The 89,369-nt window shown below is 70.7% G+C and carries 75 protein-coding genes; 24 read left to right on the plus strand and 51 right to left on the minus strand.

Annotation, left to right across the window (positions count from 1 at the left end; translation table 11 throughout):
• Positions 1-92: 92 nt before the first annotated feature.
• From ACWCRB_RS11600 to ACWCRB_RS11640, 9 genes are all read right to left on the minus strand, one after another.
• Positions 93-710 (minus strand): hypothetical protein, encoded by a 618-nt coding sequence (locus ACWCRB_RS11600; protein WP_450995857.1) that lies wholly within the window; start codon positions 708-710, stop codon positions 93-95.
• A complete protein-coding gene (locus ACWCRB_RS11605) occupies positions 707-1,060 on the minus strand; it encodes a hypothetical protein (protein WP_450995858.1) in 354 nt (117 codons plus the stop codon). Before ACWCRB_RS11605 ends, ACWCRB_RS11600 begins: the two co-directional genes overlap by 4 nt.
• On the minus strand, positions 1,057-6,159 hold the full coding sequence (locus tag ACWCRB_RS11610) for a wHTH domain-containing protein (RefSeq protein WP_450995859.1): 5,103 nt from the start codon (positions 6,157-6,159) through the stop codon (positions 1,057-1,059). The genes ACWCRB_RS11605 and ACWCRB_RS11610 overlap by 4 nt, the downstream gene beginning before the upstream one ends.
• 63 nt (positions 6,160-6,222) lie before the next feature.
• Positions 6,223-6,891: a response regulator gene (locus ACWCRB_RS11615; protein WP_450995860.1), complete on the minus strand. Its 669-nt coding sequence runs from the start codon at positions 6,889-6,891 to the stop codon at positions 6,223-6,225.
• Between the two features lie 12 nt (positions 6,892-6,903).
• Positions 6,904-8,118, minus strand: coding sequence for a sensor histidine kinase (locus ACWCRB_RS11620; RefSeq protein WP_450995861.1), 1,215 nt, complete (start codon positions 8,116-8,118; stop codon positions 6,904-6,906).
• 147 nt (positions 8,119-8,265) lie between these two features.
• Entirely contained in the window at positions 8,266-9,009 is a 744-nt protein-coding gene (locus ACWCRB_RS11625; protein WP_450995862.1) for an IclR family transcriptional regulator, read from the minus strand.
• Positions 9,006-10,400, minus strand: coding sequence for an alpha/beta hydrolase family protein (locus tag ACWCRB_RS11630; RefSeq protein ID WP_450995863.1), 1,395 nt, complete (start codon positions 10,398-10,400; stop codon positions 9,006-9,008). The genes ACWCRB_RS11625 and ACWCRB_RS11630 overlap by 4 nt, the downstream gene beginning before the upstream one ends.
• Positions 10,397-11,764: an MFS transporter gene (locus ACWCRB_RS11635; RefSeq protein WP_450995864.1), complete on the minus strand. Its 1,368-nt coding sequence runs from the start codon at positions 11,762-11,764 to the stop codon at positions 10,397-10,399. The genes ACWCRB_RS11630 and ACWCRB_RS11635 overlap by 4 nt, the downstream gene beginning before the upstream one ends.
• A 136-nt stretch (positions 11,765-11,900) precedes the next feature.
• Positions 11,901-12,326 (minus strand): MarR family winged helix-turn-helix transcriptional regulator, encoded by a 426-nt coding sequence (locus ACWCRB_RS11640; RefSeq protein WP_450995921.1) that lies wholly within the window; start codon positions 12,324-12,326, stop codon positions 11,901-11,903.
• Positions 12,327-12,515: 189 nt separating this feature from the next.
• On the opposite strand from ACWCRB_RS11640, the gene ACWCRB_RS11645 reads away from it, so the two are divergent.
• From ACWCRB_RS11645 to ACWCRB_RS11660, 4 genes are all read left to right on the plus strand, one after another.
• Entirely contained in the window at positions 12,516-13,433 is a 918-nt protein-coding gene (locus ACWCRB_RS11645) for an SDR family NAD(P)-dependent oxidoreductase (protein WP_450995865.1), read from the plus strand.
• 2 nt (positions 13,434-13,435) lie between these two features.
• Positions 13,436-14,320, plus strand: a complete 885-nt coding sequence (locus ACWCRB_RS11650) for an amidohydrolase family protein (protein ID WP_235473674.1) — start codon at positions 13,436-13,438, stop codon at positions 14,318-14,320.
• 47 nt (positions 14,321-14,367) lie between these two features.
• Positions 14,368-15,876 (plus strand): acyl-CoA synthetase, encoded by a 1,509-nt coding sequence (locus tag ACWCRB_RS11655; RefSeq protein WP_450995866.1) that lies wholly within the window; start codon positions 14,368-14,370, stop codon positions 15,874-15,876.
• A gap of 111 nt (positions 15,877-15,987) precedes the next feature.
• Positions 15,988-16,443 carry a MaoC family dehydratase gene (locus tag ACWCRB_RS11660; protein WP_053744816.1) on the plus strand — a complete coding sequence of 152 codons (456 nt, stop codon included), beginning with the start codon at positions 15,988-15,990 and terminating at the stop codon, positions 16,441-16,443.
• Here ACWCRB_RS11660 and ACWCRB_RS11665 read toward each other — a convergent pair.
• From ACWCRB_RS11665 to ACWCRB_RS11705, 9 genes are all read right to left on the minus strand, one after another.
• Complete coding sequence (locus ACWCRB_RS11665) at positions 16,434-17,282, minus strand: PaaX family transcriptional regulator (protein ID WP_450995867.1); 849 nt, start codon at positions 17,280-17,282, stop codon at positions 16,434-16,436. The genes ACWCRB_RS11660 and ACWCRB_RS11665 overlap by 10 nt on opposite strands.
• Positions 17,283-17,314: 32 nt before the next feature.
• A complete protein-coding gene (locus tag ACWCRB_RS11670) occupies positions 17,315-18,175 on the minus strand; it encodes a hypothetical protein (protein WP_450995868.1) in 861 nt (286 codons plus the stop codon).
• A gap of 4 nt (positions 18,176-18,179) precedes the next feature.
• Entirely contained in the window at positions 18,180-19,853 is a 1,674-nt protein-coding gene (locus ACWCRB_RS11675; protein ID WP_450995869.1) for a PHP domain-containing protein, read from the minus strand.
• A gap of 56 nt (positions 19,854-19,909) precedes the next feature.
• The gene (locus ACWCRB_RS11680; protein WP_450995870.1) at positions 19,910-21,781 is read right to left on the minus strand and encodes a LamG-like jellyroll fold domain-containing protein; all 1,872 of its coding nucleotides are present in this window, start codon (positions 21,779-21,781) and stop codon (positions 19,910-19,912) included.
• Between the two features lie 51 nt (positions 21,782-21,832).
• Positions 21,833-24,757: a glycoside hydrolase family 2 TIM barrel-domain containing protein gene (locus ACWCRB_RS11685; protein WP_450995871.1), complete on the minus strand. Its 2,925-nt coding sequence runs from the start codon at positions 24,755-24,757 to the stop codon at positions 21,833-21,835.
• On the minus strand, positions 24,754-25,593 hold the full coding sequence (locus tag ACWCRB_RS11690) for a carbohydrate ABC transporter permease (protein ID WP_450995872.1): 840 nt from the start codon (positions 25,591-25,593) through the stop codon (positions 24,754-24,756). Before ACWCRB_RS11690 ends, ACWCRB_RS11685 begins: the two co-directional genes overlap by 4 nt.
• A gap of 14 nt (positions 25,594-25,607) precedes the next feature.
• Positions 25,608-26,561: a carbohydrate ABC transporter permease gene (locus tag ACWCRB_RS11695; RefSeq protein WP_450995873.1), complete on the minus strand. Its 954-nt coding sequence runs from the start codon at positions 26,559-26,561 to the stop codon at positions 25,608-25,610.
• Entirely contained in the window at positions 26,561-27,847 is a 1,287-nt protein-coding gene (locus ACWCRB_RS11700) for an extracellular solute-binding protein (RefSeq protein ID WP_450995874.1), read from the minus strand. Before ACWCRB_RS11700 ends, ACWCRB_RS11695 begins: the two co-directional genes overlap by 1 nt.
• 71 nt (positions 27,848-27,918) lie before the next feature.
• The gene (locus ACWCRB_RS11705; protein ID WP_450995875.1) at positions 27,919-28,923 is read right to left on the minus strand and encodes a carbohydrate kinase family protein; all 1,005 of its coding nucleotides are present in this window, start codon (positions 28,921-28,923) and stop codon (positions 27,919-27,921) included.
• Positions 28,924-29,059: 136 nt separating this feature from the next.
• On the opposite strand from ACWCRB_RS11705, the gene ACWCRB_RS11710 reads away from it, so the two are divergent.
• The 3 genes from ACWCRB_RS11710 to ACWCRB_RS11720 are packed head-to-tail and all read left to right on the plus strand — an operon-like array spanning position 29,060 to position 34,243.
• Complete coding sequence (locus tag ACWCRB_RS11710) at positions 29,060-29,821, plus strand: DeoR/GlpR family DNA-binding transcription regulator (RefSeq protein WP_450995922.1); 762 nt, start codon at positions 29,060-29,062, stop codon at positions 29,819-29,821.
• A gap of 1 nt (position 29,822) precedes the next feature.
• Positions 29,823-31,160, plus strand: a complete 1,338-nt coding sequence (locus tag ACWCRB_RS11715; protein WP_450995876.1) for a 6-phospho-beta-glucosidase — start codon at positions 29,823-29,825, stop codon at positions 31,158-31,160.
• A 38-nt stretch (positions 31,161-31,198) separates the two neighbouring features.
• The gene (locus ACWCRB_RS11720) at positions 31,199-34,243 is read left to right on the plus strand and encodes an alpha-mannosidase (protein WP_450995877.1); all 3,045 of its coding nucleotides are present in this window, start codon (positions 31,199-31,201) and stop codon (positions 34,241-34,243) included.
• Positions 34,244-34,349: 106 nt separating this feature from the next.
• Here the strand turns inward: ACWCRB_RS11720 and ACWCRB_RS11725 are convergent, their stop codons facing one another.
• The 3 genes from ACWCRB_RS11725 to ACWCRB_RS11735 all read right to left on the minus strand — a co-directional run bounded on the left by ACWCRB_RS11725 (position 34,350) and on the right by ACWCRB_RS11735 (position 38,197).
• Positions 34,350-35,096 carry a hypothetical protein gene (locus ACWCRB_RS11725; protein ID WP_450995878.1) on the minus strand — a complete coding sequence of 249 codons (747 nt, stop codon included), beginning with the start codon at positions 35,094-35,096 and terminating at the stop codon, positions 34,350-34,352.
• Positions 35,097-35,203: 107 nt separating this feature from the next.
• A complete protein-coding gene (locus ACWCRB_RS11730) occupies positions 35,204-36,898 on the minus strand; it encodes a carbohydrate binding domain-containing protein (protein WP_450995879.1) in 1,695 nt (564 codons plus the stop codon).
• A 141-nt stretch (positions 36,899-37,039) separates the two neighbouring features.
• The gene (locus tag ACWCRB_RS11735) at positions 37,040-38,197 is read right to left on the minus strand and encodes an ATP-grasp domain-containing protein (protein WP_450995880.1); all 1,158 of its coding nucleotides are present in this window, start codon (positions 38,195-38,197) and stop codon (positions 37,040-37,042) included.
• A 365-nt stretch (positions 38,198-38,562) separates the two neighbouring features.
• On the opposite strand from ACWCRB_RS11735, the gene ACWCRB_RS11740 reads away from it, so the two are divergent.
• Complete coding sequence (locus ACWCRB_RS11740; RefSeq protein ID WP_450995881.1) at positions 38,563-39,471, plus strand: metallophosphoesterase family protein; 909 nt, start codon at positions 38,563-38,565, stop codon at positions 39,469-39,471.
• Complete coding sequence (locus ACWCRB_RS11745; RefSeq protein WP_450995882.1) at positions 39,419-40,192, plus strand: 4'-phosphopantetheinyl transferase family protein; 774 nt, start codon at positions 39,419-39,421, stop codon at positions 40,190-40,192. The genes ACWCRB_RS11740 and ACWCRB_RS11745 overlap by 53 nt, the downstream gene beginning before the upstream one ends.
• Here ACWCRB_RS11745 and ACWCRB_RS11750 read toward each other — a convergent pair.
• On the minus strand, positions 40,167-40,394 hold the full coding sequence (locus ACWCRB_RS11750) for a hypothetical protein (RefSeq protein ID WP_369031807.1): 228 nt from the start codon (positions 40,392-40,394) through the stop codon (positions 40,167-40,169). The two genes, ACWCRB_RS11745 and ACWCRB_RS11750, sit on opposite strands and share 26 nt — an antisense overlap.
• Positions 40,395-40,607: 213 nt before the next feature.
• Between ACWCRB_RS11750 and ACWCRB_RS11755 the strand changes: the two genes are divergently transcribed.
• Complete coding sequence (locus tag ACWCRB_RS11755) at positions 40,608-41,624, plus strand: alpha/beta fold hydrolase (RefSeq protein ID WP_450995883.1); 1,017 nt, start codon at positions 40,608-40,610, stop codon at positions 41,622-41,624.
• Positions 41,625-41,693: 69 nt separating this feature from the next.
• On the opposite strand, the gene ACWCRB_RS11760 is transcribed toward ACWCRB_RS11755, so the two are convergent.
• From ACWCRB_RS11760 to ACWCRB_RS11770, 3 genes are read right to left on the minus strand one after another with little or no spacing between them, the layout of a single operon-like run.
• Entirely contained in the window at positions 41,694-42,875 is a 1,182-nt protein-coding gene (locus ACWCRB_RS11760) for an MAB_1171c family putative transporter (RefSeq protein ID WP_450995884.1), read from the minus strand.
• Between the two features lie 13 nt (positions 42,876-42,888).
• Positions 42,889-43,419, minus strand: coding sequence for a toxin-antitoxin system, toxin component (locus ACWCRB_RS11765; RefSeq protein WP_450995923.1), 531 nt, complete (start codon positions 43,417-43,419; stop codon positions 42,889-42,891).
• A 32-nt stretch (positions 43,420-43,451) separates the two neighbouring features.
• Positions 43,452-44,108 carry a helix-turn-helix domain-containing protein gene (locus tag ACWCRB_RS11770; protein ID WP_235479806.1) on the minus strand — a complete coding sequence of 219 codons (657 nt, stop codon included), beginning with the start codon at positions 44,106-44,108 and terminating at the stop codon, positions 43,452-43,454.
• A gap of 235 nt (positions 44,109-44,343) precedes the next feature.
• Between ACWCRB_RS11770 and ACWCRB_RS11775 the strand changes: the two genes are divergently transcribed.
• Positions 44,344-45,015, plus strand: a complete 672-nt coding sequence (locus ACWCRB_RS11775; RefSeq protein ID WP_450995885.1) for an MmyB family transcriptional regulator — start codon at positions 44,344-44,346, stop codon at positions 45,013-45,015.
• An 88-nt stretch (positions 45,016-45,103) separates the two neighbouring features.
• On the opposite strand, the gene ACWCRB_RS11780 is transcribed toward ACWCRB_RS11775, so the two are convergent.
• The 4 genes from ACWCRB_RS11780 to ACWCRB_RS11795 are packed head-to-tail and all read right to left on the minus strand — an operon-like array spanning position 45,104 to position 48,487.
• The gene (locus ACWCRB_RS11780; protein ID WP_450995886.1) at positions 45,104-45,943 is read right to left on the minus strand and encodes an ABC transporter ATP-binding protein; all 840 of its coding nucleotides are present in this window, start codon (positions 45,941-45,943) and stop codon (positions 45,104-45,106) included.
• Between the two features lie 26 nt (positions 45,944-45,969).
• Complete coding sequence (locus tag ACWCRB_RS11785) at positions 45,970-46,749, minus strand: ABC transporter permease (protein WP_450995887.1); 780 nt, start codon at positions 46,747-46,749, stop codon at positions 45,970-45,972.
• Positions 46,746-47,519 carry an ABC transporter permease gene (locus ACWCRB_RS11790; protein ID WP_405534517.1) on the minus strand — a complete coding sequence of 258 codons (774 nt, stop codon included), beginning with the start codon at positions 47,517-47,519 and terminating at the stop codon, positions 46,746-46,748. The genes ACWCRB_RS11785 and ACWCRB_RS11790 overlap by 4 nt, the downstream gene beginning before the upstream one ends.
• The gene (locus ACWCRB_RS11795; RefSeq protein WP_450995888.1) at positions 47,516-48,487 is read right to left on the minus strand and encodes an ABC transporter substrate-binding protein; all 972 of its coding nucleotides are present in this window, start codon (positions 48,485-48,487) and stop codon (positions 47,516-47,518) included. Before ACWCRB_RS11795 ends, ACWCRB_RS11790 begins: the two co-directional genes overlap by 4 nt.
• Positions 48,488-48,721: 234 nt before the next feature.
• Here ACWCRB_RS11795 and ACWCRB_RS11800 point away from each other — a divergent pair, with 234 nt between their 5' ends.
• Positions 48,722-49,540, plus strand: a complete 819-nt coding sequence (locus tag ACWCRB_RS11800; protein ID WP_450995889.1) for an IclR family transcriptional regulator domain-containing protein — start codon at positions 48,722-48,724, stop codon at positions 49,538-49,540.
• Here the strand turns inward: ACWCRB_RS11800 and ACWCRB_RS11805 are convergent.
• From ACWCRB_RS11805 to ACWCRB_RS11825, 5 genes are all read right to left on the minus strand, one after another.
• Positions 49,491-50,426, minus strand: coding sequence for a PDR/VanB family oxidoreductase (locus tag ACWCRB_RS11805; protein ID WP_450995890.1), 936 nt, complete (start codon positions 50,424-50,426; stop codon positions 49,491-49,493). The two genes, ACWCRB_RS11800 and ACWCRB_RS11805, sit on opposite strands and share 50 nt — an antisense overlap.
• Positions 50,423-50,593, minus strand: coding sequence for a hypothetical protein (locus ACWCRB_RS11810; RefSeq protein WP_450408792.1), 171 nt, complete (start codon positions 50,591-50,593; stop codon positions 50,423-50,425). Before ACWCRB_RS11810 ends, ACWCRB_RS11805 begins: the two co-directional genes overlap by 4 nt.
• Positions 50,590-51,654 (minus strand): aromatic ring-hydroxylating dioxygenase subunit alpha, encoded by a 1,065-nt coding sequence (locus ACWCRB_RS11815; protein ID WP_235473631.1) that lies wholly within the window; start codon positions 51,652-51,654, stop codon positions 50,590-50,592. The genes ACWCRB_RS11810 and ACWCRB_RS11815 overlap by 4 nt, the downstream gene beginning before the upstream one ends.
• A gap of 168 nt (positions 51,655-51,822) precedes the next feature.
• Positions 51,823-53,235: a HAMP domain-containing sensor histidine kinase gene (locus tag ACWCRB_RS11820; RefSeq protein WP_450995891.1), complete on the minus strand. Its 1,413-nt coding sequence runs from the start codon at positions 53,233-53,235 to the stop codon at positions 51,823-51,825.
• Positions 53,232-53,942: a response regulator transcription factor gene (locus ACWCRB_RS11825; protein WP_450995892.1), complete on the minus strand. Its 711-nt coding sequence runs from the start codon at positions 53,940-53,942 to the stop codon at positions 53,232-53,234. The genes ACWCRB_RS11820 and ACWCRB_RS11825 overlap by 4 nt, the downstream gene beginning before the upstream one ends.
• A 147-nt stretch (positions 53,943-54,089) precedes the next feature.
• Here ACWCRB_RS11825 and ACWCRB_RS11830 point away from each other — a divergent pair, with 147 nt between their 5' ends.
• The 3 genes from ACWCRB_RS11830 to ACWCRB_RS11840 all read left to right on the plus strand — a co-directional run bounded on the left by ACWCRB_RS11830 (position 54,090) and on the right by ACWCRB_RS11840 (position 57,880).
• Positions 54,090-55,334, plus strand: a complete 1,245-nt coding sequence (locus ACWCRB_RS11830; RefSeq protein WP_450995893.1) for a DUF3500 domain-containing protein — start codon at positions 54,090-54,092, stop codon at positions 55,332-55,334.
• Positions 55,331-56,617, plus strand: coding sequence for a HupE/UreJ family protein (locus tag ACWCRB_RS11835; protein ID WP_450995894.1), 1,287 nt, complete (start codon positions 55,331-55,333; stop codon positions 56,615-56,617). The genes ACWCRB_RS11830 and ACWCRB_RS11835 overlap by 4 nt, the downstream gene beginning before the upstream one ends.
• A 90-nt stretch (positions 56,618-56,707) precedes the next feature.
• Positions 56,708-57,880 carry a lactonase family protein gene (locus ACWCRB_RS11840; RefSeq protein WP_450995895.1) on the plus strand — a complete coding sequence of 391 codons (1,173 nt, stop codon included), beginning with the start codon at positions 56,708-56,710 and terminating at the stop codon, positions 57,878-57,880.
• Between the two features lie 122 nt (positions 57,881-58,002).
• Here ACWCRB_RS11840 and ACWCRB_RS11845 read toward each other — a convergent pair whose 3' ends face one another.
• The 5 genes from ACWCRB_RS11845 to ACWCRB_RS11865 form a co-directional block, all read right to left on the minus strand.
• Complete coding sequence (locus ACWCRB_RS11845; RefSeq protein WP_450995896.1) at positions 58,003-58,836, minus strand: hypothetical protein; 834 nt, start codon at positions 58,834-58,836, stop codon at positions 58,003-58,005.
• Between the two features lie 183 nt (positions 58,837-59,019).
• Positions 59,020-59,703: a TetR/AcrR family transcriptional regulator gene (locus tag ACWCRB_RS11850; RefSeq protein ID WP_450995897.1), complete on the minus strand. Its 684-nt coding sequence runs from the start codon at positions 59,701-59,703 to the stop codon at positions 59,020-59,022.
• 98 nt (positions 59,704-59,801) lie between these two features.
• Entirely contained in the window at positions 59,802-60,221 is a 420-nt protein-coding gene (locus ACWCRB_RS11855; RefSeq protein ID WP_450995898.1) for a TOBE domain-containing protein, read from the minus strand.
• Positions 60,222-60,401: 180 nt separating this feature from the next.
• Positions 60,402-61,271: a sugar phosphate isomerase/epimerase family protein gene (locus tag ACWCRB_RS11860; RefSeq protein WP_450995899.1), complete on the minus strand. Its 870-nt coding sequence runs from the start codon at positions 61,269-61,271 to the stop codon at positions 60,402-60,404.
• On the minus strand, positions 61,268-62,284 hold the full coding sequence (locus tag ACWCRB_RS11865) for a Gfo/Idh/MocA family oxidoreductase (protein WP_450995900.1): 1,017 nt from the start codon (positions 62,282-62,284) through the stop codon (positions 61,268-61,270). The genes ACWCRB_RS11860 and ACWCRB_RS11865 overlap by 4 nt, the downstream gene beginning before the upstream one ends.
• A 181-nt stretch (positions 62,285-62,465) precedes the next feature.
• Between ACWCRB_RS11865 and ACWCRB_RS11870 the strand changes: the two genes are divergently transcribed.
• Complete coding sequence (locus ACWCRB_RS11870) at positions 62,466-63,467, plus strand: LacI family DNA-binding transcriptional regulator (protein WP_450995924.1); 1,002 nt, start codon at positions 62,466-62,468, stop codon at positions 63,465-63,467.
• Positions 63,468-63,472: 5 nt separating this feature from the next.
• Here the strand turns inward: ACWCRB_RS11870 and ACWCRB_RS11875 are convergent, their stop codons facing one another.
• Complete coding sequence (locus ACWCRB_RS11875; protein ID WP_450995901.1) at positions 63,473-64,477, minus strand: sugar ABC transporter substrate-binding protein; 1,005 nt, start codon at positions 64,475-64,477, stop codon at positions 63,473-63,475.
• Between the two features lie 316 nt (positions 64,478-64,793).
• Here ACWCRB_RS11875 and ACWCRB_RS11880 point away from each other — a divergent pair, with 316 nt between their 5' ends.
• The 6 genes from ACWCRB_RS11880 (at position 64,794) to ACWCRB_RS11905 (ending at position 73,917) form a co-directional block, all read left to right on the plus strand.
• A complete protein-coding gene (locus tag ACWCRB_RS11880) occupies positions 64,794-66,095 on the plus strand; it encodes a glycosyltransferase (RefSeq protein WP_450995902.1) in 1,302 nt (433 codons plus the stop codon).
• Positions 66,096-66,115: 20 nt separating this feature from the next.
• A complete protein-coding gene (locus tag ACWCRB_RS11885; RefSeq protein ID WP_450995903.1) occupies positions 66,116-68,335 on the plus strand; it encodes a glycosyltransferase family 39 protein in 2,220 nt (739 codons plus the stop codon).
• A gap of 42 nt (positions 68,336-68,377) precedes the next feature.
• On the plus strand, positions 68,378-69,118 hold the full coding sequence (locus tag ACWCRB_RS11890) for a response regulator transcription factor (protein ID WP_450995904.1): 741 nt from the start codon (positions 68,378-68,380) through the stop codon (positions 69,116-69,118).
• Positions 69,115-70,665 carry a sensor histidine kinase gene (locus ACWCRB_RS11895; RefSeq protein ID WP_450995905.1) on the plus strand — a complete coding sequence of 517 codons (1,551 nt, stop codon included), beginning with the start codon at positions 69,115-69,117 and terminating at the stop codon, positions 70,663-70,665. Before ACWCRB_RS11890 ends, ACWCRB_RS11895 begins: the two co-directional genes overlap by 4 nt.
• Before the next feature lie 190 nt (positions 70,666-70,855).
• Positions 70,856-72,910 (plus strand): phosphocholine-specific phospholipase C, encoded by a 2,055-nt coding sequence (locus ACWCRB_RS11900; protein ID WP_450995906.1) that lies wholly within the window; start codon positions 70,856-70,858, stop codon positions 72,908-72,910.
• 101 nt (positions 72,911-73,011) lie between these two features.
• Positions 73,012-73,917, plus strand: coding sequence for a phospholipid scramblase-related protein (locus ACWCRB_RS11905; protein WP_450995907.1), 906 nt, complete (start codon positions 73,012-73,014; stop codon positions 73,915-73,917).
• A 184-nt stretch (positions 73,918-74,101) separates the two neighbouring features.
• Here ACWCRB_RS11905 and ACWCRB_RS11910 read toward each other — a convergent pair whose 3' ends face one another.
• On the minus strand, positions 74,102-75,112 hold the full coding sequence (locus tag ACWCRB_RS11910; protein ID WP_450995908.1) for a hypothetical protein: 1,011 nt from the start codon (positions 75,110-75,112) through the stop codon (positions 74,102-74,104).
• Complete coding sequence (locus ACWCRB_RS11915; RefSeq protein WP_450995909.1) at positions 75,109-75,924, minus strand: phosphatase PAP2 family protein; 816 nt, start codon at positions 75,922-75,924, stop codon at positions 75,109-75,111. Before ACWCRB_RS11915 ends, ACWCRB_RS11910 begins: the two co-directional genes overlap by 4 nt.
• A 216-nt stretch (positions 75,925-76,140) precedes the next feature.
• On the opposite strand from ACWCRB_RS11915, the gene ACWCRB_RS11920 reads away from it, so the two are divergent.
• Positions 76,141-76,755, plus strand: a complete 615-nt coding sequence (locus ACWCRB_RS11920) for a TetR/AcrR family transcriptional regulator C-terminal ligand-binding domain-containing protein (RefSeq protein ID WP_450995910.1) — start codon at positions 76,141-76,143, stop codon at positions 76,753-76,755.
• 138 nt (positions 76,756-76,893) lie between these two features.
• On the opposite strand, the gene ACWCRB_RS11925 is transcribed toward ACWCRB_RS11920, so the two are convergent.
• The 3 genes from ACWCRB_RS11925 to ACWCRB_RS11935 all read right to left on the minus strand — a co-directional run bounded on the left by ACWCRB_RS11925 (position 76,894) and on the right by ACWCRB_RS11935 (position 80,852).
• Positions 76,894-77,901 carry a DUF2510 domain-containing protein gene (locus tag ACWCRB_RS11925; RefSeq protein WP_450995911.1) on the minus strand — a complete coding sequence of 336 codons (1,008 nt, stop codon included), beginning with the start codon at positions 77,899-77,901 and terminating at the stop codon, positions 76,894-76,896.
• 481 nt (positions 77,902-78,382) lie between these two features.
• Complete coding sequence (locus tag ACWCRB_RS11930; protein ID WP_450995912.1) at positions 78,383-79,543, minus strand: anhydro-N-acetylmuramic acid kinase; 1,161 nt, start codon at positions 79,541-79,543, stop codon at positions 78,383-78,385.
• Between the two features lie 4 nt (positions 79,544-79,547).
• A complete protein-coding gene (locus tag ACWCRB_RS11935; protein WP_450995913.1) occupies positions 79,548-80,852 on the minus strand; it encodes an MFS transporter in 1,305 nt (434 codons plus the stop codon).
• A gap of 272 nt (positions 80,853-81,124) precedes the next feature.
• Here ACWCRB_RS11935 and ACWCRB_RS11940 point away from each other — a divergent pair, with 272 nt between their 5' ends.
• A complete protein-coding gene (locus ACWCRB_RS11940; RefSeq protein WP_450995914.1) occupies positions 81,125-83,809 on the plus strand; it encodes an ATP-binding protein in 2,685 nt (894 codons plus the stop codon).
• A 24-nt stretch (positions 83,810-83,833) separates the two neighbouring features.
• Here ACWCRB_RS11940 and ACWCRB_RS11945 read toward each other — a convergent pair whose 3' ends face one another.
• The 6 genes from ACWCRB_RS11945 to ACWCRB_RS11970 all read right to left on the minus strand — a co-directional run.
• On the minus strand, positions 83,834-84,625 hold the full coding sequence (locus ACWCRB_RS11945) for an SDR family NAD(P)-dependent oxidoreductase (RefSeq protein ID WP_450995915.1): 792 nt from the start codon (positions 84,623-84,625) through the stop codon (positions 83,834-83,836).
• A 64-nt stretch (positions 84,626-84,689) separates the two neighbouring features.
• Complete coding sequence (pcaDC, locus tag ACWCRB_RS11950; RefSeq protein WP_450995916.1) at positions 84,690-85,832, minus strand: bifunctional 3-oxoadipate enol-lactonase/4-carboxymuconolactone decarboxylase PcaDC; 1,143 nt, start codon at positions 85,830-85,832, stop codon at positions 84,690-84,692.
• Positions 85,829-87,184, minus strand: a complete 1,356-nt coding sequence (gene pcaB / locus ACWCRB_RS11955; protein ID WP_450995917.1) for a 3-carboxy-cis,cis-muconate cycloisomerase — start codon at positions 87,182-87,184, stop codon at positions 85,829-85,831. Before pcaB ends, pcaDC begins: the two co-directional genes overlap by 4 nt.
• Positions 87,181-87,801 (minus strand): protocatechuate 3,4-dioxygenase subunit alpha, encoded by a 621-nt coding sequence (gene pcaG / locus ACWCRB_RS11960; RefSeq protein WP_450995918.1) that lies wholly within the window; start codon positions 87,799-87,801, stop codon positions 87,181-87,183. The genes pcaB and pcaG overlap by 4 nt, the downstream gene beginning before the upstream one ends.
• Positions 87,801-88,574, minus strand: a complete 774-nt coding sequence (gene pcaH, locus ACWCRB_RS11965) for a protocatechuate 3,4-dioxygenase subunit beta (protein WP_450995919.1) — start codon at positions 88,572-88,574, stop codon at positions 87,801-87,803. Before pcaH ends, pcaG begins: the two co-directional genes overlap by 1 nt.
• A gap of 26 nt (positions 88,575-88,600) precedes the next feature.
• On the minus strand, positions 88,601-89,369 hold a 769-nt coding region (locus ACWCRB_RS11970), incomplete at its 5' end, for a thiolase family protein (protein ID WP_450995920.1).

Raw genomic sequence — 89,369 nt, forward strand, 5'->3', positions numbered from 1 at the left:
GGGGCTCTGCCCCCTGGACCCCCGCTCTTCAAACTCCCCCAGAGGGGGCCCCAAGGGGCTGGATTTTGTCGGCCGGGGCTGGACAGCCATGGTCAGCAGGCTGTTGCCGGGGTGATCTTGCGGACGTCGGGGGTGCGGAGGGTGAGGGGTTTGGTGGTGTTGCCGGTGGTGGGGAGGAGGGTGACGTTCTTGGGGGTGTAGGAGACCAGCTGGCCGCAGAAGTCCCCGGTGGCGGTGGTGACCTTGACGAGGTCGGCGGCGGGGTCCTCGGTGTGGGTCCAGGAGACGCCCAGCGCGGCGGCCACGAGGGCCATGCCGAGGGTGAAGGCGGCCGCGCTGAGGTAGATCGCCCGGCGTGCACGGCCGATCTCCTTCATGGTCCATGCGCGCAGCGAGCGCCCGTAGAGGAAGGTCTGCTCGCCGGGTTTGCCGAAAGAGGCGCGGACGGCGAGCAGCGAGCCCACGACGAGGAGCAGGAAGGCGGTGCCCAGCAGTGAGAACGCGACGGTCTGCCAGGGCGAGGGCAGCTTGGACAGGTCGTCGCGGCCCTTGAGCACGGCGAGGATCGTGATCAGGGCGGTGAGCCCGATCAGGCCGTTGCGCCAGCCCTCCGCCTGCTTGCGGAGCACGTCCAGCTGGCTGAACTCGAGTTCACGGCCCAGCTCGGTCCAGCGGCGGATGACGCCGGGGCTCAGGGGACGCTGGCTCACGGCATGTTCCCGGAGTTCGGCTTCAGCTCCCACTGCGCGCCGCAGCCCACGAAGAACAGCGGCTCAGGCTGTCCGGCGTGCGCGAAACCGCATTCGCAGAAGAACGTCTCGGAGGCCGTCAGCGCGTCCTGCTCGGCCTGGGACGGCGGTTTGGCCTTGGACCAGGGGAACATTCCCTTCGTACCCGCCATCCCCCTCGGGATCGTGGTGGTGGTGTGGCCGTGGCAGCGGGGGCAGGAACCCGTGACCGTCACACCCTCGGCGTCCGCGCTGACCTGGAACGGGGTGTCCACGGTGCCGAGAGGGATCTGCTGGTACTCCTCGTCGTGCTTGTGGGAGGGGGTGCTCAAGACTCTTGCTCCTGGGGTTCGTGCGGGTCGGTGGTGTTCTCGGCCGGTGCGACGTGCAGCTGGAACATGTCCGCGTAGAGGTTCAGGCGCTCTCTCACCCAGTGGCTGGTGGTGTCCAGTTCGCGGGCCAGTGCCTCGACCTGGGCCGTGGAGACGGTGCCCTGCAAGGCCGGTTCCTGGCCGTTGAGGCCCTCGCTCAGAAGGACGAGGTCCTGCCAGAGGGGGAGGGTGTTCGGGGCGTCTGCCACATCGACAGCGAGCGCGATGCCGAGAGGCTCGTAGTGGCGCAGCCGCTCGCACACGGCCCGGACCGGTTGGCCGATGCGGCCGGCCACGGCCACCAGCTCCAGCGGTCCGCAGGGGGAGGGGTCACGCGGCCTGTCGAGGCTCATGCGATCGGAGAGGGCGAGCAGATCGTGCTGGTCGGGTCTGATCTTGGCCAGCAACGCGCGCTGTTCGTCCGTGAGTTCGGGAATCAGGGCGCCGAGCGCACGGTAGGGGGCGAGCTGGTCGAGTGCCTCGCTGATGGTGAGGGTCGCCTCCTGGGCGTAGCGGGCGAGGTGGAACGGTGTGATCTCGTTCCAGGAGACCCGGATCGGCTCGTCCGTGCCTCTGCCCTCCAGATTCGTCATCAGGGCGGTCTCCGCCAGGCTGGGATTGAGGTGGAGAGCTTCGTCGGGAAGGGGCGGGACCTCCTTGCCGAACACGGCCTTCCGGGCGCCCAGCCGCTTTGCGCAGCGCTCCAGTGATTCGCCGAGTTCGCCCGCCGCGCGGACGAGCGTGGCCGTTGTCCAGGGGACGTGAGGATCGAGGCTGCCGACGAAGAGGGCGACCCGGTCACGTGGGGGGAGATCCATCCAGCGGCGCAGCGGTTCGAGGTCGGGGGGGACGTTCATGCCCAGGGCCGCCACGCGCCGTACCCGGGAGGCGACCACGTCCCACGCCTCGTACTCCACGTCCGCCCCGAGGCCCGGGGTCCCTCTGCCACGGATGTAGCAGGAGGCCAGGAAGTCGATGGGGATCGACTGGCCGGGCAGCGACCCGCGGCTCGTTCCGCGCAGGACCAGCAGTTTCAGGTCGTCCTGTTCCAGCAGAGGATGGCCGTCCGACTCCGGGTGCAGCTCCGGCAGTTGAAGGCCTGCCTGCCCGGCGAGTTCCTCGACCGAGCGCAGATAGGCGTCAATGGTCATCTCGTTCTGCGTGGCCTCGACCAACAGGTCCCGGAGGGTGGGCTCCGGGATCTCCTTGCGGAAATCCCAGAGTTTGCTGAACCGGTCCCACTCGTCGGAACTGGGTGCGGCGGCCAGTAGCTGCGCTTCGGAGGGGAGCCGGTAGTCGAGGAATTCCCAGGCCTTCAGCTCCGCCAGGACCTCGGCGCTGGTGGCATCGAGTCGTTCCGCCAGCCGGGCGATGTGGACCGGCAGGACGTTTCTGGGCAGGCCGTGCGGGCAGTAGACGTGCTCGTTCTCCGTCCACCCGGCCAGCAGTTCGGCGTCCCTGGTCGTCGCGACGTGTTCGGCGATGCGGGCGGCGGGTACCGAGGGCACTTCCAGTCCCAGTGGTGCGAACCGACGGCAGCGCTCCAGCAACTCGCCCACCTTCAGACCGCTGGCGGCCGATATGGAGAAGAGCGCGCCCGCGGCGGGCTGCCGCTCGGCCCGGTACGGTTTCGACCAGTCGCGCATCCAATGGACCAGGTCCATGTCGACGCGGTCCGGAACGATGTCCAGCACGGGGGTTCCGTCCGCCGCGACGGATTGCCCCCGGATGCTGGGGCCAAGCATCGCGAACCGGCGCAGTTCACGGAGTGCCACCGCGACGGACCGCTGGTTGTCGAACGAGTACGCCACCAGATTGCGCGGACTGCCGATGGCCCGGTTGAGGAGAATGTTGTCGCCCGGACGCGGAACGGGGTACCCCGTCACGTCCTTGGGCATGGAGCTCGGGTCGTGGAGATCGACAACGACCTTCAGACCCTGGCCCCGCAGGACCGCGAGTCGCCATGGGGCCGTGGGGTTGTCCCTGTTGCTGAGGCGCAGTCGCCGGTCGCCGGGCTCCGAAGCCAGGAGCGAGCCGTCGTCGGGGAACCAGCCGACGGCGTCCAGTGGGACGTCCGGCCAGTGGTGCGAGGAGCCGCGGCGGACGGGCAGACCGAGTCCCTGGTCGGACAGTTCGGCGGCTATCGCGCGGGCCAGCGAGACGTCGTCCATCTCCAGCTTCCACAGCCACTCCAGGTCCAGTCCCGCCCAGCCGGGCAGATCCGCTGCTGCCTCGCGTACCTGCTCCGAGGCCCATTTCTCGTCCCAGTTCAGCAGGCTGTTGCGGTTGACGCTGAGCGTCGGTGCCTTCGGGCCGGTCAGGTTGACGACGTAGCCGAAGGGCTCCTCCGAGGTGACGATGCCGTCGGCGAGCACCATGCCCTTGTCCGCCACCCACCAGACAGGCCCCCTCGCGTCGAGCGGCGGTACGGGATCGGTGTCGTCCCTGGACGCCGGGTGCCGCAGCTCGCCGGCACCCCAGGTGTCGTCCGGGTCGTCGCCCTCCTCATGGCTGAGGACCAACTCGTACTCGTTGAACCGCACTTGGTCTCTCAGCACGTCGAACGCGGACACCTGCTCCTCGTCGCCCTCGGGCTCGCTCAGCATGAGCCGGACCCGGGTGCCGCCCTCGCGCATCGGATCGTCGCCGCCCACGTACTGGCGGATGCGGAACAGACCGCTGCTGCTGGAGATGTTGACGACGAGCGGGTCCTGGACGGGGTGACCCTCCGTGTTCACCTTCCGGGTCACCAGGGTGACCTCGTCGGCGATCATGAAGTAGCTGAGGACACCGATGCCGAACCGGCTGTAGGGGTAGAGCCGCAGTTCCTGGTCCGCCTCCAGCCAGCAGGCCTGCTCCTGCCGGAAGGCACGGGTCTGGGAGAACCGGCGGCCGGCCCGGCTGAAGGTCTGCTCCAACTGGGTCCGGTCCATGCCGACGCCGTTGTCGCGGCACTCGATGTAGGCGCGGCCCGGACGGCCGTCCACGGACGGTTCGCGGCCCTGCGTGATCCGGATCTCCGCGGGCCTCTGGTGCGGGGCACCACCCTTGAGATCGAGATACCTCCGTCTCAGTTCGCGGTAGCGGCACGCGTCGGCGGCGTTCTGGTACAGCTCCCGTACGGCCAGCGACCGGTCGCCGTACAGCTGATGGCCCATCAACAGCTCGCGGATCTCGTCCTGCGCCAGCTCGAAACGCAGCAGCGGCGTGGAATAGAGCGGATCTGTGGAGGGCTCCCGGGTTGAGGGACGCAGCTGGTGAGTGGTGAGCGCGCCCGGCCACTTGCCCGGCAGTCCGTCCGGGAACTGGGCCTGGGCCGCGCGAAGGGAGCGCAGCACGGTTTCCGCGCGCCGCGCGAGGTCCGTGAGAGCTTTGTGGAGGGCGGGGTGCCGGCAGAGCAGATTCAGGTCCAGGCCGTCCGGCTGAGGGGCCCATCGCCATCCGGACTGGAGTGTCTTCACGATCTCGGCGGGAACGACCGGGTCCGCCACCCCCACGTGATCGGGCAGTACGTCGGGGAACTGCCGTACGTCAGCGGCCAGAAGGCCGGCGAGTCGCACCAGGCCCAGTACGCCCCACCAGCGCACGGGCTCGGGGCCTTCGGAGGTCGTCAGCTCCGGGGGCGCCTTGCGGAAATGCTGGTTGTACGCAGGCAGATCGACCGGCTCGTCGGCGAGGAGCTGCATACCGTGCGCCAGCAACACACGGAACTCCTCCGCCTGGTCCCCGTGCTCCTGCCCGGGGCCGAGCAGCGCGGTGGCGAGACGGCTGATCAGTTCCCGGCCGCCGGGGTCCGGTGGATCGATGAGCTGCTCGGCCACCCAGCGGTGGGCCAGCCACGCCGCCAGTGCCCGGTGGGCCTCGGTCTCGCCCCGTCGGCCGTGCCCGCGGGCCTTGCGCAGCAGCTGCGGGTGGCTCTCGTGGATGTACTGCAGCTCGTTGCGATCCTTGGAGGGCTTCGCGTCCGAAGACTTCGGTTCGAGGTCGAACGGCTCGGCGTCGTGCAACCGGCTGAGCATGCGGGCCCACATGGCCTCCCGCAGGAACGGCAGCGCCATGAGGAGGCCGGTCTCCAACGGGGAGCGGGCGGCGTCGCCGAGCAGCAGCTCCGGCATCACCCGGTTCACCGTCCGGGTCGGCAGGCTGGGATCGCTCCAGGGGTCGTCGAAGCGGGGCTGGTCCTTCAGTACGGAGACGGCGCAGTGGTACGCGAACGCCGCGACACGCTCCCGCATGGCCGAGTCCGGCCCCTCCTCACCCCGTTCGGCAATCCACAGCGAGGACTTCTCCACTTCCTCGCGCCACAGCAGCGGGATCTCCGAGCCCTCGCACAGGTCCGGGAAGTCCGACAACTCCTCGTCGCGGGGCGCGCAGTTCATGTGCGGCCGCTGCTCGCCCGCCCGTTGCGCGTAGGCGCTGGTCTGGTACTTGGCCTGGCCGAAGACCTCTTCGAGGGAACGTTTCGGGGCGTAGCGGTCCAGCGCCTCCGCGAGCGCCCGGGTGAAGAAGCTCCCGTTGTCGTCGTAGTGGCACCGCTGCCCCCTGCCACAGCCGACCAGCAGCGCGAGCCGTTTCGACGGGGCATGGACGGTGGCGGCCCCGAAGCCCGCCGTGGCGTCGTCGGGGCCGCTGTCACGGCACGCGTCCACGACGTAGACCACCGACTCCGCCCGGCACCCGGCCAGGTAGGACGTCATGTCAACGGGAAGGAGCGAATCGAGCTGGGCCTTCGACCAGTCCAGCCCCCGCTCCGGAGCGAGCGCGTCCCCCGGAACCAGATAGTCCGTCCCCCCGACATGCACCCCGTGCCCCGTGAAGTACACGAGCAGCAGCTCGCACTCCTCCTGGGCCGCCCGTTCCAGCGCGGTGGTGATGTCGTTCCGCTCCACGGGGCCGTCCTCGCCCTGTCCCAGGGTGCGGACGGAGTATCCCGACGCGGCCAGCTGCGTACCCATCGCGTCGAGGTCGTGCGCCACGGGCTCCGCCAGGGAGCCGAACCTCTGCGCGGCACGCGGGGTGTCGGCCACCCCGATGAGAAGAGCGGATCGTCTGATCGTCACGCGGGGACGTTAGCGCGACTTCGGCCTGCCGCGTACTGGTTTGCAGGGATAAGTGAATCGCCGTCAGGACGCCCCCGGTGTCACCAACCCCGTCTCGTACGCGCAGATCACCGCCTGCACCCGGTCCCTGAGACCCAGCTTGCTCAGCACGTTGCTCACATGCGTTTTGACGGTGTGTTCGCTCACGAACAGCGTCGTCGCGATCTCCGCGTTGGACAGGCCGCGCGCCAGCAGCCGCAGCGTCTCCTCCTCGCGGCCGGTGAGGACCTCCAGGCGCTGCGGAGTCGGCTCGACGGCGGCCTTCGCGCGGCGGGTGCGGACGATGTCCGCGACCAGGCGGCGGGTCACCGTGGGAGCCAGCAGCGAGTCGCCGGCCGCCACCACCCGTACCGCGTGGACCAGGTCGTCGCGGCGTACGTCCTTCAGGAGGAAGCCGCTCGCGCCCGCGTACAGCGCCTCGTACACGTACTCGTCGAGGTCGAAGGTGGTCAGCATGACGACCTTGCAGCTGGACTGCGCGCACACTCGGCGGGCCGCCTCCAGGCCGTCCATGCCGGGCATACGGATGTCGAGCAGGACCACGTCGGGGGTGTGCCGGACGACCGCGGCGACCGCCTCGGCGCCGTCGCCTGCCTCCGCGACGACCTCGATGTCCTGCTGCGCCTCCAGGATCATGCTGAAGCCGCTGCGGACGAGTTCCTGGTCGTCGGCGACCACCACCCGGATGCTCATCCCCTCATCCCATCACCCCAGGGCCGCCTGCCGGTCAACGGCGGTGGGCAGGCGGACGACAACGCGGAAGCCGCCGGCCGGGCGGGGGCCCGCGGTCGCGCTGCCTCCGCAGGCGGCTGCCCGCTCCCGGATGCCGATCAGACCGTGGCCGCCTTCGTGCGCGTCCTGTTCCGGGCCTCTGCCGTCGTCCGTCACGGTCAGCGTCAACTCGTCCTCCCGCCAGTCGAGTTCGACGTCAGCGCTGGCAGCGTACGCGTGTTTCACCGTGTTGGTCAGGGCTTCCTGGACCACACGGTAGGCGGCCACCTCGGCCTCGGGGTGGAGGGGGCGGGGAGCGCCCGCCGTGCGCAGTTCGATGCGCAGGCCGGTGGAGTCCCGCACCTGCTGGATCAGGGCGGTCAGGGAGGCGAGGCCCGGTTGAGGGAGGTGTCGCGCGTCTCCGTTCCCTCGTCTCGTCTCGCCCTCTTCCTCCTTCAACACCCCGAGAATGCGGCGCAGTTGCTGCATCGCGTCCCGTCCGGCCCCGGCGATGGCGTCGAAAGCCGCCTCCGCGCGTTCCGGGTCGCTGCGTACGACGACCGGGCCCGCCTCCGCCTGTACGACCATCAGGCTCACCGCGTGGGCGAGGATGTCGTGCATGTCCCTGGCGATCCTGGCCCGTTCCTGTGCCAGGGCCCGCGCGGTGTCGGCGGCCCGCTCGCGTTCGAGACGGCGGGCGCGGTCCTCCACGGCGGCCGTGTAGGCGCGCTGCACCCGGGTCAGCACCCCGAGGCCGTACGCGCAGCCCAGGCTGGTCAGATGGAAGGCGTACTCGAAGGGAAGAGCGTTCTCCTTGTGCTGCATGACCAGGATGCCGCCGGTCACCCAGCCCGCGAGCATCGCGCGGCGCTGCCAGGGCGGGGCCTGGCTCGCCATGGTGAACAGGACCACGAGGCCGCCGTACTCCACGTCCGGTGGCGGTGCGTGGTAGACGGCCATCGCCGGGGTGGCCACCGAGACCGCACAGGCGCACACGAAGGGGGTGCGGCGGCGCCATATCAGGGGGAGTGCGGTGGCTGCGGCAAGGAGCCAGCCCTGCCAGGTGAGTTGGTCGTCGCCCTCGTCGGGGAACATCCACTGGAGGGAGGCGGCGAAGAGGACCAGTGCCGCCAGGGCGGCATCGACGGCGTAGGGGTTCGCTGTTCGTAGGCGGGCCAGGGCCGATGAGGTCCAGGTGGGTGGGGGCATGTCGGCTCCTTCGGGGCAAGGGGCCGGTTCAGTATTGCGAGGGGGGTGCTGCCGCGTCCTCACCGGTGCGGGGGATTTTGGCTGCGGGTGCGTCGTGGCTTGTCGCGCAGTTCCCCGCGCCCCTGTCGGGGGGGCTTCGCCCCCTCCTCAAGGGCGCCAGCCCAGTGCCCGTGAGATGCCTCTTGCCGCCAGTCTCACCGCTGGCACCAACACCGGTACCTGGGCGTCTGCTTGAGGGACCACGATCGATACCGCTGCCACCACCCCGCCGGTCTGTCCGCGTACCGGGGCCGCCACCGAGAGGGCGTCGTCGGTGACCTGGCGGCTGCTTACCGCGACTCCTGTGCGGCGGACTTCGGCCAGGGTGCGGCGGAGTTTGGTCGGGTCGGTGATCGTGTGGGGGGTGAAGGCGGCCAACGGGCCCTCGCAGTAGGTCTGTTGGAAGTCGGCGTCGCTGTGGGCGAGGAGGACCAGGCCTACGCCCGTGGCGTGCAGGGGCCAGCGGGCGCCTACCCGGATGTGGACGCCGACCGCCGAACGGCCCGACAGCCACTCGATGTAGACGACCTCGCCGCCGTCCCGTACCGCCAACTGCACGTTCTCGTGTGTCGCTTCGTACAGGTCCTCCAGATACGGCAGCGCGATCTGCCGCAGCGCCAGCCCGCGCGGGGCGAGCGCCGCTACCTCCCACAGCCTGAGGCCGACGTGGTAGACGCCGGCCTCGTCCCGCTCCAGGGCGCCCCAGTCGGTGAGGGCGCCCACGAGGCGGTGGGTGGTGGTGAGGGTCAGCCCGGCCCGCCGGCTGATGTCCGTGAGGGACAGCGCGGGGTGCTCGTGGTCGAAGGCGCTGAGCACGGACAGCAGCCGGTCGGGCGCGGAGCGGGTGGTCATGGGCGGGCAGCTCCCGGGGGCGTTGACGGGTGGGTGCGGGCCACGTCGTACGGGCGTGGGTACTCCGTCGGGCGGTACGTCACGTAGCGCGCCGCCGTCGTCGGATCCGCCTGCTCCGCGCGGGAGTTGAGGGCGGTCGCCGACGTGTCCCAGTGGCCCGTGTCCAGGCGGTCCTCCAGGGCGTGTACGGCGGCGACGGTCTCGCCGGTGGTGAACGTGCAGTGTCCGGGGCCGTCGACATAGGCCTGGCTCAGCAGCGTGCCCGAGCCGCCCGCGGTCGCCGCCCGCCGGTAGGCGCTCTCCGCCTGTACGGGGATCAGCGCGTCGCCGGTGGTGTGGATGTTCAGCTGGGGATCGGTGAGGCGGCCCGTGAACGCGCTGGTACGGCTCATCCAGGTCTTCGCCTTGGCGTCCGCGGTGATCCGGGGGGCCTTGTTCAGCGTCTTCAGGTCGTCGCGCAACGAGAGTCCCGCCTCCTTGTACAGCTCGGTCACCTCCTTGTATACCGAGGACCGGTGCAGCATCAGGGTGTAGTCGACGCCCGTGTTCCAGGACGGGTTGCCGCCGGCCCGGGATTCCGCCTCCTGGCGCCAGCTGAACGCGGGCAGCCGGATCAGGCCGGAGACCGCCGCGTACTGGTTGGCCTGCTGGCCGGCCCAGTCCGTGGGGCCGGGGACGGGCTGCGAGGCGTCGTTGTAGCCGGGGATGTTGTGCAGGGCGGCGGCGAGCGCGATCCGGGCCCGGCCCTCCGGCGTCTGCTGGGCCGCGGTCACCTTCGTGGCGAGCGCGCCGGCGGCCGACTGGGCGGCGGCCTGGTCGGCGAATCCGGTGAGCTGGATGCCCGAGTCCGGGGCGAGCAGCGTACGCAGCGCGAAGACCGGGTCGAGCGTGCTGTTCCAGTTGGCGACCCCGCCCTGCACCAGACCGCAGATCGACAGCGAGCCGTCGAAGCGGTCGGCGTGCCGTTCGGCCAGGGTCGTCGTCACGAAGCCGCCGTACGACTGGCCCCAGGCGAGCGTCCGGCGGGCCTCGCCGAACCGCGCGGTGAACAGGTCGAGCGTGGCCAGCTGGTCGGGCACGGCGTCGGTGACGGCCCACCCGGTCGTCGCGTACGACGACCCGATGAGCGCGTACCCGGCGTCGAGCAGCTCCTGCTGTACGCCCGAACTCGGGGCGTCCTGGGCCGGGTTGGGGGCTCCGGCCGGGCGGTAGCCGTGGCTGAACAGGAGCACCGTCCCGTTCCAGTCGGCCGGCTTCTCCAGCAAGTAGGCGGCACCGGAGGGCAGTTGGCCCTCCACGCGCTCGGCGGCGGAGGTCGTAGCGGCCTGCGCGGAGACCAGGGGGGTGGCGAGTAACGCCGCGGCGAGGAGGACGAGAACACGGGAGTTCACGGGCGGATCCCTTCGGGAGTGGGGGTTTCCTGGGGGAGGGCGGGGGCGTCGAGCGTGTCGGTGTTGGTCTCGCGCATCCGCCAGACGGTGACCGCGGTGATCGTCGCGCCGCCGCACAGCAGCAGCGAGACGGGCGTACTGCCGCCGCCGTTCGAGGCGAGCAGGCTGCTCGCGATCAGCGGCGAGAACCCGGCGCCGACCAGCGTCGCCGCCTGATAGCCGAGCGAGGCACCGGTGTAGCGGACCTCGGTGCCGAACATCTCGGAGAACAGGGCGCCCAGCGGCCCGTACATCGTGGACTGGGCGATGCCGTGGCCGAGGACGAGCGCGAGGATCAGCAGGCCGGGCGAGCCGGAGTCGACCAGCGCGAGGACGGGGAAGGCGAGCGCGGCCGAGGCGAGGGCACCGGCGAGGACCACCGGGCGGCGGCCGACGCGGTCGGTGAGCGCGGCGGCGGTGGGCAGGACGATCAGCGCCACGCAGGAGGCGATGGTCACGGCGGTGAGGACCTGCGGCCGGCTGTACCCGTTGCCGGTGGCGTAGGAGATCATGAAGCCGGTCAGCAGCGACTGGGCGGTGAAGGCGCCGATGCCGACGCAGCAGGCCAGCAGGACCGGCTTCGGGCGGCGCAGCACCTCGAGGATCGGAGGGGTGGCGGACCGCTCCCGCCTGCCCTCGGCGAACAGCGGGCTCTCCGCGACCCGCAGCCGGACGAACATGCCGACGCCCAGCAGTACGAAGCTGAGCAGGAACGGTACGCGCCAGCCCCAGGAGCGGAACTGGTCGTCGGGGAGCGTGGCGACGAGGGTGACCACTCCGGCGGAGAGCACGGAGCCGAGCGGGGCGCCGAGCTGGGTGAAACTGGACCACAGGCCGCGCCGGGAGCCCTGGGTCCGTTCGGCGTGCTCGACGACCATGAGGGTCGCGCCGCCCCACTCGCCGCCGATCGCGAGACCCTGGACGACGCGGAGGGCGACCAGGAGGACCGGGGCCCAGACGCCGATCGCGTCGTACGTCGGCAGCAGTCCGATGAGGAAGCTGCCGCAGCCCATCAGGGTCATCGTCAGCAGCATCATCGATTTGCGGCCGAGCCGGTCGCCGAAGTGGCCGAAGACGATGCCGCCGAGCGGGCGGGCCACATAACCGGCGGCGAAGGTCCCGAATGCGGCGATGGTGCCGACGGCAGGGTCGGCCTGCGGGAAGAACAGTTCGCCGAAGACGAGCGCGGCGACCGTGCCGTACACGAGGAAGTCGTAGAACTCGACGGTCGTACCGAGCAGTCCGGAGAGTGCGACGCGGCGCAACTCCCTGGTGTCCGGCTGAAGTTGGGGGGTGGAGCCGGGGGACGAGCGGGATGGCTGCACGGGAAGCTCCCTGATGCCGATGCCGTGGGGGACGTCACCGGTGTGTGGGGACCGTACCGGTGCCCGGGTGAAGTTAGGCATCAATCATGCGGCAGTCAATAACTTGCACAACATCAGTTGCCCCGCATCACCCGCGTCAGCCGAGTCCGTCCTCCGCGATCCGCTGGAGCAGGGTGTGCAGGGAGTCGCGTTCGGCCTGATCGAGGGGGCCCAGCAGGTCGTTGGTCACGCGCTGGCCGGCCTCGTCGGTGTCCCGGAGGAAGGCGCGGCCGTCCTCGGTCAGGGCGACGATGCGGCTGCGACGGTCGTCGGGGGAGGGGCGGCGCTCGGCGAAACCCAGCTTCTCCAGGTCGTCGACCAGGCCGACGATCGCGCTCGGGTCGTAGCCGAGCCGCGCGCTCAGCTCGCGCTGGAGCGCGCCCTCGGAACCGGCGAGGAAGCGCAGCATCGCGTAGTGGCGCAGCCGCAGCCCCGACTCCTGAAGGAACGTGTTGAACAGCTGTCCCGAGCGCAGCCCCAGGCGGTACAGCAGATAGCCCGTGTCGGCGTGCAGCCCGCGCATCCACGGCTCGTCCACGTCGATCGGGTTCGGGTTCGTGACGTCCTGGCGTGTGATGGCGGGCTCCCTGGGTCGGTCTGTCCTGCAGATTCCAGCATGACGTACCCGTATGTCATCAACAACTATTGACGTCAACAATTATTGCTCCTAACTTCGATCTCGAAGCCGCACCCCATGTGAAGGGACCACCTCGTGCCCAGCATCGATCTGACCGGCAAGGTCGCCGTCGTCACCGGCAGTGGCCGTGGCCTCGGCCTCGCCTACGCACACGCCCTCGCCGCCGCAGGCGCCTCCGTGGTCGTCAACGACATCGACGAGACCGTGGCCGAGCAGGCCGTGAAGTCCATCACCGCGGCCGGCGGCACCGCCGTCGCCGAGGTGGTTCCGGTCGGTACGACCGAGGCCGCCGAGCGGCTCGTGAACCGCGCGGTCGAGGAGTTCGGGCGGCTCGACATCCTGGTCACCAACGCGGGCATCCTGCGCGACAAGGTGCTGTGGAAGATGACCGACGACGACTTCGACGCGGTGATCACCACCCACCTCAAGGGCACCTTCACCTGCGCCCGCGCCGCCGCCGTACGCATGCGCGAGCAGGGCGAGGGCGGCACGCTGATCCTCGTCGGCTCCCCGGCCGGCCAGCGCGGCAACTTCGGGCAGACGAACTACGCCGCCGCCAAGGCAGGCATCGCCGCCTTCGCCCGCACCTGGTCGATGGAACTGGGCCGCGCGGGCATCACCGTCAACGCGATCGTGCCGGTGGCCGCCACCGCCATGACCGAGACGATCCCCGCCTTCGCGCCGTACGTCGAGGCGCTGAAGAACGGCGAGCCGTTCCCGGCCTTCCTCCGCAAGGGCGAGGGCTTCGGCACCCCCGAGGACTGCGCCGCCCTCGTCCCGTTCCTCGCCTCCGAGGCCGCCCGGGGCATCACCGGCCAGGCCATCGGCATCGGCGGCGACAAGGTGGCACTCTGGTCGCATCCGCAGGAGATCAAGACCGCGTACGCCGACGGCGGCTGGACCCCCGAGGCCCTGGCCGACGCCTGGCCCACCTCGGTCGGCGCCGAACTCCAGTCGGTGGGCATCCCCGCCCCCAAGTTCCCGGAGGCGTAACCATGGCGAACCTCAATGTCGAGGAACTCGTCGCGATCGACGTCCACACCCACGCCGAGATCTCCTCCAAGGGCACCTCGTCCCTTGACGACGACCTCCACGACGCCTCGTCGGCCTACTTCAAGGTCGAGGGCAAGCGGAAGCCGACCCTGGAGGAGACCGCCGCGTACTACCGCGAGCGGAAGATGGCCGCCGTCATCTTCACGGTCGACGCCGAGTCCGCGACCGGCACCGAGCCCGTCCCGAACGAGGAGGTCGCCGAGGCCGCTGCGGCCAATCCGGACGTGCTGATCCCCTTCGCCTCCATCGACCCCTTCCGGGGCCGGGCGGGCGTCAAGCAGGCCCGCCGGCTGGTCGAGGAGTACGGGGTCAGGGGCTTCAAGTTCCACCCCAGCATCCAGGGCTTCTTCCCCAACGACCGCTCGGTCGCGTACGAGCTGTACGAGGTGATCGAGGAGACCGGCACGATCGCGCTCTTCCACACCGGCCAGACGGGCATCGGGGCAGGGGTGCCGGGCGGTGGCGGGATCCGGCTCAAGTACTCGAACCCGCTGCACGTCGACGACGTGTCCGCGGACTTCCCCGAGATGAAGATCATCCTGGCGCACCCCTCCTTCCCCTGGCAGGACGAGGCGCTGGCCGTCGCCACGCACAAGCCGGGTGTGCACATCGACCTCTCCGGCTGGTCGCCGAAGTACTTCCCGCCGCAGCTGGTGCAGTACGCCAACACGCTGCTCAAGGACAAGGTCCTCTTCGGCTCGGACTACCCCGTGCTCACCCCGGACCGCTGGCTCGCCGACTTCGAGAAGCTGCCGATCAAGGACGAGGTCAGGCCGAAGATCCTCAAGGAGAACGCGGCCCGCCTGCTCGGCCTGACGAAGCCCTAGCGATACCTCCGCAACTCGTATCTCGTAACTCGTAGAGGGGCGCAACGATGCGCAACGAGGGACTGGGGTCTTGGCCCGCCCGCCGGGCCCGTAAGACCCCCCAACGCACCGCCCTGATCCACGGCGACACCACGCTCAGCTACGCACAGCTGTACGAGCGCACCACCCGCCTCGCACACGCCCTGCGCGAGCGGGGTGTGCGCCGCGGTGACCGGATCGCCTATCTGGGCCCGAACCACCCCTCCTACCTGGAGACACTGTTCGCGGCGGGCACGCTCGGCGCGGTCTTCGTACCGCTCAACACCCGCCTCGCCGGCCCGGAGATCGCCTACCAGCTCGCCGACTCCGGTGCCAAGGCCCTCGTCTACGGCCCCTCGCACGCCGGCCTCGTCGCCGGACTGCCGGGCAACACGGACGTGCGTACGTATGTCGAGGTCGGCGCCGAGTACGAGGCGGCGCTCGCCGGTGCCTCCGTCGAGCCGATCGACGCGCCCGTCACCGCCGACGACACCTGCATCATCATGTACACCTCGGGCACGACGGGCCGGCCCAAGGGCGCCATGCTCACGCACGGCAACCTGACCTGGAACGCCGTCAACGTCCTGGTCGACCAGGACGTCATCACCGACGAACGCGCCCTGGTCTCCGCCCCGTTGTTCCACACGGCCGGGCTGAACATGCTCACCCTGCCCGTGCTGCTCAAGGGCGGACTGTGCGTCCTGGTCGAGTCCTTCGTCCCGGAGGACACCTTCGACCTGATCGAACGGCACGGGATCACCTTCATGTTCGGCGTCCCGACGATGTTCGACCAGATCGCCCGGCATCCGCGTTGGGCCGACGCCGACCTGTCCTCGCTGCGCATGCTGTCCTGCGGCGGCTCGCCGGTACCGACCCCGCTCATCGCCCGGTTCCAGGAGCGCGGGCTCACCTTCCTCCAGGGCTACGGCATGACCGAGGCCTCGCCCGGGACCCTGTTCCTGGACGCCGAGCACGCCGTCAGCAAGGCCGGTTCGGCGGGCGTACCGCACTTCTTCAGCGACGTCCGGGTGGTACGGCCGGACCTGGCTCTCGCGGAGGTCGGCGAGACCGGCGAGATCGTGGTCCGGGGCCCGCATGTCATGCCGGGCTACTGGGGGCTGCCCGAGGAGACGGCCGCCTCCTTCACGGACGGCTGGTTCCGCAGCGGGGACGCCGCCCGGATCGACGAGGACGGATACGTCTTCATCGTCGACCGCATCAAGGACATGATCATCTCGGGCGGGGAGAACATCTACCCCGCCGAGATCGAGGATCTGCTCCTGGCCCACCCCGACATCGTCGAGTGCGCGGTCATCGGCGTCGCCGACGAGAAGTGGGGCGAGGTGCCGCGCGCGGTCGTCGTGCTCCGCGAGGGCGCGGCCCTGGACCCGGACGAGGTACTGGCCTCGCTGTCCGGACGGCTCGCCAAGTACAAGATCCCGAAGTCGGTCGTACTCGCGAACGAACTCCCACGCACGGCTTCCGGAAAGCTCCTCAAGTCCCGTGTGCGCAAGGCCTACGGCGCGGGTGCCCCGTAAGGGGCGCGGGGCAGTATCCAATCTGCGGCTCCGCCGCGCGGGCGCGACCAGCCCCCACCGGCCCGCGGACAAGACACTCTCTCAGCCCAACTCCCAATCAAGGAACACAACATGAGCATCACCGTCAACGGCATCGACGAACTCAAGAAGCTCGCCGGCAGCGACCTCGGCACGAGCGAGTGGATCGAGGTCACCCAGGAACGCATCAACACCTTCGCCGATGCCACCGGCGACCACCAGTGGATCCACGTCGACCCGGAGAAGGCCGCCGAGGGCCCGTTCGGCGCTCCCATCGCCCACGGCTACCTCACCCTCTCCCTCTTCATCCCGCTCTTCACCGAGCTGCTGGACGTCCAGGGAGTGACGACGAAGGTCAACTACGGCCTCAACAAGGTGCGTTTCCCCTCGCCCGTGAAGGTCGGCTCCAAGATCCGCCTGGTCGGCAGGCTGGCCGACGTCGAGGACGTGCCGGGCGGGGTGCAGATCACCGTGGACGGCACGATCGAGATCGAGGGCGCCCCGAAGCCGGCGGCGGTGCTGCAGAGCCTGTCCCGTTTCTACGCCTGATCCTCGTCCTCACCCGTGTCCCCGCGTACGGGCACCAGGTCGAGAAGGCGTTCCGAGGCGTCCTGGGCGAGCGGTGTGAGCCGTTCGTACACCGTCCGGAACGTCTTCTCGGCCGGTTCCGCCGGCCAGCCGTCCGGGAGGTGCTTCACCGGGAGGCGCGGATCGCGGCGGATGATCCCCAGCCACTCGGCCTGGAGGACCAGGCGCAGGGAGAGGGCGTCGTCCGCCGCCGGCAGCTCCGTCTCCCAGGGCTGCCACCGCCGTACGAACGCCTCGTAGCGCGCGGCCAGTTCGGACAGCTCCCAGGTCTCCTCGATCATCGCGCCGATGTCCATGCCCGAGTCCGCGTGCGCCCGGAACACCTTCACATGGGCGGACAGGCCGAGTTCGGCCACCAGGGCGGCGACATCGACCTCACCCGGCGCGATCCACAGGCCGTTGAACAGCGGGCCGAAGCCGCTCCACGTCAACTGCGAGCGCAGATCGTGGCGTTGGCGCTGCCAGGACTCCGGGAGGGAGAAGCCGAGCAGCGTCCAGGTGCCGTCCCACTGCCGGTTGACCGCGCCCGTGTGCCAGATGCGCCGCTCGCCGTCGCCCAGCACGTCCGCCGACCGCCCGGTCAGCCCGAAGTACATCCGGCGGCCCTCGCGCTGTCGGCGCAGCAGACCCCGGCTCACCATCCGGGTCAGTGTCGAGCGGGTCGCCTGCTCGCCGACGCCCGCGCGCGCAAACACATCGATGACGCTGCCCGAGTAGACGCAGACATCACGCCCGAGCACCTGGTCGCCCAGGAACGTCAGCATCAGGGACTGCGGCCGCAGCGACTCTTCGGTGGTCACGCGGCCAACGGTACGCCCCGGCGATCAGTACGTCAGCCCGTGACCTGCTGATACGAGTAGACGGTGGTCGCCAGTGCGCAGATGCCGGGCTGGATCACCTCGGCGCGCAGAGTGCCGCTGTTCACGTCGTAGTCGACGCCCTCCGCCTCGTACGCCGTCCCCGTGCAGCTGCTGCGCTGGGGGAGCGCGAACAGGCTGGTCACATGGCCCGTGACCGGCTTGCCGTCCACCGCGCGTTCCAGGTCGACCTGGAGCAGCGGGCGGCTCTCCGGGAACAGGGTGCCCGAGTCGTCGTCCGAGGCGCAGATCAGCCGGGTCGCGGTGACGAAGTCGCAGCCCTGAATGTCCCGTACCGTCCTGTCCAGGGTGATCTGCCCGGCCTCCGCCAGCGCGCCGCCCGTGGCGGGGGTGGACGCGTTGAGGAGCGGGGCCGGGAACACCTGGAGGCGGCCCTGGTCGCCCCACTCGCCCGAGACCAGCCACTGGCCGTCGGGCGAGACACTGGCGAAGGAGTTGTTCAGCTTCTCGCCCGAGTTGAGGGCGTGGACGTACTCGTATCTCTGCCCGGCCGGGGTGGTGACCGCGAACATCTTGGACGTGGCCGTGTCCGAGCCCTGGTAGGCGTCGAACACGTACCCGTTCGCGATGTCCGGGTCACCGATGTGGCCCCAGCCGGCGATACGCAGATCCAGCGGGATGGAGGTGAGACCGCGGTACAGGAGCGTGCCGTCCGCGCGGGAGGCCAGCCCCTGACCGCTTCCCAGGGTGTCGACCTGGGCCGAACCCGTCTCCGTCCACTGCGCGTCGGCGGCGGACGCCATGCCACCGCCGCCGAGCGCGAACGCCCCCGACAGGCCTAATAACGTTGCCAGGGACAGGAGTTGACGCTTCATCAGATCAGCCGCCTACGACGTCGACGAACATCGGGTTGGAATAGAACCACGTATCGGCCCACGGGTCACCGTTTCCGGGCTCGTGCGCGATCGGGCCGTGCGGGTCGATCGAGGCACCGAGGTAACCGGCGCCGTGCCGGTTGCCGTCGCTGCCGCGCAGCCGGACGTAGAACGACTCGTCGCCGGCGGTCAGCGGCACGCGCAGGGTGTACGTCCCCGTGCGCCCCGTCACGTCCTTCGACTTGACGACCTTCGTGTCCGGCGCCTGCCAGGCGTCCCGGTCGGTCACCGGGCCGCGCACCGCGCCCCGGATGACGTCCACGTGTGCCAACTCGGGCAGGATTCCCTGGGGGTTGAGCCGGGAGGCGGAGGTCACGGTGATGTTCAGCGTGAGCTTCTCGCCCCTGCGGACCCTGAGTCGGCCGCCCAGCGTGACGCCTCGGCCGGACTCGCAGTCCCGCGTCAGCCGTACGTCGAGCCCGTCCAGCAGATGACCGTGGTCCAGCCAGACCCGGCCCGCGCGCATGCCCTGCATCACGGCGCGGTAGCCGTAGCCGGTGACGCCGACGTGGGTGCGGCTGAACTGGCCGGGCCAGAAGTCGCTGCCGGGCTGCGGGGTGTCGGTGTTCACCGGGTCGGGCAGCTTGCCGGTGTTGTCGAAGTTCTGCCCGGCCGGCCAGTCGCCGTTCTTCCAGGTGTCGAAGACGATCCGGTGCGCGTCGGAGTTCGTGGTGATCGAGAACAGGCTGCCTTCGGCCAGCATCGAGTCCCACAGACCGCCGACCGTCGCGGTCGCCCAGTCGAAACCGCCGTACGTCAGATACCCGTCCGCCGGATAGCCCGCCCAGGACTGCGCCGAGGGCTTGTTCTCGTACTCGCCGCGGATCGAGGTCGCCCCGCGCCAGCCGGGGATGGCCGCGCCCTGGGCGCCGGGCGCGCCCTCCATGCCGATCATGATCTCGGGTGCCGCGTCCCGCCAGTTGCGCATCTCGTGCGGGGAGTCGATGCCCAGGCGCATCGGGTGGTTGGCGAGGACCAGCACGTCGTCGACGTATCCGGTACGGCGCTGCTCCGCCAGCCACTGGATCGCCTTGACGGCGTGTGCCTCGTTGCGGGCGGTGTCCGTGGCACCCGCCGAGCCCTCGGTGTAGCCGAGGAGCTTGCCGTCGTAGGCGCTCTCGAACTTCGTGAGCAGATCGACCTCGTGCTTGCCGGGCGGCGAGAAGACCGTGCAGTGCTCGGCGCCCGGGATGTACCACTCCAGGCCCTGGAAGATCAGCTGACGCGGGTTCTCCTTCCGCGCCTTGAGGATCTCGGAGTGCTCCAGCGGCGCCCCGTACTGGGCGTGCCCGAAGTTGGAGTGCTCGGTGAACACCATCCAGTCGAGGCCGAACTTCTCACCGGCGGCGGCCAGTTGGGAGAACGTGTACTTGGCGTCGTGGCTGTACACGGTGTGGATGTGATGGTCGCCGACGAGATAGGCGAGCCGCGGGTCGCTGCCGCCCAGCCGGCGCGGGCCGGAGGCAGCGGCGGCGGGCGTCGCCAGCGACCCGGCGGCGAAGGCGGCACCGAACAGGCCCGCCCGGTGCAGGAGTTGACGCCGGGAGACGCCTTGGGCGTCAAGACCGGCGGGGGAGACGGCGGGGTCGGCCCAGGCAGGCAGTTGCTGCTCTGTCATGGTCGTGAGAGTCCCTTGGGATCAGCGGATCGGTGGGAGGGGATGAGCCGGTCGGGTCAGTGGTTCATGAACGAGCCGACGGGCAGCGCCCGTTCGACGATCCGTACGTCACCGAGGCGCCCGTGCAGGATCTGGTCGATCTTCCCCGCGTATGTGTAGCCGCCGAGCAGCCACGGCAGTCCGACCGAGGTGAGCCCGATCGCGGTGGCGTGCGGATTGCGGGCCACCGGGCAGCCCTGGACGTACATGGTGGTGTGCCGGCCGTCGTTGACCACGGCCACGTGCCACCACACCTCGCGCCGGGTCTCGTCGCCCCAGTTGGTCGCGATGCCCTGCTGGTTGAGCGGCCGGACCGCCCACTGCGGGCCGGGCCCGTCGGAGAGTGACAGCGTGGCCAGCGGCTCGTCCGGGTCGTCCGCGGTCTTGCCCGCCGCTCCGCCCGTGCCGGTACGGCTGACGAGTCCGCCCCAGGCGTGGTGCGCGGGGTCCCAGTCGGCGGGCAGGCGGTAGAACGCCTCGATGGTGTAACCGGACTTGAACGTGGCCGAGTTGAGGGGCGCGTCGTCGACCGTGCGCAGATAGGTGCCCCGCAGCGGGGACTTGTAGCCCTGGAACTCCAGGCTGCCGTGGCCCGGCTGGTCCGGATGGTGGTCGGAGGACCAGGTGAGGGAAGAGGCGCCGACCGTGACGAGGGTCAGGTCGTTGCCCCGGCCCGACCGGTCACGGACCGTGCCGGTCACGGCCGCGCCGTCCTGCTGTCCGTCGAAGCGCCAGTACGCGACCGTTCCGGGGACCAGCATCTTCGCCACCGGCCGGGCCGCGCGCGGGGCGACCGGCGCGAATCCCGCGAACCGCTGCTCGAAGTCGATGTCCACGGAGAAGCGGTCCGCGTCGCCGGACAGCTCCATCTCCTCCCGCTCCAACTCGTTGAGCCCCTTGGCGGCCCGGCCCAGGATCCACGGCGAGACCGTCTCGACGTCGATGGTGTTCCGGTCGAGGTCGAAGTGGTAGAGGCGGATCATCGCCGCGCCGCCGTAGTAACGGTTCTGATAGTTCGTCAGATGCAGATGGACGTCGTTTCCGGCCGCGTTCTTGCGGGTGGCGCGGGCGGCGGGCCAGTAGTGCCCGTTGAGGGTGAGGAAGATCTGGTCGTGGTTCTTGACCAGCTTGTCCCACAGCTGCTGCCCGTACGCGGAGAGCGTGTCGTCCTCGTAGACGAGTTCGTGCGTGGTGAGGACGACCGGCAGGGTCGGGTGCTGGGCGAGGACGCTCTCGGCCCAGGCGTAGCCCTTGTCCGACAGCCGCCAGTCCAGGGCGAGGACGAGCCACTCGCGGTCGGCCGCTTTGAAGATGTGGAAGGTGTTGTAGCCGTCGGCGGAGGCGCCGCCGAAGGTCCGCTTGCCCTGGAAGCGCTCCGGGCCGAAGACGTCCAGGTACGGGGTGGCTCCGCGCTGGTCGGTCGTGGACGAACGGACGTCGTGGTTTCCGGCCAGGACGCTGTAGCCCACACCGCGCCGGTCGAGCAGCTCGAACGCCTTGCCGGCGGCGGTGACTTCGGCCTGTGCGCCGTTCTCCGTGATGTCGCCCAGATGCGTGAGGAAGACGATGTTCTCGTCCCGGCCGTGCTCCAGGAGGTAACGCAGCGAGGCTTCGATCGGCGCGGGGTTGATGCTCGGCCCGTCGAAGAGGTACTGGGTGTCGGGCATCACGGCGAGCGTGAACCGACGGCTCTCCGTGTCGGGCCGCCACGACGACGAGGATGCGGATGCCGCCTTCTCCGTCACGGCCTCGGCGGCCGTCGGCAGGGCGACGGACGTGGTCGCCGCCGCCCCGATCAGCGCGGTCGCCCGCAGGAAACTACGCCGGCCGGCGCCCGCCTGGGGCGCTTCGAGGGCAGGCCCGTGCCCGGACTCGTGCGAGGTGCACACAACTGACTCCGTAAGTGGTTCTGTGAGGTGAGAAGGAGTGCGTGGGGGGAGTTACAGCGTGCGAAGAGTCCAGGCCCAGCTGTGGGTGCCCGGCTGTACGAGATAGGAGGGGAAGGTGTCGGGGCCGCACGACGCCGTGCCGAGCCCCCGGTGTGCCGCGTCGATGTGCACCACACAGCCGGGCCGGGGCTTCAGCTGGTCGTGGTGGGTGGCGGCGGCCAGATCCTCGGCGCGGAACCGGGTCACGGAGACCTGGCGCGGCCGGTCCAGCACGACCGAGAGACCGGTGGCGTCCGGCGCCGACAGCCTGAACTGTCGTACACCGTGCCGTCCGCCGCTCTCCTGCGGCCGCAGATAGGGGGTGAACAGGGAGTCCACGGGCGCCGAGTGATGCCCGACGGGCGCTCCGGCGGCGCGGTCCGGGTAGGACTCCCAGGGGCCCTGCCCGTACCACTCCAGCAGGTCGAGCCCGGACACCGTCTCGAACACGGAACCGACCCGCGCCACATCGGCGTAGGCGTCCGGCAGTTCGGCGGTCTCCTCGACGCGGATGCCGCCCTGGACCGGAGTGAACACCTGCTCGTGGCGGATGACGCCCGCGTTCCCGGCGTACTCGGCGAGCACGGTGACCCGGCCGCCGTCGCGCCGTACGTCGACGGCCTTGCGTACGAGGGAGTCGAGGCCCCAGTCCTGCCAGCGGGCCGCCATGCCGCCCAGCTCGTCGTTGTCGGTCGGGGCCCGCCACAGGGACAGCGTGGGCGCCGACGTCAGCAGCGGGTGGACCAGCAGTCCGTCGCCGTCGACCTTGACGCGCGGTCCCGCGACCGCCCGCTCCGGCGCCTCCGGTGCGGCCCGCAGCAGCAGCTGGGGCACGCAGACCTCGGTGCCGCGCGGGGCCCACGGCTCGTCGTCGGCCGTCGTCACCCGCAGGGTCAGCCAGGCCTCGCCGCCGTCGGAAGGAAGCTCGAAGGGCAGCGGTACGGCCGCCGTCTCGCCCGGTCGCAGGTCGGGGAGTTCGGCGGGCGCGGTCAGCGTACGGCCGTCCGCGAGCGTCAGTTCCCAGGTGGCCGCGAGCCAGTCCAGGCCCCGGAAGCACTGGTGGTTGGAGAGCACAAGCCCCTCGTGCCGGAACGCCTCCAGGCGCACCGGAGCCGCGATCTCCCGGTGCTCGTACATGACCGGCTTGGGCGTGCGGTCGGGGAAGACGACGCCGTCGGCGATGAAGGCGCCGTCGTGGATCGTCTCGCCGAAGTCGCCGCCGTACGCCCAGCGCAGGCCGGGGGCGGCGACACCGTTGTCATAGAGCCCGGCGCCCGTGCGTCCGAGTGGTCTGCCGCTGTTCACGCACTGGAGAATGCCGTGGTCCCAGAACTCCCAGATGAACCCGCCCTGAAGTCCCGGAGTTGACTCGATGGCGGCCCAGTGGTCGGCGAGCGTGCCGTTGCTGTTGCCCATGGCGTGCGAGTACTCGCACTGGATGAGCGGCTTGGTCTGCTCGCCGGACAGGGCGTGCGCGACGCAGTCCTCGAGCGGCGCGTACATCGGACAGGCGATGTCGGAGGCCACGGCCGGATCGGCCCAGCCCGTCTTGGCCGCGCCCTCGTACTGGAGGGGCCGGGTCGGGTCGTGGCGGCGCAGCCAGCCCGCCGCCGCGTCGTGGTTGGCGCCGTAGTCGGACTCGTTCCCGAGTGACCAGATGATGATCGACGGGTGGTTCTTGTCCCGCAGGACCATCCGCGAGACGCGGTCCACGAAGGCGTTCAGATAGCGCGGGTCGTCCGCGATCTCGTGCGCGTGGTCGTGCGACTCGATGTCCGCCTCGTCGACCACGTAGAAACCGAGTTCGTCCGCGAGGTCGTACAGCGTCGGGTCGTTCGGGTAGTGCGCGGTGCGGATCGCGTTGAACCCGAACCGCTTCAGCAGCACGAGATCGGCGCGCATGTCGTCGTACGACACGGTCCGCCCGGTCAGCGGATGGAAGTCGTGCCGGTTGACGCCCCGGATGTAGATCCGCTCGCCGTTGACCAGCAGATCCCGCCCGACGATCTCGACGTCCCGGAAACCGATCCGCCGGTACGAGGTGTCGGCGACCGTTCCGTCGGCGCGGTGCAGCCGGACGGTCAGACCGTACAGCTCGGGCGTCTCGGCGGTCCAGGTGCGTACGTCGGCCACCTGGGCGCACATCCGGGGCTCGCCGAGGAACTCGGAGACCCGGTCGTCCTCGGCGTTGAAGCGGTCGAACTCGGCGTCCTGCGTGAGCAGTTGACCGTCGATCTCGCCACTGACGTACCAGCCCCCGGGCAGCGCGCCGCCCGCGTCCCGCACCCGGCAGTCCACCCGCAGCTCACCGGAGGCCGACGCCCGCACGGTGACGTCCGCGAGATGCAGCGAGTCCGTCGCGTACAGCAGCACCGAGCGGGTGATGCCGCCGTGCCACCACTGGTCCTGGTCCTCGATGTGGGTGGCGTCGGACCACTTGACCACCGTCAGCCGTACGGTCGCCGAGCCGCCCGGCCAGACGACGTCGGAGAGGTCGAACTCGGCCGCCAGATGGGAGTCCTTGGAGATCCCGACCGGCCGCCCGTCGACTTGCACGAGCAGCACGCTCTCGGCGGCGCCGACCTGGAGCACGATCCGCCGGCCCGCCCACTCGGCCGGAACGTCGAACTCACGCTCGTACACGCCCGTCGGGTTGGCGTCCGGCGACGCGGGCGGGAAGTCGCCCCACGGCATCTGGACGTTGGTGTACCAGGGCAGGTCGTCGGTGTCCTGGAGGGTCCAGGCGCCGGGGACCCGGGCCGTGGACCAGTCGTCGCCGACCGGGGTCGTCGGCGTCGGGAGGAGCTGGAAGCGCCAGTCGCCGTCGAGGGAGCGGGCGCCGGAACGCCGGTCGACGGCGTTCATGGGCAGGCGCCCCCAGGAAGTCACCTCGGGTGACTCCCAGGGGCGCAGGGCCAGCAGCGGATCACTCGTCATCCGCGGACCGCTCCCTTCGCGAGGTCGCCGATGATCTGCTTGGCGCCGATGGCGAACACGATCAGCAGCGGGACGAGGGCGAGCAGCGCGCCGGTCATCACGATGCCGTAGTCGGTGGTGCCATGTGTGCCGTTGAGCTGGGACAACGCGACCTGGAGGGTCACGTTGTCGGGGTTGGTGAGGGCGATCAGGGGCCAGGCGAAGTCGTTCCACTGGCCCATGAAGGTGAAGATGCCGAGGAAGGCGAGACCGGGGCGGACCACCGGCAGCGCCACATGCCAGTACTGGCGCAGGAAGTTCGCGCCGTCGAGCTTGGACGCGTCGAGCAGCTCGTCGTGGATGGCCGTCTTCATGTACTGGCGCATCCAGAAGATGCCGAAGGCGTTGGCCGCGGCCGGCACGATCAGCGCGGTCATCGAGCCGATCCAGCCGATCTTCGCCATGACGACGAACTGCGGGATGACCGACAGCTGCGCCGGGACCATGAAGATCACCATGAGCAGCCCGAACAGCAGCCCCTTGCCCGGGAATTCGAACTTGGCGAAGACGAACGCCGCGAGGGAGTCGAAGAGCAGGACCAGGAAGGTCACCGCCGTCGCCACGAGCAGCGAGTTCCACATCGACCCGAAGAAGTCGATGGCGTCGAACAGATTGCGGACGTTCTCCAGGAAGTGCGTGCCCGGCAGCAGCTTCGGCGGGTACGAGAAGATCTCCGACGAACTGTGCGTCGACATGATCACGGCCCAGTAGAACGGGAAGGCCGAGATCAGCGTGCCGACGATCAGCGGGAGGTGCAGCGCGAGCCCTCTGCGGCGGGACCCCTTGATGGATGCCATTTTGCGGGCCCTTCCTAGTCGCCCCGGCGCTGCACGAGGCGCCAGTTGATGATCGAGAAGAGGACGACGACGAGGAAGATGCCCCACGCCACCGCGGCTCCGTACCCGAAGTCGTTGTTGTCGAAGGTCTGCTGGAAGAAGTAGAGGACCATCGTCTGGCCCGAGTGGCCCGGACCGCCCGCGAACGTCGAGTCGTTGGACGAGGTCTGGAGCAGCACCTGTGGTTCGGAGAAGCTCTGCAGACCCGTGACCGTCGAGACGACGAGCACGAACAGCAGCGTGGGCCGCAGCAGCGGCAGCGTGATCCGGAAGAAGGTCTGGATCGGGCCCGCGCCGTCCATGCGCGCCGCCTCGTACAGCTCGCTCGGGACGGTCTGGAGCCCGGCGAGGAAGATGATCGCGTTGTAGCCGGTCCACTGCCAGGTCATCAGCGCCGCGATGGTGACCTTGATGCCCCACGGCGTGTTCAGCCACGCCACCTGGTCGAGCCCCACCCCGTTCAGGACGGCGTTCACCACGCCGTTGTTGGTGGAGAAGATCGAGCCGAAGACGATCGCGATGGCGACGACGGAGGTGACGTTCGGCAGGAAGTACGCGAACCGGTAGACGTTCTTGAAGCGGACCGCCGAGTTGAGCATCACGGCCGTGATCATCGCCAGGAAGATCATGGGGAAGGTGGCCAGCGCCCAGATGATGATCGTGTTGCCGATCGAGTTCCAGAAGTCGCTGTCGGTCAGCAGGTACTGGTACTGCGAGAGCCCGGCCCACTCCATCGAGCCGAGGCCGTCCCAGCGGTGGAACGACAGATAGAGCGAGAAGCCCACCGGGAACAGGCCGAAGCCGAGGAAGATCAGATAGAAGGGCGAGATCGCGGCGTAGAGGTGCCAGTACTTGCGCCACCCCTTCTTCGGCCCGGCCGGCGAGGGCCGCTGCGCCACAGTCGGCGGGGACTGCTCGATGACCGCCATCAGTAGCTCACCCCCAGGTGCTTCGCGATGCGACGGCACTTGCTCATGGCGTCACTCCAGGCTTTCTTGGGGTCCTTGCCGAGGACGCCGACGTTCTTGATCTCGTCCTTGATGGGTGTCCCGAGCGCGATGTCGTACGGGCTGTTGTAGGCGACCACGATCTTCTGCGCGGCCGGACCGAAGATGTCGGTCGTGACCTGGCCGCCGAAGAAGGGGTCGGCCTCCCGCAGTTGCTTGAGGTCGTACGAGGCGGGCGTGGACGGGAAGAGGCCGGCGTCGACGTAACCCTGGGCCTGGTTGGCCGCGTTGAGCATCCAGGTGATGATCTGGAAGGCCTGCTCGGGCTCCCGGCACGACTTGGTGATCGACAGGAACGAGCCGCCGTTGTTCGCGGGCCGCACCGGCATGTCGGCGATCCGCCACCTGCCCTTGGTCTTCGGCACGCCGTTCTTGATGTCGAAGCTGGCCCAGGAGGCGCCCAGTTGGCTGGGCAGCTTGCCGTCCTGGATGGCGGAGAGCTGGTCCGGGGTGCCGTTCACCAGGTCCGAGACGATCTTCCGCTGCTTGGCCTCCACGGCGAGCGCCCAGGCGTCGCGCACATGCTGCTGGTCGCCGATGAAGTGACGGTCCTTGTCGACGTACCGCTTCGCGCCCTGCTGGACGACGTTCTCGAAGACGGAGTTGACGTCGGTGAGCAGCTTGGCGCCCGGCACGCGCTTGCCGAGCTGCTCACCCGCGGCGAAGAACGCCTCCCAGGTGTTCAGCTCCTTCGACACGTCGGCGGGCTCGTACGGCAGACCCGCCTTGCGGAACACCTCGTACTGGTAGAAGTGCGCGACCGGGCCGCAGTCGATCGGGAAGCCGACCATCGTGCCGTCGTCGGCGATGCCCTGGTCCCACTTCCACGGCAGGTACTGGCTCTTGTACTTCTCCGCGCCCAGCGTCCGCAGATCGATGAACTGGTCCGCGTTCGGGAGATAGGCGGCCATGTCCTCGCCCTTGAGCCCCGCGATGTCGGGGACATGGGCCTGGCCGGTGATCGTGGTGATGAGCTTCGAGCGGTACTGGCCGCCGATCTGGATCGCCCGGAGGTCGACCGAGCTGTCGTAGCGGGCCTTGGCGTTCTTGACGACGGTGTCGCTCAGACCGCCGCTCCAGTACCAGAGGACCATGTTGCGCCCGGTGGAGCCGGTCGGAACGGCGCAGCCGCTCGCCAGGCCGCCGAGCGCGGTGGCGGCCGTGCCGGCCAGGCCCGCGCGCAGTAGGCCTCTTCGTGAGAGCTGCACAGCTCCCACCGCCTTTCGGATCTGTTCGGTACGTATGTGCGTAAGAGAAAAAAGGGGGAAAGCTGGGGGTCTCAGGGTGTGACGGGTGCGAACCGCACCGGCGGGCCCGGATCGGCCGGCAGCCGGTCGGCCAGGAAGCCGTAGGCGCGCCGCAGTTCGGGGTCGTCGAGCGTGTGCCACCAGCGGTGGACGTGGTACCAGCCGGGCGCGGCCAGCGCGCCGCCGTGATGCCGCACGGACAGGGAGGCGGCGAGTACGGCGAACCTCAGCCGCTCCTCCAGCGGCCAGCCGCCGAGCGAGGCCGCGACGAAACTGGCGCCGAACACGTCACCGGCGCCCGTCGAGTCCACGACGTCCACGGGCAGCGCCGGGACCTCCGCGTACTCGCCCGTCGTCTGGTCGACGGCGACCGCGCCGTCCCCGCCGCGCGTGACGACGGCCACCGGGACCAGCTCGCTGAGCGTGCCCAGGGCGGCGACCGCGGTGTCGGTACGGGTGTACGCCATGGCCTCGGTCTCGTTGGGGAGGAAGGCGTGGCACAGGGCGAGCTGGTCGAGCAGGTCCGAGGACCACTGCTGGGTCGGGTCCCAGCCGACGTCCGCGTAGATCTGCGTGCCGTTCGCGGCGGCCTTGGCCAGCCAGCGGTGGGGTTCGGCCTCGATGTGCACGAGGGCGGTGCGCGCCTCGGGCGGGTCGCCCAGAAGGACGTCCTGGGAGTACGGGGGAGGCTGCCCGTGGGTGATCAGGGCGCGGTCGCCGTCGTAGGCGAGCGAGACGGTGACGGGGGTGTGCCAGTCGTCCGCGGTGCGCGAGAGCGAGAGGCCGACGCCCTCCTGGCCGGCGAGGACAGCACGGCAGTGGGCGCCGTACGCGTCGTCGCCGAAGACCGTGGCCAGCGAGGTCTTCAGACCGAACCTGGAGGCGGCCACCGCGAGGTTCGCGATCCCGCCGGGGCTGGTGCCCATCCCCGACGTCCAGATCTCCTCGCCGGGCGTCGGGGGCTTGCCCAGGCCGGTGAGGACGAGGTCGAAGAAGAGCAGCCCGGTCAGCAGGACATCGGGCCGTTCGTCGTCCACGCGCGCATCCTCTCGTCAAAACTCGTCAGTTTGATGAGTTTGATGACCGGAATCGTGCGCGCCTTCGGAAGATTTGGCAAGAGTCGAGCAGAACTGAGCATAGAAATGATTGAAGATGACGAGTACTGTTCAGCGCGTGCTGGCAGAACGACGACATCAACTCATCCTGCGGGCCCTGCGCTCGGGCGGCCCCGCGGCCGTGACCGATCTCTCCGAGCAACTGGGCGTGAGCCCCGCCACCATCCGGCGTGACCTGGTCAGACTGGAGGAGGAGGGCCTGCTCACCCGTGTCCACGGCGGCGCCGTCGTGGAGGAGGGCGACCAGCCCTTCGCCGAGGTCGCCGAGGTGCGCGTCGCCGAGAAGGACGCGATAGCGGCCAGGGCCGCTTCGCTCGTCGCGGACGGCCAGTCCGTGCTGCTCGACATCGGCACCACCGCCTACCGGCTGGCCCGCCAGCTGCACGGCCGTCGGCTCACCGTGATCACCAGCAACCTGGTGGTCTTCGAGGAGCTGGTCGACGACGAGGGCATCGAACTGGTGCTCCTCGGCGGCATGGTCCGGCGCGAGTACCGCTCCCTGGTCGGCTTCCTCACCGAGGACAACCTGCGCCAGCTGCACGCCGACTGGCTCTTCCTCGGCACCAGCGGCATCCGCCCCGGCGGCCAGGTGATGGACACCACAGTCGTCGAGGTGCCGGTCAAGCGCGCCATGATCAAGGCCGCCGACCGGGTCGTGCTGCTGGCCGACCGGGCCAAGTTCCCGGGCACGGGCATGGCGAAGGTCTGCGGCCCGGACGAACTGGACATGGTGGTGACGAACGCGCCGGTGGACCCGGCGACGGAGTCCTCTCTGCAGGAGGCCGGGGTGCAGGTCATCACGGCAGGAAAGGTGCAATAGCGTGAAGCTGACGATTCTGGGCGGCGGCGGATTCCGCGTGCCGCTCGTGTACGGGGCGCTCCTGGGCGACCACGCCGAGGGCCGGGTGACCCATGTCGTCCTGCACGACCTGGACGCGGGCCGCCTCTCGGCGGTCACCCGCGTCCTGGCCGAGCAGGCGGCGGGGGTGCCCGACGCCCCCGAGGTGAGCGCCACGACCGACCTCGACGAGGCGCTCACCGGCGCCGACTTCGTCTTCTCCGCGATCCGCGTCGGCGGCCTGGAAGGCAGGGCGAACGACGAGAAGGTGGCCCTCGACCAGGGCGTCCTCGGCCAGGAGACGGTCGGCGCGGGCGGTATCGCCTACGGCCTGCGCACGGTCCCGGTCGCCGAGGACATCGCCCGGCGCGTCGCCCGGGTCGCCCCCGACGCCTGGGTCATCAACTTCACCAACCCGGCCGGCCTCGTCACCGAGGCCATGTCCCGCCACCTCGGCGACCGTGTCATCGGCATCTGCGACTCCCCGGTGGGCCTCGGCCGCCGTATCGCCCGGGTGCTCGGCGCCAACCCCGGCGAGGCGTGGATCGACTACGTCGGCCTCAACCACCTCGGCTGGGTGCGCGGCCTGCGGATCAACGGCCGCGACGAACTCCCGCGCCTGCTCGCCGACCCCGACCTCCTCGGCTCCTTCGAGGAGGGCAAGCTCTTCGGCACCGAGTGGCTCCAGTCCCTGGGCGCCGTCCCGAACGAATACCTGCACTACTACTACTTCAACCGCGAGGCCGTACGCGCCTACAGCGAGGCCGAGCGGACCCGCGGCGCCTTCCTGCGCGACCAGCAGGCCGGCTTCTACGACGAGATGAAGCGGCCCGACGCCGCCGCCCTCACCGCCTGGGACCGCACCCGCGCCGAGCGCGAGGCGACCTACATGGCCGAGGCCCGCGAGACGGCGGGCGCCGGCGAACGCGACGCCGACGACCTGTCCGGGGGCTACGAGAAGGTCGCCCTCGCCCTGATGCGGGCCATCGCCCGCGACGAGCGCACCACCCTGATCCTCAACGTCCGCAACCGGAAGACGCTCTCGGTGCTCGACGCCGAGGCCGTCATCGAGGTGCCCTGCCTGGTCGACGCCAACGGCGCCCACCCCGTCACCGTCGACCCGCTGCCCGACCACGCCTCAGGGCTGGTCTGCTCGGTCAAGGCGGTCGAACGCGAGGTGCTCGCCGCCGCCGAGTCCGGCTCCCGTGCGACCGCCGTCAAGGCGTTCGCGCTGCACCCGCTCGTCGACTCGGTGAACGTGGCCCGCAGGCTGGTCGACGGATACACCGCGGTCCATCCGGGCTTGGCGTACCTTAAGTAAGCGCTTTCCCCGCTCGTATCTGGTACTGGAGACTTCTCATGCACGACGAACGCCAGCGGATCGAGGAGCGCGTCCAGCGCCTCCACGACCAGCGGATCAAGGCGGCGATCTACGCGGCCACGGTGCCCTTCACGGTCGAGGCCTGGCAGGCGCCGGGCGAGCCGGTCTCCTTCGAGGAGGCGGCGGCCGCGCCGTACACGCCCTTCGCCATGGACACCCCCTGGGGCCCGCCCTGGGGCACGACCTGGTTCCGGATGCGCGGACAGGTGCCCGCCGAGTGGGCCGGGCGGCGCGTCGAGGCGGTCATCGACCTCGGCTTCATCGGCGACTGGCCCGGCAACCAGGCCGAGGCCCTCGTCCACCTCACCGACGGCACCCCGCTGAAGGCGGTCAACCCGCTCAACCAGTACGTGCCGATCGCCAACCCGGCCGTCGGCGGCGAGGAGATCGACTACCTGGTCGAGGCGGCCTCGAACCCGGACATCCTCGCCGACAACTTCTCCAAGATCACCCCCATGGGTGACATCCTCACCGCCGGTGACAAGCCGATCTACACCTTCCAGCGCGCCGACCTCGCGATCCTGGACGAGGAGGTCTTCCACCTCGACCTCGACATCCAGGTGCTGCGCGAGCTGATGCTGGAGCTGGGCGAGCACGACCCGCGCCGCCACGAGATCACCCACGCCCTGGACCGCGCGCTCGACCTGCTCGACCTGGACGACGTGGCCGGTTCGGCGGCGGCGGTACGAGCGGCCCTGGCACCCACGCTGGCCAAGCCGGCCAACGCCAGCGCCCACAAGATCTCGGGTGTCGGGCACGCGCACATCGACTCGGCGTGGCTGTGGCCGATCCGCGAGACCAAGCGCAAGACGTCCCGCACCTTCTCCAACGTCACTTCACTCGCCGACGAGTACGAGGACTTCATCTTCGCCTGCTCGCAGGCCCAGCAGTACGAGTGGGTGCGCGACAATTACCCCAAGGTCTGGGCGCGCATCCAGGAGTCCGTGAAGAAGGGCCAGTGGGCGCCGGTCGGCGGCATGTGGGTCGAGGCCGACGGCAACCTGCCCGGCGGCGAGGCGATGGCCCGCCAGCTGATCCACGGCAAGCGCTTCTTCATCGAGCACTTCGGCGTCGAGACCAAGGGCGTGTGGTTGCCGGACTCCTTCGGCTACACCGCGGCCTACCCGCAGCTCGCCAAGCTGGCCGGCAACGACTGGTTCCTCACCCAGAAGATCTCCTGGAACCAGACCAACAAGTTCCCCCACCACACCTTCTGGTGGGAGGGCATCGACGGCACCCGCATCTTCACGCACTTCCCGCCGGTCGACACCTACAACGCCCGTTTCAGCGGCGAGGAGATGGCCCGCGCGACGCGCAACTACCAGGAGAAGGGCGTCGCGAACCGCTCGCTGGCCCCCTTCGGCTGGGGCGACGGCGGTGGCGGCCCCACCCGCGAGATCATGGAACGGGCGCGCAGGCTCGCCGACTTGGAGGGTTCCGCGACGGTCGAGGTCGAGCACCCCGACGACTTCTTCGCCAAGGCCCGCGAGGAGTACCCCGACGCCCCGGTGTGGGTCGGCGAGCTGTACCTGGAGCTGCACCGGGCCACGTACACCTCCCAGGCGCGCACCAAGCAGGGCAACCGGCGCAGCGAACACAAGCTGCGCGAGGCCGAGTTGTGGGCGACGACGGCCGCGCTGCACGCGCCGGGCTACGCCTACCCGTACGAGCACCTGGACCGCCTCTGGAAGACGGTCCTGCTCCACCAGTTCCACGACATCCTGCCCGGCTCGTCCATCGCGTGGGTGCACCGCGAGGCGGAGGCCGAATACGCCCGCGTGGCCGAGGAGTTGGAGGCGCTGACCGCCGAGGCGGTGGCCGCGCTCGGCGGCGGCGAGTCCCGCGCCTTCAACACCAGCCCGTACGACCGGGCCGAGGTGGTCCGCACCTCGACGGGCGTCCCCATGTACGTGGAGGTCCCGGCGAGCGGCAGCGCCCCGCTGGCGGTCGCGGAGCCCCCGCAGCAGGTGACGGTCACGGCCGGCCGGATCCTCGACAACGGCCTGGTACGAGTGGAGGTCGCCGAGGACGGCACGCTGTCCTCGGTCCGCGACCTGAGGGCGAACCGCGAGGTCCTGGCGGACAAGGGCAACCTGCTGCGCCTGCACACCGACCTCCCGAACTACTGGGACGCCTGGGACATCGACAAGCACTACAAGAACCGCTACACGGACCTGCTCGACGCGTCCGCCATCACGGTCGTCGACGAGGACCCGCTCCTGGGCGCCATCCGCATCGAACGCGCCTTCGGCAACGCCTCGAAGATCGTCCAGACGATCACCGTGCGGGCCGGCAGTCCCCGGATCGACTTCGAGACGGAGATCGACTGGCACGAGGCCGAGAAGATCCTCAAGGCGGCCTTCCCGGTGGACATCCGGGCCGCGCACTCGTCGGCGGAGATCCAGTTCGGCCACGTCCAGCGGCCCACGCACACCAACACCACCTGGGAGTCGGCCCGTTTCGAGGTCTCCGGCCACCGCTGGGTGCACCTCGCCGAGCCCGGGTACGGCGTCGCGGTCCTCAACGACTCGACGTACGGCCACGACGTCTCCCGCACGGTCCGCGAGGACGGCGGTACGACGACCACGGTCCGCCTGTCCCTGGTGCGCGCCCCGCGGATCCCGGACCCCGGAGCCGACCAGGGCAAGCACCGCTTCACGTACTCGCTGCTGCCCGGCGCGAGCATCGAGGACGCGGTGGCCGAGGGCTACTCGCTGAACCTGCCGTTGCGTGTCGCGGACGCGGCGGGGGCGTCGGAGCCGGTGGTGTGGGCGGACGGCGACGGTGTGACCATCGAGGCGGTGAAGCTCGCCGACGATGCGTCCGGTGATGTCGTCGTGCGTCTCTATGAGTCGCGGGGTGGTCGGGCGGAGGGTGTGCTGTGCACGGGGTTCCCGTTGGCGGGGGCCCAGATCACTGACCTGCTGGAGCGGCCGTTGTCGGAGGCTGCGGTGGAGGGTGACTCGGTGGCTGTGACGCTGCGGCCGTTCGAGGTGCAGACGTTGCGGTTGACGCGCGGCTGAGGGTTCTTTTGCTGCGGGCCGGTGGGGGCTGGTCGCGCAGTTCCCCGCGCCCCTGGGGGCGCGGGTTTGGGCGGGCCGTGTTTTTTGCGGCCCGCCCGCTTTCATATCAGCGGTAACCGTCGCGGTAGTTGTCCCGGTGCCGTTCCTGCCAGGCGATTCTGCGGGTGCGGACGAAGGTGACGATCGGGGTGCGGAAGGCCAGTAGGGCGGTCAGGGCCACCGCGGCGCCGCCCCAGGCGAGGATCGTGCTCAGCATGGAGCTGACGCGGTACGACCAGGTCTCGGTGACGTGGAGGTGCACGGTGATGGGTGGGGTCAGGGTGGCGAGGGCACGGTCGGAGTCGCCCTGGTAGGTGGTGACGGTGAGGAGGAGTTCGTAGTCGCCCGGTTCGTTCGAGGAGACGCTCCACCGCCACTCGACGCCGTCCCCCGGCCGGGCGATGACCTGTCTCGCCCTGGCGTCGGTGAGGAGCGCGACCCGCACATCGGGGTGGGCGGAGGTCAGAGTGGCTCCCTCCACCCCGCCCACCGGGAACGAGCGGGTCTCGATGAGCGTCCCCTCCAGGTTGCTCCGACTCGCGGCTTCGGCGCTCAGACCGGTCAGGGTGATCCGGAAGGTACGGGGTTCGCCCACCGACGTCGCGAGCTGGGAACGGTAGTCGAGGCGCCCGTCGAAGAGCTGGCCGCGGTCGCTCGCCAGGTCGGCCTGGAACGCGGCCTGGTCCCCGTACGGAGAGGTGCCTGTGTCGCAGGCGCTGAGGACGCCGACGGCCACGACGAGGAGGAGTCCGAGGGCGAGCAGGGCACGGGTGCGGATGCCGCCGATGTGCCGAACCGTTTCTGTGTCCCCCATGACCGTCCCCCCGAACACACGGGCAGCCCCCACATCGGGCCGCGCGACCGCGCGGACGATTCTTCCCGATGCGGGGGCCTCGTACGGACTCTTTTCCCGTAGATCGCTCAGCCCGTGAAACCGGCCGTGATCGACGTGAACTGCCAGGTGGTCTGGCTGATGCCCGAGCAGTTGCTGACCACTCCGCCGCCGGGGCACGGGCGGTCGCGGTTGACCGACCAGTAGGCGAGGCGGGCGATGTGGTGGGAGTTGGACCAGTCGCGGATCTGGGCCCAGGTCGTCGGGCTGGTCAGCTCCTGCTGGTCGGACAGGCCGTTCATGCCGGAGATGCCGATGTGGGCGTACGCCGTGGCGTCGTCCCAGCCGAACGTCGACCTCAGCTTCGTTTTGAGGCCCTCCGTGGCGTTCACGGTGCTGGCGTACATGTCGGCGCCGCCGCCGAAGTCGAACGGCATGATCGTGAACACGTCGATATTGGCGCCGAGGGCCGACGCGCGCTCGATCAGGCGGTTGCCCCAGTAGGTCGGGCCGGTGGTCGACGTACCGAAGGTCAGGATCGTGCGCAGGCCCGGGTTGTTCGCCTTGACGATCTTCAGGGCGCCCAGGATGCGGTCCTGCACCACCTCGTTCTCGAATTCGTCCGAGTTCTCGATGTCGACGTCGATCGCCTTCAGCCCGTACGCGTCGATCACCTTCTGGTAGGCGCCCGCGAGCGCCTCCGGTGTCGAGCAGTTCGGGCCGAGCTTGTTGCCGCTCCAGCCGCCGATCGACGGGACGATGTCACCGCCCGCCGCGCGGATGGAGTTGATGACGCTCTGGTCGTTGCCGCCGGTCAGCGGGCGGGTGCCGTCCCAGGCGGGGTTGCAGCCGCCGGAGGACAGGATGAACGCCATCGTGAACCACTTGACGCCCGTCGCGCTCATCACCGAGGTCGCGCTCGGCGGGTCGCCCCAGCCGAGGTAGAGGTAGGGCGCCGCCTGCTTGAAGCCGGTTCCGCCGCCGCTGCCCGCGTCCGTCGTGACGCTCACGGCGTTGGATGCCGCCGAGACGTTCCCCGCCGCGTCCCTCGCCTTCACCGTGAAGGAGTACGCGGTGCTCGGCGCGAGTCCGCTCACCGTGGCCGACGTGCCGGAGACGCTCGCCACCTGGCTCGCGCCGCGGTAGATGTCGTACGCCGTGACGCCGACGTTGTCCGACGCGGCGTTCCAGGCCAGGGAGACAGTCGAGGAGGTCTTGGCCGTGGAGCGGAGGGTGCCGGGCGCGGTCGGCGCCTGGGTGTCCGAGCTGCCGCCCGGGCCGTCCAGGCTGATGTCGTCGGCGTGGTAAGTGCCCTGGCCGTACCAGCCGTGGGTGTAGACCGTGGCGGTGGTCTGCGCGGCCCCCGTGGTGAAGGACACCGACAGCTGCGCGTACGCCGACGAGGACGTCGTCCAGGTCGAGGGGCCGCCGTCGACGCCGAGGTAGACGTACGAGCCGCGCACCCACGCGCTGAGGACGTAGGCGGTGTTCGGGCGGACGGTGACGGTCTGGGCGCACTTGGCGTTGTCGCTCGAACTGGCCGCCCCCGCAAGGGACTTGGTGCCGCCGTGCACGGGGGAGGAGACCACTGAGCCGAGGTGGCCGGTGCACGACCAGGGGGAGAGGGTGCCCGACTCGAAGCCGGGGTTGGTGAGGACGTTGGCCGCCTGGGCCGTGCCTGGCAGGGCGACCGCCCCGGCCAGGGCCAGGACGGCGGAGCCGGCCAGGGCGAGCAGACGGTGCCGGAGTGATCTTCCGGGATGCGTGAGGTTGACGAAGCGCACAGCGATCTCCCTGAAGCTATGGGGGTGTTCGGGAGTGTCAGGAGGGTGCGCAACAAAGTTGGTCTGGACCAGTCGGGCTGTCAAGAGACTGTGCGCCGATTGGTCCAGACCGATGTGGGTGTGCCTGGTGAGGGCAGGGATTTACGCGGTGGCCGCCGCAGGCGCTCCCGCCGATGCCTCGGCCGTCGCCTCGGCGACCGGCTCCTCGACGGTCACCGGTGCCGGTACGGCGGACAGCGTGGGCGCCGGGACCTCGTCCGCGTGTGCCGGTACCGATGCCGCGCGCACTGGGCGCGGTGCGGAGACCACGGCGTAGTCCTGGCCGAGGAACGGCGGCACCAGGTCGCCCGGGTCCTCGCCGAGCGCCAATTGCACTGCGGCCCAAGGGGCGTTGATGCCGCACAGCTGGAGCTGGTGCAGTCCGCCGGCCGGGCGTGTGTTGACGTCCATGAGGACCGGCCGGTCCTCGTACATCCGGAACTGGATGTTGCTCAGGTGGTGCAGTCCGAAGCCCTCGGCGATGAGCCGCGCGGGCTCCAGCCAGGCCTCGTCGAGGGTGAAGCCGCGCCGCCTGCCGTTCTTGGTGCGGCCGATCGCCATCCGGATCCGCGAGTCGGGGCCCGTGAGGCAGTCGACGGACACCTCGGGCTGCTCCAGACGGGGCATCACCAGCCAGTCGACGCCGTCCTCGGAGTTCCGCAGCACGTCGAGGACCATGTCCAACTGGACGTAGGGGCTGGGGAACCCGTTCAGATGCGCCATCGAGAAGGGGGCACGGGTGATCACCCGGAAACCCACACCGCCCGCGCCCGCCGCCGGCTTGAAGCACGCCTTGTGGCCGTCGGCCTCCAACTGCTCGACCGCGACAAGGAGTTCGTCCGCGTTGCGCACCCGCCACCACGGCGGCACCGGCACCCCGACCGCCTCGACGGCCTGGTACGCGGTCGCCTTGTCCTGGAAGACGGCCACCGCCTCGGGCGTCGGCGCGAGCAGCTTGGTGCCGACGGCCTCGAAGTCCGCGCGGTGCTCGACGATCGCGTCCTGGTGCAGTCGCGGCACGAACACGTCGATCTCGCGGCGGTCGCACTGGTCGAGCGCGTATTCGACGTACGCGGCGGGGGACAGGCCCTCGGGCTCCATCGCGGCGGTGTCGGCGGCGGCCAGGACGGGGGAGTCGGCGTCCCCGTGGGTGGCATGGATCTCGACCGCGCGGTCGCTGGGATTTCTCCGCAGCTGTTCAATGAAGAACACGTTCTCCGCGTACGTGCGGTTGAGCCAGACGCGTACGCGAGAGACCATGCAGGGGCCACCTTTCAAGGATCACGGGCACGGCGGAGCAAGGCCGAGCCCGGCCAGGGGAGAGTTGGGAACACGACAAGCCGCCGGGTGCGAACCGGATTTGTGGCGGAAGTGTTGAGGCGATCATAAGGCTCCGCAGACCTTGATACTGCTACGTGCGTGTTACGGAATTGACAGCAGTACACCGTGTGTTGCCTTGTGCACCAGCAGTGGCCCCTGTAGTGATCTTCGCCGCCGCCCGTGGATCATCGTGGAGAGGGCTTCCCGAGCGCGGGGAGCCCTACTTGTCCGGCCGCCGGGGATGTGTTCTTGTGGGTCCGAACGTGCGCCCGCGGGGGCGGAGTTCGGATGCGGAAGGGGCTGGGGTGGAGACGACGGCCGGCGGTGCCGGACAGCTGCTGGCGATCAGCGATCTGCACATCGGCTACCCGGAGAACCGCGCCCTGGTCGAACGGATGCACCCCGGGTCGGACGACGACTGGCTTCTTGTCGCCGGCGACGTGTCGGAGAGCGTGGCCGACATCCGCTGGGTCCTCGAAACCCTCGCCGACCGGTTCCGGAAGGTCATCTGGGCACCCGGCAATCACGAGCTGTGGACCCATCCCAAGGACCCGGTCACCCTGCGCGGCGTCGCCCGCTACGAACACCTGGTCGCCCTCTGCCGCGAGCTGGGTGTGGTGTCGCCCGAGGACCCGTACCCCGTGTGGGAGGGTCCCGGCGGCCCTGTGGCGGTCGCGCCGCTCTTCCTCCTCTACGACTACTCCTTCCTGCCGCAGGGCTGCACGACCAAGGCGGAGGGCCTCGCGTACGCGGAGAGCACCGGCATCGTCTGCACCGACGAGTACCTCCTGCACCCCGACCCCTATCCGACCCGTGAGGCCTGGTGCCGGGCCCGGGTCGCGGAGACCGAGCGGCGGCTCGCGGAGCTGCCCGAGGACCTGCCGACGGTGCTCGTCAACCACTATCCGCTGGACCGGCATCCGACGGACGTGCTGTGGCACCCCGAGTTCGCCATGTGGTGCGGCACCACGCTGACCGCCGACTGGCACCGCCGATTCCGTGTCGCGACCATGGTCTACGGTCATCTGCACATCCCTCGGACCACCTGGCACGAGGGCGTCCGCTTCGAAGAAGTGTCGGTGGGCTACCCCCGCGAGTGGCAGAAGCGCCCCGGAGACCCGGGAAGGCTGCGCCGCATACTGCCGATGGAGGTCGGATCCGGTGATCGAGGAGCTGCTTCCGGCCACGGTGGTGGCCGTGGAGGCGCACGGTGACGAGACCGTCGGCGGTGGGGACGGGGCCGGTGGACCCGGGATCGGTGGGCTAGGCACCGGTGGCCTTGGAGGCGGTGGCCTTGGGGGCGCGACGCTGTATCCCGAGGAGCAGGCGCTCGTGACCCGGGCGGTGCCCAAGCGCGTCCGTGAGTTCACCCTCGTACGCGCGTGTGCCCGCCGGGCCATGGAGAAGCTCGGCGTGCCGCCGCAGCCCGTGCTGCCCGGCGAGCGGGGCGCCCCGCAGTGGCCGGCCGGGCTGGTCGGCAGCATGACCCACTGCGAGGGCTACTGCGCCGCCGCACTGGTCCGCGCCACCGACCTGGCCTCGATCGGCATCGACGCCGAACCCCACCAGCCGCTGCCCGAGGGCGTCCTCGACTCCGTGGCCCTGTCCACGGAGCGGGAACACCTGCGGGTGCTCGCGGAGGACGGCCCCGGCGTGCACGGAGTCCCCGTGCACTGGGACCGGCTGCTGTTCAGCGCCAAGGAGTCGGTCTACAAGGCGTGGTTCCCCCTCACCGGCAAGTGGCTGGACTTCAGCGAGGCCGACATCGCGTTCACGAGCGCCCCCGGCGCGCACCCGAACGGCACCTTCCGGGCCCGTCTTCTGGTGCCCGGACCGGTCGTCGACGGCCACGAACTCGGGTACTTCGACGGCCGCTGGACCGTGCGGCGCGGGCTGCTGGGCACGGCGGTCAGCGTGCCGCACCAGCCTGCCTGAGCAGCTCGAAGAACCTCTCCTCGTTGCCCGAGAGGCCCGCCGCCGCCAGCGCCGCCTCCGCCTCGGCGAGAACGGCGGGCGGCACGACGGGTGGTCGGCGGCTTCCCGGAGGCACGTCGAAGGCTGCGCGCACGGTGTGCAGCAGCCTCAAGTAGGCCTGTACGGCGGTGCGCTCACGGTCGGTCAGTACGGCTGTCGGCATCGGTCGGCTCTCCCCGTGTCGGCGTCATTCCTGCACCTCCCAGCTTGCCGCCCGCCACTGACAATCCGGTTCCCGTACGCGTCGGTTCGCTCGCTTAGCGGAGGCGAAACCTCCTCGAAACGCCTCGTGAGAATGGGGTTCTACGCTGAAGGGAAAGGGTTTTCAGCAAGGGGTCGGCGCGTCAGCGCACAGGAACACGGGGAGGTGGGCGGTGTGACGGACGTCCCGCGTCACGGACCGGCACGCGCCGTACGGCTGCGTTCGGTGGGCGACGACGAACTGGAACTGCGGTACCGCGTCGTGCACGGGTACCGCCGGGCCTTCCGCATGGCGGGCTCGGGCCCCGTGCTCGTCCTGATCCACGGCATCGGCGACTCTTCGGCGACCTGGGCCGAGCTGATCCCCGACCTCGCCCGCAGCCACACCGTGATCGCCCCCGACCTGCTCGGCCACGGCGCGTCCGACAAACCGCGCGCCGACTACTCGGTGGCCGCCTACGCCAACGGCGTGCGCGATCTGCTCACCACCCTCGGCATCGAGTCCGCGACGCTCGTCGGACACTCGCTCGGGGGCGGGGTGGCGATGCAGTTCGCCTATCAGTTCCCCGAGCGCACCGAGCGGCTGATTCTGGTCAGCGCGGGTGGGGTGGGGCGCGAGGTCAATCCCGTTCTGCGGGCCGTGTCACTGCCCGGTGCCCATCTCGCGTTGTCCGCGCTGCGGTTGCCGGGGATGCGGCTGCAAGTGGGGCTTGTCGTACGGCTGATGAAGCTGCTGGACACCGATCTGGGGCAGGACGCGCCGGAGTTGCTCACGCTGGTGGACGCGCTGCCCGACGAGACGTCTCGCAACGCCTTCATTCGTACGCTGCGGGCGGTGGTGGACTGGCGGGGGCAGGTCGTGACCATGCTCGATCGGTGTTATCTGACCGAGGGCATGCCGACGATGTTGCTGTGGGGGGACCGGGACAGTGTGGTGCCGGTCCGGCATGCGTATGGGGCGCATGAGGCCATGCCCGGTAGTCGGCTGGAGATTTTTGAGGGGGCGGGGCATTTTCCGTTCCACAGTGATCCGGTGCGGTTTGTGGAACTGGTGGAGGAGTTCACTGGGGGGAGTGCGCCGGCTGACTGGAGTCGGGAGCATTGGCGGGAGTTGTTGGTGGATGGGCGGCCTGTGGGGGAGGGGGTGGGGGAGGAGGAGTTGCGGGAGGTGAGTGAGCGTAGTGCGACGTAGTTTTTCGGGTGCGGGCCGGTGGGGGCTTGTCGCGCAGTTCCCCGCGCCCCCAAAAGCCGTCCGTGCCCCCTACTGCCAAGCCACCGTTGCCTCTCGTACCGCCGCTACCACCGGTGATTTGCGCAACGCGTGTGACATGGCCAGCAGGTCTCGGGGGCCCTCGGGCGGTGCTGACGCGCCGTTCTCCGTCGCTGCCGCGTTGATCACCCTGCCCTCCGGGTCCGCTGCCCTGGCCCGTATCGCCGCCGTCACCATCGCCGCGTCCGCCTCTGCCCTGGCGCCCTCGGGGGACGAGCCGGCGGCGACCGCGGCCTCGTAGGCCCTGCTTCGGACCGTTGGGTCGAAGTACGGGTAGAGGCTGAGCATGCCGTCGTGGATGTCCGACTCGCGTTGGGTGACCTGGAGTTCGGCCGGGGACCACCAGGCGATGCGGACCCCGCGGTCGCCGTGGTCCGAGAGGGGGGCCAGTTCTCGCCACAGGGGGCTCAGGCGGCGGTACGTCGACCAGGTGCTCCAGACGTCGCCCACGCGCTGGAAGGCCAGGGGGATGCAGAAGCCGGCCGCGGTGACGACCTCCGCTGCGGCGGCCATCGCGGGGGCGACGTATGTGCTCAGATAGTCGAGGTTCTCGCCGTTCCAGCGGGCGATCACCGCCGTCATCTTGGCGGCGGCGAAGGCGATGTTGCAGAAGAAGCCGGCCACGATGACGAGCAGGCCGACCCGCAGCCAGCCGTGCACCTGGAGCGCCCACGGCCAGCACATCATGTTCATCGCTATGTTCGCGACCGTCAGTGCCACGAGGTAGAGGACGATCATTTCGCGGATGTACGGCGTGTTCGCGTAGTGCGTGTCGAAGTCGCGCAGGCGTTGCTCGGGGGCGTTGCCCAGGGCGAACAGGGCGGCCGTCGCCACGATCACCACCGCGTAGCCGGCGATCCAGCGGCGCGAGGCGCGGCGGGTGGACTCGGGCGGGCCACCGCGCCAGTTGATGATCAGCACCAGGCAGGAGGCGCTGAAGGCGCTCAGCAGGCAGTACACGAGCGGTGCCGAGATGTTCGGGACGCCGGTGACGCGGTTGACCCAGGAGATGGTCGGCGGGGCCGCGAAGAGGAACACCAGGACGGAGAGGAGGAGCAGCGCGTACACCGACCGCTGTAGCGGGTCCCGCCAGGCGCGCAGTACCGTCCGGCCTTTGAGGAGGAGGACGATCACCATCGCGGCGGACGGCACGTAGTAGCTGGAGTCGTTCACGCCGGGTCCTGCCTCAGCTCTGCGGCCCGCGATAGCCGAGGGAGGCCTCGATCCGGCCCGCGAGCTGATCCCGCTGAACAGGCTTGCGCAGCGCCGAACCGGCCAGCCACGTACGGCACTTGCTGGCCAGCAGCAGGCCGAAGCTCTCGGCGTCCTGCTCGTCCGCGAGGTCGAACCGGGTGCGGGCGGCCACCTTGCGGACCGTGGCCCGGAGGTCCGCGGTGTCGCTGAGCAGGCGGGCGGCGACCGCGGCGCCGTCGACATGGTGGCCGCAGTGCCCGGCCTGCATGTGCCACAGCTCATGGCCCAGGATCACCAACTGGTGGTCGGGCGCGGTGCGTTCCTCGACCACGACGATGTCCTGGTCGGCCATGTCGAGCCACAGCCCGCTGGCCGTGCCGGGCGGGAAGGGCGCCGCGCGGAACACGACGGGACGGCCGCGGCGCCTGCTCATGGCATCGCACAGCGCGACACAGAGGTCGGCGGGCTCCGCCGGTGCCGGAAGCTTCAGCTCGGTCACCAACTCGCCGCACAGGCGGCGCATTTCCTTGCCGATGTTCACAGTCATCCCTCGGATCACGACTCCGGCCGCTTGACGCTCTCCAGAAGCATGTCCAGCCATTCGGCGACCTTGTCGCGATGCTGGTCGGAGGGCAGCTGCGCGGCCCGCCAGGCGATTCCGCGGACTCCGTGGTCCTGCAGCAGCCGCTCCAGCGGGTCGAAGGCGGCCGCCGCCGCCTCGCGCTCACGGTCGGCGAGCTGCTGGAGAAGCTCCTGCTCGGTGCGCTGGAGGGCGCCCGCGAGCGCCTCGGGGTCCTCCGCGGTGAGGAATCCGGCGTGCACTCTGAAGAAGCGCTGGATGGCGTCGCAGTGCTCCATCGTGGGGCGCCGGTCGCCGTTGATGAGGGCGCCCGCCTGCTGGCGGGACATACCGGCGCCGTCGGCGATCTCCTGCTGGGTGTACTTGCGGCCGTTCGGCTTGAGCCGGGTGCGGCGCAGCAGGCCCAGCCGCTGCAGGAAACGGGCCTGGAGATCGGGTTCGCCGGCGCTCTGGCCGCTCAGTAGGGCCTTGACGACGCTCTCGGGCACACCGGAGGCGGTCGAGAGCTGCGCCGTCCTGAAGACCTCGGTGTGCGGTACGCCGAGCCGGTCCGCGAGCGCGGTGACACGGGCCACTACGGCGGACAGCAGAACCGTCGCCGTGGCGCCCGGAACCTCGTAGCCATCCGTCACCGACAGGTCTCCCACGTCTTGGTCCGTTTTCGTCTTCGTCCGGCATCACTGTTGCCGCGAACTGCCCGGAGAGAGTAGCGGGTTGTTCGAACTCACATCCAGCTCTCGCCACATCTGTGGCCAGATTCAGCCGTCAACAGGCATGAAATGCCACGATAGTTGACACGGCTCGTGCCGGGGCAGCAGGATCAGGGCGCCGCGTGAAGGCCGCATAGGCAAGAGGGGTGACCTCCCGATGGCATTTCAGGCAGGAGGGCAGCGGCCGGCGCCGCGGCCGGTCCCCGAGAGTCCCGAGGCCCGGGCGTATCTGCGGGACTACGCCATGCTCGTGGAGGCCGTGCCCTTTCCGTCCGTCGTCCTCGACCACCGGTGGGACGTGGTCCTCTCCAACACCGCGTTCGAGTCACTTTTCCGTGCCGTCGGCCCGCATCCCACGGCCATGCCCGGCGACAACTTCCTCCGTTTCGTCCTCTTCCACCCGGACGCGGGCACGGTCCTCGGCGAGCACGAGTCGAGCTGGTGTCTGCCGATGCTCGCGCACTTCGCCGCCGCCGTGGAGCGGCACAGCCAGGACCGCGGCCTGCAGTCCATCCGCCGGGACATCGCCCAGGACCCGATCATGGAGGCCGCCTACCGGCAGGGCCTGCCGCACTGGATCCGGGCGGTCGGCGCGGAGGCCGTCCAGCACGACGCCGCCGTACGTCCCCTGCTGCACCCCGACCCGCGCTGGGGCGCCACGGAGTGCCGGGTCGTGGGCGAGACCTCCAAGTCCCTTGAGGACATGGGCTATACGAGGCTGACGCTGGTGCTCCGCGAGACGCGGCGCCCGGCGGACGCCCCGCGAGGACCACGCCGCCCGCGGCGCTCGGCGAGCCACCTGAGTGTGGTGCCGGCCCCGGAGGCGTGACACGGGGACCTGGCCCCGGAACCGTCGGCGTTCAGGTCGCCGACGGCACCGGGGCCGCCGCCCTGTCGGCCCCAGCACCGTTTCCGGATCAGTTCTTGTCCACCGCCCTGTCCACGACGTCCTCGACCCTGTCCGTCGGGCCGGGGGCCGGGATTCCGCGTTTGGCCGCCTGGATCTGCTCGTACACATGCGTGCGCAGTTCGGCGAAGCGCGGGGCGACCCGGGTGTGCAACTGGTCGCGTTCGTCCGGGAGATCGATCGTCAGCTGCTCCCTGACGACGGTCGGGGACGCGGACAGGACGAGCACCCGCTGGCCCAGGTACACGGCCTCGTCGATGTCGTGCGTGACGAACAGGATCGTGATCCCGCGCTGCCGCCACAGTCCCCGTACGAGGTCTTCGAGGTCGGCGCGGGTCTGGGCGTCGACCGCCGCGAACGGCTCGTCCATCAGCAGGACTTCGGGCTCGTAGGCGAGCGCGCGGGCGATCGCGACCCGCTGCTGCATCCCGCCGGACAGCTGCCACGGATACGCCCCGGCGGCGTCCGCGAGCCCGACCGAGCGCAGCGCGTCCGCGACCAGTTCACGGCGCCGGGACTTGGACAAACCCTTCTGCTTCAGCGGGAGTTCGACGTTGTCGCCGACGCGCATCCAGGGGAACAGGCTGCGGCCGTACTCCTGGAAGACGAACGCCATCCCGGGCGGCGGACCGCTCACCGGCCGTCCCGCGAGCGTCACTTGGCCCGCCGTCGGCGTCATGAGCCCGCCCACGCACTTCAGCAGCGTCGTCTTGCCGCACCCCGACGGGCCGACCAGGCACACGAGTTCACCCGCCTCGATGCCGAAGGTGAGGTCCCGCACCGCCTCGACCCGGCGCCCGGACCCCTCGTAGACCTTGTTCAGCCCGGATACATCGAGAAGCGCGCCCATGGACCGCCCTTTCACGTTCGAGAGGCTCACTGCGACCGCCGGGCCGAGGCGCGCAGACCGTGGTACCAGCCGAGCACCCGCCGCTCGACCAGCTGGAAGACGACGGAGAGGACGAAGCCGAGCAGCCCCAGGACGAGGATCCCGGTCCACATGTCCGGTATGGCGAAGCCGCGTTGGAACTGCACGATGGTGAAACCGAGCCCGTTGCTGGCCGCGAACATCTCGCTGATGACCATCAGGATGATGGCGATGGACAGCGCCTGGCGCAGCCCCGCGAAGATCTGCGGGCTCGCCGAGCGCAGCACCACGTTCCGCAGCCGGGCGGCTCCCGTGATCCCGTACGAACGTGCCGTTTCGGCCATCACCGGGTCGACCGCGCGTACGCCCTCGACGGTGTTGAGAAGGATCGGCCAGACGCAGCCGCTCGCGATCACGGTGATCTTCATGGTGTCGTCGATGCCCGCGAACAGCATGATGACGGGGATCAGGACGGGGGCCGGGATCGCCCGCAGGAACTCCAGCACCGGCTCGCACAGGGCCCGCACCCGCCGGTAGGAGCCGATGACCGTGCCGAGGGCCACCCCGACGACGGCCGCCACCGCGTACCCGGCGGCCAGCCGCAGGATGCTGGGCAGCACGTCGGCGCGCAGCCGCTCAGGGGTCCAGACGTCGGGGAAGGCCGTGAGGATCGTCCGCAGGGGTGGCCAGAAAGGGTTGGTGCTGTCGTCGGAGGCGAGCCACCAGAGCCCGAGCAGGAGGAGGGGCAGCGCGACGACGAAGACCAGCCGGAGCAGGAACCGGGTCACACCGCCACCTCCCCGCGCACCGACTGGTGCCAGGCCAGCGCCCGCCGTTCCACCGTACGGGCGCCCACGTTGATGACGAGGCCGAGGAGCCCGGTGACCACGATCAGCGCGTACATCTCGGGCACCGCCTGCGAGTTCTGCGCGATGGCGATGCGCGCGCCCAACCCCGGTGCCCCGATGACCAGTTCGGCGGTCACCGTGAGGATCAGCGCGACGGCCGCGGCCAGCCGTACGCCGGTCATGACGTACGGCAGCGCGGTCGGCCACAGCACGTACCGGATGCGCGCCCAGCTGCCCAGACCGTACGAGCGGGCCGTCTCGTCCGCGACCGGGTCCAAGTCCTGGATGCCGTACAGGACTTGGACGAGCACCTGCCAGAAGGAGGCGTAGACGACGAGGAGGAGGACCGAGCGCAGTTCGCTGCCGTAGAGCAGGACGGCGAGCGGGATCAGCGCGACCGACGGGATCGGGCGCAGGAACTCGATCGTCGACGCCGTGGCCTCGCGCAGATACGGCACGACCGACACGAGCACCCCGACGGCGATGCCCGCGCTCACCGCGATGGCGAGGCCCAGCGCCCAGCCGGTGAGCGTGTCGCCGAGCGCCGTCCAGAAGGTGTCGTCGGACAGCTCGTCGCCGAGGGCGCCGGCGATCCGGGCGACGGGCGGGAAGTACGCCTCTTTGACGAGACCGAGCCGCGGTACCGCCTCGCCCAGGGCGAGGAAGACCGCGAGCCCGGTCGCGCCGAGGACGGCGTTCGTCCCTCTCACGGCAGCAGCTTGTCCAGGTCGGGGGTCTTCTTGAAGAGCCCGTCCTCCTCGCCGAGCTTCATCAGTGCCTCGATCGAGGCACGGTTCGCCTCGGCCGGCCACTTCGGCAGGGTCACCTTCGCCAGTACGTCCGCCGGGATCTTGGTGTACGTCGTGACGATCTGCCGGGCCTCGTCCGGATGGGCGTCGGCGTAGGCGAGGGACTCGGCGGTGGCCTCCTGGAACTTCTTCACCAACTCCGGGTTCTGCTGGGCGTACTGGGTCGAGGTGAAGTACATCGCGACGGTGCAGTTCGGCGCGACGTCCACCAGCGGCCAGCCGATCTCCACACCGCCCTGGCTCTTGACGGTCGCGAGGGCCGGCTCGACGACCTGGGCGGCGTCGATCTGGCCGCTGTCGAGGGCGGCGGGCATCTGGTCGAAGGCCAGCTCGACGAACTTCACCTTGTCGGGGTCGCCGCCGGCCTTGCGCACCGACTCGCGGACCGACGTCTCGTTGATGTTCTTGAGGGTGTTGACGGCGACCTTCTTGCCCTCCAGGTCCTTCGCCGACTTGATCGGGCTGTCCTTCTTCACGGTGATCGCGCTGAAGTCCTTGCCCTCCACACCGGTTGACGCGATGCCGTTGACGACGGCCTTGACCGGTACGTCGTTGGACTGGGCGATCATCAACGACGTCACGTTGCTGAAGCCGAACTGGAACTGGCCGCTGACGACACCCGGCACGATCGCCGCGCCGCCCTGCGCGAGGGTGAGGGACAGCTTGAGCCCGCGCTCGCTGAAGAAGCCCTTCTGCTGACCGAGGTAGAGGGGTGCCACGTCGACGATGGGGATGATGCCGACCTTGACCGTGGTGGTGCCGCCGGACGACGTGGTGCCGCCCGACGAGCCGGAACCGTCCGACGAACCACAGGCCGTCGCGGTGACCAGGAGCGTGGCGGCCGTGAGGCCGGTGAACAGACGACGCATGACTCCTCCTGTGGGACCGATCCTGGTGCTCCGACAGGTTGTGCCAGATGGTGGCGAGTTGTGCGCGGAGAGCACGGGCGTGCTCAGGGAGAACGTCTCGGAACGTCTCAGCGGGAACGTAGAGCCCCGCGCCAGCCAGGGTCAATGCCCGTGCCGTACCCGGTTGTTGACGTACACGGCGCGCACTCATAGCGTGCGCACAGCGCACACTCGTACGTCCCCCTGGAGGCTACGATGACCGCTGCCGCCCGCGCCCCGCACTTCGTCCGCTCCTTCGAACGCGGCCTGGCCGTCATCCGTGCCTTCGACGCCGAACACCCGGCGCTGACGCTCAGCGAGGTCGCCCGCGCCTGTGAACTGACCCGCGCCGCCGCCCGCCGCTTCCTGCTGACCCTCGCCGACCTCGGCTACGTCCACAGCGACGGCCGGCTCTTCCGGCTCACCCCGCGCGTACTGGAACTCGGCTACGCGTACCTCGCCGCCTTCACCCTGCCGCAGATCGCCGAGCCGCATCTGGAGCAACTCGTCGCGCAGGTACGGGAGTCGTCCTCGCTGTGCGTCCTGGACGGCGACGACATCGTGTACGTGGCCCGGGTCCCCATCCGCCGCATCATGACCGCGGCCATCACCGTCGGCACCCGCTTCCCGGCCCACGTCACGTCAGTGGGAAGGGTGATCCTCGCGCATCTGCCCGAGGGGGACCTTGACGCCCTCCTCGCGCGCGCCGACCTGCGCCCCCTGACCGACCGGACGATCACCTCAACGACCGTACTGCGGACGGAACTTCAGCGCGTACGGCGACAGGGGTACGCCGTCGTCGACCAGGAACTGGAGGAGGGGCTGCGCTCGGTCGCCGCCCCGGTGCGGGACCGGGACGGCGAGGTGGTGGCCGGCGTGAACATCCCCGTCCACGCCGGCCGCAACTCCGTGGAGTCGGTACGCCGGGACCTGTTGCCCCATCTCCTGGCGACCGTCGCCCGGATCGAGGCCGATCTGGCGATGGCTACAGGTCGAGGACGAGCCGCGGACCACGGCACCGGGACACACAGATGAGCATCGTCTCGCCCGCCTCCCGCTCCTCGTCGGAGAGCACCGAGTCCCGGTGGTCCGGGGTGCCTTCGAGCACGTCCGTCTCACAGGTGCCGCAGGTCCCCTCGGTGCAGGAGTAGAGCACCTCGACCCCGGCCCCGCGCACGGTGTCAAGGACGGACACGTCGACGGGCACGGTCAGCGTACGACCGCTGCGCTGCAGCACGACCTCGAACTCACTGTCGTCGCCGCCCTGTTGGACCTTGGGCGTGAACCGCTCGACATGCAGGGCACCGCCCGGACAGACGGCCTCCACCGCGTCGAGGAGTGCCCCAGGACCGCAGCAGTAGACAAGGGTGCCTTCCGTCAACTGCCCGATCTCCGAGTCGAGGTCGAGCAGCCCGGTCTCGTCCTGCGGAGCGAACGTGACCTTGTCCCCGTACCGTCCCAACTCCTCCGTGAACGCCATGGAGTTGCGGGTGCGTCCGCCGTACAGCAGCGTCCACTCGGCGCCCGCCGCCTCGGCGGCGGCGAGCATCGGCAGGATCGGGGTGATGCCGATACCGCCCGCGACGAAGCGGTAGCGGGGCGCCGGCTTGAGCGCGAAGTGGTTGCGCGGCCCGCGTACCCGCACCTTGTCGCCGAGCCCCAACTGCCCGTGCACATACGCCGATCCACCGCGCCCGTCCGGCTCGCGCAGCACCGCGATCCGCCACGCCGACCGGTCGGCCGGGTCGCCGCACAACGAGTACTGGCGCTCCAGCTCGGGCCCGAGCACGACGTCGACATGGGCGCCCGGCTCCCACTCGGGGAGTTGCTCGCCCAGCGGGTGCCGCAGGGTGAGCGCGAGCACCCCATCGGCGGCCAACTCGCGCCGGTCGACGATGAGTTCGACTTCGTAGACGCTCATGAGCTGCTTCCTTGCGGCTGATGTCCCTGGGGGTGGGAGAGCATCCACTCCCACATCTCGATGGGGTCCTGCGAGCTGTGTTCACGGCCGCAGTGACAGGTGCCGTGCAGGATGTCCGTGCCCGGCAGCCAGTCGATGCGGTAGACCTCGCCCGTGGGGCTGCTCACAGGACCTTCTCCACCGGCTTGTCGCCCTCCTCGACCAGCCGGGCGAGGATACGGCGGGCGGCGAGACCACCGGTGTCGATGTTGATGCTCAGCTCCTGGTAGCCGGTGCGCTCCGAACCCAGCGTCTCCTGAAGGAGGTTGAGCGCGACGACGTCCTGCATGACGACCGTGTGGTTGTTGCTCCGCAGGAACTCGGTGACCTCGTCGTCGTCCGTGGCCCAGTCCCGCGAGACCATCCAGAAGTCGTACACCTTGCCGTCGGACGACGGAGTGATCGCGTACGTGATCTCGGTGTGGAAACCGTTCGGGTCGCTGCCGTCCGCCTCGGGCACCACGCCGACCGGCGCGATCCGGCTGTGCAGCAGGTACAGGCACGGCGCGTGGTACTCGATGTCCTGCCAGCGCGTGATCCGCCCCTCGATCCCGGTCGACTTGGCGTAGAACGGCGGGCACTCGGCGTCCGCCATGTGCCGGCTGACCCGGACGATCCCGGCGCCCTCGTCGACCTCGGTGGTGATCGGGGTCTCGGCGACCTCGGGGGTGCCGATGTAGCCGCCGTGCAGATAGGTCTCGTGGGAGAGGTCGAGCAGGTTGTCGACCAGGAGCCCGTAGTCGGCGTCGATCGGCTCCATGCCCTGGATGGTCGTCCAGCCGGGGGAGTCGAGGTGCCGGGCGCGCGGGATGGTCTGCGGGTCGGCCAGTGCCGGGTCGCCGATCCAGACCCAGATCAGCGAGTCCTGCTCGACGACCGGGTAGGAGGCGACGCGGGCGGTGCGCGGGACCCGTTTCTGCCCCGGCACGTACACGCACGTACCCGTGGTGTCGTAGGTGAAGCCGTGGTAACCGCACACGATCCGGTCGCCGTCGAGTCCGCTCTCGGAGAGCGGGTACCTGCGGTGCACACAGCGGTCGTGCAGGGCTATCGGCGTCCCCTCGCCCTCGGTGCGATAGAAGACGAGCGGCTCCCCGAGAATCGTCCGTCCGAGCAACTCCCGCCCCACCTCGTGGCTGTAGGCGGCGACGTACCACTGGTTCCTGGCGAAGGCGGTGGTGTGCGGCATCGTTGCGGCTCCCGTCTCTCTGTGATGGCGACATCGTCCGGAAGGGCGTCACAGGGACGCAATACCGCTTCCGCCTCACGGAAGCTTCGATGGAAAACGCCTGTTCAGAGGGCAGTCCGATGGTCCAGCCGTCCGTCGGGCGGCCGGACCCGTTCGTCCACGAGCAGGTCAGTCGCCCTCGGCCCCGGGCAGCAGGCGCGAACCCGCCACGGTGAAGCCGATCCGGGCCCCGCCGCCCGGGCGAGGGCCCGCGGTCACCGTGCCGCCGTGGGCCTCGGCGACGTCGCGGACGATGGCGAGGCCGAGTCCGGAGCCGGGCAGGGCGCGAGCGGTGTCGGCGCGGTAGAAGCGGTCGAACACCCGGGGGAGGGCGGCGGCGTCGATGCCCGGTCCGCGGTCGGACACGGTGACCGCCCCACGGCGGATGCGCACCTCGATGGGATCGTCGCCGTCGGGGTCGAACTTGGCGGCGTTCTCCAGCAGGTTGCCCAGCGCGCGTTCCAGGCCCTGCGGGCGGCCGTGGACCACGGTGCCGTCGGCGTCGACATGGACCAGGCGACCGCTGCGCCGGTACACCCGCCGCGCGACACGGCGGGCCACGACGGCCAGCTCCACGGCCTCCTCGTCCTCTTCCTGGCCGCCGGCCAGCGCCAGTTCCACGAGTTCCTCCACGAGGTGCGCGAGTTCGCCGGTCTCGCCCTCGACGTCGTCCAGGAGCCGGTCGCGGGCCTGCGGGGACAGCTCGGCGACGCGACGCAGCACCGCGGCGTTGGTGCGCAGACTGGTGAGAGGGGTCCGCAGCTCGTGGGCGGCGTCGTGCACCAGTCTCTCCTGGGCGTCACGGGCGGCGGCGATCCGCCCGAGCATCCTGCCGAACGACGTGGACAGCCGGCCCACCTCGTCCCGCCCGCCCGTCAGGTCCGCGTGTCCGAGCACGGCCCGGCCGTCGGCGCTGACCTCTTCGGCGGCCTCGGCCAGCCGTACCAGGCGCCGGGTGATGCGTCCCGCGACCAGCACACCCGCGCCGGCCGCGGCCAGCATGACCGCGAGGCTGACCATCGCGATCTCCCTGGCCATACCGCCCAGGACATGACGGGTCTCGTCGATCCGGACCGCCACCTGCAGCGCGCCCCGGTTCCCGCCCAGGGCGGTGGTCAGCCGACGGTAGGTGCGGCCCGCCACGACGACCTCGGTGATGTCCGTGTCCCCGGCCCTGCCCGAGGCGGCCAGGGTCCGCCCGGTGTCGGACACCGGCAGCGGCACACCCGGGCCACCGAGGCGGGCGACCGTTCCGTCGACGGCGACGGACTGCAGGACCATCCGCCGTTCCGGCTCGTCCCCGGGACCGGGGCGGTCCGGCCCGGGAAAGAGCTCCGGTACCTGGGCGATCACCTCGGAGACCAGCGGCTGCCCTCCCCGTTCCTCGGCGTGCGCCAGGGCGACCGTGGCCGACCGCAGGGTCCGGTCGATCTCGGCGACGACCCGGTCGGAGGCGGCGCGATAACTCAGCGCTCCGACCAGCAGCGCCACCACGGCACCGATGGCGGCGAAGGCGAGCGCGAACCGCGTACGCAGGGTCATGTCCGTGCCGCGTATCCCACGCCGCGCACGGTGTGGATCAGATCGGGCGCTCCGGCCGCGCCGAGCTTGCGCCGCAGATATCCGACGTAGCCCGCCAGGTTCTTGGCGTCCACGCCGACGTCGCGACCCCAGACCTGCCGGTAGAGCGTCTCGTGATCCAGCACCAGTCCCTCGTTGCGCACCAGGAGTTCCAGCAGGTCGAACTCGGTCCTGGTGAGCCGCACTTCCGACTCGCCCCACCACACACGGCGGGCCGCCGGAGAGATCCGCAGCGAGGCCATGCGCAGAACGGTGCCGTCCCGCTCCGCGTCCTCGGTCTCCCGCACGGGCTTCGGGGTCAGGGCGGCTCTGCGCAGCAACGCCCTCAGCCGGGCCGTCAGTTCGGGCACCGCGAAGGGCTTGGACAGATAGTCGTCGGCACCGGCGTCGAGGCCCGCCGCACGGTCCGGGGTGCGGGAGCGGGCGGTGAGCATGAGGACCGGTGTGCGGTCACCGTCGGCGCGCAGCACACGGCACACAGCCATGCCGTCGACATGGGGCATCATGACGTCGACGACGAGCACGTCGAAGGACTCCCGGCGGACCCGGGTCAGCGTCTCCACCCCGTCGGCGGCGGTGACGACGTCGTACCCCTCCAACTCCAGTGCGCGCGCGAGGGATTCACGGACCGCGCGATCGTCGTCGGCGATGAGGACACGATCAGGCATCCGGGCATGATGGCACACCGCTTCCGGGCGCCGGTTCGCATTCCGGGCACCGGTTCTCATCGAATTCCGGACCGGCTCCCGACCGGGTCTGAGATCGCTCGCGAAGCATGGGGCCGCACCCGCACTCACACCCCTCACAGGAGCCCCATGTCCTCCGTTCCCCACCCCATGGCCGCACCGACCGCCCCCGCATCGCCGTCGCGTGCGCCGGATCGCGGGCGGATACGCGTACACCGCGCCGTGGCCGTCGCCGTGTGCCTCGGTCTCGGTGGCGCGGGCTGTGGCACCGTCGACCAGGCGTCGTCGCCGGCGGCGCTGACGAAGCCGAATCCGGTCCCGGCGTCCGCCCTGCGCACCGGCGCCGGCGGCGCGAACACGGCACAGGTCGTGGCCGCCGCGAACGCGTTCCTCGCCACGCTGTCCGACGAGCAGAAGGACACCGCCCTCTACGACTTCGACGACCCGGCGAAGAAGACCGGCTGGTCCAACTTCCCGACGCCCGTCGTCGAGCGCAACGGCCTGAAGCTGGGCGACCTCACCGACGCGCAGGAGGCCGCGGCCCTGAAGGTCATGGAGGCCGCGCTCAGCAAGAAGGGCTACGAGGAACTCGTCGAGATCCGCAAGGCCGACGACTATCTCGCCTCGCTCCCGGACACCGGCGGACCGGGCGGCGGCACCCCGACGGGCACTCCGACAGCCACCCCCACCGCAACGCCCACCGATGGCGGCGGTCCCCCCGGCGGAGGCGGCGGCGCCAACTTCGGCTCGGAGTGGTACTACGTCTCCTTCTTCGGAACGCCCAGCAAGTCCGGGCAGTTCACGCTCCAGTACGGCGGTCACCACGCCGCCTACAACCTCACGTACGCCGGCGGCAGCGTGAGCATCTCGCCCACCCTCACCGCCGTCGAGCCCATGGAGTTCGACTGGGAGAACCTCTACTACGCCCCGCTGGAGGACAAGCGGACCGCCACGATGGCCGCGATCCAGTCCCTCACCGCCGAGGAGCTGACCGCCGCCGAGATCGACGGCAGTTTCGACGACCTCTACCTCGGCCCCGGCCACGACGGCCCCTTCCCCACCCAGCCCGAGGGCGTCCTGGTCAGCAGCCTCACCAAGAAGCAGCGGGCGAAGGTCACCGCGATGCTCAGGGCGTGGGTCGACGACCTGGACGAGAAGGCGGCGGCACGGCTGCTGGCCAAGTACGTCTCGGAGTACGACGAGACGTACATCGGCTGGAGCGGCGGGACGACACTGGACAACAGCCAGACCTACGTGCGGCTTGACGGACCGTCGGCCTGGATCGAGTTCTCCAACCAGCCGGGCGCGTCCACCGACGAGATCCACCAGCACACGATCTTCCGGGACGAGACCGCCGACTACGGCTGGGAATGACGTCCGTGCGCCGTCTCCTCTCCACCCTGCTGCTCACGGTGTTCCTGCTGGTCGGTGGCCTCGCGTCACCGGCCGGCGCGCACCCGATGAGCACCTCCGCCGTCCTCCTGGACGTCCGGGACGACCGGGTCGAGGGCGAGGTGCAACTGCCGATCGACCGGCTCGCCATCGCCGTGCACCGCGACCTCACCCCCGCGAGCGTCCTCGGCGTCGATCGGTCGTTCCTCGGCGACTACACGGCCGGGCACATCGCCGCCGTCGGCGACGACGGCACCGCCTGGACGGTGACGCTCGGCACCCCGACGGTCCGTACGATCGACGCGACGGCCCATCTCGTCTATCCGCTGGAGATCCGCCCGCCCGACGGCCGTGTCACCGACTTCGACCTCCGCTACGACGTCGTCGTCGAGGAACTCGTCACCCACCGGGTCATCGCCACCGTCCGGTACGACTTCGACCGAGGCATCCTCAAAACGGACGACGCCGAGACCCTCGGGGTCCTCGACCGGGACACCACCAGCCTCAACGTCCCCGCCGGGCAAGGATCATGGCTGCGGGGCTTCGTCACCACCGTGGGCCTGGGAACGGAGCACGTCGGCGAGGGAGCCGATCACCTGCTGTTCCTCCTCATGCTGCTGGTCCCCGCCCCGCTGGTGGCGGCCGGGGGCCGATGGCGCCCCGCGGGCGCGTCGAGACGGCGGGTTGTCGTCCGCGTCGTGCACGTCGTCTCCGCGTTCGCCGCGGGCCACTCGCTCACCCTCGCCCTGGCGGCGGCCGGAGCGGTCCACGTACCGTCCCGGCCGGTGGAGACGCTGATCGCCTTCTCGATCGCGGTGTCCGCCGTCCACGCCGTACGCCCCCTCGTGGCACGCGGCGAGGTGCTCATCGCCGGTGGTTTCGGGCTCGTCCACGGGCTGGCGTTCGCCTCGCTCATCGGCGACCTCGGCCTGGACCGGGGATCCCTCGTCACCACACTCCTCGGCTTCAACCTGGGCATCGAACTGACCCAACTGCTGGTCGTCGCACTGATCATGCCGTCGCTGCTCGTCCTGGCCCGCACCGCCTGGTACCCGGCGTTCCGCCTCACGCTGGCCGCCCTCGGCCTGCTGTTCTCGGCCTCCTGGATGCTGGAGCGCGCCGCCCTGACGTCCTCCGACCCGTTCGAAGGCGTCCAGACCTGGCTGGTCGCCCACCCGTTGCTCGTCGCCGCATCGCTCGCGGCACTCGCCGTCGGCGCGCTGCGCCTGACACCGCGCACTTCTCAGCGGGGCTTGTGCGAGTGACGGTGCGTGCGAGAACGTAACCGCGCGGCAGGATTGTGAGCAATATGTGCGACAAAAGTTCCAACAACTCTTGAAGCGGAGATTCGCTCGATGAACGACGACTCAAGACCCCGGACACCGTCCCGCAGAACGCTGTTGGGCGCCATGGCGGCATCCGCCGCGGCGGGAGTGCCACTGTTGTCCGCCGCTCCGGCCGAGGCCGCGCCGGGCAGAGCGGTCAGCCTCCTCCACGTCGGCAGCTGGACCCTCGGCCAGGTGCACGCGCTGCGGTTCGACCCGGCCGACGCGACCCTGACGTCGGTCGGGCCTGTGGCGCAGACCGGCTCGAACTGGATGACCGCGCACCCGAGGAAGGCGGTCCTGTACGCCACCGGCGGTGAATCCGGCGGGACCGTCCGAGCCTTCCGCGTCGACAGGGCGACCGGCGCACTTGAACAGTTCGGCGAGATCGCGACACAGGCGACACCGGCGGGCGGCGGACTGTCGTACATCGGGGTCGACGTCCGGTCGAAGACGCTGCTGGCCGCGGACTTCGCGGCCGGCACCGTCGTCTCCGTGCCGATCGGCAGGGACGGCGGACTCGGCGCCGTGGTGTCCCGGGTGCAGCACACCGGTTCCGGCCCCCACCCGCGCCAGACGGGCCCGCACGCCCACCACGTGGTCATCGACCCGAGCGGCAGGTTCGCGCTGGTCCCGGACCTCGGTGCCGACCGGGTCTTCGTCCACCGTTTCGACCGGGCCACGCAAACCCTGTCCGACGGCCCCAGCGCCTACGCGACGGCGCCGGGGTCGGGGCCACGGCGCGTGGTCTTCCACCCGAGCGGCAGGATCGTCTACCTCCTGAACGAACTGACCGCCGACATCCAGGCCCTGGGATGGAGCCCCGAAAGCGGCGTCCTGACCCACTTCCAGAGCCTGTCGACGAACGTGCCCGAACACACCGGCACCACGAGCGCCGCCGAACTGGCCATCAGCCGTGACGGCCGCTTCGTCTACACCTCCAACCGGGGCGAGAACACCCTGGTCGTCTTCTCGACGGACCGGGCGACCGGCCTGCTCACGCTGGTCCAGCGCATTCCCTGCGCGGGACTCACCCCGTGGAGCTTCTCCTTCCACCCCAGCGGCAGGTGGCTGTTCGTCGCGAACCAGGCGAGCAGCACGGTGAACCTCTTCGGCGTCGACCCACACTCGGGCCACCTCACGGACACCGGCACGTCCGTACCCGTACCGAGGCCCGCCTGCATCACGTTCAGCCGCCCCTGAGCCTCCGTGAGAGGGAGCGAAGCCACACCGCGAGACCCCATCCGTCTCGCGAGGGAGGCTGGTGAATCCCCGGTTCGGAGTCCTGGTCCGGAGGTGAGCGTCAGCGCCTGAAGTGACCGCCGTCAGCCCGCCCTCGGCAGCGGTACGGGATCGGAGTCGGCCCGTTCCTCCGGGGCGGCCTCGGCACGGGGCCGGAGGGCGACCACGCCGGCCTCCGGCACGGTGACGGGCGGGACCGCATCGACGCCTCGGTGCCCGGCTGCCCGGCGGGACTCGAGAGCCGCGATGCCGTACCACGCCAGCAGCGGCGCGACCGCGGCCGACAGCGTGCCGAGCGCGTGGTGGTCCGGGGTCAGCACCGCCGCCGTGACCGTGAACAGCGCGACGGCCGTCGCCGCGGCCCGTACCCGGCGCCTCGTCGTGAGGGCGACGACCGCCAGCGCCATCAGTACGTACCCGCCCGCCAGCACGCCCGGCAACGCCAGGTAGCCGCCGACGAGGGCCGCCTCGTCCGCCGGGAAGCCCTGGACGGAGGCGAAGACGGCCAGACCGGCGGCGTTGGACACGAACAGCGCGAGGGCGCCGCGCAGATAGACCGGCTGGTTCCGGGACGCCAGCCAGAACAGGGCCAGCGCCATCAAGGGCCAGGCGGCGAAGGTCTCGACGCGGCCCAGGGTCACCGTCGTGGCCTCGGTGACCGTCGTCCAGCCGGCTGTCACGGCGGTCCCGAACGGGCGGGCGTTCTCGGCGGCGGACCCCGCCCAGCCGACGCCGAAGAGGGGGTTGTCGTCCGCCGTCACGGCGAGGAGGCCGCTGTACACCAGTCCCGTCACCGCCACACCCGCCGCCCCGCGCCGCAGGCCCCTGCCCGTGATCACCTTCGGCGGAGCGAGCCGTCCCCGGCGTTCCTCGCGGTGTGCGCGGCGGCGCGGGGCACACGCGGTGATGCAGCTCATCGTCCGACAGCCTCCTGATCGGCCGAGGACACGTCACCTCGGTGGACGCGTCGACACCCTGTTCCTGGATGCTCTTGGATCAGGTAACTGGACTGAACTCTCCGCTTATTCCCGCTGCGACGAGTGTGATGGGTGTGATGCGCGAGACATCGAATCGGGCGCGTGGGGTCCCCGGAACGGCCGTCACGGCCGGTTCGACCCCAGGCCCTTCGTCTCCGCGTGGCCGATCAGGGCCCGCTCCGCCTGCAGTGGCGTGGGCGCGGCCGGCAGCGGATCCGTGTGGTCCGCCCTGCACGCCGTCAGCAGGAACGCGACCAGGCGTCGCCACGCGTGCGGGGCGGCGCACCGGGTCACCTTGACGACCCCCGCATTGGCCAGCAGGAACAGGAGAACGTCCTCCGGAACGAAGTCGTCCCGCAGGGCTCCGGCTTCCTGAGCCTGACGCACGAGCTTGGTCAGGGCGGCGGACTGCCGGTCGCAGAGGATCGTCGCGACCTCCGAGTCGGGCAGCCGGAGGGTGAGCAGGTCGCTCAGGCCGCGATCGGTCGCCATGGCCTCACAGAGCCGCTCGACATACGTGCTGAACCCGACCCAGGGGTCCGCGCAGCGCAGCGCCTCCTCGGTGATGGCCGCCACGCTCCGCAACTCGTCCTCGAAGGCGGCCTCGACCAGCTCCCCGCGCGTGGGGAAGCGCCGGTACAGCGTGCCGGCGCCCACTCCGGCGCGCTCCGCGACCTCGTCCAGCGGCGCGTCCAGCCCCTGCTCCTCGAAGATCCGGCGAGCGGCCGCCACGATCCGCTGCCTGTTCCGCAGCGCGTCGGCCCGCAGTCCCCGCTCGCCCGACTTCGCGCTTTCCGTCGCCGCCATTCGTCCAGCCTAGCAACCGGACTGCGGTCTCCGGTTACTGTGCGCCACAGCGGTCGGGAGCGGTCTGTGGGCACGCGCCCGCCCACCCAGTCACCCGCTCACCCGGTCGCGAGGGAGACCTCCGTCGACTTGATCAGGGCGACGACCGGTGAACCGGCGGCCAGGCCCAGATCGTCCACGGCCTCCGTGGTGATCGCGGCCGTCAGTTCACCGCCCGTGACGGAGACCTTGACGGAGGCCATGGCGGCACCCGTGGTGATGCCGGCGACCGTGCCGGGGAGCTGGTTACGGATGGAGACACCCTCGACGGCGGCGGTGGCCAGCGAGACCTCCGTGGACTTGACGAGGGCGCGCACGACGGTGCCCTCGACGAGGCCGAGTTCCGTGACGGACTCCCGGGTGATCGCGGCGGTGAGGTCCTGACCGCCGTCGAGCCGGACCTTGACGGTGGCCATGACCTCTCCGGCGGTGACCGCGGTGACGGTACCGGGGATCTGGTTGCGGATGCTCAGACTCATGACGGAACGCCTCACAGGGGAGAAGGGTGTGAAAATGTCAGCCTTCGGTGCTTTTGTGAGGCTCACGCTAGCCGGGGCGGACGCGGGGTCAGGTCAGGCCGGGTGTGCGTGGGCCCGTGTCGCCCTGAGCGGCCGACGGGTCGCCGCCCCATCGTCGACTCCCGCCGATGGGGCGGCCGTTCACGCCCCCAGTTCCTTGCGGATGCGGTCGAGCATGAACGCGGAGGACTCGTGGGCCCGTTCCTCCCAGGCGAAGACACAGGCGGTGGCGACGCCGTCGAAGTCCAGTTCGCGCAGGGTGGAGAAGAAGGCGTTCCAGTCGACCTCGCCCTGGCCGATGTCGAGGTGCTGGTGGATGCGGGCGGTGGTGCCGGGTGGGTTGAGGATGTAGCGCAGGCCCGAGGAGCCCTTGTGGTTGAAGGAGTCGGCGATGTGGACGTGCTGGAGCTTGTCGCCCGCGTAGCGCATCATCGCGGCGATGTCCGCGCCGACCTCCTGGGTGCCGGAGAGGTGGAAGGAGCGCGGGGCGCAGTAGAGGTAGTTCACCCAGGGCTTGTTGACCGCGCGGACCAGATCGACCGCCGGAGTGTTCTCCTCGCAGAAGTCGTCCGGGTGCGCCTCCAGGTTCAGCGCGAGGCCCTCCCGCTCGAACAGCGGCAGCAGTTCCTCCAGCGAGCGCCAGAACGCGGCCTCGCTCTCGGCGGCGCGTTCCGGGCGGCCGTTGAACTCCGAGTTCATCAGGGGGCATTCGAGGTCGGCGGTGATCTCGATCATGCGTTTCCAGTAGCGGACGGCGGCCTGCCGCTCGCCCTCGTCCGGTGAGGACCACTTGTACAGGGGCAGCACGGAGGACAGCTGGACGCCGTGCGTGCGCAGGGAGTTCCTCAGCTCGGCGATCCGCTTGTCGTCCGCGCGCGGATGCAGGAAGAACGGCATGAAGTCCTCGCGCGGCGACAACTCGATGTACTCGTAGCCGAGTTCGGCCACCGTGCGCACCATGGCGTCGATCGGCAGCGCGCGGAACATGTACGGGTCGAGGGCGATCTTCACGCGGCACCTCCGTAGAGCGCGGGGCGGGGCTTGAGGTCGGTGGCGACTACGGCGCCCGACTCCAGGGCCTCGACGGTCGCGCTGGTGATGACAGTGGCGGCATAGCCGTCCCAGGCGGACGGGCCGGTGGGCTGCGCGCCCGCGGCGACACCGGCGATCCACTCACGGAATTCGGTGTCGAAGGCGTCCGCGAAACGGTCCACCCAGTCCGTGAGGATCTCCGTGCTGTGCCGGCCCGCGCTGCGCAGCCCGACGGAGGCGGGGTCGGGCAGTCGCACGACGCCCTCCTCGCCGACCGCCTCGCACTGGATGTCGTAGCCGTACTGGCAGTTGACGAAGACCTCCAGATCGATCCGGACGCCCTTGGCGGTCTCGAAGAGCATGATCTGCGGGTCCCTGAGATGGTCGAACCGCTTGCCGGTGGCGCGCGGGACGACCACCTGGGCGGAGACGATCTCGTCGTCGAGCAGCCAGCGCAGTACGTCGACCTCGTGCACGGCCGTGTCCAGGGCGGCCATCGCCGACGTGTACGACTCGGGGACCGTCGGGTTGCGGTGGGCGCAGTGCACGATCAGCGGCTCGCCGATCCGGCCCGAGTCGATGACCTGCTTCATCCTCCGGTAGCCGGCGTCGTAGCGGCGCATGAACCCGACCTGGACCAGGCGGCGGCCGAGTGCCGTCTCGGCCTCGACGATCCGCAGACAGTCCTCGACGGTGGTCGCGAGGGGCTTCTCGCAGAACACCGGCTTCCCGGCGGCCACCGCGTTCAGTACGTGCTCGGCGTGGGTCGGGCCCCAGGACGTCACGAGGACCGCGTCCACGTCGTCCGCCGCGATCAGGGCCGCCCCGTCGGGCAGCACCCGGGCCCCGGCCGGCGCCGCCGCCTCCTCGGCGCGGGCCGCGTCGATGTCGGTGACCGCGGTGACGCGCGCGCCGGTGACGGCGTCGGTGAGGCGCCGGATGTGCTCCTTGCCTATCCAGCCGGCGCCGATGACGCCTACACGCACAGTCATGGATGGTGTTCCTTTCAGCGGTGACACGTGGGGACAAGCAGGGTTTCGTATCGCTCTGCCGCGCTCTACTAGCGCGCGCTAGTTCACTGCTGCGAGTACGATGACCCCTGTTCAAATGTCATGTCAATGGCTTCGGAGGGTTGGTTCACAGGTGGACGCATCGGGCAGGCAGCGGCCCACGATGGCGGACGTCGCCGAGAAGGCGGGCGTCTCCCGGGCGCTCGTCTCGATCATCTTCCGCAACCAGCCGGGAGCCGGTGAGGAGACCCGGGAGCGGGTGCTCCGGATCGCGGACGAGATCGGCTACCGCCCCGACAACGCGGCCCGGCTCCTCGCCCGGGGCCGCAGTCGCACCCTCGGCGTGATGTTCACCGTCCACCAGGCCTTCCACACGGACCTGATCGAGGGCATCTACCCGGCGGCCGAACACCTCGGCTACGACGTGCTGCTCTCTGCCGCCGCCCAGGGCCGCAGCGAGGCCAAGGCCGTCGAGGCCCTGCTCGGTCACCGCTGCGAAGCGCTGATCGTGCTGGGCCCCGACGCCGACGCCGCCTACCTCGACGCACTGGGGAAGCGGACGGTCGTCGTCTCGATCAGTCGACGCGTCCCCGGCGCCCCCCTCGACTTCGTGCACAGTGCCGAGGGCAAGGGCGTACGCCAGGCCATGGACCACCTCGTCGAACTCGGGCATCAGCGGATCGTGCACATCGACGGCGGACGCGGTCCCGGGTCGGCCGACCGCCGGCGCGCCTACCGGGCGGCGATGCGCCGGCACGGGCTGGAGCCGGAGGGTCGGGTGATTCCCGGCGATCACACGGAACGGTCGGGCATCGAGACCGGGCAGCTGCTCCTGGCGGAACGCGACCAGGGCCAGCCGCTGCCCACCGCCGTCCTCGCGGGCAACGACCGCAGCGCGATGGGCCTGTTGATGGCCCTGACCCGGGGCGGCGTAGAGGTCCCGCGCGATCTGTCCGTCGTCGGATACGACGACAGTCACCTCTCCCACCTGATGCCGATCGGTCTGACCACCGTCCGCCAGGACGCAGGGCTCATGGCGGAGCGCGCGGTGGGCTTCGCCGTCCGGCGGCTGGAGAACCCGGGGCTGGAACCGCAAGAGGCCGTCCTGGAACCGAAGCTGGTGGTACGAGGCTCCAGCGGGCCACCCCCGGAAGGGGTGGCCTGAGCCGGTCAGCGCGTGCCCTTCGCGGCGAACTCCGCGACGGAGTCCGCGTTCTCCTTGGTGATGAAGGCGGGCCCGGTGAGGACCGGCGCCGTCCCGCCGCCGCTGAAGTTGCCGTTCGTCTTGTAGAGCCACAGGGCGTCGACGGCCAAGTAGCCCTGGAGGTAGGGCTGCTGGTCGACGGCGAACTGCACGGTCCCGTCCTGGACCGCCTTGACCAGGTCCTTGTTGAGGTCGAAGGTCGCGAGCTTGGCCTTGCTCCCGGCGTCGGACAGTGACTGGACGGCGGTCAGCGCGATGGGGGCGCCGAGAGTGACCACCTCGTCGATCGAGGGGTCCTGCCGGAGCTTCGCGGTGATCGTCGACTTCACGGACGGCATGTCCGTACCGTTGACGTAGAGGTTGTCCGTCTTGCCGCTGAAGCCCTTCTTCAGGCCGGCGCAGCGGGCCTCCAGGGCGACCTGGCCCTGCTCCTGGACGACACACAGGGCGTGCTTGGCGCCCAGCTCGTTCAGCCGTTCGCCGAAGGCCTGCCCGGCGATGTTCTCGTCCTGGCCGAAGTACTCGAGCATGCCGAGCTGCTTCCAGTTGTCCAGGCCGGAGTTGAAGCCGACGACCGGGATGCCGGCCGCCACGGCCTTGGCCACCGCGTCCGTCATGGCGTCCGGCTTGGCCGCGGTGAGCGCGATGCCGTCGACCTTCTGGTCGATCGCGTTCTGCACCAGGTTGGCCTGGTTCCCGGCGCTGGGGTCGCTGGAGTAGATCAGCTTGATGTTGTCCTTGGCCGCGGCGGCCTCGGCGCCCTTGCGGATCAGGTCCCAGAAGGTGTCGCCGGGCGCGGCGTGGGTGACCATCGCGACCGTCATCCGGGGCGTGGTCGCCTTCCCGGCCGAGGCGGCGTCCGCGCCCTCCTCGGACTTCTTGCCGCCGGAGCCGCTGGAGCAGCCGGCGGCGAACAGGACGCCGGCCAGGACGGTGGCGGTCAGGCCGGTGGCTCGCTGGATTCTGCGCATGTCCCGTGCACCTCGCTGTGCTGGTCAGGGTGGGAAACGGCCATCGGCGGGGCCGCCCGCCGGTGCCACTGGAGCGCTTTAGTAGCGCGCTCTAGTGGCACGTACTATGGAGCCGCCCAACGGTGATGTCAACGGGTATGTCAGGACGTCCCAACAAAAGGTCCGGAGCTGTTCCCGGTGCGCCCGGCGCGCGCGCCGATCTGACTCCCCGTCAATTCCCTGCTTCCTCCCCCGACGCCCACAGGCGAAGCCGGAAGAGTGGCCGCGCAGCCACCCCGATCAGGGCCCCTGCCGTCCCCTCATGCCTGAGGAAGCCATGACACCCACACCCCACGCCCCCACACGCGCCCTCGCCAGGAGCCGCCCGGCCCCGTTCCAGCCCGCCTCCCGCTCAATCGGACCAGCCCCCGGCACCGCCACAGCCACCGCCACGGTGGAGATCGTCATCCCCGTGTACAACGAGGAGCGCGCCCTGCCCGGCTGCCTGCGCACCCTGCACGCACGCCTCGACGACGGGTTCCCCTTCCCCTGGCGGATCACCGTCGCCGACAACGCCAGCACGGACGCGACGCTCACCACCGCCCACGGTCTCGCGGACGAACTGCCCGGCGTGAGCGTCGTACACCTGGACCGCAAGGGCCGCGGTCTGGCGCTGCGCACCGTGTGGGCCGACAGCGACGCCGACATCGTGGCGTACATGGACGTCGACCTGTCGACCGGCCTGGACGGACTGCTCCCGCTCGTCGCCCCGCTGGCCAGCGGCCACTCCGACCTCGCGATCGGCAGCCGCCTCGCCGCCGGCGCGCGTACCGTGCGCGGACCCCGGCGCGAGTTCATCTCCCGCTGCTACAACGGCATCGTCCGGCTCACCCACGGAGTGCGCTTCACCGACGCCCAGTGCGGATTCAAGGCGGCCCGTACGGACGTACTGCGGCCCCTGCTCGAAGTGACCCGCGACGACGCGTGGTTCTTCGACACCGAACTCCTGCTGCTGGCCGAGCACAACGGACTGCGCGTCCACGAGGTGCCCGTCGACTGGGTCGAGGACGTCGACACCCGCGTGGACGTCGTCTCCACCGCGACCGACGATCTGCGCGGCCTGTGGACCATGGCCCGGCTGAAGGCGTCCGGCGCCGGACGCGTCGAGCTGCCCCGCCGCCCCGAACCGGCCGCCGAGCACCCCGACGCGGTCCTCGCGCCCACCGGCCGACGCGGCGCGCTGTCCTGGGAGGTCGGCTGCTTCGTCGCGATCGGGATCGTCTCCACCCTCGGACAGGCCCTGCTCTACTGGCTGTTGCGCTCCTGGTGGTCACCCGTGACGGCCAACCTCGTGTCGCTGCTGGCGCTCACCGTCCTCAACACCGAGGCGAACCGCCGGCTCACCTTCCGGCACACGGCGGCCCCGCCGACCCGCGCCCATCTCGGCGCCGGAGGCCTGTTCCTGCTCGGCTACCTGGTCACCTCGGCCGCCGTCCTGTGGTTCACGCACGCCGTTCCCGACGCGTCGACGGCCGCCGAGACCGCCGTACTGGCCGCGGCGTCCGTCGTCGTCACCGTCGTGCGGTTCACCGTCCTGCGCTCGGCCGTCTTCCGCAGCCCCCACCGCCGTACGTCCTGACGAGAGCGACCCCCCTCCTCATGAGCGACTCCACGCACACCCTGCCCTCCCCGGCACCCGCCTCCGACCGGCCCCCCGGCCCGGCCCGCCACGCCCTGCCCGCCTGGGCGGCGCCCGCCGCCCTCGCCGCGATCCTCGTCCTCGCGACCGCCCTCTACGGCTGGGCCCTGGGCTCCCTCGGCTGGGGCAACAGCTACTACTCCGCGGCCGTGAAGTCGATGGGCCGGAACTGGACCAACTTCCTCTTCGGCGCCTACGACCCGGCCGGCGTCATCACGGTCGACAAGCCACCGGCAGCACTGTGGCCGCAGGTCGTCAGCACCAAGATCTTCGGCCTCCACGGCTGGGCGCTGATCCTGCCCCAGGTGATCGAGGGCGTGGCCGCGGTGTTCGTGCTGCACCGCACCGTGCGCCGCTGGGCGGGGGAGGCCGCGGCACTGACCGCCGCCCTGGTCCTCACGCTCACCCCCATCACCGTGGCGATCAACCGGGACAACAACCCCGACACCCTCCTCGTCCTGCTTCTGGTGTCGGCGGCGTACGCGCTCACCCGCGCGCTGGCGGCCGACGGCAGGACCGCCACCTGGTGGCTGTGCGCGAGCGGCTTCCTGATCGGATGCGGCTTCCTCACCAAGATGCTCGCCGCCTGGATGGTCGTCCCCGCCTTCGCCGTCGCCTGGCTCGTGGCAGGAAGCGGCGCCTGGGCACCGCGAGTCGGGCGGCTGCTGGGCGCGGGCGCCGTCCTGGCGGCGTCCTCCCTGTGGTGGGTCGCCATGGTGGCCCTGTGGCCGGGCGACCGGCCGTACATCGGCGGCAGCGAGGACGGCTCCGCCTGGGACCTGGTGATCGGCTACAACGGACTCGGCCGCGTCTTCGGCTCCGAGGGCGGAAGCCCGGGCGGCGGCGGGTTCGGAGGTGGTGGCGGTGGCGGGTTCGGCGGTGCCTCCGGCCTCGGGCGTCTCTTCAACGACCAGGTCGCGGGGCAGATCAGCTGGCTGCTGCCCCTCTGCGCGGTCGCCCTGGCCGTCGCGGCTGGCTGCGCGGTGCTGCGCCGACGCGGCCGACTGCCGGACGCCGTACCGCTGCCCGCCGCCGGCTGGCTGCTGTGGGGCACCTGGCTGGTGGTCTGCGCGGCCGTGTTCTCCACCCAGCAGGGCATCTTCCACCCGTACTACACGACCCAACTCGCCCCGGCGATCGGTGCGTTGTGCGGCGGCCTGGTGGCCACGCTCGTACGGGCCCACCGTGCCGGACTGCGCTGGGTCCCCCAGGTCGGTGTCGCCGCGGTCGCGGTGAGCGTCGGCTGGGCGGTGGCGCTCGTCCGCCGGGACCAGGACTGGAACGGCTGGCTCGTCTGGCCGGTGCTGCTGTCCGGCTGCCTCGCGATCACCCTGCTCCTGCTGTCCCGGCGGGGCGGGCGACTGCTCACCGCGGCGGCCGGCGCGGCGGTCGTGTCCGTGCTGCTGGCCCCAGGGGCATGGGCGGTGAGTGTGCCCGCCTCGACGAGCGCGATGGGCGGGACCAACCCGACGGCGGGGCCGACGGGGCTCGGCTTCGGCGGGGGAGGGGGCATGCCGCGGACCGGCTCCGGCGACGGGGACCAGCCCTCGGGGATGCCGTCCGGTATGCCGTCCGGAATGCCGTCCGGAATGCCCTCCGGCATGCCCGACCTCCCCGGCGGATCGGGATCGGCCCCGGGCCAGTCCGGTGAGCTGCCCTCCGGTGGACTGCCCACCTTCCCCGGCAACGGCAACGGCAACGGCAACGGCGCAGGTGTCGGAGCCGGAGGAGCCGCAGGACGCGGCGGACTCGGCAGCGGTGCGCAACTGACCGATGATCAGCGCAAGATCCTCACCTACGTGGTCGAGCAGGCGCCCGACGCCCGTATCAAGCTCGCCGTCGAGGGCGGCGCCATGTCCACCAGCGCCTTCATCCTCGGCAGCGACGAGACGGTCGTCGGTATGGGCGGCTTCTCCGGTTCCGACGACGCGCCGTCGGTCGGACAGCTGGAGAAGTGGACCAAGGACGGCGACCTACGCTACGTACTGGGCTCGGAGTCGAGCGGCGGCGGATTCCCCGGCGCGTCCGGCGGGACGTCCCAGCAGCGCTCCGACTGGCTCGCGGAGAACTGCACCGAGGTGCCCGCCTCGTCGTACGGGGGCACGTCGTCCCAGGACAGTGACGCGGGGGCGACGGGATTCGGCGGCGCCACCGTGCTGTACGACTGCGCCGCCCGCTGAGCCGACACGTACGACGCACCCCAGAACGGACGGACCGGCGTCATGACCGAACGGACCGCGGCCGAGGCCCGGCGCAGGCTCCTCGTGGTGGAGGACGAACCCAGCATCCGCACCCTGCTGGAGTCCACCCTCCGCCTCACCGGATACGAGGTGACCAGCACCGACAGCGGCCGAGCGGCCCTCACGGAGACCGCGCGCCTCGTCCCGGACCTGATCCTCCTGGACGTGACCCTGCCCGACCTGGACGGATTCGAGGTGACCCGGAGACTGCGGGCGGCGGGAAACGACGTACCCGTGCTGTTCCTGACCGCCCGCACCGGCCTCCACGACCGTCTCACCGGCCTCGGCGCCGGCGGGGACGACTACGTGCCCAAGCCCTTCAGCATCGAGGAGGTGCTGCTGCGCATCGAGGCGATCCTGCGCCGCACCGGCGCCGCGCTCCCGCCGGCCGAGGAGGAGCAGCGGCTCAGCTTCGCCGACCTGGAGATGGACGAGCACGCGCACGAAGTGCACCGCGCCGGCGCGTACGTCCCGCTCTCGCCCACCGAGTTCAAGCTGCTCGGCTACCTCATGGAGAACGCCACCCGGGTGCTGAGCAAGGCCCAGATCCTCAACCACGTGTGGGGGTACGACTTCGCGGGCGACGCACGCATCGTCGAGACGTACATCAAGTACCTGCGCAGAAAGATCGACCACATCGATCCGCCGCTGATCCACACCGTGCGCGGGGTCGGCTACTGCCTGCGGCTGCCCCGCGAGCGGACGGGAGCCGACGGCCGGTGAGACCACTTCCGCACCGGCCGCCGGGTTCGCTGCGCACACGGCTGATCCTGGGCGTCACCGTCCTGGCCACGGCGGCGGTGCTGGCCTCCCAGCTGGTCGGCTTCGTCGTGCTGCGCTCCTGGCTGCTTGACCGGGTCGACCAGCAGCTCGACGACTTCCACCCGCCTACGCGCGCCTACACCGACGCGCTCCGCGACGACCTCCCCGACGGCCGGCCGGGCGCCGGCACGCTGCCCTCCGACTTCCAGGTCTACTTCTACGACTCCGAGGGCCGGCGCCTGAACCTGTCGATGGGTACGGGAAAGCGGGCCGGGCCCCGGCTTCCCGACTCCGCCGCCGGTCTCCGGCTGCGCGAGGCACGTCCGGCGAGCGTCCCGGCGGCGGACGGCGACAGCAACTGGCGGGTGGTCAGGTACTCGGGGCCGGACGGGATGAGCGCGGTGGTGGCGCTGCCGCTGGACACCGTCGACGGCGCCCTGTCGAGGCTCGGGTGGCTGAACCTCGGCCTGCTGGCGGTCACGGTCCTGGGCCTGGTCGCCCTCGGCCGATGGGTGGTCCGGCTGGGGCTGCTGCCGCTGACCCGCATGGAACGCACCGCCGAGGACATCACCGCCGGCGATCTCGGCCTGCGGCTGACCGACACCGACGCGCGCACCGAGATCGGCCGGCTGGGCAGGGTCCTCAACACGATGCTGGACCGGCTGCAGCGGGCCCTGCGGGAGGGGGAGGCGTCGGAGGCGCGGATGCGGCGCTTCGTCGCCGACGCCGGCCATGAACTGCGTACGCCCCTCACCGCGATCCAGGGGTACGCCGAACTCGCTCTGCGCCCCGAAGTGCGCCCGGAGCGCGAGCGGCGGGAGGCCAACCGGCTCATCGTGCACAACGCGGAGCGTATGAGCCTGCTCGTGGACGACCTCCAACTGCTCGCCACCCTCGACAAGGAACCCTCCTACCGGCGCGAACCGGTGGACCTCCTCTCGCTCGCTGCGGACGCCGTCAGCGCCGCCGCGGCCCTGCACGGCACCACCCACCCGGTCGACCTCGGCCCGCTGTGCACCGAGGCCGACCCGACCGGCACCGACGAACTCGAACTCGTCGAGACAGTGGGCGATCCGCACCGCCTGCGGCAGATCCTGGAGAACCTGCTGTCCAACGCGCGGACCCATACCCCGCCCGGAACCGCCGTGCACATCCGCGTGGGCACGGACCGCCAGGGCCGCACCGGCGCCTCGCCCGCCCTGCCCGAGGGGGTTCCCGTGGCGGTGGTCGAAGTCGCCGACGAGGGCCCGGGGCTCGGTCCGCACGACGCCGCGCACGTCTTCGAACGCTTCTACCGGGCCGATCCCTCCCGCTCCCGCGCGCACGGCGGCAGTGGGCTCGGACTCGCCATCGCCGCCACCATCGCCGAGGGGCACGACGGCCGCCTCGAACTCGACACGGCCCCGGGCCAGGGCTGTGTCTTCCGCCTGGTCCTGCCGTATCTGCCCGCCGAGTGGCGGACCGGCCGACCGGGCGGCAGGGCCGACGGCGCCGGAGGCGGGGCGTAGCGGTCTCTTGGGGCTGACTTGAAGGCGTCGTTGGCCGGTCTTGGCCCGCCCCTCATCTCGTGTACCGACGACCTTCACATCGAGGCCACCAGACCCTTCCGTGCCGTTCGGTACCCCTGGGAAACTCCAGGCGCCCCCATTCCGTCACGTACCGCTCATCGCCGTCATCAGGACGAGAGGCCCTTCACCCATGCCCGAAGTCAACCGGCGCCGCTTCCTCCAACTCGCGGGCGCGACCACGGCGTTCACCGCGCTCTCCAGCAGCATCGAGCGTGCCGCCGCCCTTCCCGCGCACCACCGCACCGGCACGATCGAGGACGTCGAGCACATCGTCGTCCTGATGCAGGAGAACCGGTCCTTCGACCACTACTTCGGTGCGCTGCGCGGAGTGCGGGGCTTCGGTGACCCGCATCCGGTCACCCTGGACAACGGCAAGTCGGTCTGGCACCAGTCGGACGGCACCAAGGACCTGCTGCCCTTCCACCCGGAGGCCGACGACCTCGGCATGCAGTTCCTGGAGGGCCTCCCGCACTCCTGGCCCGACGGGCACGCCGCCTACAACGGCGGCAAGTACGACAAGTGGGTGCCCGCGAAGGGCGCCACGACCATGGCGTACCTGACCCGTGAGGACATCCCGTTCCACTACGCCCTCGCGGACAAGTTCACCGTCTGCGACGCCTACCACTGCTCGTTCATCGGCTCCACCGACCCCAACCGCTACTACATGTGGACGGGTTACACCGGCAACGATGGCAAGGGCGGCGGCCCGGTCCTCGGCAACGACGAGGTCGGCTACGACTGGACGACCTACCCGGAGCGGCTGGAGGGGGCCGGGGTCTCCTGGAAGATCTACCAGGACATCGGCGACGGCCTGGACGCGGCCGGCTCCTGGGGCTGGATCCAGGACGCCTACCGCGGCAACTACGGCGACAACTCGCTCCTCTACTTCAACAAGTACCGGGGCGCCAAGGCGGGCGACCCCTGGTACGACAAGGCCCGCACCGGCACCGACGTGAAGAACGGCGACGGCTACTTCGACCGTCTGAAGGCCGACGTCAAGGCGGGCGCGCTCCCGCAGATCTCCTGGATCGCCGCCCCCGAGGCGTTCTCCGAGCACTCCAACTGGCCCTCGAACTACGGTGCCTGGTACATCTCGCAGGTGCTGGACGCGCTCACCTCCAACCCGGAGGTCTGGGCGAAGACGGCGCTGTTCATCACGTACGACGAGAACGACGGCTTCTTCGACCACCTCGTACCGCCGCTGCCGCCGAAGTCGGCCGCGCAGGGCAAGTCCACGGTGGACGTGTCGCTGGACCTCTACAAGGGCGACGCGAGCCGGGTGGCCGGCCCGTACGGTCTCGGCCCGCGCGTGCCGATGCTGGTCGTCTCGCCCTGGAGCAAGGGCGGTTACGTCTGTTCCGAGACCCTCGACCACACGTCGATCCTCCGGTTCATGGAGGAGCGCTTCGGGGTGCGCGAGCCCAACATCTCGCCCTGGCGCCGGGCCGTCTGCGGTGACCTCACCGCCGCCTTCGACTTCTCCCGCAAGGACGCGCACCCGGTTCCGCTGCCGGAGACCGACGGCTACGAGCCGCAGGACCGGGACCGCCACCCCGACTACAAGCCCACCCCGCCGGCCGACCCGCGCATGCCCCGCCAGGAGCGCGGCACCCGCCCGGCCCGCCCGCTCAAGTACGCCCCGTACGTGGACGGTTCGGCCGACCCGGCAGCCGGAAAGTTCACGCTCGCCTTCGCCTCGGGCAGCCACGCGGGCGCCGCCTTCGTGGTGACGTCCGGCAACCGCACCGACGGCCCCTGGCACTACACCACCGAGGCCGGCAAGACCGTCTCCGACACCTGGAACTCGGCCTACTCCAAGGACGCGTACGACCTGACGGTGCACGGCCCGAACGGCTTCCTGCGAGTCTTCAAGGGCCGGGGCAAGGGCGCCGCCGGACCCGAGGTGACCGCCCGGCACACCGGCGACGACGTCGAGCTGACGCTCACCAACAAGGGCTCCGGCACAGTGGAGTTGACGGTGAGCAACGGGTACGGGGGACAGGCCCGCAAGATCAGGGTGCGGGCCGGGGCGACCGTACGGCACCGGGTGGACCTGGGCGCCAGCAGGCGGTGGTACGACCTGACGGTCACCTCCGGCGCGGACGCGTCGTTCCTGCGCCGGTTCGCCGGGCACGTGGAGAACGGCCGGGTGGGCGTGAGCGATCCGGCGATAGCGGCCTGCTGACAGGGCCTGCTGACGTCGCCTGCTGAGGGTGTGGGGAGTGGGCCGGGGTGCCTTGACCGGGACATGGTTGTCATCCAGCCATGCCACGGTAGTGTGCCCCGGTGACCACGCAATCGAACATACCTGCAGGTTGGTACCCGGATCCCCACGGAGCCCCTCAGACGCTCCGCTACTGGGACGGATCTCAGTGGACCGACCACACCAATGCCGACCAGCAGCAGGCGCAGCAGCCCCAGGCCCAGCAGCCGCAGGCGGTGCCGGTTCAGCAGCCCCAGCAGGGGTTCGGCCAGCCCCAGGGCCAGCCGCAGAAGGGGTTCGGGTCGGCGCAGCCGGCCGCCGGTGCCGACCCGCGGGTCCAGCGGCAGGTGCAGCAGCAGGCCGGGGTCGCGGCGGGCGGGGCCGGTGGCGGCACGCTGTTCAGCGAGCCGGTGCTGGTGGTGAACCAGAAGGCCAAGCTGATCGAGCTGACCAACGAGTACAAGGTCATGGACCAGCAGGGCAAGGAGCTGGGCTCGGTCGTCCAGGTCGGCCAGAGCGCGCTGAAGAAGATCCTGCGGTTCGTCTCCAGCCTCGACCAGTTCATGACGCACAAGCTGGAGATCCGGGACGCCTACGGGCAGCCGGTGCTGCTGCTGACGCGGCCCCGGAAGTTCCTGAAGTCACGGGTGATCGTGCAGCGTCCGGACGGTTCGCCGGTCGGTGAGATCGTTCAGCAGAACATGATCGGGAAGATCAACTTCGCGATCAACGCGGGCGGTCAGCAGGTCGGCGCGATCAAGGCCGAGAACTGGCGGGCCTGGAACTTCTCGATCGTCGACCACGCGGAGAACGAGGTCGCCCGGATCACCAAGACCTGGGAAGGTCTGGCGAAGACGATGTTCACGACCTCGGACAACTACGTCCTGCAGATCCACTACCAGCTGCCCGAGCCCCTGCTGAGCCTGGTGGTGGCGACGGCACTGACCGTCGACACGGCACTGAAGCAGGATTCACGGGGTCTGGGCTGACGGGGGCTGTTCACGGCTGAGGGGGCTGTTCGGTCGGTTCACAGGGGCCGACCGAAGTCTCTGTTCACGGACGTGTTGATGGCGGCCGCTGGTTCACAGAGGCCGGTCGGTTCACAGGCGCCGGTCGGTTCACAGAGGAGCGTGGTGCCCCGCCCCCGCGGCGCGTTCACAAGGACCGGTCGGTTCACAGAGACGTGAGGTGTCCCGGCTCCGACGGCTGCCGGGGCATCAACCACGGTTCGTACGGCGCCGGATGGGCCGGGTGGGCCTCCAGCGCGAGGACCGACGCCACCGGATGCTCCTCGTCGTCGAGGACCGAGGCTTGGACCGCGGCCGGGATCGAGGCGGGCACTGACACGGGCACCGACACCGGGTCCGGCGTCGACCGTGACAGCGTCACCACACCCCACCCCGCGAGCCCCGCGCCCGCCAGCGCCAGCAGCAGGCCCGCCGCCCCGCCCTGGAGTCGCTCGCCGAGCAGCGTCAGGCCGATGATCGCCGCCGCGACCGGGTTGGCCAGGGTCACCAGGGCCAGTGGGCCGCCGAGGCCGCCCCGGTAGGCGGTCTGGGACAGGATCAGGCCGCCCGCCGCGAACGCCGAGACCAGCAGCGCCACCCCGATGACCTGCCAGCCGGGCAGCGCACCCGAGCCGGCTGTCGCCGCGACCGTCACCGTCTGGGTGAGCGCCGAGGCCACCCCGGATGCGATGCCCGACGCGCTCGCGTGCCGCAGCCCGGGCTTGGCGCCGGGGCGGGCCAGCACCCCGATCAGGACCATCGTCGTACCGGCGACCGCGAGGGCCTCCGGGAGAGTCAGCACGTCGTCGGGCGCCGGACCGGACGCCGTGACCAGGATCGCCGCCAGGCCGAGCAGCGTCAGGGCGGTGCCGCGCCACTCCACCGCGCTGACCCGCCGCCCGGCGACCCGTGCGCCCAGCGGCACCGCGGCGACCAGGGTGAGCGCGCCCAGCGGCTGCACCACCGTGAGCGGTCCGTACTTGAGGGCGACCACGTGCAGCAGCGCGCCCGACGCGTTGAGCAGCACCGAGCCCCACCAGGCGCCGGTCGCCAGCAGCCGCCGTATCCCCGCGTCGGCGTTGCGGGAGGCGAGCCGTTCCTGGGCGACGGCCGCGGCGGCGTAGGCGACGGCGGACAGGAGGGAGAGGGCGACGGCGACGAGGGTGGCGGTGTTCATCTGCCGGCCCCCAGTCCCGCTCCCACGAGGGCGGGCTCGTCGGCCGGGGCGAGCCTGCTGCCCTGCCCCTGCCCGGCTGTCGACTCGGTGCGGTGCGGCAGGTGGACGACCGCGAGGGCGATGCCCAGCAGGGCCGACGCCACGATCGCGTCGAGCCAGTAGTGGTTCGCCGTACCGACGATGACCAGCAGCGTCACCAGCGGATGCAGCAGCCACAGCCAGCGCCAGCGGGAGCGGGTCGCGACGATCAGGCCCATCGCCACCATCAGGGCCCAGCCGAAGTGCAGCGACGGCATGGCCGCGAACTGGTTGGACAGGGTGTCGGCCTCGGGCGAGGCGCCGTAGACCGTGGGCCCGTACACCTGGCCGGTGTCGATGAGGCCGGCCGCGCCCAGCAGCCGGGGCGGGGCCAGCGGGAAGGCGAGGTGGATGACCAGGGCGGCCCCGGTGACCACGGCGAGGACCCGGCGGGCCCAGACGTAGTGGGTGGGGCGACGCAGGTAGAGCCAGACCAGGAAGGCGGCGGTGGCCGGAAAGTGCACGGTCGCGTAGTAGGTGTTCGCGACGTGGACCGCGGTGTCGCTGTGCAGCAGCGCCGACTGCACGGCGCCCTCGCCGGGGAGGTGGAGGGCACGCTCCCAGTCCCAGACGCGGGTCGCGTTGTGGAAGGCCTCGGCGGTGTGTCCCGTCGCCAGTTGCCTGCCGAGTTTGTAGACGAGGAACAGGCCCGCGACCAGCAGGAGTTCACGGACGAGCGGCGGCCGTCGTATACCGGCGGGTTCCGCCTTGGCAGGCGCGGTGCGGGCTTCCATCCCCCGACCCCTTCGGTAGTGCGTCTATGGGCGTGAACTCGTCTGTACGGGCGCTCAGCTCATCGATACGTTGGTGTACCGATACGAGAGTGTACCGAAACGAATCCGTTCCGGTACACTGGCGTATCGATGGACTTACGCCACACTCGAATCGGGAATAAGCCACAGAGCAGCCCGACACGAACGACAGAAACGACAGGAACGAGGAGCGCAGTCATGACGTCGCAGGCCGCGGAGGGACCGGAACCGGTCGTCGCCTCCCGCCGCTCCAAGATCACGCCGGAGCGTGAGCAGGAGTACTTCGACGCCGTGCTCCTCCAGATCCGCGAGTGCGGATACGAGGCGCTGACCATGGAGGGCGTCGCCGCCAGCGCGCGCTGCAGCAAGTCGACGCTCTACCGGCAGTGGAAGACGAAGCCCCAGTTCGTGGCCGCCGCGCTCCGCGCCAACCGGCGCGCCCGCTTCGCCGACGTGGACACGGGGACCCTCGCCGGGGACCTGCGCGAGGCGGCGCGGGCGGCGGGCGAGTGGTCGGGCCACGACACCCGGCTGATGCAGGCCCTCGGCCATGCCGTCATGCAGGACCCGGAGCTCCAGGAGGCGCTGCGCGAGGCGCTCGTAGAGCCGGAGCTGTGCGCGTTCCGCGAGATGATCCGGCGCGGGATCGAGCGCGGCGAGGTCGCCGCCGACCATCCGGCGCTGGAGTACGTACCGGCACAGATGATGGGCGTCCTGCGGGTCCGCCCGGTCCTGGAGGGTCAGTACGCCGACCCGGAGTATCTCGTGAGGTTCGTGGAGGCCGCGGTGCTGCCCGCACTCGGACTCACCTGAGACGCAGGCCGCCGCCCGTGGCATGACCGGACGGTGACCTGTTCGCGCCGACCCGTGGGGACGGGGGCGGCGCGCACCCCCCGGCCGGGTGGGGTTCCTCTTGAGCGGAGAGGCGCCCCACCCGGCCGATCCACGTGATCACACGTTCTGCCCGCTGCCGTCCCCCGACGAGACCTTGATGCCGGCGGTGATCTCGTCGATCACCGACTCCTTCTGGTCGGCGTCGACACCGAAGCGGACGACGACGATCTGCTGGGGGTTGGAAGGCGCGGGGAAGGCGAGCGACTCGACGAACCCGTCGGCGCCCTTGCTCGTGACCGCCTTCCAGCGGACCAGGTAGCCCTTCTGTCCGGCCACGGTCACCGCCTTGGAGGCCAGCACCTCGTGCGAGGTGATCTTCCCGTAGGTCGTACCGCCGTACGACTCCTCGGCGTTGGCCTCGATGTCCGCCTTGGCGACCGCCTCGGCGGTGCTGCCCGCGGTGCCGAGCGCCAGCGCGGGCGCCGAGTACGCCCCGCCCTTCGTGCAGGTCTTGGTCGTGTCACCCGGGCACTTGTACGAGCTGTCCGAGGTCACCTGCCCGCCCACGCTGAGCGACTGGCCGTACCAGCCGTCGGGGATCGGGATGCTGATCCCGTTGACCGAGTCGGGCACCGACCCGCTGTCGATCCTCGGGCTCTCCGAGGGCTCGGACTGCTGCGGATCGGGCGTCTGCCCGCCCGAGCCACCGCCGGTGCCACCACCGGGCCCGCCCTGACCGCCACCGCTCTGGCCACCGGGCCCGCCTTGCCCACCGGCGCCGCCCTGCCCGCCGGGTACCTGCGAGCCCACATTGCTGCCGCTGCTGCCGTCGTCCTTGGTCAGTGCGTACACACCGCCGCCTATACCGGCGAGGACGGCTATCGCCACCGCCACGGCTATACCGGTGCGCAGCCCGCGCCGGGTGCCGGTGTCCGTCGGTGAGTGGTCCGGATACGCCGGATACGACCCGCCGGCGGCCAGCACCGGCGGACCCCAGGCGGGGGCCGAGCCGTCGAGACGGGTCTGTTCCGTCCATGCCTTACCGTCCCACCAGCGTTCGGTGGCGGGGCCGTCACTTGTCTGCCCGGGGTCGGGATACCAGCCGGGAGGAGTCTCCTGCGTCATGCCCCCACCGTATGAGGCAAGGGTGAAAGCCGGATGAGAGGAGTCACCTTTCCTCGGGGAAAGACGCAGAAAGGCGGTCCGAGATGCCGAGATAGCGGGATACGGGAGGTCGGCCGCCGTCCGCCGACAGCCGCAGCGGGGCCTTCTGGCCGCCCGGGGCAGCGGCTGGGGGTGAGTGGGCCGGGGATGCTCGGTGCCGGGCGCCGTTGCCTTCCGGGCGAGTGTCCGTAAGGCCGCGAACGTGGGCGGAGGTCCCGGGACGGGGAGGGGGCAGGCCCTCCCGGCCACCAGCCGTACCGGCGCTGTTCCGCTGTCGGCGGCAGCCGCAGTCCCTCCCGACCGGGGGTGCGTGAACCAGGGACGCCTGGCGCCTGTCCTGTCCGGCCGGGTGCGCGGGGAGGCCGTGGGTGGTCAGGAGTCCGAAGGCCGCGAAAGCGTGCGCCTGCATCGCGGTGGAGTGCAGCCTCGGCTCGACGGGAGGTCAGGCGCCTTCCACCACCAGTCGCACCGGGGCCTTCTCCGCTGTCGGGGGCAGTCGAAGGCCCTCCCGGCCCGGGGTGATCGAGCCGAGGATGCTCGGGTGGTGGGCGCCGGTGCTGTTCGGGTGGGTGCCTGGGAGGCCGTGGGTGGTCAGGAAGCCGAGGATCGCGAAGGCGTAGGCCTCCTTGGCGGTGGATGGCAGGCCCAGGTCGTCGGAGGTGCGTAGTGGCAGGCCTGGGAGGCGGGCTTCGAGCATCCTCATCAGTACGGGGTTGCGGGTGCCGCCGCCCGAGGCGATCACCTCTGCCGCGCCCACCGTGCGGACGGCGTCGGCGACCGTGCGGGCCGTGAGCATCGTGAGCGTGGCGATCACGTCCTCGGCGGACAGGGTGCCCAGGCCGGCCAGGGCGTCCTGGAGGTAGCCGAGGTGGAACAGCTCCTTGCCGGTGGTGCGGGGTGCGGGCAGTGCGTAGTACGGCTCGTCCAACAGGCGTCGCAGCAGCGGGCCGTGGACTGTGCCCTGGGCGGCCAGGGCGCCCTCGGCGTCGTACGTGAGTCTGCCGCCGCTGAAGCCCTTCGTCGCCGCGTCGATCAGCGCGCAGCCCGGTCCGGTGTCGAAGGCGGTGCCGTCCGGGGCGGTGAGGTTGGCGATGCCGCCGAGGTTCAGGGCGACGGGGGTGCCCGGTCGGCCGCGCAGCCACAGCAGGTCGACCAGGCTGACCAGCGGGGCGCCCTGGCCGCCGGCGGCGATGTCGCGCGGGCGGAAGTCGGCGACCACGGGCAGTCCCGTTGCCTCGGCGATCCAGGCCGGTTGGCCGAGTTGGAGTGTGCCGTGCGCCCGCCCGGCATCCACCCAGTGGTAGACCGTCTGGCCGTGCGAGGCGATCAACTCCGCTTCCCCGCCGCACAGTTCGTGCACCGCACGGACGGCCGCCGCCGCGAAGGCCTGCCCGATCCTGGTGTCGAGGCGGCACACCTCGGACAGAGAGGTGGTGGCCGGGGGCAGCGCCGCCGCCAGTGCCTCCCGCAGTTCGGCGTCGTACGGCTCGCTCACCATTCCCAGCGGGCGCAGTACGAGGCTGTCGCCGACCAGGGTCAGCTCGGCCGCCGCCGCGTCGATGGCGTCGTACGACGTCCCGGACATCAGACCGATCACCCGCATACCCTCAACCCGCCTTTCCGGTAACGGGCTTGGTGCTCCTGGGGGAGGCGGCGAGCGCGAGCACGCTCACCGCGCACACCGTCGCCGCGTAGTACGCGGGGATGTCCACGTTCCCCGTCCGCTTCACCGTCTCCGTGATGATCAGGCCCGCGCACCCCGAGAACACGGCGTTGGAGAGGGCGTAGGCGAGGCCGAGGCCCGTGTATCGCGAGCTTGTCGGGAACAGTTCGGCGAGCATCGCCGGGCCCGGACCCGCCATCAGCCCGACCACCGCGCCCGCCCCGAACACCGCCACCCCCTTCACCGCGTTCGAACTACCCGCGTCCTGAAGGAGGTTGAGCAGCGGCACCGCCAGGAACACCACCAGCACCGCCCCGGCCAGCATCACCGGCCGCCGCCCCACCCGGTCGCTGAACCACCCGGCCGGGACGATCGTCGCCGCGAACCCCAGATTGGCCAACACCGTGGCGAGCAACGCCTGTTGGAAGCTCGCGTGCAGGGTGCTCTGGAGATAGGAGGGGAGTACGACGAGGAAGGTGTAACCGGCGGCCGCCCAGCCCATGATCCGCCCGGCTCCGATCGCGACGGCCCGTGCCACTTCGCGGGTCGGCGGGCTCTGCGCGACCGATACCCGTGCGAAGGCGGGCGTCTCCTCCAGCCGCAGTCTCAGCCACAGCGCGCCCAGCCCCAGCGGCAGCGTCAGCAGGAACGGCAACCGCCAGCCCCAGTCGGCCAGTTGGACCTCGGTGAGCAGCGTGGCGAGCAGGGCCGCCGTGCCCGCCCCGGCCAGCAGCCCCAGCGCCACCGTGAACGACTGCCACGACCCGTACAGCCCGCGCCGCCCCGGTGGCGCGAACTCGGTCATCACGGAGACCGCGCCACCGAACTCCCCGCCCGCCGACAGCCCTTGGACCACTCGGAGCAGCGTCAGCAGCCAGGGTGCGAGGGCGCCGACCGTGTCGTACGTCGGCAGCACGCCGATCAGCGTCGTGGCGCCCGTCATCAGCGCGATCACCAGGATCAGCACCGGACGCCGGCCGATCCGGTCACCGAGCCGGCCGAACACGGCCGCGCCCACCGGCCGGAAGAAGAACGCCAGCGCGAAGGACGCATACGTTTTCACCAGTGCCTCGGCCTCGCCGCCGCCCTCCGGGGTGAAGAAGCGGGCCGCGATCACCGTCGCGAAGTAGCCGTAGACGCCGAACTCGTACCACTCGATGAAGTTCCCCACCGAGCCCGCGAACAGGGCTCTGCGGGAGTGCTCAGGTCGAGGGGGCCGCAGGTCGGGGGCGGGCGCGGGCGCGCTCATGGAGTTCCTTTCCGGGGGCGCGGGCAGGGTGGTCGAGGGGGCGCGTCAAGGGGCGGATGTGCGCCCGCCGCGACGGAAAATTAGCTTCATTTCAGGGGTTGTTGACTGTCAATAACTTTCACGACGCCTGGTGGCGGGCCCGCCGCGTCGCCCTGCCGCACTCCCTGTCACTCGTCCCGGCAACACCTGCGCGGACCCGCCTCCACTTCGGCAGCCGGACGGCTAGTCTCAAGTTCTGTACGTCGTTCAGGCGATACCGGGGAGGTAGCGGGATGACGGAGGAACGGCCCGGGACGGCCGGCTCTGCCGCCCTGTGGGAGCGCGACACACAACTCGCCGCCGCCGAGCGGGCGATCGACGCCCTGTGCGCCGACGCCGCCTCCTCGGGCAGCCTGCTGCTCCTCACCGGCGAGGCGGGCCTCGGCAAGACCGCGCTGATGGCCGAAACCCGGCGCATCGCCGAGCGGCGCAACTGCACGGTGTGGTCGGCACGCGGCGGCGAGACCCTCAAGTCGGTCCCCTTCAACGTCGTACGCCAACTGCTGCAGCCCGCGCTCCTGTCGCTGATGCCGGAGGAGGCCCGCGAGTACCTGGGCGACTGGTACGACATCGCCGGCCCCGCCCTCGGCATCTCGGAACCCGGCGATCGCATGGCCGACCCGCAGGGCGTGTGCGACGGCCTGGTCGCGGCCGTACGGCGGCTCGCCAAGCGTGACTGGCCGCTCGTCCTGCTCATCGACGACGCGCACTGGGCCGACCAGGAGACCCTGCGCTGGCTGGCCGCGTTCGCCGAGCGGCTCGACGACCTGTCCGTCCTGGTCGTGGTCGCCCGCAGGCCCGACGAGGCCACCGGCGACCGCGCCGACCACCTGGAGGCGATCGCCAGGACGGCGGTGGGCCCCGTCGCCGCGCTCGACGCGCTGACCCCGGCAGCCGCCGCGGGCCTCACCCGCGCCACCCTCGGCCCGCACGCCGACGGCCCCTTCTGCCGCGAGGTGTGGGCGGTCACCGCCGGCAACCCGTACGAGACCGTCGAACTCCTCGCCAAGGTCCAGGACGCCGGACTGGCCCCCGTCGAGGCGTCCTGCGGCAGCCTGCGCGAACTCAACAACTCGGCGCGCGGCGGCGGCCTCGTCGCGCGTCTCCAGGAACTGGGTCTCCCGGCCACCCGCTTCGCCCAGGCGGCGGCCATTCTCGGCTCGGGCATCAGGGTGGATCTCGTGGCCCGGCTGGCCACTTTGGGGCCCAACGAGGCCTACCGCTGCGCCAACCTCCTCTGCACCGAACGCATCCTCACCGAACCCGACCTGACGGCCGGTCAAGTCAGCGACAGTGAGCTGGAGTTCGTCCACCCGCTGATCGCCACCGCCGTGTACGACTCCATCCCGGACGGCATGCGCACCGCCATGCACGGGATCGCCGCCCAGGTCGTCACCGAGTCCGGGCAGGGCGCCGCGGCGGCCTCGCACCACCTGCTGCACGTCTATCCGGACGACGACGAGGAACTCGTCGACCAGCTCCGCGAGGCGGCCCGCGAGCACCAGGCGGTCGGCGCCCCGGACGCGGCCCGCAGCTGTCTGGAACGCGCCCTGCTGGAACCGCCCCGCCCCGAGAGCCACGCGCACGTCCTCTACGAACTGGGCTGCGTCACCCTCCTCACCTCGCCCGCCACCACCATCGGACACCTCCAGACAGCACTCGCGCTGCCCGGCCTGGAGGGCGCCCTGCGGGTCGACGCGATCGTCCGCCTCTCCCAGGCACTGCTGCACAACAACCAGATGGAGGAAGCGGTCCGCACGGTCGAGGAGGAGGCCACCCGGCATCAGCCGGGCCCCGCCCGTATGCGGTTGCAGGGCGCGCAGTTCATGCTGGAGTGCCTCCACGGGGGCGACGCGCCGGCGCCGGGCCGCTCCGAGCGCCTCGCCGAGCTGGCCCGCCCCTGCACCGGCCGGGACAACTCCGAGCGCGCCCTGCTCATGCTGCGCGGCTTCGACGCCATGGCCCACGGCGAGAACGCCGAGGAGGTCGTGGAGGCGTGCGACCGAGCCCTAGTCAACGGCCGCCTCGCCCCAGGACTCGGCTGGACCGACCCCGAGTGGGGCATCGAACTGCTGCTGATGCTGGCCTGTTCGTACGCCTACACCGACCGTCTCGACCGCGCCGAGGCCCTCTATAACGAGGCCCTGCGCGCCTACGAGGCGGCGGGCTGGAGCGGCGGCCATCTCTCCCTCGCCCATGCGTACGTCGGTCTCGGGCACCGCAGGCGGGGCCGCCTCAGAGAGGCCGAGACCTCCCTGCGCGAGTCCCTGCGCCTCGCCGAACGCGTCGGGCGCGGCCTGCCCCTGTACTGGTCGGCGACCTGCAACCTCGTCGACACGCTCCTCGCCCGCGGCCATGTCCAGGAGGCCTGGACCGTCGCCGAGCAGTACGGCTTCGCCCCGCCCTACCCGTCCACCATCGTGCTGCCCGAACCCCGCGCCGTACGCGGCCGGTTGCTCCTCGCCGTCGGCCGCACCAAGGAGGGCATCAACGAACTGGAGGCCGCGGAGAAGGCGGCGACCGCGCGGGGATTCCACAACCCGGTGCTCGCCACCTGGGCCGTCGACCTCGCCCGCGCCCTGGCGACGGAGGACCCGCTCCGGGCCGCCACACTGGCCTCCGACGCCCGCCGGCACGCCGAACGCTTCGGCACGGACACCGCCATCGGCGAGGCCCTCCGCTGCGCGGCGAGCCTGGAGACCGGCCAGCGCGCGGTCCGGCTGGCCGCCCAGGCGGTCGCCTATCTGGAGGCGTCACCCTGCCAGTACGAACACGCGGCGGCCCGCGTCGAGTACGGCATCCTCGCCCGCTCCGTCGCCGAGATCCAACGCGGCCTGACCCTGGCCAAGTCGTGCGGCGCCGACGGCCTGGTGGCCCAGGCACGGGACGTCCTGGAGACGGGCCGCGGCCTGCGCTGACCGACGAGGCGCCTGGCACGTGGGTCACACCCGGAGCAACTGCTCCGTGACCTTCTCCAGGCGCCTCCGCACTCCCTCGTCGTATGCCTCCTCGTGCGCCCGCGCCGGGCTCGTACCGTCGAAGTAGCGTCCGCTGCCCGACTCCCGGGTCACCAGTGCGAGAACGCCCGCCGCGCCGTCGGCGACGCTCGACCAAGGGGTGACACCGGCCTCGCGGACCATCGTGGTGTCCATGTAGGTGGCCGGGTGCAGCACGTTGACGGAGATGTCCTGGGCGGCCAACTCCTCGGCCAGGGTGAAGGTATGGGCGGCGAGCGCGAACTTGCTGCGGACGTACGCCGTGGTCCCGCTGTAGCCGCGGGTGAGTTCGGGATCGGTGAAGTCGAGGGGTGCCTGACCGGCCGAGCCGACGTTCACGATCCGCGAGGGCGCACCCGCGCGCAGCGCCGGCAGCAGGGCGCGGGTGAGGACGACCGGCGCGAGGTAGTTCACCGCGAGCCGCAACTCGTGCCCGTCAGCGCTCAGTTCACGCCCCGAGCCGCGCGGACCGGCCCCGACGCCCGCGTTGTTGACGAGCACGTCGAGGCTCGGGTGCGCGGCCGAGACCTCGGCGCCCAGCTTCCGTACGGCGGCCAGTGAGGCCAGGTCCGCGACGAACCCCTCGGCCGCGCCCTCGGTCCGCAGCTCCGTGACGAGTTGCTCGGTGCGGCCGGGATCGCGCCCGTGGGCGAGCACGGTGTGCCCGGAACGGACCAGCTCGAAGGCGACGTACCGGCCGAGCCCCGAAGTGGCGCCGGTGATCAGAACAGTGGACATGCCTCCACGGTAGGCACGGGAGGCAGACATGTACGAGATGCTGCTGGGACTACGACCGGCAGAGTCACCCTTCCGTACGGTCCTCCTCCGTACTGTCTTCTTCCGCCAGTACGCGCTGCGCCGCCGCGAACGCCGAGTTGGCCGCCGGGACCCCGCAGTACATGGCCGTCTGGAGCAGCACCGCGCCGATCTCCTCGGGGGTGAGGCCGTTGCGGCGAGCAGCCCGGACGTGCATCGCCAGCTCGTCGTAGTGGCCGTGCGCGACCAGCGCGGTGAGCGTGATCATGCTGCGCTCGCGCCGGGTGAGCGTCGGGTCGGTCCAGATCTCGCCCCATGCGTAGCGCGAGATGAAGTCCTGGAAACGGGCCGTGAAAGGTGTCTGGCGCGACTGGGCCCGGTCCACGTGCGCGTCGCCGAGTACCTGTCGCCGCACCTCCATGCCCCGCAGGGGCACCGCCCCGAAGTGCGGGCGCAGCGCGGCCAGTACGGCCTCCGGGCACTGCGCGACCGCCAGATGCGAGGCGCCCGGCAGCTCGACGAGCGTGGCACCGGGCACGGTGTCCGCGATCTCCCGCAGATGGGCCGGTGGAGTGGCCGGGTCCTGCCGCCCGGCGACGAGCAGCGTGGGCACACCGATCTCGGCCAGCCGGTCACGCAGGTCGAAGGCGCCCAGCGCGTCGCAGCAGGCGGCGTACGCGTCAGGGTCGGCGTTCCGGTGATCCGCGACCAGCTCCGGCACGGTGAAGCCGGACGTGAACCAGCGCGCGTCGGCACTCTCCGCGAGCCCGGCCAGCCCTTCGCTCCGCACCAGCGCGGCCCGCTCCTCCCACGGCTTGCTGCCGTTGAAGTGGGCCGAGGAGCAGAGAACGGCGAGCGAGGACACACGCTCGGGGTGGTGGAGGGCCAGGTGCAGACCGACGGCACCGCCCAACGACACGCCCGCGTAGGCGAATTGCTCGATCCCGAGCGAGTCGGCGAGCGCCAGCACCAGCGCGGCGAGATCACCGACGGTGGCTCCGGGCCCGATCAGGTCGGGCGCCGAACCCCCGTGCCCGGGCAGGTCCCAGCGGACCACCCGGTGGGTGACGGACAGCTCGGGCGCCACCTTGTCCCAGAGGGCGTACGACGTTCCGAGCGAGGGTCCGAGCAGCAGCGGGGGAGCGGTGGCGGAGCCCTCGACGCGGTGGTGCAGCAGCTTGTCGGTCACGGTCGCTCCAGAGCACGATCGGTGAGGGCTCCGGCGGAGCCGGTGTAACGGGCGGGGTCGGTCAGGTCGTCGAGGGGGAGATCCTTCAACTCCGGTTCCTCGGCGAGGAGTTCGGCGAGCGTTCGGCCCTCGGTGTAGGTACGGGCGGCCACTTCGGTGAGGAGGGCCTTCGCGCGGGCCCGGCCCAGCACCGGCGCGAGTTCGGCGGCGAGGCGCTCGGAGACGATCAACCCGTGGGTGAGGCCCAGGTGTTGGTGCATGGTGTCTGCGTGGACCCGTAGCCCTTCGGTCAGTTCGACGGCGTCCCTGGCGGCGCCTCCGGTGACCCGGAGCAACTCCCTGAGCGGCTCCCATTCGGCGTGCCAGGCGCCGGCCGGCCGTTCGTCCTCGGCGACGAGAGCGCCGTACAGGGTGGCCGCGAGCTGCGGTGCGCGCCGGGCGGCAGCCGCGATCAGCGTAGACCGTACGGGATTTGCCTTGTGCGGCATCGCGGACGAACCGCCGCCGCTGGCCTCGGAGACCTCGGCGATCTCGGTACGGGCGAGGGTGAGTACGTCGGTGGCGATCTTCCCGAGGGCTCCGGCCGTGAAGGCGAGCGCTCCGGCGAGATCCGCGACCGGGGTGCGCAGGGTGTGCCAGGGCAACAGCGGTTCGGCGAGGCCGAGTTCACGGGCGTAAGCGGCGACCAGGGCCTGCGAGTCAGTGGTTCCGTACGCGGCGAACGCGGCCAACGTGCCTGCGGCGCCGCCGAGTTGGGCGGGGAGAGCATGGCGTACGGCCGTCAGGCGGTCGCGTGCGTCCAGGACCAGCGAGCGCCAGCCCGCCGCCTTCAGGCCGAACGTCGTTGGTACGGCGTGCTGGGTGAGGGTGCGGCCCGGCATCGCGGTGTCGCGGTGGTCGGTGGCGAGTCGCGCGAGGGCCCGGGCGGTGCGGTCGAGGTCCGTGAGGAGCAGGTCCAGGGTGCGGGCGGCGACCAGCATCGTCGCCGTGTCCAGGATGTCCTGGCTGGTCGCACCCCGGTGGACGTACGGCCCGTACTCGGCGCCGACCGCCGCCGTCAGGTCCGCGACCAGCGGGATCACCGGGTTGCCGCCGGACCGGGCGCGCAGCGCGATCGACCGTACGTCGAAGGTGTCCGGGGAGTCGGCTGCCGCGTCGACCGCCGTGGCCGCCTCCGCCGGAGCCAGCCCCAGCCCGGCCTGGGCACGGGTCAGCGCGGCCTCGGCGTCCAGCAGTGCCCGTAGATACGCGGTGTCGCTCGTCGCGGAGGCCGCCGGGGAACCGGCCCACCCGGGGGAGAGCAGGCCGGTGTCGGCGTCGTCGGCGGTAGCGGCATCGGCAGGTGGTGTCACTCGAACTCCAGGAAGACCGTCTCGCCCTCGCCCTGAAGGCGGATGTCGAAACGGTACGTCCGTCGCTCGCCCTCGGCGGCGATCAGCGTGGCGCGCCGCTCGGCCGGCAGGGAGTCGAGCAGCGGGTCGGCGCCGTCCGCCAGATACGCACGCGTGTACAGGTGGTGCAGCAGACCGCGCGCGAACACGCACACGCTGATGTACGGCAGACCGGCGTTGCCCGGGGGCAGCGTGTACAGCGCGAAGTGGCCGTCGGCGTCCGTGGCGACCCGCCCGAAGCCCGTGAAGTCGGTGCCGTTGCGGCCAAGGTAGCCGCCCGTCACCGGGTTGCGGCGCAGAGAGCCGGGGGCGCCGGTGAGGGAGCCGCCGGGCGCCGCCTGCCAGAACTCCAGCAGGGCGTCGGGGATCGGATTGCCCTCACCGTCCAGGACGTACCCGTGGACGGTGATCGTGTCCGGGTGGCCCTTGGGCGCGACCTGCTCGCCCTCGGGGAAGGGGAGCGCGTAGCCGTAGAAGGGGCCGACGGTGTGGGACGGGGTGGGGAGAAGGCGCTCCGGGGACTCCGTAGACTCCGGGGACTCGGTCGGGGACAGCTGGGACTTCTGGGAGACGCTCATCAGTCGCGGCCTTCTTCGATCCAGGTGGCGGAGGGACCGTCGAGGACGATGTCCCACTCGTAGCCGAGCGAGAACTCGGGCTGGGACAGGTCGTGGTTGTACTGGGCGACCAGCCGGTCACGGGCCGCCTCGTCGGTCACCGAGCGCAGGATCGGGTCGTAGCGGAACAGCGGGTCGTTCGGGAAGTACATCTGCGTCACGAGCCGCTGCGTGAACGCCGTGCCGAACACCGAGAAGTGGATGTGTGCGGGCCGCCACGCGTTGGTGTGGTTGCGCCACGGGTACGCGCCCGGCTTGATCGTCGTGAACTTGTACCGCCCCTGATCATCCGTCAGGACCCGCCCCACGCCGGTGAAGTTGGGGTCGAGCGGCGCCGGGTGCTGGTCCCGCAGATGCGCGTACCGGCCGGAGGCGTTGGCCTGCCACAGCTCGATCAACTGGCCGCGCACGGGGCGCCCGTTGCGGTCGAGGAGCCGGCCGGAGACGGTGATGCGCTCGCCGAGCGGCTCGCCCTGGTGCTGGATAGTGAGGTCGCTGTCGATGTCGGTGATGTCGGTGGCACCGAACACCGGCCCCGACAGCTCGACCGTCTCCGGGTCCCCGCCGTTCACCGCGACCAGCGGCTGTTTCGGGTAGCGCAGCAACGAACTGCGGTACGGGGCGTAGTCGCGCGGCGGATGGTTCTGTACGGGGGCGCCTTCGGCGACGGCCTTGTCGTAGGCGTCCTGGAGGTCGCCGACCTCGATGTTGATGTCCGACTGGGTGAGAGCCATGGGGAGTTCCTAGCGGTCGGAAGTTTCTAGCGTTCGAGGACGAGGGCGAGGCCCTGGCCCACGCCGATGCAGAGGGTGGCGACACCGACTCCCGTGCCTTTGCGGGCGAGTTGGTGGGCGACGGTCGCGGCGAGGCGGGCGCCGGATGCGCCGAGCGGGTGGCCGATGGCGATGGCCCCGCCCTGGGGGTTGAGGATCGCCGGGTCGAACTCGGGCCATTCGGCGACGCAGCCGAGGACCTGGGCGGCGAACGCCTCGTTCAGTTCGAGAGTTGACAGATCGTCAAATCCCTTGCCCGCCTTGGCGAGTGCCCGGTTGACGGCTTCGACGGGGGCGAGGCCGAAGTAGTCCGGGTCGATGGCCGAGACGCCGGTCGCGGAGACCCGGGCGAGGGGTTCGCGGCCGGTGGCCTTCAGCCCCTCCTCGTCCACCAGAAGCAGGGCAGCGGCTCCGTCGTTGAGTGGCGAGGCGTTGCCCGCCGTGACCGTGCCGCCTTCCGTGCGGAAGGAGGGCTTGAGTTTGGCCATGGCCGCCAGGGAGGCGTCGGCACGTACGGACTCGTCGGCGCCGAAGACGGCCGGGTCGCCCTTGCGCTGGGGGATGGTCACGGGGGCGAGTTCGGTGTCGAACAGGCCTGCCTGCTGGGCGGCGGCGGCCTTGTGGTGGCTGGCGAGGGCGAACTCGTCCTGCTGCTCGCGGCTGATCTTGTGTTTGTCGGCGATGAGTTCGGCGGACTCGCCCAGCGGGATGGTCCACTGGGGGTCCATCTTGGGGTTGGTCATGCGCCAGCCGAGG

The sequence above is a fragment of the Streptomyces sp. NPDC002156 genome (genome assembly GCF_053593675.1).

Coding starts and splice junctions, on each gene's coding strand:
- ACWCRB_RS11615 (WP_450995860.1), bottom strand. CDS start 6,891: ATGAGCATCCGGGTGGTGGTCGCCGACGACCAGGAACTCGTCCGCAGC.
- ACWCRB_RS11620 (WP_450995861.1), bottom strand. CDS start 8,118: ATGCCCCCACCCACCTGGACCTCATCGGCCCTGGCCCGCCTACGAACA.
- ACWCRB_RS11625 (WP_450995862.1), bottom strand. CDS start 9,009: ATGACCACCCGCTCCGCGCCCGACCGGCTGCTGTCCGTGCTCAGCGCC.
- ACWCRB_RS11640 (WP_450995921.1), bottom strand. CDS start 12,326: ATGCGCGGGCTGCACGCCGACACGGGCTATCTGCTGTACCGCCTGGGG.
- ACWCRB_RS11650 (WP_235473674.1), top strand. CDS start 13,436: ATGGCGAACCTCAATGTCGAGGAACTCGTCGCGATCGACGTCCACACC.
- ACWCRB_RS11655 (WP_450995866.1), top strand. CDS start 14,368: ATGCGCAACGAGGGACTGGGGTCTTGGCCCGCCCGCCGGGCCCGTAAG.
- ACWCRB_RS11660 (WP_053744816.1), top strand. CDS start 15,988: ATGAGCATCACCGTCAACGGCATCGACGAACTCAAGAAGCTCGCCGGC.
- ACWCRB_RS11670 (WP_450995868.1), bottom strand. CDS start 18,175: ATGAAGCGTCAACTCCTGTCCCTGGCAACGTTATTAGGCCTGTCGGGG.
- ACWCRB_RS11675 (WP_450995869.1), bottom strand. CDS start 19,853: ATGACAGAGCAGCAACTGCCTGCCTGGGCCGACCCCGCCGTCTCCCCC.
- ACWCRB_RS11685 (WP_450995871.1), bottom strand. CDS start 24,757: ATGACGAGTGATCCGCTGCTGGCCCTGCGCCCCTGGGAGTCACCCGAG.
- ACWCRB_RS11690 (WP_450995872.1), bottom strand. CDS start 25,593: ATGGCATCCATCAAGGGGTCCCGCCGCAGAGGGCTCGCGCTGCACCTC.
- ACWCRB_RS11695 (WP_450995873.1), bottom strand. CDS start 26,561: ATGGCGGTCATCGAGCAGTCCCCGCCGACTGTGGCGCAGCGGCCCTCG.
- ACWCRB_RS11720 (WP_450995877.1), top strand. CDS start 31,199: ATGCACGACGAACGCCAGCGGATCGAGGAGCGCGTCCAGCGCCTCCAC.
- ACWCRB_RS11725 (WP_450995878.1), bottom strand. CDS start 35,096: ATGGGGGACACAGAAACGGTTCGGCACATCGGCGGCATCCGCACCCGT.
- ACWCRB_RS11735 (WP_450995880.1), bottom strand. CDS start 38,197: ATGGTCTCTCGCGTACGCGTCTGGCTCAACCGCACGTACGCGGAGAAC.
- ACWCRB_RS11750 (WP_369031807.1), bottom strand. CDS start 40,394: ATGCCGACAGCCGTACTGACCGACCGTGAGCGCACCGCCGTACAGGCC.
- ACWCRB_RS11765 (WP_450995923.1), bottom strand. CDS start 43,419: ATGCGCCGCCTGTGCGGCGAGTTGGTGACCGAGCTGAAGCTTCCGGCA.
- ACWCRB_RS11775 (WP_450995885.1), top strand. CDS start 44,344: ATGGCATTTCAGGCAGGAGGGCAGCGGCCGGCGCCGCGGCCGGTCCCC.
- ACWCRB_RS11780 (WP_450995886.1), bottom strand. CDS start 45,943: ATGGGCGCGCTTCTCGATGTATCCGGGCTGAACAAGGTCTACGAGGGG.
- ACWCRB_RS11795 (WP_450995888.1), bottom strand. CDS start 48,487: ATGCGTCGTCTGTTCACCGGCCTCACGGCCGCCACGCTCCTGGTCACC.
- ACWCRB_RS11800 (WP_450995889.1), top strand. CDS start 48,722: ATGACCGCTGCCGCCCGCGCCCCGCACTTCGTCCGCTCCTTCGAACGC.
- ACWCRB_RS11805 (WP_450995890.1), bottom strand. CDS start 50,426: ATGAGCGTCTACGAAGTCGAACTCATCGTCGACCGGCGCGAGTTGGCC.
- ACWCRB_RS11815 (WP_235473631.1), bottom strand. CDS start 51,654: ATGCCGCACACCACCGCCTTCGCCAGGAACCAGTGGTACGTCGCCGCC.
- ACWCRB_RS11820 (WP_450995891.1), bottom strand. CDS start 53,235: ATGACCCTGCGTACGCGGTTCGCGCTCGCCTTCGCCGCCATCGGTGCC.
- ACWCRB_RS11825 (WP_450995892.1), bottom strand. CDS start 53,942: ATGCCTGATCGTGTCCTCATCGCCGACGACGATCGCGCGGTCCGTGAA.
- ACWCRB_RS11830 (WP_450995893.1), top strand. CDS start 54,090: ATGTCCTCCGTTCCCCACCCCATGGCCGCACCGACCGCCCCCGCATCG.
- ACWCRB_RS11835 (WP_450995894.1), top strand. CDS start 55,331: ATGACGTCCGTGCGCCGTCTCCTCTCCACCCTGCTGCTCACGGTGTTC.
- ACWCRB_RS11840 (WP_450995895.1), top strand. CDS start 56,708: ATGAACGACGACTCAAGACCCCGGACACCGTCCCGCAGAACGCTGTTG.
- ACWCRB_RS11845 (WP_450995896.1), bottom strand. CDS start 58,836: ATGAGCTGCATCACCGCGTGTGCCCCGCGCCGCCGCGCACACCGCGAG.
- ACWCRB_RS11850 (WP_450995897.1), bottom strand. CDS start 59,703: ATGGCGGCGACGGAAAGCGCGAAGTCGGGCGAGCGGGGACTGCGGGCC.
- ACWCRB_RS11855 (WP_450995898.1), bottom strand. CDS start 60,221: ATGAGTCTGAGCATCCGCAACCAGATCCCCGGTACCGTCACCGCGGTC.
- ACWCRB_RS11865 (WP_450995900.1), bottom strand. CDS start 62,284: ATGACTGTGCGTGTAGGCGTCATCGGCGCCGGCTGGATAGGCAAGGAG.
- ACWCRB_RS11870 (WP_450995924.1), top strand. CDS start 62,466: ATGGCGGACGTCGCCGAGAAGGCGGGCGTCTCCCGGGCGCTCGTCTCG.
- ACWCRB_RS11875 (WP_450995901.1), bottom strand. CDS start 64,477: ATGCGCAGAATCCAGCGAGCCACCGGCCTGACCGCCACCGTCCTGGCC.
- ACWCRB_RS11880 (WP_450995902.1), top strand. CDS start 64,794: ATGACACCCACACCCCACGCCCCCACACGCGCCCTCGCCAGGAGCCGC.
- ACWCRB_RS11885 (WP_450995903.1), top strand. CDS start 66,116: ATGAGCGACTCCACGCACACCCTGCCCTCCCCGGCACCCGCCTCCGAC.
- ACWCRB_RS11890 (WP_450995904.1), top strand. CDS start 68,378: ATGACCGAACGGACCGCGGCCGAGGCCCGGCGCAGGCTCCTCGTGGTG.
- ACWCRB_RS11900 (WP_450995906.1), top strand. CDS start 70,856: ATGCCCGAAGTCAACCGGCGCCGCTTCCTCCAACTCGCGGGCGCGACC.
- ACWCRB_RS11910 (WP_450995908.1), bottom strand. CDS start 75,112: ATGAACACCGCCACCCTCGTCGCCGTCGCCCTCTCCCTCCTGTCCGCC.
- ACWCRB_RS11915 (WP_450995909.1), bottom strand. CDS start 75,924: ATGGAAGCCCGCACCGCGCCTGCCAAGGCGGAACCCGCCGGTATACGA.
- ACWCRB_RS11920 (WP_450995910.1), top strand. CDS start 76,141: ATGACGTCGCAGGCCGCGGAGGGACCGGAACCGGTCGTCGCCTCCCGC.
- ACWCRB_RS11925 (WP_450995911.1), bottom strand. CDS start 77,901: ATGACGCAGGAGACTCCTCCCGGCTGGTATCCCGACCCCGGGCAGACA.
- ACWCRB_RS11930 (WP_450995912.1), bottom strand. CDS start 79,543: ATGCGGGTGATCGGTCTGATGTCCGGGACGTCGTACGACGCCATCGAC.
- ACWCRB_RS11935 (WP_450995913.1), bottom strand. CDS start 80,852: ATGAGCGCGCCCGCGCCCGCCCCCGACCTGCGGCCCCCTCGACCTGAG.
- ACWCRB_RS11940 (WP_450995914.1), top strand. CDS start 81,125: ATGACGGAGGAACGGCCCGGGACGGCCGGCTCTGCCGCCCTGTGGGAG.
- ACWCRB_RS11945 (WP_450995915.1), bottom strand. CDS start 84,625: ATGTCCACTGTTCTGATCACCGGCGCCACTTCGGGGCTCGGCCGGTAC.
- pcaG (WP_450995918.1), bottom strand. CDS start 87,801: ATGAGCGTCTCCCAGAAGTCCCAGCTGTCCCCGACCGAGTCCCCGGAG.
- pcaH (WP_450995919.1), bottom strand. CDS start 88,574: ATGGCTCTCACCCAGTCGGACATCAACATCGAGGTCGGCGACCTCCAG.